General features: G+C 66.4%; 104 protein-coding genes and 1 pseudogene (1 of these 105 only partly in view). 53 read left to right on the plus strand and 52 right to left on the minus strand.

Annotated elements, in window-relative coordinates:
* Positions 1-119: 119 nt before the first annotated feature.
* On the minus strand, positions 120-1,241 hold the full coding sequence (locus ACFTWF_RS11385; RefSeq protein ID WP_378461303.1) for an NDMA-dependent alcohol dehydrogenase: 1,122 nt from the start codon (positions 1,239-1,241) through the stop codon (positions 120-122).
* 54 nt (positions 1,242-1,295) lie between these two features.
* Entirely contained in the window at positions 1,296-1,496 is a 201-nt protein-coding gene (locus ACFTWF_RS11390) for a hypothetical protein (protein ID WP_378461304.1), read from the minus strand.
* Positions 1,497-1,642: 146 nt separating this feature from the next.
* Here ACFTWF_RS11390 and ACFTWF_RS11395 point away from each other — a divergent pair, with 146 nt between their 5' ends.
* From ACFTWF_RS11395 to ACFTWF_RS11420, 6 genes are all read left to right on the plus strand, one after another.
* Positions 1,643-2,797, plus strand: a complete 1,155-nt coding sequence (locus ACFTWF_RS11395) for a CaiB/BaiF CoA transferase family protein (RefSeq protein ID WP_378461305.1) — start codon at positions 1,643-1,645, stop codon at positions 2,795-2,797.
* Between the two features lie 150 nt (positions 2,798-2,947).
* On the plus strand, positions 2,948-4,102 hold the full coding sequence (locus ACFTWF_RS11400) for an acyl-CoA dehydrogenase family protein (protein WP_378461306.1): 1,155 nt from the start codon (positions 2,948-2,950) through the stop codon (positions 4,100-4,102).
* 40 nt (positions 4,103-4,142) lie between these two features.
* The gene (locus tag ACFTWF_RS11405; protein WP_378461307.1) at positions 4,143-4,661 is read left to right on the plus strand and encodes a MaoC/PaaZ C-terminal domain-containing protein; all 519 of its coding nucleotides are present in this window, start codon (positions 4,143-4,145) and stop codon (positions 4,659-4,661) included.
* Between the two features lie 183 nt (positions 4,662-4,844).
* The gene (locus tag ACFTWF_RS11410) at positions 4,845-5,024 is read left to right on the plus strand and encodes an OB-fold domain-containing protein (RefSeq protein ID WP_378461308.1); all 180 of its coding nucleotides are present in this window, start codon (positions 4,845-4,847) and stop codon (positions 5,022-5,024) included.
* A 24-nt stretch (positions 5,025-5,048) separates the two neighbouring features.
* Positions 5,049-6,272 (plus strand): CaiB/BaiF CoA transferase family protein, encoded by a 1,224-nt coding sequence (locus tag ACFTWF_RS11415; RefSeq protein WP_378461309.1) that lies wholly within the window; start codon positions 5,049-5,051, stop codon positions 6,270-6,272.
* 18 nt (positions 6,273-6,290) lie between these two features.
* A complete protein-coding gene (locus tag ACFTWF_RS11420; RefSeq protein ID WP_378461310.1) occupies positions 6,291-7,439 on the plus strand; it encodes a CaiB/BaiF CoA transferase family protein in 1,149 nt (382 codons plus the stop codon).
* Position 7,440: 1 nt separating this feature from the next.
* Here ACFTWF_RS11420 and ACFTWF_RS11425 read toward each other — a convergent pair whose 3' ends face one another.
* Positions 7,441-7,857, minus strand: coding sequence for a VOC family protein (locus ACFTWF_RS11425; RefSeq protein ID WP_378461311.1), 417 nt, complete (start codon positions 7,855-7,857; stop codon positions 7,441-7,443).
* Positions 7,858-8,058: 201 nt separating this feature from the next.
* On the opposite strand from ACFTWF_RS11425, the gene ACFTWF_RS11430 reads away from it, so the two are divergent.
* The 3 genes from ACFTWF_RS11430 (at position 8,059) to ACFTWF_RS11440 (ending at position 12,169) form a co-directional block, all read left to right on the plus strand.
* Complete coding sequence (locus ACFTWF_RS11430; protein WP_378461312.1) at positions 8,059-8,355, plus strand: WhiB family transcriptional regulator; 297 nt, start codon at positions 8,059-8,061, stop codon at positions 8,353-8,355.
* Between the two features lie 330 nt (positions 8,356-8,685).
* Complete coding sequence (locus ACFTWF_RS11435; protein ID WP_378461313.1) at positions 8,686-10,113, plus strand: aldehyde dehydrogenase; 1,428 nt, start codon at positions 8,686-8,688, stop codon at positions 10,111-10,113.
* A 40-nt stretch (positions 10,114-10,153) separates the two neighbouring features.
* Positions 10,154-12,169, plus strand: a complete 2,016-nt coding sequence (locus tag ACFTWF_RS11440) for an FUSC family protein (protein WP_378461314.1) — start codon at positions 10,154-10,156, stop codon at positions 12,167-12,169.
* 169 nt (positions 12,170-12,338) lie between these two features.
* On the opposite strand, the gene ACFTWF_RS11445 is transcribed toward ACFTWF_RS11440, so the two are convergent.
* From ACFTWF_RS11445 to ACFTWF_RS11455, 3 genes are all read right to left on the minus strand, one after another.
* Positions 12,339-12,554 carry a hypothetical protein gene (locus tag ACFTWF_RS11445; protein WP_378461315.1) on the minus strand — a complete coding sequence of 72 codons (216 nt, stop codon included), beginning with the start codon at positions 12,552-12,554 and terminating at the stop codon, positions 12,339-12,341.
* Between the two features lie 373 nt (positions 12,555-12,927).
* Positions 12,928-13,860, minus strand: a complete 933-nt coding sequence (locus ACFTWF_RS11450) for an alpha/beta hydrolase (protein WP_378461316.1) — start codon at positions 13,858-13,860, stop codon at positions 12,928-12,930.
* 80 nt (positions 13,861-13,940) lie between these two features.
* Positions 13,941-14,570 (minus strand): SDR family oxidoreductase, encoded by a 630-nt coding sequence (locus ACFTWF_RS11455; RefSeq protein ID WP_378461317.1) that lies wholly within the window; start codon positions 14,568-14,570, stop codon positions 13,941-13,943.
* A gap of 224 nt (positions 14,571-14,794) precedes the next feature.
* On the opposite strand from ACFTWF_RS11455, the gene ACFTWF_RS11460 reads away from it, so the two are divergent.
* Entirely contained in the window at positions 14,795-15,640 is an 846-nt protein-coding gene (locus tag ACFTWF_RS11460) for a helix-turn-helix domain-containing protein (RefSeq protein ID WP_378461318.1), read from the plus strand.
* 114 nt (positions 15,641-15,754) lie between these two features.
* Positions 15,755-15,952 (plus strand): hypothetical protein, encoded by a 198-nt coding sequence (locus tag ACFTWF_RS11465; protein ID WP_378461319.1) that lies wholly within the window; start codon positions 15,755-15,757, stop codon positions 15,950-15,952.
* 46 nt (positions 15,953-15,998) lie between these two features.
* Here ACFTWF_RS11465 and ACFTWF_RS11470 read toward each other — a convergent pair whose 3' ends face one another.
* The 6 genes and pseudogenes from ACFTWF_RS11470 to ACFTWF_RS11495 form a co-directional block, all read right to left on the minus strand.
* Positions 15,999-16,796, minus strand: coding sequence for an SDR family NAD(P)-dependent oxidoreductase (locus ACFTWF_RS11470; protein ID WP_378461320.1), 798 nt, complete (start codon positions 16,794-16,796; stop codon positions 15,999-16,001).
* 11 nt (positions 16,797-16,807) lie between these two features.
* On the minus strand, positions 16,808-18,040 hold the full coding sequence (locus tag ACFTWF_RS11475; protein ID WP_378461321.1) for a CaiB/BaiF CoA transferase family protein: 1,233 nt from the start codon (positions 18,038-18,040) through the stop codon (positions 16,808-16,810).
* Entirely contained in the window at positions 18,037-19,221 is a 1,185-nt protein-coding gene (locus ACFTWF_RS11480) for a lipid-transfer protein (RefSeq protein WP_378461322.1), read from the minus strand. The genes ACFTWF_RS11475 and ACFTWF_RS11480 overlap by 4 nt, the downstream gene beginning before the upstream one ends.
* Positions 19,222-19,270: 49 nt before the next feature.
* The gene (locus ACFTWF_RS11485; RefSeq protein ID WP_378461323.1) at positions 19,271-19,597 is read right to left on the minus strand and encodes a hypothetical protein; all 327 of its coding nucleotides are present in this window, start codon (positions 19,595-19,597) and stop codon (positions 19,271-19,273) included.
* Between the two features lie 19 nt (positions 19,598-19,616).
* On the minus strand, positions 19,617-20,522 hold the full coding sequence (locus ACFTWF_RS11490) for an acyclic terpene utilization AtuA family protein (RefSeq protein WP_378461324.1): 906 nt from the start codon (positions 20,520-20,522) through the stop codon (positions 19,617-19,619).
* Positions 20,476-21,153 (minus strand): annotated as a pseudogene (locus ACFTWF_RS11495) (acyclic terpene utilization AtuA family protein); the annotation flags it as partial. The pseudogene ACFTWF_RS11495 and the gene ACFTWF_RS11490, both read right to left, overlap by 47 nt.
* Positions 21,154-21,432: 279 nt before the next feature.
* Here ACFTWF_RS11495 and ACFTWF_RS11500 point away from each other — a divergent pair.
* Both ACFTWF_RS11500 and ACFTWF_RS11505 read left to right on the plus strand, forming a co-directional pair.
* On the plus strand, positions 21,433-22,785 hold the full coding sequence (locus tag ACFTWF_RS11500; protein ID WP_378461325.1) for an MFS transporter: 1,353 nt from the start codon (positions 21,433-21,435) through the stop codon (positions 22,783-22,785).
* Between the two features lie 230 nt (positions 22,786-23,015).
* On the plus strand, positions 23,016-23,909 hold the full coding sequence (locus ACFTWF_RS11505; protein WP_378461326.1) for an alpha/beta hydrolase: 894 nt from the start codon (positions 23,016-23,018) through the stop codon (positions 23,907-23,909).
* 370 nt (positions 23,910-24,279) lie between these two features.
* On the opposite strand, the gene ACFTWF_RS11510 is transcribed toward ACFTWF_RS11505, so the two are convergent.
* A complete protein-coding gene (locus tag ACFTWF_RS11510) occupies positions 24,280-24,543 on the minus strand; it encodes a hypothetical protein (RefSeq protein ID WP_378461327.1) in 264 nt (87 codons plus the stop codon).
* Complete coding sequence (locus ACFTWF_RS11515; RefSeq protein WP_378461328.1) at positions 24,510-25,073, minus strand: MBL fold metallo-hydrolase; 564 nt, start codon at positions 25,071-25,073, stop codon at positions 24,510-24,512. Before ACFTWF_RS11515 ends, ACFTWF_RS11510 begins: the two co-directional genes overlap by 34 nt.
* Before the next feature lie 145 nt (positions 25,074-25,218).
* Here ACFTWF_RS11515 and ACFTWF_RS11520 point away from each other — a divergent pair, with 145 nt between their 5' ends.
* Complete coding sequence (locus ACFTWF_RS11520) at positions 25,219-26,703, plus strand: aldehyde dehydrogenase family protein (RefSeq protein WP_378461329.1); 1,485 nt, start codon at positions 25,219-25,221, stop codon at positions 26,701-26,703.
* A 35-nt stretch (positions 26,704-26,738) separates the two neighbouring features.
* Positions 26,739-27,857, plus strand: a complete 1,119-nt coding sequence (locus ACFTWF_RS11525) for an NDMA-dependent alcohol dehydrogenase (protein ID WP_378461330.1) — start codon at positions 26,739-26,741, stop codon at positions 27,855-27,857.
* 60 nt (positions 27,858-27,917) lie between these two features.
* Here ACFTWF_RS11525 and ACFTWF_RS11530 read toward each other — a convergent pair whose 3' ends face one another.
* The gene (locus tag ACFTWF_RS11530; protein WP_378461331.1) at positions 27,918-29,204 is read right to left on the minus strand and encodes an MFS transporter; all 1,287 of its coding nucleotides are present in this window, start codon (positions 29,202-29,204) and stop codon (positions 27,918-27,920) included.
* Between the two features lie 253 nt (positions 29,205-29,457).
* Between ACFTWF_RS11530 and ACFTWF_RS11535 the strand changes: the two genes are divergently transcribed.
* The gene (locus ACFTWF_RS11535; protein ID WP_378461332.1) at positions 29,458-30,150 is read left to right on the plus strand and encodes a GntR family transcriptional regulator; all 693 of its coding nucleotides are present in this window, start codon (positions 29,458-29,460) and stop codon (positions 30,148-30,150) included.
* A 21-nt stretch (positions 30,151-30,171) separates the two neighbouring features.
* Here the strand turns inward: ACFTWF_RS11535 and ACFTWF_RS11540 are convergent, their stop codons facing one another.
* Together ACFTWF_RS11540 and ACFTWF_RS11545 are read right to left on the minus strand one after the other, a co-directional pair.
* On the minus strand, positions 30,172-31,041 hold the full coding sequence (locus tag ACFTWF_RS11540) for an alpha/beta fold hydrolase (RefSeq protein ID WP_378461333.1): 870 nt from the start codon (positions 31,039-31,041) through the stop codon (positions 30,172-30,174).
* Positions 31,042-31,126: 85 nt separating this feature from the next.
* The gene (locus ACFTWF_RS11545; protein ID WP_378461334.1) at positions 31,127-32,092 is read right to left on the minus strand and encodes an AraC family transcriptional regulator; all 966 of its coding nucleotides are present in this window, start codon (positions 32,090-32,092) and stop codon (positions 31,127-31,129) included.
* Between the two features lie 245 nt (positions 32,093-32,337).
* On the opposite strand from ACFTWF_RS11545, the gene ACFTWF_RS11550 reads away from it, so the two are divergent.
* The 8 genes from ACFTWF_RS11550 (at position 32,338) to ACFTWF_RS11585 (ending at position 42,520) form a co-directional block, all read left to right on the plus strand.
* Positions 32,338-32,556: a hypothetical protein gene (locus ACFTWF_RS11550; protein WP_378461335.1), complete on the plus strand. Its 219-nt coding sequence runs from the start codon at positions 32,338-32,340 to the stop codon at positions 32,554-32,556.
* 14 nt (positions 32,557-32,570) lie between these two features.
* Positions 32,571-34,610, plus strand: a complete 2,040-nt coding sequence (locus tag ACFTWF_RS11555) for a hydantoinase/oxoprolinase family protein (RefSeq protein ID WP_378461336.1) — start codon at positions 32,571-32,573, stop codon at positions 34,608-34,610.
* 6 nt (positions 34,611-34,616) lie between these two features.
* The gene (locus ACFTWF_RS11560; protein ID WP_378461337.1) at positions 34,617-36,578 is read left to right on the plus strand and encodes a hydantoinase B/oxoprolinase family protein; all 1,962 of its coding nucleotides are present in this window, start codon (positions 34,617-34,619) and stop codon (positions 36,576-36,578) included.
* A 48-nt stretch (positions 36,579-36,626) separates the two neighbouring features.
* The gene (locus tag ACFTWF_RS11565) at positions 36,627-37,646 is read left to right on the plus strand and encodes a zinc-binding dehydrogenase (protein ID WP_378461338.1); all 1,020 of its coding nucleotides are present in this window, start codon (positions 36,627-36,629) and stop codon (positions 37,644-37,646) included.
* Between the two features lie 69 nt (positions 37,647-37,715).
* Positions 37,716-39,206 (plus strand): aldehyde dehydrogenase family protein, encoded by a 1,491-nt coding sequence (locus ACFTWF_RS11570; protein WP_378461339.1) that lies wholly within the window; start codon positions 37,716-37,718, stop codon positions 39,204-39,206.
* A 44-nt stretch (positions 39,207-39,250) separates the two neighbouring features.
* Positions 39,251-40,060: an IclR family transcriptional regulator gene (locus tag ACFTWF_RS11575; RefSeq protein WP_378461340.1), complete on the plus strand. Its 810-nt coding sequence runs from the start codon at positions 39,251-39,253 to the stop codon at positions 40,058-40,060.
* Positions 40,061-40,189: 129 nt separating this feature from the next.
* Positions 40,190-41,596 (plus strand): MmgE/PrpD family protein, encoded by a 1,407-nt coding sequence (locus ACFTWF_RS11580; RefSeq protein WP_378461341.1) that lies wholly within the window; start codon positions 40,190-40,192, stop codon positions 41,594-41,596.
* Between the two features lie 39 nt (positions 41,597-41,635).
* Entirely contained in the window at positions 41,636-42,520 is an 885-nt protein-coding gene (locus tag ACFTWF_RS11585; RefSeq protein WP_378461342.1) for a helix-turn-helix transcriptional regulator, read from the plus strand.
* Between the two features lie 14 nt (positions 42,521-42,534).
* Here the strand turns inward: ACFTWF_RS11585 and ACFTWF_RS11590 are convergent, their stop codons facing one another.
* Both ACFTWF_RS11590 and ACFTWF_RS11595 read right to left on the minus strand, forming a co-directional pair.
* Positions 42,535-43,254 (minus strand): nitroreductase, encoded by a 720-nt coding sequence (locus ACFTWF_RS11590; RefSeq protein ID WP_378461343.1) that lies wholly within the window; start codon positions 43,252-43,254, stop codon positions 42,535-42,537.
* 71 nt (positions 43,255-43,325) lie between these two features.
* Positions 43,326-44,504, minus strand: coding sequence for a CaiB/BaiF CoA transferase family protein (locus ACFTWF_RS11595; protein ID WP_378461344.1), 1,179 nt, complete (start codon positions 44,502-44,504; stop codon positions 43,326-43,328).
* A gap of 231 nt (positions 44,505-44,735) precedes the next feature.
* Here ACFTWF_RS11595 and ACFTWF_RS11600 point away from each other — a divergent pair, with 231 nt between their 5' ends.
* On the plus strand, positions 44,736-45,110 hold the full coding sequence (locus ACFTWF_RS11600; RefSeq protein ID WP_378461345.1) for a DUF2255 family protein: 375 nt from the start codon (positions 44,736-44,738) through the stop codon (positions 45,108-45,110).
* 25 nt (positions 45,111-45,135) lie between these two features.
* The gene (locus ACFTWF_RS11605; RefSeq protein WP_378461346.1) at positions 45,136-46,275 is read left to right on the plus strand and encodes a low temperature requirement protein A; all 1,140 of its coding nucleotides are present in this window, start codon (positions 45,136-45,138) and stop codon (positions 46,273-46,275) included.
* A 33-nt stretch (positions 46,276-46,308) separates the two neighbouring features.
* On the opposite strand, the gene ACFTWF_RS11610 is transcribed toward ACFTWF_RS11605, so the two are convergent.
* On the minus strand, positions 46,309-47,175 hold the full coding sequence (locus ACFTWF_RS11610) for a helix-turn-helix domain-containing protein (RefSeq protein WP_378461347.1): 867 nt from the start codon (positions 47,173-47,175) through the stop codon (positions 46,309-46,311).
* A 197-nt stretch (positions 47,176-47,372) separates the two neighbouring features.
* Between ACFTWF_RS11610 and ACFTWF_RS11615 the strand changes: the two genes are divergently transcribed.
* The 3 genes from ACFTWF_RS11615 to ACFTWF_RS11625 all read left to right on the plus strand — a co-directional run bounded on the left by ACFTWF_RS11615 (position 47,373) and on the right by ACFTWF_RS11625 (position 49,660).
* Positions 47,373-48,299 carry an alpha/beta hydrolase gene (locus ACFTWF_RS11615; protein WP_378461348.1) on the plus strand — a complete coding sequence of 309 codons (927 nt, stop codon included), beginning with the start codon at positions 47,373-47,375 and terminating at the stop codon, positions 48,297-48,299.
* A gap of 38 nt (positions 48,300-48,337) precedes the next feature.
* Entirely contained in the window at positions 48,338-49,264 is a 927-nt protein-coding gene (locus tag ACFTWF_RS11620; RefSeq protein WP_378461349.1) for an alpha/beta hydrolase, read from the plus strand.
* 273 nt (positions 49,265-49,537) lie between these two features.
* Positions 49,538-49,660, plus strand: coding sequence for an SDR family oxidoreductase (locus tag ACFTWF_RS11625; protein WP_378461350.1), 123 nt, complete (start codon positions 49,538-49,540; stop codon positions 49,658-49,660).
* 86 nt (positions 49,661-49,746) lie between these two features.
* Here ACFTWF_RS11625 and ACFTWF_RS11630 read toward each other — a convergent pair whose 3' ends face one another.
* The gene (locus tag ACFTWF_RS11630) at positions 49,747-50,640 is read right to left on the minus strand and encodes an HpcH/HpaI aldolase/citrate lyase family protein (protein WP_378461351.1); all 894 of its coding nucleotides are present in this window, start codon (positions 50,638-50,640) and stop codon (positions 49,747-49,749) included.
* Positions 50,641-50,708: 68 nt separating this feature from the next.
* Entirely contained in the window at positions 50,709-51,884 is a 1,176-nt protein-coding gene (locus ACFTWF_RS11635; protein WP_378461352.1) for a CaiB/BaiF CoA transferase family protein, read from the minus strand.
* 261 nt (positions 51,885-52,145) lie between these two features.
* Here ACFTWF_RS11635 and ACFTWF_RS11640 point away from each other — a divergent pair, with 261 nt between their 5' ends.
* The 4 genes from ACFTWF_RS11640 to ACFTWF_RS11655 are packed head-to-tail and all read left to right on the plus strand — an operon-like array spanning position 52,146 to position 56,734.
* Complete coding sequence (locus ACFTWF_RS11640; RefSeq protein ID WP_378461353.1) at positions 52,146-53,627, plus strand: aldehyde dehydrogenase; 1,482 nt, start codon at positions 52,146-52,148, stop codon at positions 53,625-53,627.
* Between the two features lie 26 nt (positions 53,628-53,653).
* On the plus strand, positions 53,654-55,048 hold the full coding sequence (locus ACFTWF_RS11645) for an MmgE/PrpD family protein (RefSeq protein WP_378461354.1): 1,395 nt from the start codon (positions 53,654-53,656) through the stop codon (positions 55,046-55,048).
* Positions 55,049-55,092: 44 nt separating this feature from the next.
* Positions 55,093-55,626 (plus strand): cupin domain-containing protein, encoded by a 534-nt coding sequence (locus tag ACFTWF_RS11650; protein ID WP_378461355.1) that lies wholly within the window; start codon positions 55,093-55,095, stop codon positions 55,624-55,626.
* A 37-nt stretch (positions 55,627-55,663) separates the two neighbouring features.
* Positions 55,664-56,734, plus strand: coding sequence for a zinc-binding dehydrogenase (locus tag ACFTWF_RS11655; protein WP_378461356.1), 1,071 nt, complete (start codon positions 55,664-55,666; stop codon positions 56,732-56,734).
* A 133-nt stretch (positions 56,735-56,867) separates the two neighbouring features.
* Here ACFTWF_RS11655 and ACFTWF_RS11660 read toward each other — a convergent pair whose 3' ends face one another.
* Positions 56,868-58,334, minus strand: a complete 1,467-nt coding sequence (locus tag ACFTWF_RS11660; RefSeq protein ID WP_378461357.1) for a DUF222 domain-containing protein — start codon at positions 58,332-58,334, stop codon at positions 56,868-56,870.
* A gap of 538 nt (positions 58,335-58,872) precedes the next feature.
* Between ACFTWF_RS11660 and ACFTWF_RS11665 the strand changes: the two genes are divergently transcribed.
* Positions 58,873-59,169 (plus strand): hypothetical protein, encoded by a 297-nt coding sequence (locus ACFTWF_RS11665; RefSeq protein ID WP_378461358.1) that lies wholly within the window; start codon positions 58,873-58,875, stop codon positions 59,167-59,169.
* On the opposite strand, the gene ACFTWF_RS11670 is transcribed toward ACFTWF_RS11665, so the two are convergent.
* From ACFTWF_RS11670 to ACFTWF_RS11700, 7 genes are read right to left on the minus strand one after another with little or no spacing between them, the layout of a single operon-like run.
* A complete protein-coding gene (locus ACFTWF_RS11670; protein ID WP_378461359.1) occupies positions 59,138-60,484 on the minus strand; it encodes a phenylacetate--CoA ligase family protein in 1,347 nt (448 codons plus the stop codon). The two genes, ACFTWF_RS11665 and ACFTWF_RS11670, sit on opposite strands and share 32 nt — an antisense overlap.
* A 17-nt stretch (positions 60,485-60,501) precedes the next feature.
* The gene (locus ACFTWF_RS11675; protein WP_378461360.1) at positions 60,502-61,656 is read right to left on the minus strand and encodes a CaiB/BaiF CoA transferase family protein; all 1,155 of its coding nucleotides are present in this window, start codon (positions 61,654-61,656) and stop codon (positions 60,502-60,504) included.
* The gene (locus ACFTWF_RS11680) at positions 61,653-62,444 is read right to left on the minus strand and encodes an enoyl-CoA hydratase/isomerase family protein (protein WP_378461361.1); all 792 of its coding nucleotides are present in this window, start codon (positions 62,442-62,444) and stop codon (positions 61,653-61,655) included. The genes ACFTWF_RS11675 and ACFTWF_RS11680 overlap by 4 nt, the downstream gene beginning before the upstream one ends.
* A 43-nt stretch (positions 62,445-62,487) precedes the next feature.
* A complete protein-coding gene (locus tag ACFTWF_RS11685; protein ID WP_378461362.1) occupies positions 62,488-63,609 on the minus strand; it encodes a CaiB/BaiF CoA transferase family protein in 1,122 nt (373 codons plus the stop codon).
* Positions 63,610-63,633: 24 nt separating this feature from the next.
* On the minus strand, positions 63,634-64,800 hold the full coding sequence (locus ACFTWF_RS11690; protein WP_378461363.1) for an acyl-CoA dehydrogenase family protein: 1,167 nt from the start codon (positions 64,798-64,800) through the stop codon (positions 63,634-63,636).
* Positions 64,801-64,810: 10 nt separating this feature from the next.
* Positions 64,811-66,760: an AMP-binding protein gene (locus ACFTWF_RS11695; RefSeq protein ID WP_378461364.1), complete on the minus strand. Its 1,950-nt coding sequence runs from the start codon at positions 66,758-66,760 to the stop codon at positions 64,811-64,813.
* Positions 66,761-66,811: 51 nt separating this feature from the next.
* Positions 66,812-67,276 carry a MaoC family dehydratase gene (locus ACFTWF_RS11700; RefSeq protein ID WP_378461365.1) on the minus strand — a complete coding sequence of 155 codons (465 nt, stop codon included), beginning with the start codon at positions 67,274-67,276 and terminating at the stop codon, positions 66,812-66,814.
* Between the two features lie 232 nt (positions 67,277-67,508).
* Between ACFTWF_RS11700 and ACFTWF_RS11705 the strand changes: the two genes are divergently transcribed.
* Positions 67,509-68,816 (plus strand): MFS transporter, encoded by a 1,308-nt coding sequence (locus ACFTWF_RS11705; protein WP_378461490.1) that lies wholly within the window; start codon positions 67,509-67,511, stop codon positions 68,814-68,816.
* Between the two features lie 185 nt (positions 68,817-69,001).
* Positions 69,002-69,295, plus strand: coding sequence for a WhiB family transcriptional regulator (locus ACFTWF_RS11710; protein WP_378461366.1), 294 nt, complete (start codon positions 69,002-69,004; stop codon positions 69,293-69,295).
* Between the two features lie 87 nt (positions 69,296-69,382).
* On the opposite strand, the gene ACFTWF_RS11715 is transcribed toward ACFTWF_RS11710, so the two are convergent.
* The 7 genes from ACFTWF_RS11715 to ACFTWF_RS11745 all read right to left on the minus strand — a co-directional run bounded on the left by ACFTWF_RS11715 (position 69,383) and on the right by ACFTWF_RS11745 (position 78,680).
* Positions 69,383-70,810 (minus strand): MmgE/PrpD family protein, encoded by a 1,428-nt coding sequence (locus tag ACFTWF_RS11715; RefSeq protein WP_378461367.1) that lies wholly within the window; start codon positions 70,808-70,810, stop codon positions 69,383-69,385.
* Between the two features lie 49 nt (positions 70,811-70,859).
* The gene (locus ACFTWF_RS11720) at positions 70,860-72,323 is read right to left on the minus strand and encodes an aldehyde dehydrogenase family protein (RefSeq protein ID WP_378461368.1); all 1,464 of its coding nucleotides are present in this window, start codon (positions 72,321-72,323) and stop codon (positions 70,860-70,862) included.
* A 42-nt stretch (positions 72,324-72,365) separates the two neighbouring features.
* Entirely contained in the window at positions 72,366-73,130 is a 765-nt protein-coding gene (locus ACFTWF_RS11725) for an SDR family NAD(P)-dependent oxidoreductase (protein ID WP_378461369.1), read from the minus strand.
* 33 nt (positions 73,131-73,163) lie between these two features.
* Positions 73,164-73,424, minus strand: a complete 261-nt coding sequence (locus ACFTWF_RS11730) for a hypothetical protein (RefSeq protein ID WP_185726531.1) — start codon at positions 73,422-73,424, stop codon at positions 73,164-73,166.
* Positions 73,425-73,437: 13 nt separating this feature from the next.
* On the minus strand, positions 73,438-75,357 hold the full coding sequence (locus ACFTWF_RS11735; RefSeq protein ID WP_378461370.1) for a hydantoinase B/oxoprolinase family protein: 1,920 nt from the start codon (positions 75,355-75,357) through the stop codon (positions 73,438-73,440).
* Positions 75,358-75,367: 10 nt separating this feature from the next.
* Positions 75,368-77,434 carry a hydantoinase/oxoprolinase family protein gene (locus tag ACFTWF_RS11740; protein WP_378461371.1) on the minus strand — a complete coding sequence of 689 codons (2,067 nt, stop codon included), beginning with the start codon at positions 77,432-77,434 and terminating at the stop codon, positions 75,368-75,370.
* Positions 77,435-77,576: 142 nt separating this feature from the next.
* Complete coding sequence (locus ACFTWF_RS11745; RefSeq protein ID WP_378461372.1) at positions 77,577-78,680, minus strand: LuxR C-terminal-related transcriptional regulator; 1,104 nt, start codon at positions 78,678-78,680, stop codon at positions 77,577-77,579.
* Positions 78,681-78,826: 146 nt separating this feature from the next.
* Here ACFTWF_RS11745 and ACFTWF_RS11750 point away from each other — a divergent pair, with 146 nt between their 5' ends.
* Positions 78,827-79,330: a carboxymuconolactone decarboxylase family protein gene (locus ACFTWF_RS11750; RefSeq protein WP_378461373.1), complete on the plus strand. Its 504-nt coding sequence runs from the start codon at positions 78,827-78,829 to the stop codon at positions 79,328-79,330.
* Between the two features lie 103 nt (positions 79,331-79,433).
* Positions 79,434-80,351 carry an alpha/beta hydrolase family protein gene (locus tag ACFTWF_RS11755; protein WP_378461374.1) on the plus strand — a complete coding sequence of 306 codons (918 nt, stop codon included), beginning with the start codon at positions 79,434-79,436 and terminating at the stop codon, positions 80,349-80,351.
* Between the two features lie 309 nt (positions 80,352-80,660).
* Here the strand turns inward: ACFTWF_RS11755 and ACFTWF_RS11760 are convergent, their stop codons facing one another.
* The gene (locus ACFTWF_RS11760) at positions 80,661-83,924 is read right to left on the minus strand and encodes a protein kinase (protein ID WP_378461375.1); all 3,264 of its coding nucleotides are present in this window, start codon (positions 83,922-83,924) and stop codon (positions 80,661-80,663) included.
* A gap of 208 nt (positions 83,925-84,132) precedes the next feature.
* Here ACFTWF_RS11760 and ACFTWF_RS11765 point away from each other — a divergent pair, with 208 nt between their 5' ends.
* The 4 genes from ACFTWF_RS11765 to ACFTWF_RS11780 all read left to right on the plus strand — a co-directional run bounded on the left by ACFTWF_RS11765 (position 84,133) and on the right by ACFTWF_RS11780 (position 87,570).
* Positions 84,133-84,561, plus strand: coding sequence for a MarR family winged helix-turn-helix transcriptional regulator (locus ACFTWF_RS11765; RefSeq protein ID WP_378461376.1), 429 nt, complete (start codon positions 84,133-84,135; stop codon positions 84,559-84,561).
* Positions 84,545-85,975 (plus strand): MFS transporter, encoded by a 1,431-nt coding sequence (locus ACFTWF_RS11770; protein ID WP_378461377.1) that lies wholly within the window; start codon positions 84,545-84,547, stop codon positions 85,973-85,975. The genes ACFTWF_RS11765 and ACFTWF_RS11770 overlap by 17 nt, the downstream gene beginning before the upstream one ends.
* A gap of 193 nt (positions 85,976-86,168) precedes the next feature.
* Positions 86,169-86,816: a type IV toxin-antitoxin system AbiEi family antitoxin gene (locus ACFTWF_RS11775; protein ID WP_378461378.1), complete on the plus strand. Its 648-nt coding sequence runs from the start codon at positions 86,169-86,171 to the stop codon at positions 86,814-86,816.
* A gap of 154 nt (positions 86,817-86,970) precedes the next feature.
* Positions 86,971-87,570: a nucleotidyl transferase AbiEii/AbiGii toxin family protein gene (locus ACFTWF_RS11780; protein ID WP_378461491.1), complete on the plus strand. Its 600-nt coding sequence runs from the start codon at positions 86,971-86,973 to the stop codon at positions 87,568-87,570.
* Between the two features lie 259 nt (positions 87,571-87,829).
* On the opposite strand, the gene ACFTWF_RS11785 is transcribed toward ACFTWF_RS11780, so the two are convergent.
* From ACFTWF_RS11785 to ACFTWF_RS11800, 4 genes are read right to left on the minus strand one after another with little or no spacing between them, the layout of a single operon-like run.
* Positions 87,830-89,026: an acetyl-CoA C-acetyltransferase gene (locus ACFTWF_RS11785; RefSeq protein WP_378461379.1), complete on the minus strand. Its 1,197-nt coding sequence runs from the start codon at positions 89,024-89,026 to the stop codon at positions 87,830-87,832.
* Between the two features lie 14 nt (positions 89,027-89,040).
* On the minus strand, positions 89,041-89,493 hold the full coding sequence (locus ACFTWF_RS11790) for a MaoC family dehydratase (RefSeq protein ID WP_378461380.1): 453 nt from the start codon (positions 89,491-89,493) through the stop codon (positions 89,041-89,043).
* 45 nt (positions 89,494-89,538) lie between these two features.
* Entirely contained in the window at positions 89,539-90,762 is a 1,224-nt protein-coding gene (locus ACFTWF_RS11795; protein WP_378461381.1) for an acetyl-CoA C-acetyltransferase, read from the minus strand.
* Positions 90,763-90,764: 2 nt separating this feature from the next.
* On the minus strand, positions 90,765-91,934 hold the full coding sequence (locus ACFTWF_RS11800; protein ID WP_378461382.1) for an acyl-CoA dehydrogenase family protein: 1,170 nt from the start codon (positions 91,932-91,934) through the stop codon (positions 90,765-90,767).
* A 231-nt stretch (positions 91,935-92,165) separates the two neighbouring features.
* Here ACFTWF_RS11800 and ACFTWF_RS11805 point away from each other — a divergent pair, with 231 nt between their 5' ends.
* The 4 genes from ACFTWF_RS11805 to ACFTWF_RS11820 are packed head-to-tail and all read left to right on the plus strand — an operon-like array spanning position 92,166 to position 95,383.
* A complete protein-coding gene (locus tag ACFTWF_RS11805) occupies positions 92,166-92,507 on the plus strand; it encodes a 4-coumarate--CoA ligase (protein ID WP_378461383.1) in 342 nt (113 codons plus the stop codon).
* Between the two features lie 22 nt (positions 92,508-92,529).
* The gene (locus ACFTWF_RS11810; protein WP_378461384.1) at positions 92,530-93,720 is read left to right on the plus strand and encodes an acyl-CoA dehydrogenase family protein; all 1,191 of its coding nucleotides are present in this window, start codon (positions 92,530-92,532) and stop codon (positions 93,718-93,720) included.
* A gap of 32 nt (positions 93,721-93,752) precedes the next feature.
* On the plus strand, positions 93,753-94,496 hold the full coding sequence (gene fabG / locus ACFTWF_RS11815; RefSeq protein ID WP_378461385.1) for a 3-oxoacyl-ACP reductase FabG: 744 nt from the start codon (positions 93,753-93,755) through the stop codon (positions 94,494-94,496).
* Between the two features lie 17 nt (positions 94,497-94,513).
* On the plus strand, positions 94,514-95,383 hold the full coding sequence (locus ACFTWF_RS11820; protein WP_378461386.1) for a LysR family transcriptional regulator: 870 nt from the start codon (positions 94,514-94,516) through the stop codon (positions 95,381-95,383).
* Here the strand turns inward: ACFTWF_RS11820 and ACFTWF_RS11825 are convergent.
* Positions 95,323-96,216, minus strand: coding sequence for a LysR family transcriptional regulator (locus ACFTWF_RS11825; RefSeq protein ID WP_378461387.1), 894 nt, complete (start codon positions 96,214-96,216; stop codon positions 95,323-95,325). The genes ACFTWF_RS11820 and ACFTWF_RS11825 overlap by 61 nt on opposite strands.
* A gap of 146 nt (positions 96,217-96,362) precedes the next feature.
* On the opposite strand from ACFTWF_RS11825, the gene ACFTWF_RS11830 reads away from it, so the two are divergent.
* A complete protein-coding gene (locus ACFTWF_RS11830) occupies positions 96,363-97,130 on the plus strand; it encodes a hypothetical protein (protein ID WP_378461388.1) in 768 nt (255 codons plus the stop codon).
* A 99-nt stretch (positions 97,131-97,229) separates the two neighbouring features.
* On the opposite strand, the gene ACFTWF_RS11835 is transcribed toward ACFTWF_RS11830, so the two are convergent.
* Complete coding sequence (locus ACFTWF_RS11835) at positions 97,230-99,605, minus strand: FdhF/YdeP family oxidoreductase (RefSeq protein ID WP_378461389.1); 2,376 nt, start codon at positions 99,603-99,605, stop codon at positions 97,230-97,232.
* Positions 99,606-99,619: 14 nt separating this feature from the next.
* Positions 99,620-101,170: an FAD-dependent oxidoreductase gene (locus tag ACFTWF_RS11840; RefSeq protein ID WP_378461390.1), complete on the minus strand. Its 1,551-nt coding sequence runs from the start codon at positions 101,168-101,170 to the stop codon at positions 99,620-99,622.
* 103 nt (positions 101,171-101,273) lie between these two features.
* On the opposite strand from ACFTWF_RS11840, the gene ACFTWF_RS11845 reads away from it, so the two are divergent.
* Complete coding sequence (locus ACFTWF_RS11845) at positions 101,274-101,972, plus strand: Clp protease N-terminal domain-containing protein (protein WP_378461391.1); 699 nt, start codon at positions 101,274-101,276, stop codon at positions 101,970-101,972.
* Between the two features lie 9 nt (positions 101,973-101,981).
* Here the strand turns inward: ACFTWF_RS11845 and hppD are convergent, their stop codons facing one another.
* Positions 101,982-103,187 carry a 4-hydroxyphenylpyruvate dioxygenase gene (hppD, locus tag ACFTWF_RS11850; RefSeq protein ID WP_378461392.1) on the minus strand — a complete coding sequence of 402 codons (1,206 nt, stop codon included), beginning with the start codon at positions 103,185-103,187 and terminating at the stop codon, positions 101,982-101,984.
* A 182-nt stretch (positions 103,188-103,369) separates the two neighbouring features.
* Here hppD and ACFTWF_RS11855 point away from each other — a divergent pair, with 182 nt between their 5' ends.
* The 4 genes from ACFTWF_RS11855 (at position 103,370) to ACFTWF_RS11870 (ending at position 108,073) form a co-directional block, all read left to right on the plus strand.
* Positions 103,370-103,897, plus strand: a complete 528-nt coding sequence (locus tag ACFTWF_RS11855; protein WP_378461393.1) for an Lrp/AsnC family transcriptional regulator — start codon at positions 103,370-103,372, stop codon at positions 103,895-103,897.
* Positions 103,898-104,103: 206 nt separating this feature from the next.
* Entirely contained in the window at positions 104,104-105,330 is a 1,227-nt protein-coding gene (locus tag ACFTWF_RS11860) for a Glu/Leu/Phe/Val dehydrogenase dimerization domain-containing protein (RefSeq protein WP_378461394.1), read from the plus strand.
* A 16-nt stretch (positions 105,331-105,346) separates the two neighbouring features.
* Entirely contained in the window at positions 105,347-106,768 is a 1,422-nt protein-coding gene (locus ACFTWF_RS11865) for an amino acid permease (RefSeq protein ID WP_378461395.1), read from the plus strand.
* Between the two features lie 135 nt (positions 106,769-106,903).
* On the plus strand, positions 106,904-108,073 hold the full coding sequence (locus tag ACFTWF_RS11870) for an NADH:flavin oxidoreductase (RefSeq protein ID WP_378461396.1): 1,170 nt from the start codon (positions 106,904-106,906) through the stop codon (positions 108,071-108,073).
* A 137-nt stretch (positions 108,074-108,210) separates the two neighbouring features.
* Here ACFTWF_RS11870 and ACFTWF_RS11875 read toward each other — a convergent pair whose 3' ends face one another.
* The 4 genes from ACFTWF_RS11875 to ACFTWF_RS11890 form a co-directional block, all read right to left on the minus strand.
* The gene (locus ACFTWF_RS11875; protein WP_378461397.1) at positions 108,211-108,774 is read right to left on the minus strand and encodes a PIN domain-containing protein; all 564 of its coding nucleotides are present in this window, start codon (positions 108,772-108,774) and stop codon (positions 108,211-108,213) included.
* Position 108,775: 1 nt separating this feature from the next.
* Positions 108,776-109,213, minus strand: a complete 438-nt coding sequence (locus ACFTWF_RS11880; RefSeq protein WP_378461398.1) for a helix-turn-helix domain-containing protein — start codon at positions 109,211-109,213, stop codon at positions 108,776-108,778.
* A gap of 72 nt (positions 109,214-109,285) precedes the next feature.
* Complete coding sequence (locus ACFTWF_RS11885; RefSeq protein WP_378461399.1) at positions 109,286-109,774, minus strand: SRPBCC family protein; 489 nt, start codon at positions 109,772-109,774, stop codon at positions 109,286-109,288.
* Positions 109,771-110,103 carry an ArsR/SmtB family transcription factor gene (locus ACFTWF_RS11890; protein ID WP_378461400.1) on the minus strand — a complete coding sequence of 111 codons (333 nt, stop codon included), beginning with the start codon at positions 110,101-110,103 and terminating at the stop codon, positions 109,771-109,773. Before ACFTWF_RS11890 ends, ACFTWF_RS11885 begins: the two co-directional genes overlap by 4 nt.
* 8 nt (positions 110,104-110,111) lie before the next feature.
* Between ACFTWF_RS11890 and ACFTWF_RS11895 the strand changes: the two genes are divergently transcribed.
* Complete coding sequence (locus ACFTWF_RS11895; protein WP_378461401.1) at positions 110,112-110,723, plus strand: glycosyltransferase 87 family protein; 612 nt, start codon at positions 110,112-110,114, stop codon at positions 110,721-110,723.
* Between the two features lie 9 nt (positions 110,724-110,732).
* Here ACFTWF_RS11895 and ACFTWF_RS11900 read toward each other — a convergent pair whose 3' ends face one another.
* Together ACFTWF_RS11900 and ACFTWF_RS11905 are read right to left on the minus strand one after the other, a co-directional pair.
* Complete coding sequence (locus tag ACFTWF_RS11900; protein ID WP_378461492.1) at positions 110,733-111,650, minus strand: NAD(P)H-binding protein; 918 nt, start codon at positions 111,648-111,650, stop codon at positions 110,733-110,735.
* Between the two features lie 110 nt (positions 111,651-111,760).
* Positions 111,761-113,783, minus strand: the 3' portion of a protein-coding gene (locus ACFTWF_RS11905; protein ID WP_378461402.1) for a multifunctional oxoglutarate decarboxylase/oxoglutarate dehydrogenase thiamine pyrophosphate-binding subunit/dihydrolipoyllysine-residue succinyltransferase subunit. It continues 1,505 nt past the right edge of the window; the window shows 2,023 of its 3,528 coding nt (coding positions 1,506-3,528); its start codon lies beyond the right edge, outside the window; its stop codon occupies positions 111,761-111,763.

Here is a 113,783-nt window from a genome sequence, read left to right on the forward strand (position 1 = left end):
AGGCCGCCCCGCGGGGCCCGGGGCGGGGGGCCGCGGGGGGGGGTTTCACAATACAGTCACCCACCCCCCGGGGTTGGGGGGGGCCCGGGGGGCGGGGGCCCCCCCCCTACCCGCCGGTTTCAGGAATCGAAGACCACGACTCCACGCAGATTGCGCCCGGCCTTCATGTCGTCGAAGCCGACGTTGATGTCGTCGAAGGAGTAGCGGGTGGTCACGAGCTCGTCGAGCCGAAGCTGCCCGCGCTGATACATCTGCAACTGTGCCGGGATGTCCGCGGTGGGGCAGCTGGCCCCGAACAGGGAGCCCTGCAGCCGCTTCTGGTACAGGACGAGCTCGTGCAGGTTGATGTCACCGTCTTTCACCGCGACGTCACCGAGCCCGACCGCCACACACGTACCAGCCTTGCGGACGGACTGCAGACCCTGTCCCACATGATGTCCGCTGGTGACGCCGACGGTGACAATGGTGGCGTCGGCGCCCTGACCGTTGGTCATCGACCGGGCGACCTCCGTGGCCTCCTCGATGTCGGCGACGGCATGGGTGGCCCCGAGTTTCAACGCCGATTCGCGTTTGAACTCGACCGGGTCGACGGCGATGACGGCGCCCGCGCCGGCGTGTGCGGCACCCTGGACGGCATTGATCCCGATCCCGCCGATGCCCATCACGATGACGACGTGTCCCGGCCTGATCTGTGCGGAGTTGACCGCCGCACCCCAGCCGGTCCCCACGCTGCACCCGGTCAGGCACGCGACGTCCAGCGGGATCGAGGGGTCGATCTTGATCGCCGATGCCGTCGAGACGGTCACGTATTCGCAGAATGTTCCCAGACCGGCGAGCTGTCCGACCGGTGCACCGTCGAGGGAGAGTCTGAACGAGCCCGGATCGTCGAAGCGGGCACCGGTGGCGAGGAAGCGGCCGAGATCGCACAGGTTCTGATGACCGGTGGCGCACCATCGGCAGCGACCGCACACCGGGAGGAAGGAGAAGACCACATGGTCGCCCTCGACGAAGCCTGTGGTGCCCGGTCCCACTGCCTCGACGATCCCCGAGCCTTCGTGGCCACCCGCTATCGGGAGGATCCCCGGTTGCTGGTCACCGGTCGCGAAGTGGTCGTCGGAGTGGCAGAGGCCGGTGGCGGCCATTTTGACCCGGATCTCCCCAGGCCGGGGATCATCTACCGCGAGCTCTACCACCTCGTAGGTGCCCGGCGACTGCCGCAGGACAGCGCCCCTGGTCAGCATGAGCGCACCGCCCGCGCGCTGGAATCGGACACCGCCCTGCCCGCACTGACGCGATCATTCGGTGTTCTCATAGTGCATCCACTCCTCTTGGTGACGATCCTGCTGGTGAGCGCCGGTGATCACCGGCGTACGTTCGATGACCTCAACCGGCAGAATGCGCACGGTGTCGACGATTGCCGACACGGCGCCGTTGTCTTCGTGCGCGGACAGCCGCCGCAGCACGGGTAGAAATACTGTCTCCGTGAATGCTGTCACTGTTCAGTCGAATTCGTCAATGGCGGCATAGAATTGGTGAAATGGATCGACGGAATTCGATCCGTTCGAATCGACACTTCACGTTTCTTCAATTGGAACCGACACAGGTGAGCAATAGACTCGAGGTGGTCGATTGGAGCCGAAATATGAAGAAATCCCGTGGCCCGCTCGAGGGCGTCAAGATCGTGGAACTGGGCGGCGTCGGGCCCGTTCCGTTCTCGTGCATGCTCCTGTCCGACCTGGGGGCGGACATCATCCGGATCGACCGGCCGCCGGGCTACGACGGCGGCGCGCCGGTGGATCCGCGATTCAATCTTCTCAATCGCGGACGCCGCAGTGCGGCAATGGATCTGAAGCACGAGGCGGCCGCTGCTGCGATCCTCGACCTCGTACGTCGGGCCGATGTGCTGGTGGAGGGTTTCCGTCCCGGCGTGGCGGAGAAGCTGGGAATCGGCCCGGGCGACTGTCTCGCCGCGAATCCGGCACTGGTGTACGGGCGGATGACGGGTTGGGGGCAATACGGCCCGCTGGCACAGGCAGCAGGTCACGACGCCAATTACATCTCCGTGACCGGCGTGCTTCACGCGATCGGGGCCAAGGATGGACCACCGACGCTACCGCTCAACCTTGCAGGCGACTTCGGCGGCGGTTCACTGTATCTGGCGCTGGGAGTAGTTGCGGCCCTTCTCGAGAGCCGACTGTCCGGCCGTGGCCAGGTGGTCGATGCAGCGATGGTGGACGGGTCGGCGTCGTTGATGACCCTGTTCTACGGCCTTCACGCCGCCGGATACTGGCGCGACGAACGCGGAGCCAATCGGCTTGATTCGGGCGCGCCCTGGTACCACGTGTACGAAACCTCGGACGGACGCTGGCTCAGTGTCGCCTGTAACGAAACCCGATTCTGGCGCAACACCCTTCGCCTTCTGGGACTGAATGAATCCGACATGCCCGATCAGCACGACCGGGCCCGCTGGCCGGAGATACAGGAACGGTTCGCCGCAGTGTTCCGGACCCGCACCCGCGACGAATGGTGCGCCCTTGCCGAAGGGGAGGACGCGTGCTGGGCGCCAGTGTTGTCGTTGATCGAGGCACCGCAGTACAAGCATCTCGTTGCGCGCGGCACGTTCACAGAGGTCGACAGCGTAGTGCAACCGGCGCCTGCGCCGCGGTTCAGCCGCACTCCGGGCGCGATCCAGTGCCCGCCCGCCGCGCCCGGACAGCACACCGACGACGTTCTAGGCGACTGGGGTTTCACCACCGAACAACTCGCCGCGCTCCGCGCAGCGGGCGCAATCACCTGACCCACGGCTGCGCCTCACAACAGGATTCACATTCGTCGAATCATTGATTCGAAAAGAATCACTAGGTTCGACAGCCGTGCAGTTCTAGCATTTATTCAAGCGGTGCAACCGAAATACGGGCACCATTCCTTCCGATCTGGAGAGAAGAATATGAACTCGAACTTCCTCAACGAATCCCAGACCGCTTGGCTCGACGTCGTGAACGATTTCATGGACAACGAAATCACCGTCGAGTACGTCCGGCATTGCGACGAAAATCGCCTGTACCCGTACGAGGCGTACGAGAAGATCGCCAAGCAGGGCTGGCTCGGCATCCTGTTCCCCGAGGAGGAGGGCGGCGCCGGCGGCGACATCTTCGACTACTCGCTGATGGCTGAGGGCCTCGGCAAGTTCGGTTTCGACTTCGCGTGTTCGGTCCTCGTCCCGACGTTCACGGCGATGAACATCATCAAGTACGGAACCGAGGAGCAGAAGAAGCAGTACGTCAAGCCGTTCATCGACGGGCAGATCCGTTTCTCGGTGTCGATCTCCGAGCCCGACGCCGGTTCGGACGCCGCCAACACCAAGACCCGCGCCCGCCGCGACGAGAACGGTGACTGGATCGTCAGCGGACAGAAGCTGTGGTGCAGTGGCGCCGCCGCCAAGGACACCGTCATCGCAATGCTGGTGCGCACCGACACCAGCAACAAGCACGCCGGCCTGTCGGTGCTGCTGATCCCGAACGACACCCCGGGCCTGGACATCCGCAAGCTGCCGACCCTGTCGCGGCACGCGACCGGCACCACCGAGATCTTCCTGGACGAGGTCCGGGTTCCCGGCGACGCGTTGCTCGGTGCCGAGGGCGAAGGCTGGAAGGTCATCACCGAACACCTCGAACTGGAGCGGTGCGCGGTCGCCGCGGCCTACATGGGCAACGCGCAGGAAGCCGTCAACAATGCCAACCGCTATGCACACCAGCGCATCCAGTTCGGCAAGCCGATCTACGAGTTCCAGGTGCTCAAGCACATGCTGGCGGAGAACCAGACCCGCGTCGACGCCGCGCGTCTGCTCTGCTATCGCGCCGCGCAGCTGAAGGCCGAGGATCGTCCCGCCGCCCGTGAGACCTCGATGGCCAAGCTGTACGCGTCGGAGACTCTCAAGCAGTGCGCGCTCGACGGCATGCAGATTCTCGGCGGCTACGCCAACCTCCCCGAGGCCGACATGGAGCGCTACCTGCGCGAGAGCATCCAGTGCACGATCGGCGGCGGCACGTCGCAGATCCAGCGCACGATCATCGCCAAGTCGATGCGCCTGACCAACGCCTGAGTCTCTCCCCGATCACCTTTCACGTCCCAAGGAAGCAGCGATGACAACGACGAATCCCGTAACCATCAACAACCGCATCGACATGCCGCTCGACGAGATCGAGGTCGGCACGGTGTTTCGCAGCGGTGGTCGCACCATCACCGAGACCGACGTGGTCAACTACTGCGCGCTGACGGGCAACTGGATCGAGATCCACTCGAACGTCCACTACGCGGCCCAGACCCGTTTCGGTGAGCGCCTGGTACAGGGGTCGCTGACCTACTCCATCATGACCGGCCTGATCGCCTTCGGTCCGCCCATCCAGGCGAACTACGGGATCAACAACCTTCGGTATCTCACGCCGGTGCACATCAACGACACCATCTACGTCACCGCCGAGGTCCTCGCCAAGAAGGACAAGGACGACAAATACGGCGTCATCACCCTGCTGATGAAGGCGCTCAACCAGAACGGCGACGTGTGCCAGAAGAGCGAATGGAGCCTGTTGATGCTGCGCAAGCGCGAGGATCTCGAGGCCCTGGTCGGCGCGTCGCTGCCTACCGAGCGCGCTAAGAGCTAAGTATGTCGTCTCGCGGACGTCGCCGTCGCGAACCAGCGCTGGGGCGCATCATCCCCCGCGCGGCGAAGGCGATGTTCGGCGAGATCGACCGCCAGAAGGTGCTGTCGTCGCCGTAGGTCGCGGCATAGTCGTGGACACAATCGACCGGGAGCGGGACGATCTACTCGTACAGCACGGTCATGCGTGGACCGACGCCCCGTCTGGACCACGATCGTGCCGTACACGGTCGGCTTCGTGCAGTTGGTCGACGGCTACACCTTGTTCGCACAGATCGACGGCGAACCCGACGCCGTCGCGATCGGAAGACCGATCACGACGCGTTTCGTACAACGTGGGGAGCAGAACTCCCCGAATTCACCATGACGGACCACCAGTAGGAGCAGTGACATGACCGGACCATTGGACGGTGTGCGCATCCTGGACCTGACATCGAACTTCATGGGCCCGTACGCGTCGCTCCTGCTCGCCGACATGGGCGCAGACGTCTGGAAGATCGAGTCACGGGCCGGCGATACGACTCGCGGTGTCGGCCCGTCCCGCAACCGCGGGATGAGCGCGATCTTCCTGCACCTCAACCGCAACAAGCGCAGCCTCGTCCTCGATCTCAAGTCCGCCGGCGGCGGCGCCGCACTCGAGCGGATGATCGGTTCCGCCGACGTGCTGCTGTACAGCTTGCGGCCACAAGCGATGGCCAGGCTTGGGTTGAGCTACGAGGACGCCCGCGCGATCAATCCGCGGATCATCTACTGCGGCTGTTTCGGATTCGGACAGAACGGCCCCTACGCCGACCGGCCGGCATACGACGACCTGATCCAGGCAGCGGTCGGTATGCCAGTACTCCAGGCCCGTAAGGCAGGTCCGCCGACCTATGTGGCCACCGCCATCGCAGACCGCGTCGTCGGCATGGCTGCGAGCACGGCCGTGTCGATGGCACTGTTCCGGCGCGAGAAGACAGGTGTCGGTCAAGAAGTCCAGGTACCGATGTTCGAGACGTTCGCACATTTCGTCATGGGCGACCACCTGTACGGGCACACGTTCGATCCGCCGATCGGCGATTGGGGGTACGGCCGGATGATGAACCCGGACCGCCGACCGTATCGGACGCTCGACGGCGGCTACCTCGGGGTGAACGTCTACGTCGACAAGCATTGGCAGCGCTTCTTCGAAATCTCCGGTCACCCGGAGATGGTCGAGGACCCGCGTTTCGCCGACATCAACGGACGGACCCAGAACATCGGCATCCTGTACGAGTTCCTGGGGCAGGTGTTCGAAACTAAGACGACCGCGGAATGGATGAAGCTCCTGACCGAAGCGGATATTCCGGTCATCGAGATGAACACCCCGGAATCGTTGCTGCACGATCCACACATGAGGGAGGTCGGCTTCTTCGTCGACCAGGACCACCCCTCGGAAGGCCCGCTGAAGACGATGGCGATTCCGCAACAGTGGAGCGAGAGTCAGCCGGACCTGCGGTACCCGGCGCCGCGCCTCGGCGAACACTCAGTGCAGTTACTCACCGAAGCTGGTTTCGATCGCGGTGAAATAGACGAGTTGCTGAATTCCGGCGCCACGTACACACCCGAAGTGCGCGCCGCACATTCGGCCGGCTGACCACCAAGGAGGAAGACGATGCAGCGTGATCTGCCGTTATCGGGAGTTGTCGTGGTCGAGCTGGGCGACAGCGCCTCGGCACCGTTCAGTGGGAAAATCCTCGCGGAACTCGGCGCCGAGGTGTGGAAGGTGGAGCGTCCGACGGGCGACTCCGCCCGCGGCTGGGGGCCGAGCACATGGAAGGGCAGCGGCGCCGCGTTCCATGCGCTCAATCGCGGTAAGCGTTGCATCAGCATCGACATCAAGGATCGAGATCAGCTGAAGACGCTGCACACACTGATCGCCGAACGTGCGGACGTCTTCATCCACAACCTCCGGCCGGGTTCCAGCGCGAAGTACGGGCTGGACGCCGACAGCCTCCGGGTGACCAAGCCGGAGTTGATCTATTGCGAGATCGGCGCGTTCGGACATGCGGGTCCGCTGAACACCCTCCCCGGATACGACCCGCTGATGCAGGCATTCTCCGGAATCATGAGCATCACGGGCGAAGAGGGACAGCCCCCCGTTCGGGCAGGGGTGTCCATCATCGACTTCGGGTCCGCGATGTGGGCGGTGATCGGCATCCTGTCGGCGCTGCACCGCCGTCAGGTGAAACACGCCGGTGCGACGGTCAACGCGTCGCTCCTCGAGACCGCCATGGCATGGATGTCGATCGGCGTGGCGAACTACAACGCCGACGGCGAACCCGGCGGTCGCCACGGGTCGGGTGTCGCTTTCATCGTCCCGCACCGCGCCTACTCGACCAGCGACGGCGATCTCATCGTGAGTTGCGCCAACGACCCGCTGTTTGCTCGCCTCTGCGCCGCACTCGGACATCCGGAATGGTCGACCGACGACCGCTTCGCCACCAACGCTGGACGGTTGCAGAACCGGGCCGAGATCGACCGGCTGATCGGTGAGCAACTGGCAAAGGAAACACGTGCCCACTGGCAGGAACTGCTGCAGGATGCCGGCATCCCGGCGGCACCCATCCAGACCACCGCCGAAGTGGTCGCCCACGAGCACACCCATGCGCTCGGGATCATCGGCGCGCCGTCGGACGACGAGATCGGACTGGTCGGCCTGCCCCTGTCGTTCGACGGTCGGCGCCCGCCGCCCCTGCACGCAGCCCGCGACATCGGCGCGGACAACGACCACCTCCCCGAGGTGCTGAAGACCCGGTCTTGACCTATCTTCCGCCGACCTGACCCTCATCAGGTCTCGTCGTTTCGTAGTTCGACAGTTCGATCAGGTTTCCGTCCGGATCACGGATGTACACACTGGTCATCAGGCCCAGCGCGCCGTGTCGCAGGACGGGGCCAACTTCGACCCGTACATCCCTGTCGGCGAGCTGACCGAGCACCTCGTCGATGGGCTCGTCGACGATCAGGCAGACGTCCGCACTTCCGGGTTGCGGGTGCCGCGCATTCGGCTGCACCTCGCATTTCTGCTGATGCAGATTGATCTTGCTGCGACCGAAGAGCAGCGCCCGGCGATCCTCGCCGTGGCGATGTTCGGACATACCGAGCACTGTCGAGTAGAACTCGACGGTCGTAGGAATATCGGCAACTGTCAGGACGAAATGGTCGATGTGCGCAACACGCATCAGCCTCTCTCCGCTCTCGCTCGTAGGTCAGAGCTCCGTTCACCACGAGATCGTGGTGATTGTCGCCGCCATCAAGAACATTTCTGAATTACGAAAATATTCAGACGAAAGTCATGATTCGTGAAAATGAAATCGTGGAAAAGGGCATGGATCCGGGCGAGATTCGGCCTCGCCCACCAAGCCGAGAAAGCACTCTAACCCATGACTGTCACAACACAGATCGACCGGGAGGACTGGCGACTCTACGCGCGTTGCCGTGGGATGGACATCGCGGTCTTCTATTCGAACAGCGATGACGCTCGCCCCTCGCGACGCGGGCAAGAAGAGGTCGCCAAGACGATCTGCCGGCAATGCCCTGTAATCGCTGAATGCCGTGAGAGCGCAATCCGCTTCGGGGAACAGCACGGCATTTGGGGCGGCCTCAATCCGAAAGAGCTGCGGGCCGCCCGTAAGTGGAGTCGATGGGATCGGCACTCTACCCGCTGTGGGCGCGAATGACTGCGGCAATCGGTGCCGTCGTCAGTTCCCCACACATGCATGGTGGTGCTGACAGCACCTCCCACAGGAACTTCGAGGTATTTAAAATCAGGAGGGAAGCTACGGGAGCGATTACGAAATGTGGCGACCTGACCGAGTGGCCGGACGACGCAGCGAAGACTTGCTGCTTCACCGCTTCAACGGACGCGCACCCATTTCGGACTCACTCGGCCCCGCAGGCTCGGCGAACGCCGCGCCCCGAACCCGGAACCCGGAACCCGGAACCCGTACCGATCCTTACGCCGGGACATCTATCGCTTCTCACCGCCATGAGACCAGGAGGGACAAATCATGATCAGCAACGAATCCCACTACATCGGCGGACGATACCGAACCGCGCACTCCACTTCGATGATCTCGGTCGTCAATCCCGCGACGGAGGAGACCTTCGCGTCCATCGTCGACGGTGACGCCACCGACATCGCCACGGCCGTGCAGGTCGCCGAGGAGGCAGGGGCCACGTGGGCTGCGACAGCACCGTCCGAGCGAGCCGCTTCCCTGCGCCGCCTGGCCGACACCTACGAAGAGCGTATCGACGAGATCGCCGCGCTGGTGACACAGCAGAACGGCACCCCGATCAGCGTGTCCCGGGCGATGCAGCAGCAAGTTCCGCTGTACTACCGGTATTTCGCATCGCTCGCCGACACTCTCGTCGAAGAGGAGCCACTGGAAACGTCCATCGGTGACGCGCTGTTGCAGCGGCGGCCGGTCGGCGTGGTGGGGGCGATCACCCCCTGGAACGGCCCCCAACCCCTGCTTGCGTGGAAGATCGGACCGGCACTCGCGGCAGGATGCACCGCCGTGATCAAGCCGGCACCAGAAACTTCGCTCGATGCTTTTCTCTTCGCGGAAATCGCCACCGAAGCGGGAATCCCCGCCGGCGTCGTCAACGTCGTCACTGGAGGCCGCGAGACCGGCACCGCGCTCGTCGAGCATCCACTCGTCCGCAAGATTGCGTTCACCGGGTCCACGGTCGCCGGCAAGGCCATCGCCGAGACCTGCGGCAGGGACCTCAAACGGGTGACACTCGAACTGGGCGGCAAGTCCGCCGCCATCCTGCTCGACGACGTCGACCTCGACGCCTTCAAGCCATTCGTGGCAACCGCGTGCTCACCGAACACCGGCCAGATTTGCCGGTCCCTGACCCGGGTGCTCGCACCCCGGTCCCGGTACGAAGAAGTAGTCGACGCTGTCAGCGCCGCGATGAGCGAGATCCCGATCGGCGATCCCACCGATCCCGCGAACCTGTTCGGCCCCCTGGTGTCCGAACGGCAGCGGGATCGCGTCGAGTCGTACCTGGAGCTGGGACAACGCGAGGGGGCGAAGGTCGTCGTCGGCGGGGGCCGCTCCACGGCGAACGACCGGGGTTTCTACATCGAACCGACCGTCTTCCGTGACGTCACCAACGACATGCGCATCGCCCGCGAAGAGATCTTCGGCCCGGTCCTCGTCGTCATCGCCTACGAGAACGAGGACGAGGCCATCGCCATCGCCAACGACTCCGAGTACGGCCTCGGCGGCGGGGTCTTCTCCCCGGACCGCGAGCACGCCACCGCCGTCGCCCGACGCATCGTGACCGGCACGATCGGAGTGAACAGCGCGTCGTTCCCCACGGAAGCACCATTCGGCGGCGTCAAGAACAGCGGCATGGGCAGAGAACTCGGGCCCAGCAGCCTGGAGCCGTATCTGGAGCTCAAGACGATCTTCCGGAGCGTCTGACCGTCCAGACACCGAAGGGAGCACAGTGCGGAAACGTCCCGTGACAGGCGCGGCCCGGGCGGAACGCTCGGCGGAACCGCGGCGGGTAATGCACCGCGCGGCACTCGGCCGCGCTGCGCTGCGGGGGCTGAAGCCCGGACCGCCCCTCGCGGATCCCGCCCGTCTGCTTCGCGTGGCAGTCGGCATGATCGTCGCGGCGATCGGCGGCTACTTCCTGCACGACTTCGAAGAGCAGGTCCTGATCTGCGTCGGTGCGTTCGTCGCGGGCATCGGATCGTTGATGCCGCACAACCGCTCACGTCTGGGAGCAGCCGTCCTCACTGGAGCAGCCGAGATCTTCGCCGCGGCCGCCGGGATTCTCTTACACGGGCTGTGGTGGCTCATCCTCCCCCTGCTCTTCGTCGGCTTGTTCACGGCCGGAATCCTGCGCGCAGTGGCGATGAGCATCAGCATGCGGTTTCTCGTCGTCACGATCATCTTCGTCGCTTTCGCCGAGATCACCCCGTCCCTGCCGGTCGGTGTCCGTGAGATCGCACTGTTCGCCGCCGGCGTCACGATCATGCTCATGGCGCAACTGCTCCCACCGTACGAACCCCGCCATGCAGAACAACGCCGCGCCGTCGCATCGCTCTACGGCGCGTTGGCCTCCGGGGGGCCCTATGGTCCGGCGCTACTGGCTGCCGACCGAAGCCTTGCCCTGCTTCGCGGGCGCCGCCACCGCGAGATCGACCACCTCACCGAACTCGTCGAGCGTGGGGAGGAAATAGCCCAGTTGCTCGAGGCTGAGAACAATCGGGGCGACGATGTGGCCGCCCCCTGGCGAGCAGCTGTGTCCGAGCATCTGCACACGATCGGAGACGCCATCCGGCGCCGCCGACCCGAACCTCTCCCCTCGGATCTGGCGGTGACGGCCGGGCAGGACCGATTGCAGCGCAGGCTGATCGACGCGATCAGGTCGGCGGTACGGACCACCGCCTACGCCCCTGCCCCCGTTCCGTCGGACGAGCGTCGACCACCGAACTCACTGGAACTCGTCCGTGACGAATTGCATCCGGCATCACCGATCGTCCATCACGCGTTGCGGCTCGCGGTCACCGGTGTCATCGGCCAAGTGATCGGCGTCGCGATCGGTGCCTGGGTCGGTACGCAGGTGCTTCTCCACGGACACGGCTTCTGGGTTGTCGTTGCGGTGGTCCTGATCCTGTTCCCCGACTACGGAGAGACCTTTGCGCGCGGCATCGGCCGTACCGTCGGTACGCTCGCCGGCGCCGCCGTCGGCCTTGCGTTGTCGTTCCTCCCCCCGGATCCGATACTGCACACCGTCACGCTCATCACGCTGTTCCTCGGCTATCTCGCATTCCGCAGCTGCGGCCAGCCCTGGACCATGCTGTGGGTCGTGGCCTGGATTTCGGCATTGACGGTCGGTCCACTCGGGGCGGTGACCCGCAGCGTCGAAACAGTCATCGGCTGCGCTCTGGCATTCGCCGCGTACATGCTCGCGCCCACCTACCAGCGCAAGCGGCTCAGCGAGTTGCTCGCGGTATGGGCGCGAGCCGAAGCGGATCGCCTCGACGCGCTCGATCGGCTATTGGCCCAGCCGCAGGAGAACCACCGGCTCGAGGTCGCCAGGGCGACCGTGCGCAGTAGGTTGGCTCGACTCGAGATCGTCGAGGCCGCGGACCAGGCCCAATTCGAGCCCGACGACAAGGCCGGACGCTGGACGAACGAAGACATTGCGCGGGCCGCCCAGGCTGTCGTCGAGATCGGGCGGCAGGTTTCGGTCCTGGTCGCTCTCGCGCCCGGCTCGGACCGGGGCAGCGGCCCTCAGCTGCGGCAAGAGACGGCATTGCTCGCGTACAAGCTCCGAGACCTGGCGGCCCCCATCGAGCTACACGAAACCGTGGCGCCCTCAGATCCGGCTCGCCCGGTTCCGAACCGGCGGCAGGACCACCCCGCGCTCGACCCGGATCTGCAGATCGCCATCGACAAGGCCACCGACTCGATGTCTGTGCTGGGCGCGACCCTGGCGAAACAGCTCAGCTGCCTCGGCGTGTGAGGCAGTCCGGTTATCGTCCGATTCGACGGTGCGGCGTGTCGAGTGACGCACCACGCCGAGCCTGGTGTGACTCGCGGCGACCCTGCAGCGTCTAAGCTGAGACCTTTGTCCTCGGCGGGCAGTGTCTTCGCCCAGCTGGCGAGAACGAGCAGGCCCTCGTAGTGGAGGTTCAGGTCGCCGACGATCCGGCTGCGGAGTCGTGGCGGACTTGTGCCACGAGCGTCGGCACGGTGACGTCCTTGGCGTAGCCGAGCGGAGACAACTCGTCGAGATCGAAGCTGGTCAGCTTCTTGATCTCCTGTGCGACCATCTCGACCCCACCGGGGATGCCGCTGGTCGCCACTTCGATCATGGGCCGCAACGACACCGGCTGGACCGCCACCATAGCCGTAATCCCTCGAACTCCTCGGGGTGCTTCGATATGGCCACGATCGTGGAGTCCGCGCCCAGGCAGCGGCTGAGCAGCCCGAGGTACGAATTGTCGATGCCGCAGGCGAGTGCGCCCGTAGCGCAGGGAACCGATGACGTCACGGTATTCGAGGAGGCCGATCCCGACGATTCCGCCGTCCGAAATGACCCGTGATCGGCCCGCCCCGTGAAGGGACGGAGCGTCCGACTCAGAAGGGGTCTTCGGTGTTCCCGAGGTCCTGGGGGGATCCAGTCGCGGGGAAGTGCGCGTCCAGGTCACGTGACGCTGTTCGGGAAGGAGACTGGGTGGGTTACCGTCTCGGGCATCGGTAACCCACCCCGGGTCAATTTCAGAGGTGCTTCGTGTAGAAGGGAATCAGCTTGTCGAGGGCGATCTTGACGGGTTCGGGCTTGTCGTAGAGGTCGTAGTGCGAGAATCCTTCGGCCACAACGAGTTCCTTGTCCTTCGAGGCTGCGCGTCGAATGATTTCCAGGCCGTCGCGGTACGCCCCGAACGCGCCGGGTTTGTCACCGACCACAATGCACATCGGCTGGGTCAGGAGCACTTCGGCGCGGTTGAAGGCATCCCAGCCGACTGCCGTGGCCTGGTGGGAGAACAGCGATCGATTGAGACCGTGCGGTTTCTGTCCGCGGTCGGTGCGGTAGTACTCGGTCGCCTCGTACACATCGATCTCGGTCAGACCCTTCTCCTTGGCGACCTCCGGAGAAGGCGGCAGCAAGTCGTCCACCCGCAACTCCGCGCCGCGCGCTTCGGCAGTGCGCTGCGCAGCCATTGCCTCGAGTGCCCCGATGGGGTCGTAGCCGGTGAACGACTCGTGCATCAGCCGACCGTAGTTCGCGCCCGTGACCGTACCCAGGGCCTTGATTCGGCGCTCAGTCATCGTGGCGTTGACTGCGTAGCCGCCCGCGCCACAGATTCCTAGAACGCCGATTCGATCGTCGTCCACGTAGGGCAGCGTGACCAGGTAGTCGATGACGTAGCTGAAGTCCTGGACCCGGAACGTGGGGTCCTCGATGAAGCGCGGCTCGCCGCCGCTGGCGCCCTGGAAACTCGCGTCGAACGCGAGGACCACGAACCCCTCCGCGGCAAGGGCGCTGCCGTAGACGCTGCCCGACGTCTGCTCCTTGCAGCTCCCGATGGGATGGGCGCTGATGACGACCGGGTATTTGTTGGACTTGTCGAACCCCGGAGGGAAGTAGATGTCCGCTGCGATATCCCAGTACAGCGCCTTGATGCTCACGGTCTCGATGTTATCGGTCATTGTGGGGTGCCTTTCTTGTGTGCGTGTGTTCTGTTCGGTGACGTAACTGCTCACCGGGGGAACGGGTTTGGAGCGGGCATTCACATGAATGCGGGCCGGTCCCCGTCTGTCCCCGGTTTGTCGACACCGAGGTTCGTCCGGCTCCATTTACCGGGGGAGCTGATGATGTCGGCTATCAGTGCGGCAACGCTCCTGCGGGAGACCTCTGTGCCCTTGAACGGTTCATCCCGTTGCGTGACCTCGTAGGAGATCTCGTCGTTGTCGGTGAGCCAGGCAGGCCGCAGGATCGTGTAGTCGAGTGTGGACGCCTCGATCGTGTCGGCGGCCGCGCGATAGGTGTCCAGGACGCTGCCGATCTGGCGTCGATTCCATTGCCCGAACGGGCCGGGTACTTCGTCATAGATGCCGAGAGCGGTCACGAAGATCAGGCGTTGCACCCGCTGGCTCTGCATCGCCGCGACGATGCGCTCGGCTTGGGTGTCGATCTCACCTGCGAGATTTGCGTAAACGATGTCCTGACCGCGCACGGCCCCGGCCACTGCCTTCTCGTCGCGTGCATCGCCCTCGACGATCCGTGCGGTGTCCGGCGCACCAGCGAGTCGACTCGCGTCGCGCACGAACAGGGTCAGGTGCAGTCCCTTCTCGGCGAGCATTTCGACCGCCCATCGTGCGATTCGTCCGTTGGCGCCGATCATCAGCACCTTCGTCATTACGATGTTCCTCCTGGTCGCGTGTGTTCTGCCGCCGCACCGAACGAACCCCGTCACCTGTTGCGGGCGAGCAACTCCCGAACTGTGCCGGTCGCATCGGGTGGGTTCCTGCGCCACCGATATTGCCTCACTCCATGGGACGGCACAGCGGCCAATTTTGTCCAGGGACAAATTGTCCCCCTATCCGTGGTCCAGGTTTGTTTGCCATCATTCGTTAGGTGAACGTGCACAACGAGCAGGTCGAGCGCCGCACGGAGATCGGTGACTTCCTCAAGACGAAGCGTCTGGCCCTGCAACCAGAGGACGTCGGTCTGTCCCGGGACTCCAGTCGGCGCCGTCGAGCGCCGGGCCTCCGACGGGAGGAAGTCGCGGCATTGGCGGCGATCAGCACCGACTACTACGCCCGCATCGAGCAGGGGCGCCGTGGGGCGCCGTGGCCGACCCTGGAAACCATCGCCAGCGCGTTACGTCTGGACCGGGCAGGCCGTGACTATCTCCTCGAATTGTCGATGCGCCCTGCGGCACAGCCGCGTCAGCGCAAAGCGCAGCGCGCATCCCCACATCTCCTGCGACTACTCAACGATCTCGCGACGACGCCGGCACTGCTTCTCGGCCGGAGGATGGACGTGCTCGGATGGAACGCGATGGCGGCCGCGTTGATGGTTACCGATTTCGATCAGTTGCCTGCGCGCCAACGTAATTACGTAAGAATGGTCTTCACCGATTCCGCGGTTCGGCGGCTCTATCCGGACTGGGAAGAGACTGGTCGGCTCTGCGTCGCGCTGCTCCACATGGAAGTCGCGCGTGATCCACACGACCCGCGACTCACGGAACTTGTCGGGGAGTCGTCCATTCAGGACGTCGACTTCAGGCGCTGGTGGAGCGACCATCAGGTCGCGATACGCAACCGCGGTGTCAAACGGTTCGACCACCCGGAGGTCGGTGAGATCACCCTCGACTGGGACACGCTGGCATGTGTGGGCGACCCCGACCAGCAACTCATCACCTGGAGTGCAAAGGCCGGGACGATTTCGCACGACCGACTCATGGCACTTTGCCCAAAGCATTGACGAGCACGCTCTGCCGGTTCACTTCGACATCTGGGGAGCGTTGCTGGTCGGAACAGAGTTGGCGTGTCTGCTCGCCACGGTCGGCGAGGGCGGGCGGTGGGGGTGGACGTGCCCGTGGACCGTCGGATTCTCCGTCGCGCCACTATTCTTCCGGCGGCGTGGGCACTCCTCGAACTACGGACTGACCATCCATTGATCAAACTGCGCGCACTACGCGACACGGATGCGCTGCTCGCCAACGGCACCGCTGTCGGCCTCGGCGCCGCCATCACCCTCGACCGCTGGCGTGCGCGACGGTGTCCGTCGCGCTAGTCACCACGGTTCGACCCACCAGCATCAGAAGGCCTACGGATGCCGATCAGTGAAGGGTGAGCCCTCCTGTGGGGCTGAGTACCGCGCCCGTCAAATACATCGATTCGTCGGACGCAAGAAAACTCACCACGTCACCGATATCCGGAGGTGAAGCGATACCAAACGGCGCCTTCTCGACTATCTTTTCGTACTGCCGACGGTGCGCCACGGAGACGGCGTCATCGTGATCGAACGCAGCCTGCCACGACGGCGTGTCCCGGACGACGGTCACGCACACGCAGTTGACTCGGATTCTGTCTCTGGAGAGTTCCTTCGACAACAGCTTGCTCACCTGAATCAACCCAGCCGAGAATGCTGCGATGCCCGTCTGCCCCGGCGTCGGTGCACGTCCGCCCTCAGAGGTAACGAATACCACAGACCCACCGTTCTCCCGCAGGTACGGCACCGACGCCTGCACCACCGCCAGCTTTCCGAGCAAAGCTTGACCTGCGAAATTCGTGACCCGTTCCAGATCGATGCCTGCGAACGGCCCTCGGACCTTCGGATCACGCGCCTGCTCGTCGAACCCCCCGGCATTGGGCACGACGATGTCGATACGACCAAACCGCTCGACGACGGATTGGGCCAACGTCCGCATGTCGCCAGGTGACCCGACATCCCCGGATTGGAAGTGCGCACTGCCGCCTGCCGCACGGATCTCGTCGACCACGTACGCAGCTCGCTCCTCGCTGCGCCCGTTGACAATCACAGTCGCTCCGCGGGCGCCCAATCCAGCGGCAATACCGCGCCCGATCCCTCCGGACCCGCCGGTGACGATCGCGACTTTCCCGTTGAGGTCCGACACCGCTCGCCGACTCATCGGGCACCCACCACATCGCGCTGTCCGACCTCGCCGGTCACCGCACCAGATGCGAGGAGCGTGTCGATTTCACCTTCACTCACTCCGGCCTCACGCAAGAGTTGAACCGAGTGCTCTCCGAGCCGTGGCGCCGGATGTCGGACCGTCGGAGCACAGGAGCTCCATGCCTGGGGGATGCCGAGCGAATTGATCCTGCCCTCGGACGGATGTTCTTCGACAAACGAGAAGCCCGTCTGCCGCAGGTGAGGATCATCGAGTGCTCCTGCGGGAGTGTTCGTCTCGATCGCCGGGACATCCGCAGCCGCCAGATCGGCAAGCCATTCGTCCGCCGGACGTGTTGAAAAGATATCCGACAGAAGGCGCAGCAACTCCGGCATGTTCTCGCCGCGGGCGTGCACGTCCACGAATTTCGGATGATGGGCCAAGTCCGGACGACCCGCGACCTGAAAGAAGCTCCGCCAGTGCTTGTCGATGTAAATGCTGACAGCGACGTACCGCCCGTCCTTCGTCCGGTACGGACGACGGTCCGGATTCATCGTCCGCGCGTAGCCCCAGTCGCCAATCGGTGGATCGAAAGAGTGCCCCCACAGGTGGTCCCCGAGAACCAACTGGGCGAACGTCTCGAACATCGGAACCTGGACTTCCTGCCCAACGCCCGTCACGTTGCGGTGGTAGAGCGCAGCACAGACAGCCATCGCGGTAGATATGCCGACCACCCGGTCTGCGATCGGGGTGGCGACGAACTCCGGGCTACCAACCTTCCGGTTCTGCAATGCAGCCATTCCCGACGCCGCCTGAATCAGGTCGTCATACGCAGGGCGGTCCGCATACGGTCCACTCTGTCCGAATCCGACGGCGCCGGCGTAGACGATCCGTGGATTGATCTCGCGCACGTCGTCGTAGGAGAATCCGAGCGAACGCATCGCTTTCGGACGCATGCTGTACAAGAACACGTCAGCGCCGGCGATCATCCGGCGAAGCACCGACGCGCCACCTTCCGATTTCAAATCGAGCACGATCGACCGCTTGTTGCGATTCAAATGCAGGAAGTTTGAACTCATCCCCACATTCCGCGCCGGGCCAACCCGGCGGATCGTGTCCCCACCGCCGGATTCGATCTTCCATACGTCGGCGCCCATGTCCGCCAGGTGCAGAGAAGCGAACGGCCCCATCACGTTCGACGTGAGATCGAGGACCCTGACGCCTTCGAGCGGACCGGAGGCGGTCATGACACGCTCCGATACATCGTGACGACGCACGCGCCGCCCAGCCCGATATTGTGCTGTAGGCCGATCCGTGCATTTTCGACCTGTCGCTTTCCTGCCGTTCCGCGCAGGTGCCAGACGAGCTCGGCGCACTGCGCAAGACCGGTCGCACCCAGCGGATGGCCCTTGGACATCAACCCACCGGATGGGTTCACCACATACTTTCCTCCGTAAGTGTTGTCCCCGTTCAGAATGAGCTTCTCCGCAGTACCTTCGGCGCACAGGCCCAGGCCTTCGTAGCTGATGACCTCGTTCGGCGTGAAGCAATCGTGCAACTCGACGACGTCGACGTCCTCAGGGCCGACGCCGGCCGACTCGTACACTTCTGCCGCCGCACGGCGCGTCATGTCGGCGCCGACCAGATTGATGAGGTCAACCGAACTGGCCTCGGTGTCGGTGGTCATCGACTGCCCGATTATCTCGACGGCGCCCGTAAGTCCGTGTCGTTGAGCGAAGGCCTTGCTGACCACGATCGCGGCTGCCGCTCCGCAAGTGGGTGGGCATGCCATGAAGCGGGTCAGATACGGGAACAGGGTCGGCGCTTCCCTCACCTGATCGACGGTCAGTGGCTTGGTGAACAGCGCGTATGGGTTGTTACTCGCGTGGGTACGCGACTTGACCGCAACTCGCGCAAAGATGTCCGGATTCGCACCGTACCGCTCGATGTACTCCCACCCGGCCGCGCCGAACGCCTGGATCGCACGTGGAGCATCGGTCGGCAGCTCTGGATGCAGCTCCACCCGACGCTCGTGAATCCAGCCCACCGGAGACGTCCGATCGGGAAAGGCGCTGCCGAGGGCGCCCGGTGTCATCTCCTCGAATCCGAACGCCAGCGCGCAGTCCACGATCCCGCTCTCGACTGCCTGGCGGGCGAGCATGAGCGCGGACGAACCGGACGCGCAGTAGTTGTTCAAGTTGTACACGGGGATGCCGGACATCCCGACCGAGTACACCGCGCGCTGACCACACGTGCTGTCGCCGTATACATAGCCGGCGAACGCCTGCTGTACCAGGGAGTAGTCAATTCCCGCGTCTGCGAGGGCTCCGCGGATCGCCTCCGCAGCCATCACCTCGTAGGGGTCGTTTGCGCCGGGCTTGGCGAATTTCACCATGTTGACGCCGACAACTTGCGCTTTGTCACTCATCTCGGGATCTCCGAACTCTTGTCGATTGTGCAGTACGAAATCGAACCGATCAGTTCATCAAGTGCAGATCGGACTCGGCGACCTCGAACTCGATGCGCAGCAGGGCCTGGCACATGGTCTTGCCGGTGAAGTCGGCGCGCAGGCTACGTGTGGCTCCGCCACCGAGTGCATTGCGCAGAACGAAATTCATCGCTTCCAGGGTGCGCACCTCGTAGCGATCCACCTCGCCCTTGACCATCTCGCCGAAGAAGTCCTTGACCACGTCTGCGGTCAGGTACTCCAGGATCAGCGGGTAAAAACGCTTCTCCTTGGCGATGACAGCGATATTGCAGATGTCACCCTTGTCGCCGGAGCGGGCGTAGGCGATGTCGTTCAAATGGATACGGCTCATGTGGTCACAGTTCCCTAGTTTCGACGGTCTGCGAGATCTCCTCGCGCGGAATCAAAGTCGGCCACAGTGCGAAAACCTCGCGCGGCGGCGGAGTGTTGAGCTGACCGGTCGATCCGATCGGGCCGGTGCCCATCAGCATCACGCATTCGCGAGCTACCTTCGCGGCCTCCGTACGTTCGGCGCACTTCGCCGCGACGCGAATACGGACCTCGTTGATGTCCGGGTCCGGGGCGGGCGACGCCGACCAGTGGCACGAGTTGACGCCGATCATGTCGAACCGGACTTCCTCGGCATCGAGGTTTACCATCTGCAGACGCTTCTCGATGATCTCGATCGACCGCTCGGCCTTTTCGACGGCGTCCGGCCAGGTCACCGACGACTCGGCCTCGCCGATGAAGCCGTCCATGTATGCGATGCCCGCCTTGAGGGTGTCCGGACGTGGCTTGCCCTTGGCGCCCCATACCTTGACACGGTCCTTGGCGACCTCGTCCATCTCAACGTTGGTGAAATCCGTGATCACCTCAGGCATCAGATAGTTACCCGGGTCGTGCACTTCGTACAGGAGGTGCTCGGTCAGGGTGACCTGATTGATGACGCCGCCAGTGCCGTCTACCTTGGTGATGAACAGCTCGCCGTTCTCGTTGACCTCAGCGATCGGGTAACCGATATTCCAGGGCTCGGGCACCTCGCGCCACAGACTCGAGATCCCGCCGCTGCACGCCGCGCCGCACTCGATCAGATGCCCGGCGAGGATGCCGATCGCGAGGTTGTCCCACTCGTCCCACTTCCAGCCGAATTCGTGGACGAGCGGGGCCAGAATAGCCGCGTCGTCGGTCGCTCGATCGGAGATCGATGATGTCGCATCCCGCTTCGAGCGCCTCCACGTAACCGGATGCGCCCGAGTAGACATACGATCCCACGATCCTGTCGCGCACGCGGCCGAGATCCGTGTCGCCGTTGTCGAGGTTGGTGAACTGGACGCCGTTGTCGAGCAGTTCCTCGACCTTGGCCTGAACATCGTTGGTGGTGACGATACCCACCTTGAGTTTGGTGATCCCGAGTTCCTTCGCGGTGGTGAGGATCGTGTCAGCACATGCCTGCGGATTGGCAGCACCCGCGTTGGTCAGGATCTTGATTCCTTTTTCCAGACAGATCGGCAGCACACCACGGACCACAGCCCGGATCGACGGGACATAGCCGCGCGACGCATCCTTGCGCTGCATCTTCTGCAGGGAGGGGATGGTCGGCTCGCCCAGGAAGTCATATGCGAGGTACTGCACGTCACCGTGCTTGGCGATCTCGACTGCAGGGTCCAGATTGTCGCCCCAGAATCCACTTCCAGATCCGACCCGAATCTTCTTCATACTGTGTCCTCTTTCATTGCTGAATGTGTCGTCTCGAGGGCCGCGGCCCGGCTCGCCGAGAAGCTCGTTGAGCTCGGCGTCATCCCGGCCAACGGACCCGACCGCGCACTGGACCGGCGGTCGCTCGCCGTCGTCCTTCATGTGAGGGTCGTCGAGCAGCATCTCCGGGATGTTCATCGCGATAGCCGGGATGTATGCCCGACCGAGGACCTCGACCCATTCGGCTGTCGACTTGGCGGCGAGCACCTTGTGTTCGAGTTTATGACTCCCCCAATCGCCGATCAATTGACTTCTGACGAAGTTCGAATTCAGGATTTCCGAAGGACCCTCTGATTGCCGTGGACCGAATTCGAACTTCGAGATATTTCAATCGATTCGATGCTGCCTCTGATGTTTCATGAGTGTGAGTCGAGTTACATTCCGGCTGCACTCATTCTCCCGACATGAAAGCAACACATGCCCACTTCGCTCACCCCCAGCGCGTCAGCCTCTCGCGGCCCCGGTCTGGTGTTGGCCCTGTGTTTCGCCACCATTCTTGCCGACGGATTCGACCTGATCGTCTTCGGCGCAACTCTGCCCTCGCTCATGCACCAGTGGGGGCTGGAAAAATCTGCACTGGCGGACGTTCACAGCATGACTCTGTGCGGCCTGATGGTCGGCTTCCTCGTCGCGGGCACTCTCGCCGACCGCGTCGGGCGGCGCTCCGTGATCTTGGCCGGTGTCACCTGGTTCTCATTGTTGTGCCTGGTGTGTGCGTTCGCGCCCAGCTTCACGGTCTTCGGAATCGGCCGCGTTCTCTCTGGCGTCGGTCTCGGTGCCGTCGTGCCGGCCGCGGTAGCGCTGGCCAGTGAGTTCGCAACCGCCCGGCGCAAGCAGCTGTTCAATGGAATCACCCTTACCGGATACCCGATCGGCGGAGTCCTCGCCACGGTCGTCGCGCTGATCGCGCTTCCCGGTGCAGATACGCTCACGAAATCCACGCCACCGTCCGAGCACTGGCGGATCCTGTACCTCATTGGCGGTGCGCTGATCGTCCTCGTTCCCATCCTGTATTTCGCGCTCCCCGAGTCGCCGAGCCTCCTCGCTGCGCGTGGCCGCCTTGAGGAAGCACGCGCAGTCGCCAACCGGTTCGGCATTGAGTTCGATGCGACAGACGCCCGCACAGCAGATCAGGCGAAAGGCGGCATACGACTGCTCCTCTCGCGTCGATACCTGTTTGCCACCGCAATTTTTACGGCAGTGATGTTCTGCTGCCAGATACTCGTCTACGGCCCGAACACCTGGCTGCCGAGTATGGCCAAAGAATTGGGTTTCGATGGAACACAGGGCACTCTGGCGCTGATGATGCTGCAGTTCGGTGCGGTAGTGGGCACGATCGTCGGCGCCTTGCTCGTGGACCGGGGTGGTGCCACGCGGACCATAGTCCCGTACTTTCTCCTCGGAGCCATCGCTCTACTGGCGCTCGCGTTCGGTACCGAACTCAGTGCGGCCGGCCTCTTCGTCGCCGCTTTCGCAGCGGGCGTCGGAACCGTTGGCACCAGCACGCTCATGTACGGCGTGATCGCTGCACACTATCCGACAGCAATTCGGGGATCCGCAATCGGATTCTGCCTGGGCATCGGCCGAATCGGTGCGATTCTCGGCCCTCAAATCGGCGCTCTGTTCGCGACGCCACGCGCAGGTCTCCTCGCATTCATGGTCCCTTCTCTCGTCGGTGCTGTACTGGTTCTCGTCCTCGCTGCGAGCACGCGGAATCCCCAGGTGAACGACCGTGCCCAGGGCGACGACCTGGTCGACACCCCGGCATGAGAAGTGTTCGGTTCGTTTCGCCAAATGAAGACTTGGTGGGAGCTTCAACCGTCCTCACCCTCCCGGCATTGATTGCAATTTTTCGAATCGCGGATTCGCATCTCTTCAATTGATCCCACTGCGAGACAGCCCCACTAGTGACGCGATTCACCAAAATCCAGTGAGGGCCGTGTACCACTACTGGCATCGCATTGTTCGACACACCGAGAAACGAAGGTCAGGTACCCACGATGTCGACTGAGTTCGCTGATCCCCTCCGCACGCTTTACCTGGATTGGGTCGCCCGCATGCAGGCCGACCCGGAGATGTCGGTGCAGGTCATGCGCGATATGCAGGAGGGATGGCACACCGTCGCAACCGAACCGAAGGGGGTCAGCTACGAGTCTGTCGACATCGACGGACTCTCCGCCGTATGGAGCATTCCGGCGGACGCCGACGCGACAGCGGTCGTCCTCTACTTCCACGGCGGGGGTTTCATCACCGGATCCGCCCACTCGCACCGGAAGATGGCCGGACACCTCGCAAGAAGAATCGGTTCTCGCGTCCTCCTCGTCGACTATCGACGCGCGCCGGAGCACGCCTACCCCGCTCAGGTCGACGATGCGGTCACGGCGTTTCGGTGGCTTGTCGATCAGGGCTTCGCGCCGAACCGGATTGTCAGTGCGGGTGACTCGGCAGGCGGGACACTCGCCCTCGCTCTCGTAGTGAGTCTCCGAACCCAAGGCCTACCGACTCCCGGAGCAGTGGTGACCTTCTCTCCCGGGCTCGATTGGGACGGCGAGTGGATGGTCAATGAAGAGAACGACATACTCGCGAGTAAGGCCATCATCGTGGCGATGGGCTCACTCGCCTTCGGTGATCGCAGCACCAAGGACCCGCTCTGCAACCCGACGTACGCCGATCTCGCTGGATTCCCCCCGGCGTACCTGTCGGCGGGCGGGCACGAGAATCTGCTCGGCGGCATACGGAAATTCGTCGAGGCGGCCGATGCCGCCGGCGTCGAGGTGACGCTCGACATCGCTCCGAACAGACAGCACGTTCATACGTTCGCGGTGGGCAATGACCCCGAGGCCGACCGGACGATCACCGAATCCGCCGCCTGGGCCCGCGCGCGGTTGGCCTGACAGCCTACGCCTCGTCTGCGTTCGGTCACTTCACACTCGCCCGCCCGGACCGCACGGCCCACTCCGTCAGGAGCGTCCGCCGCCACCGTTACCAGCACTACGCTCAGGAACTGCCGATGAACCGGCCGCAGATGCGCGGAAGCGGATCGGCGGCAAGAGAATTGATAACGCAACCGTCAGCGTGCCGGACCGCAGTTCGGCAACGTCGTGCACGACGGCCCGCGCCCGCTCGACATCGGCCAAGACCTTCTGCGCCGCACACGGCGACGAGATACTCGGCATCCCGGATGTCCACCGCCCGAGTCTAGCCGCCGCGCAGTTCGCCCAGGCCCCGCAACTCGTCGAGGGGCTGGTCGACGAGTGTCGCGACCTAGACCACCTGCCGCCCGTTCGCGCGGAGGCGATTCCAGTCGTCGATGTCGTGATTTATCACCAAGCTCGTGTTGGGCTGACTGCGAAGCAGTTTGAGCTTCTTCAGCGATTCGATCGCGCCGACGGTATCGGAGTCGGCAGGCATGCCGACGCAACAGCTGATGTTGTCCTGGATGTGTGCGACATCGCCGGACAGGACCACCGTGCTCTCGTCCGGCAGGCGAAGTTTCAGCCCGAGCGAACCCGGCGTGTGTCCGGGCATCGACAGCACGACGACGCTGCCGTCCCCGAACACGTCGTGGTCGTATCCGGCAGCACTTCGCACCAGTCGATCCGATCGGCCGCGTCGAGGTCTTCCTGCCGAAAGAAGCCCTTGACGTGATTGTCGGGTGTGCGCGCGTACCGCAGCTCTCCGGATCCGATGTATCCCTGCGCCCCGGCGAAATGCTCCAGGCCGCCGGTGTGATCGAAGTGCAGATGCGAGATCACCACTCGCTTCACGTCGGCCGTGGAGAATCCGAGCGACTCCAGCTGACGATCGAGGGCACGCTCGGCCGGGAATTCGATCATGAACAGTTCCGCGAGCGGGCCGTAGGTGGACGCGGGATCGCCTGCGCCGGCGAGGCCGGTGTCGAAAATGAGTAGTCCGTGCTCCGCGTACTCGATCAGGAACGAGGGCGAGGGCAGCGACACCAGTTCACCGCCCGCACCCAGGATCATGATGCTTTTGTCGACCTTCAGCATGGGTGCGTCGAGCGTCCACAAGTGTTTGATGGTGCCGGAACTGGCCACGTCGTGCCTCCTCGAGCCCGGAAGGGGAAGTCGCGGCACCGTGGGAGCCGCGTCACGCATAATATACAAAGCACCGTGCATCACAACCGGTTTCATATATTCTGTACTATGTATTCATAGTGCGGGAATCAGTCGGAGGTAGCAGATGACACCGACCACCGGTGTTCAGGCATTGAAGGAACTCGTCGAGCCGGAACGACTCCTGATCGACGGTTCGTGGGTGCCCGCGGCCGAGGGCGCATCGTTCCCCGCGATCGATCCCGGCACCGGAGAACAGGTGGCCAGGGTGGCCGAAGGCACCGAGGCCGACGTCGACGCCGCGGTGGCCGCCGCGCGCCTCTCGTTCGACGACGGGCGCTGGCTCCGATTGTCGGGCCAGCAGCGGTCGCTGATCCTGTGGCGCATCGCCGACCTGCTGGAGAGCCGGGCCGACGACCTCGCCGCGCTGGAGAGCATGGATGCCGGCATGCCGGTCTCCCAGGCGCGCCTCATGGTCGGTGAGGCCGTCAATCAGTTCCGGTACTTCGCAGGCTGGGCAGACAAGGTCGAGGGCAAGAGCGTCGAGATCGGCCCTGCCGAAATGCGATTCCAGGGATACACCCGCAAGGAAGCGGTCGGGGTGGCCGCGCTGATCGTGCCGTGGAACGCGCCCATCGTCGCGACCGCGCAGAAGCTGGCACCGGCGCTCGCTGCCGGATGCTCGTGTGTGCTCAAGCCCTCCGAGGAGGCGTCCCTCAGCGCGCTCGCCGTCGGCCGACTGCTGCTCGACGCCGGAGTGCCGCCCGGCGTCGTCAACGTCGTCACCGGATTCGGGCCGCGGGTCGGTGCTCCGCTCGCCGCGCACCCCGGCGTCGACAAGGTGAGTTTCACCGGGTCGACCCAGGTCGGCAGGCAGATCGTGCACGCCGCCGCGGGCAACCTCAAGAAGGTGTCACTCGAACTCGGCGGCAAGTCGGCGATGATCGTGCTGCCGGACGCGGACCTGGACACCGTGATCCCCGGCGTCGCCACCGGAATCTTCTGGAACTCCGGCCAGATCTGCACCTCCGGATCCCGGCTGTTCGTCCACCGGGACATCGCCGACGAGGTGGCCGACGGGGTCGCCGAGTTCGGTCGAAACCTGAAGGTCGGCTACGGGACCGACCCGGACGCCGATCTGGGACCCCTCATCTCGCAGCGGCACCTCGACCGGGTCCACGGATACGTCGAGAGCGGCGTCGCGTCCGGGGCACGGGTTATTGCCGGCGGCAACCGAATCGGCGACACCGGCTACTTCTACGAGCCGACCGTGGTGGTCGACGCCGACCCGTCGATGGCGATGATCCGCGAAGAGATCTTCGGTCCGGTGCTCGGCGTCGTGACGTTCACCGACCTCGACTCCGCGGTCGCCGCCGCCAACGACACCGAGTACGGACTCGCGGGCAGCGTCTGGACCCGCGACGTCACCCGTGCCCACTCGATCGCTCATCGGCTGCGGGCGAGCCGAATCGGCATCAACGTCCACCGCGCGGGCGGTGTGCAGATGCCGGTCGGCGGATACAAGCAGTCCGGCTGGGGCCGCGAGAACGGCGCCGAGGCGCTCGCCGAGTACCTCGAGACGAAGTCCGTGGTCACCCGGCTCGCCGACTGACCATCACATCCCGTTCACCAACCCCAAGGAGAAGCATGAGAACTCGCGGCGCAGTCATCCGGCAGGTCCCCGGCGAACTGGAGGTGATCGACCTCGAACTGGAAGATCCCCGCGACGACGAGGTCCAGGTCAAACTCGTCGCGAGCGGCATGTGCCACTCCGACGACCACCACGTCACCGGGGACATCCCCGTCGGCATGTACCCGTTCGCGCTCGGCCACGAGGGCGCGGGCATCGTGACGAAGGCGTCCCCCAACTACAAGGGAATCGAGGTCGGCGACCACGTTGTCTTCTCCGCGATCCCGTCCTGCGGCCATTGCCGCTGGTGCTCGAGCAACCTGCAGAGCCTGTGCAATCTCGCCGCGGGCATCCTCGCGGGCCCGCGCTGGACGGACGGGACGTTCCGGGTGCGGACGACCGACGGAACCCCGGTCGGGCAGATGTGCGGCATCTCCACGTTCCTCGAGACGACGACGGTCTCCATCAACTCAGTCGTCAAGATCGACATGAACATTCCGCTCGACAAGGCCTGCCTCGTCGGCTGCGGCGTGAGCACCGGCTGGGGATCGGCCGTGAACCTCGGCAACGTCGAACCCGGGCACACCGTCATCGTGATGGGCATTGGCGGACTCGGCTCCGCCGCACTGCAGGGTGCCCGACACGCAGGCGCGTCGCACGTCATCGCCGTCGACCCCGTCGCCTTCAAGCGGGACAGCGCCAAGACGTTCGGTGCCACCGACGCCGTCGCGACCATCGAGCAGGGAGCCGAACTCGCCAAGCAGTACACCGACGGTCAGGGCGCGGACGCCCTCGTCATTACCGTCGGCGTCCTCGAGCCCGAGCACGTCGCCCAAGCACTCGCCTCGGTCCGCAAGGCCGGCACCGTCGTCGTCACCGCGGTCGGCGAGCATTCCCGAGTCGGTCTTCCGATCCCGGTCGCCGACCTCACCCTCTCCCAGAAGCGCCTGCAGGGCTGCGTCTTCGGCTCGACGAACGGCACGTGGGACGTCAACAGGCTGCTGAACATGTACAAGGCCGGACAGCTCAACCTCGACGACATGATCACGCGCACCTACCGGCTCGACGAGATCAACCAGGGCTACCGGGACCTGAAGGACGGCAAGAACATCCGGGGCGTCATCCTGTTCGACTGACCACCCGTACACACGAAGGGCCGCTCGGGAACTCCCGAGCCGCCCTTCTTCGTCCTGTGCCTACTCGGCAACGACGAACGCCGGGGACGTCCGGCTCGGCTCGCCGACGACCTGGTCCCGGGTGATGCGGGTGAGAGCGATCGCCGCGACGGCCGCGAGCACGAGAGGCACGATGACCGCGAGGTACATCGCGCGCGGTGTCATGACGCTGAGCGCGTACCCCGCGACGATCGGCGACAGAATGGCACCGCCGCGGGCCACGCCCATCATCGCTCCGTAGCCCTTGGCGCGCGCGAGCACGGGGTACGCCGCCGTCGACGTGGAGGTGAACCCGGACATGGCCGCGAAGGTGCCTGCGCCGAGAAGCCCGGCCATGGTCAGTGCAAACGGTCCCTGCAGTGTGAGTGCGAACCCGGCGATCGCCGCGGCGGACACGGCCGAGGTGATCACCGCGATCCGCGCGCCGGGGAACCGCAGCCCGAACGCGCCGAACAGGCATCCTCCGACCACCGCACCGAAGCTGATCATGATGCCGGCCAGCGCACCGCTCCCCGCGTCGCCACTGGCGTCCTTGATCAGTTGCGGCGTCCAGGTGCCGACGAAGTAGTACCCGGCGGTGAGCATCGAGTATCCGAACGTCAGGAGGAGTGTGCGCGATCGCAGTTCCCGGCCGAGCAGACGGACCTCGCTCTGCGGCGCGGGGATCGCCCGGTCGGGTTCCGTCTTCGTTCCCTTGCGGGCCAGGAAGTCGTCCGATTCGCGGAGGAAGGCGGCGGTCACCACGAACGACAGGACGCCCAGCGCGGCCCCGATCCAGAACATGCCCTGCCACGCCCCGCCTGCCAGTGCCACGAGTCCTGCGCCCGCGAAGCCCGCGAGCGTCGTGCCGAGCGGATAGCCGACCATGACCAGGCCGAGCGCCACACTTCGCCGATTGGGCGGGACGACCTCCTGGCAGAGGACGATGATGACGACGCTGATCGTGCCGATCGCGATGCCGGTGACGAAGCGGGTCACCAGGAGCATCGCGAAACCGTTCGACAGCGCCGACGCGGTCAGGCCCAGGGTGTTGGCCGCGAGGCCGACCAACAGGATGCGCCGCCTGCCGATGACGTCGGCGAAGCGGGCGAGGCCGATCGCGCCGACCGCCATCCCGGCGAGGGCGGCACTGATCAGATAGCCCTTCTCGGGATTGGTCGCGAAGCCCTCCGGCAGGTGCGGCATCGCGAAACCCATCACGAGGACGTCGTATCCGTCCAGCATGTTGAGGAACATGCAGAAGACCACGGATACAATCTGATACGGGCGCATCCCCACGCGCGACGCCCAATCTTTCGATGTGCTCATCAGGTCCCTCTCGCTCGACGCACCGACAGCCGGTGCGACACAGATCACACTCAAAACAATATATGATGTGTCGTGGATTATGTCGACTCCAAATTGTGACCGACCCGACTGCGAGAAATTGCGGCGAGGGCACGAGCGCTCCCGCGCCCGGGAATCGGGCATTTCCGGACGCGGCTCCGGGCTGTGGTCGACCATGCGCGCGCGGATGGTACATTATGTCGAGTCTTTCGAATCCGGGAAGGTGCGACCGACGATGCCCCTGAATGACAGGTCAAGACGACAGCAACTGCCCGAGGAAGTCGCCACGTACGTCCGCGAGATGATCATCTCCGGCGAGGTGCGTGCCGGCGACTTCCTCCGCATCGAGCGGATCGCCGAAGCCGTCGGAGTCAGCACCACACCCGTCCGTGAAGGGCTCCTCGCCCTTCGGAGCGAAGGCTTCGTGGAGATGGTCCCCCGGCGCGGCTTCGTCGTGGCCCCGTTCACGAAGCAGGACGTGCGTGATCTGTTCTGGGCCCAGGCTCAACTGGCCGCCGAACTGGCCGCACGGGCCGCGAAGAACATCACTCCGCAGCAGATCGCCGAACTCGAGGGAATCCTGAAGCAGCACGAGGATGCCATCGCACAGGGCGACACCGAGCGCATCTCGTCCCTCGGGCACGCGTTCCACCGAAAGATCAACTTGATCGCGGACTCACCGCGTCTCGCACGCCTGCTCGGGTCCGTCGTCACGAATCTTCCGAACCGCTTCTACGCCACCATCGAGGGCCACATCACCACGACCCAGGAGGAACACCCCCTCCTGCTCGAGGCCCTGCGGAAGCACGCAGGCAAGAGGGCGAAGACGATCATGGAGTCGCACATCTTGGACGGCGCTGACCACCTGATCGACGAACTCGAGCAGCGCGGGCTGTGGGATACCGACGCCGAGGCGAACGCGGGCTGACCGGCTGCCATATCGTGCCGGTCAGACCTGCTGACGCACCCGGCCGACGAGAAAGTCCTGCAGGTGTGCGGTGAAGACGTCGTTGTCGTCGCCGGCGACCATGTGACCGGCACCGACCTCGACCACCTCCGCGGTGGGCACCAGGTCGCGGATCTCGGCGGCCGCCTCGGCGGTGACCATGTCCGACTTCTTCCCGCGGACCAGCAGGGTGGGCACGGTGACGTTACGGGCCGCCCGTGACAGCCGGTCGACGTCGAAGTTCGCACCGTCCGTCGTGAACTCGAGAAACCGCGGATCCCAGTGCCAGTACCAGCGGCCGTCCGCCCGCCGCCGGAGATTCTTCTTCAGCCCGTCCAGGTTCCGGCGTCGGCGCGGCGCGGGTCGGTAGGCGTCGACGGCAGCGGCGACGTCCTCGAGAGAGGCGAACCCGTCCGGCGCGCCGGCCATGAAGCCCTTCACCCGCTCCCGCCCGTCCGGGTCCACACGGTGCGCGATGTCAACGAGCACCAGACCCGACACCGATCCGGGCCGCTCACCCACGGCGGCGAGCGCCGTTCGTCCGCCCAGGGACGCCCCAACGACGACGGGAGCCGTTCCGATCTGCGCGATCGTCGCGTGGAGGTCGGCGACGAAGAAGTCGAGTGTGTAGCCGGCCTGTGACCATTCACTGTCGCCGTGCCCGCGGGCATCCAGGGTGATCGCCTGCCACCCCGCGCCCGCCAGCCGTCGCGCGGTGCGCTCCCAGGAGTGCCGCGTCTGACCGCCGCCGTGCAAGAGCAGCACGGTTCCTCGATCCCGGCGATGAGACGTCCATCGGTCGCCGATCAGCTTGTCGCCGTGGGCGCCCCGGAACCCCAGAGCCTCTCGTCGGATGGATTCCGCCACGGTCATGCCGCCTCCCGCCACAGTGTGAAACATTATATATACCGATCTCACCGTACACGCGCCGAACGAATCGGCAGGTGGAGCCCCCAGCTCAGCGTCGTGCGCGCAGCACGGTCTCCGAGGGAAGGAATCCGAACCGGGCCCGATACTGCTGAGCGAACCGGCCGGGATGGTAGAAGCCCCAGCGCGCGGCGATGTCCGTGACGGAACCCGAAGAGCCACAGGCGAGATCGAGGTGGACCCGATCGAGCCGGACGCCGCGGAGATAGGCGGTCGGTGACATCCCGACCACTTCACGGAAGCCTGCCTGCAGGGCTCGTTCGCTCACTCCGGCCATCGACGCGAGATCGGCGGTGGTGATGTCGTCTTCCGGATGCCGGTCGACGTAGTCCACGATCTCGCGGATCTTGGACCGCCGGGTGTGGGCGGGTTTTCCGTGCAACTCCGGGGTGAGCTGACTCGGAACCGTCATGAGCAGTTGAGTCATGAGGGCCGATTCGAGTTCGTGGCAGGCAGCGGGCATCGTGGAGATGCCGTCCGGCCGGGAGAGCTCCGCGTACAGGAATCCGGCGGTCGCGACGAGCGCCTGCGCGGCGCTGGACCCCAGGTCGAAGGTCAGGTCGAAGCGGATCGTCTCCCCGATCGGACGGCCCGTCAGTTTCGCCGCGTGCGCTTCGAGCGGGTCCTTCGGCAATTTGATGTGGTACTGCCACGAATCCGCACTCCACTGCACCAGCACGGGCGCCTGCGGGCCGAAGGCCACACCCGCCTCCCCGGCGACAAAGCTTCGGCGCACGCCGCCCTGCTCCACCGTGCTCGCACCGGTGACGGGAAGATTGATGTGGTAGCAGAGACGCATCGGCGGCCCGTGCAGGGTCACCGCGGCTCCGTACGACATCCGGCCGATCGTCACGCGGGGGGCCGGGGCGAGATCGAGCCGGAAATCCACTTCCCGATCGTCCGGAACGTGCACGTCGTGACCCGCGAAAGCCTTTGTGACCTGGGCATGCGCGGCATCGAGATCCGCCGTGCGGAAGTTCAGCTGTCGGTCGCTCACGCGCCGCCACCTCCTGAGACCCGGCGTGGCCGGATTTCACCCACGCCGTCGTAGTACCGGTGGAAATAATACATCATATTGAGACGAACCTGCAGGTAGTCGTAGACGAGCACCGCGCGTGGCGTTCGGAAATTGGATGCCCGCCTTCGCTAGAAGGATTGTGACGTAGATCCCACCCCCATAGCGTCGTGACGACCAGCGCACCTGCGCTCCCGTCTCCGAGAGCACCTGGAGTTGTGCCCACCATGACCGAAGAACACGACACCCCACCCACGCCGGTTCTCGAACGAATCCCCGTCGACGGCGACTGCCCGCGATGCGGCGCCGAGGAACTCCGCCGCTATCCGGTGGTCTCCGAAGGCGGCTGGTTCGAGGTCGTCAAATGCCAGCAGTGCCTGCTGTCGCTGGACCGCTCCCCCTGGTCCCGGCTCGGGCCGATCCAACTTCTCACCGACCTGCTCTGACGAAGGAATTTACGATGATTGCAGTCGATGTCGGCGGCACGTTCACGGACGTGGTCGCGTTGCGCGACGGACAGATCAAGACCGCGAAGGTGACCACCGACTACACCGAGGTGTTCGGACCGGTGCTCGAGGGCGCCGCGATGCTCGGGGTGGCGGACGCGGCGGTGTTCAACCACGCCAGCACCCACGGCCTCAACGCGGTGATCACCCGCCGGTTGCCCAAGATCGCGTTCCTCACCACGGAGGGGCATCGCGACATCCTCGACATGGGGCGGGTGTGGCGCCCGGCGCACGCAATCCTGGACTCACGCTGGCGACGCAGCTTCGGTGACGCGTCCCGGCCGCTCGTCCAGCGGTACCTCCGCCGCGGCATCCACGAGCGGATCACCGCCGACGGCGGCGTCCTGTTCGAACTCGACGAGGCGCAGGCCCGCGCCGAACTGGACGTGCTGCGGCGCTGCGGCGTCACCGGTGTCGCGATCTGCCTGATCAACGCGTACGTGAACCCGGCGCACGAGATCCGGTTGCGCGAACTGGTTCACGAGGTCCTCGGCGACGTGCCCTGCTCGATCTCGAGCGAGGTCTCCCCGCTGGCCAAGGAGTACGCGCGCGCCTCGACGACGGTGATCGACACCCTGATGAAGATCATCTACAGCGACTACACGGCGAAGCTGGAGAAGGGCCTGGCCGACCTCGGCTTCAGTGGAGAGCTCAACTTCGCCGACTGCGCGGCCACGCTGGTGCCGTCGAGTCGCGCAATGGAACTGCCGTTCCGCATCGTCTTCTCCGGTCCGGCCGCGGGCACCGTCGGTTGCGCCCACTTCGGCAGCCTGATCGGGGAAAGGGATCTGCTCTGCGCGGACGTCGGCGGCACGTCGATCGACATCAGTGTCGTTACCGCGGGAGAACCGTTCGTCAACACCAGCTTCGAGCTCGAGCACGACCTCGTCGTGAACGCGTTGGCCAACGACATCTCCAGCATCGGCGCGGGCGGCGGCAGCATCGTCGCGATCGGGCCGACGGGTGAGATCCAGGTGGGCCCGGACAGCGCCGGATCCGCCCCGGGCCCAGCCTGTTACGGACGCGGCGGCACCCAGCCGACCACCACCGACACCTGCCTGATGATCGGGATCATCGATCCCGCCCGGTTCGCGGGCGGCGCGGTGGACCTCGACCCGGCGCTGTCCCGGCAGGCCTTCGAGGATCTCGATTCGGAGTTCACCCTCGCTCAGCGCGTCCGCTACGCCTACGAGATGGCGGTGAACAACATGGCGGAGGGGGTCTTCAACGTCGCGATCAAGAACGGCGTGGACCCCCGCGATTACAGCCTCGTCGCGTTCGGCGCGGCAGGCCCGATGCTGCTGCCCGCGGTGCTGGACACGGTGCACTGCAAGCAGGTAATCGTGCCGCCGAACCCGGGACTGTTCTCGGCACTGGGCCTGCTGTCCGCGGACCAGGTGTTCACCGCCAACCGCAGCGCGTACATGATCCTCACCCCCGACGCGGCACCGACCATCGACGCCCTGTTCGACGAGATGGAAACCCAACTGCGCGAGGGGCTGGACGAGGGAACCGGCGTGACGTTCCACCGCAGCATGGACGCCCACCTCGCCGGGCAGAGCTGGGAGACACCGTTCGTCCCGGTGCCCGACGGCACGATCGACGCCGACGCGATCACCACCATGGTCCAGTCCTTCCACGACACCTACGAGAACCGTTCGAGCAACCGATTCGAGTCGATGCCCGTCGAGGGTGTGACGTTCCGGGTGCGGGCGGTCCTCGACACCCCGAAGGTCGACTATCCCGAGGCCCCGCAGCGCGGTGACACTCCGCTCGAACCCGTCCGGACGACGGTGCTGCGCTACCTCGGCGACATCGACGCCGACGGCGAGGGCGCACAAACCGCCGACGTGTACGACCGCGAGACACTCTGTGCCGGCGACGTACTGGACGGCCCCGCCATCGTCGACGAGGGCCTGTCCACGACGCACATCGGCGCCGGCCAGCGGGCCACCGTCGGCCGCTACGGCGAACTGCTCATCCGGAGGAAGTGAAATCCCATGACCACTCTCGAAACGTCCCCGGCCACTACGGGGACCGAACAGGCTCGCCTGCGCGACATCTCGGACGCCGAGTTCACCGGCGCCTACGGCTGCGACCGGTTCACGGCGGCGGTGATCCTCAACCGGCTGCGGTACGCGGTGGAACACATGTCGACCGGTTTCATGCGGGAGGCGTTCTCGCCGATCATCCGCGACTGGTACGACTTCGCGTGCACCATCAGCGGTCCGCCCCAGCACAACTATCCGATGGCCGTGGTCAGCAACAGCCTCGTGGTATTCCTCGGCACGCTCGGCGACGCCGTCCGCAACACCGTCGAGGAGTTCGGTCCCGAAAACCTCTCCCCCGGTGACGTTCTCATCTGTAACGACCCCTACCGCGGTGGCACTCACGTCAACGACGTGTGCTTCATCCGCCCCGTCTTCGTCGACGGCGAGATCGTCTCGTTCGTCAACATGCGCGCCCACCAACTCGACATGGGCGGCACCGTGCCGGGCGGATTCTCGGCGACGAAATCGAACGTGTACGAGAACGGTCTCGTCATACCGCCGATGCTGTTGTGGTCCAGAGACGAACCGGTGCGCTCGACGTTCAGCCTGATCTTCGACAACACCCGGTGGGGCGGCATGCTGCTGCCCGATTTCAAGAGCATCTACCAGCAACTCGCACTCGGCGAGCGGCTCGTGCTCGAGAACATCGAACGCTACGGCCTCGACGCCTACCTGGGCACGCTGACCTATGCGTGCGACACCTCGGCCGAGCGCATGCGCGACGCCATCGCCCTCGTTCCGGACGGCGAATACACCGGCTCGGCGCTGATCGACGCCGACGGCCTGGACGACAGCATCGATTACACGGTGCAGGTGACGCTGCGCAAGCAGGGCCAGGACATCGAGGTCGACCTGTCCGGCACGTCGGCGCAGGCCCGCACATGCATCAACTGCGGTGTGCTCGACGCCAAGACCGCGGTCGGCGTCGCCCTCACGATGCTGCTCGACCCGGAGGTGCCGTTCACGTCGGGCACCTGGCGCAACATCGACCTCGCCACCCCGCCGGGCACGCTGGTGTCGTCCCTGCCGCCCGACGGCGGGATCATGATGTTCTGGGAAGCCTCTGGCGCCGTCGTCTCCGCCGTGTTCGACGCCCTCAACCCGGCCCTCGGCGAGAAGGGCGTCGCCGGCGACTACGGTTCGACCAACACCCACAACGCCTCCGGTGTGACGGCCGACGGAACGCCGTGGACGAGCGCCACCCAGTGCGGCGGCGAACACGGGCCGTGGGGGGCCACCAAGGAAGGCGACGGCGACAGCTACACCGTCCTGTTCTTCCTCAACAACCTCGATCCCGCCACCGAGACGATCGAGCACGATTCGCCGGTCGTGATGCTCCGCAAGGAACACGCGATCGACACCGGCGGTCCCGGCACGTTCCGCGGCGGCGCCGCGAATCTCAAGGACACGCTGTGGTTGAGCGAGGGCAACCACTACCTGTCGCCGTTCCGCACCAAGGTTCCGAGCGGTGTCGGCGCGAACGGCGGCGAACCGGGCCCGAACGGCGCCATCTGGATCTTCCCGCCGCGTGAGGGCGCGGACGGCCCCGGCATGCTGGGCACCACACCCGAAGTCTATGCAGACAGCGAACCCGTTGCCGGGGTGCTCGACCCCGCGACCAAGGCGCTGGACCCGGTCGACGGCGAATACCACTACTTCGCCAGCCGGCAGGTGTGGCAGACGAAGTCCGGGTCGATCCTGCGGTGCCTGACCAACGGCGGTGGCGGCTGGGGCGATCCGTTCGCCCGCGACCCCGAACGGGTGCTCGCCGACGTGCGCAACGAATACGTCAGCGTCGCCGGTGCCGCCCGCGACTACGGCGTCGTCGTCATCGGCGACCCGAAGTCCGACCCCGAGGGACTGCGCATCGACGTGCAGGCCACCGCAGCGCTCCGCAACCAACCGAACTGAATACGTCCGGACCGAGCAATCGCTCCGAACCGAGGAGGAAAGTCGACAATGCAGGGAATCACGTTTCCGGGGGATGGCCGGGTCGTACTCAAGGAATTCCCCGCGCCTCAACCGGGGCCGGGAGAAGTGGTCGTCCGGATGCGGGCGTCCGGAATGTGCGGCAGCGATCTCCACTTCTACCGAGGTTCGGTGTCTTTCGGGGGGAGCGCCGACACCATCCAGGGTCACGAGCCGTGCGGCGACGTACACGCCGTCGGAGAGGGGGTGTCGCCCGCCACCGCTTCCGTCGGCGACCGCGTCATGATCCACCACTACTGGGGTTGCGACGTGTGCGAGCAGTGCCGCTCCGGATGGCCGCAGATGTGCGATCGCGGAAACGCCCACACGATGAGCATCACCACCCACGGCGGTCACGCACCGTACGCCGTCGTGCCTGCACGGACTCTCCTGCCGCTTCCGGACGGCCTCAGCTACAAGGCGGGCGCCGCGATCGGCTGCGGCACCGGAACGGCGTGGGGAGGCCTCATGCGGCTCGGCGACATCGGCGGAAAAACGCTGGTCGTCTTCGGGCAGGGGCCGGTCGGACTGTCCGGAACGATGCTTGCGTCGGCACTCGGGGCCCGGGTCATCGCGGTGGACGTCAACGATTCGAGGCTGGAACGCGCACGCACATTCGGCGCGAGCGAGGTCGTGAACTCGGCCGAGGTGGACCTGTCCACGACCATCGCCGCTCTCGCCGGCCGCCGGGGAGTGGAGTTGATCCTGGAGACCTCCGGGGTGGCCGGTGCCGACGCGCTGAGCATCCTCGGCAAGTGGGGACGGGCGTGCTTCATCGGGCTTCCCGGTGAGGTCCAGTTCCGGACGGAGGAACAGTACAAGAAGCAGTGGACGATCATGACGTCCTGGACGATGTCGACGATCCAGCAGCGGCGCTGCGCCGAGTTCGTCGTCGAGCACGGACTCCCCATCGACGACCTCTACACCCACAGTTGGTCGCTGGACCAGGCTGTCGAGGCGTACCAGTGGTTCGACAAGCAATCGGACGGCAAGGGCGTCTTCGAATTCTGATTACCGCCCCGGTCACCGAATAGACGACAACGACCGCCTCGGCCCGCAGCCGGACGGGAGGAGATCAATATGCTCACCCAGAACGAAACATCGCGTACGCTACCCGCTTTCATCCAGGGGTCGAAGAAGAACCTGATCGGCGGCAAGTGGCTCGACGCCGCCTCCGGCAGGCAGATCGACACCGTCAACCCGGCGACGGGGCAGGTGCTCTGCCGCATCGCCGGGGGCGACGCCACGGACGTCGACCGTGCCGTCGCGGCGGCTCGCCAGGCCTTCGAGGGCGAATGGAGTCGCTGGACGCCGCATCAGCGCCGCAAGCTGATATTGAAGATCCACGACGTCATCCTCGACCACTTCGACGAATTGGCGATGATCGAGACGCTGGACATGGGAGCGCCGCTGAAGCGGACGGCGGGACTCGCGGAGTGGACCTCACAGGTTCTGCAGTTCTTCGCATCCCAGTGCGATGCCGCGACCGTGTCGACACCCCCGAACTCGCTTCCCGGGGATTTCCTCACCCTCAAGTCCCTTGCCCCCGTCGGCGTGGTCGGCGGAATCATTCCGTGGAACGGCCCGCTGATCGGCCTGTGGTGGATCTTCGGCCCGGCGCTCGCCACCGGGTGCACCGCCGTCCTCAAACCTGCCGAGGACGCGTCGCTGTCGGTGCTGCGCGTGGCCGAGCTGATGATGGAAGCCGGTGTGCCCGACGGCGTGATCAACGTCGTGACGGGATACGGCGCCGATGCGGGCCAGGCTCTGGCGGAACACCCGGACGTCGACAGGATCGCCTTCACCGGATCGATCGGCACCGCGCAGACCATCGTCCGCGCGTCGGCCGGCAACCTCAAGCGTCTGCAGTTGGAGTTGGGCGGCAAGTCGCCTGACATCGTCTTCGCCGACGCCGATCTCGACAAGGCCGTGCCCGGCGCCGCCATGGGTGTGTTCACCAACAGCGGGCAGGTCTGCGTCGCCGGCACCCGGATCTTCGTGCAGCGTTCGATCCACGACGAGTTCGTCGAGCGCATCACGGAGTTCACGAAGTCGATCCGCGTGGGCGACGGGCTCGACCCGAATACTCAGCTGGGCCCACTGATTTCGGAGCGGCAGCTCGATCGGGTCATGCACTACATCGACGTCGGCGGTGGCGAGGGTGCGCGGCTGGCCAGTGGCGGCAAACGTCTCGGCGGCGAACTGGCGTCGGGCTTCTTCGTCGAGCCGACCGTGTTCGCCGGCGCGTCGAACGACATGACCATCGCCCGAGAGGAGATCTTCGGGCCGGTCGCGTCGGTGATTCCGTTCGACGACGTCGACGACGCACTGCAACTGGCGAACGACACCCCGTTCGGGCTGGCGGGCGGCGTGTGGACGCGCAGCCTGTCGACGGCACACAAGGTGTCGCAGAACATCAAGGCCGGGACGATCTGGGTCAATTGCTACGGCGTCCTCGACCCGGCCATCGGTTTCGGAGGCACCAAGATGAGCGGTTACGGCTGGAAGGGCGCCCGGGAGCACGTGGAGGGCTATCTGTACCCGAAGGCTGTCTACATCAACCTCGACTAGCTAGGGCGAGGGCTCCACGACACGCTCGACACCGAGGAGGACCGATGCCCGCGCGCGGTGAATCGATGATCGAGCGAGTCGTCGAGGTGCTCGAGTCGTTCAAGGGGGCGGGCGGCCCCCTGACGGCGTCGGAGATCGCGCGCAAGACGGCGATCCCGATGCCATCGGCGCATCGGATCGTGGCCGAACTCGTCGACGTGGGTTTCCTCGAACGCGACCCCGACCGCAGGCTGCGCATCGGCACCCGCCTGTGGGAGGTGGTGGCCCGGTCGTCGAGCGCCCTCACGCTCCGAGAGGTCGCCCTGCCGTATATGGAGGACCTGCGGGCGGCGGTGCAGACCCCCACCTTGCTGTCGGTACTCGACCGCAACGACGTCCTCAACCTGGAAACCCTGTCGACGCGGCAACCGGGTGTCACCAACGTGACCCAGCCGGGTGTGCGGCTTCCCGCGCTGGCGTCGTCCCCGGGCATCGTGCTGGTCGCGTTCTCCCCGCCGGAGGTGCGGGAGCACATCCTGGCGACCGGCAAGATCACCCGATTCACCGAGCACACCGTCGTCGACCGGGCCGACCTGCAGCGGATCGTGAACGAGACCCGGCGCACCGGTTACGTCGTCGCCCGCCGCTGGATCGCCCCCGACTCGACGGCGGTCGCCGTGCCGATCCTCGCCGACGACGGCACCGCGATCGGCGCGCTGTCGGTCACCACCGCGTTCGGCGCCGACGCGCCGTCGACCTTGCTGCCCGCACTGCACGCCACCGCCCTCGGCATCTCCCGCGCGACGCGCAGCGCCGACGGGCCACGGTTGGCGCTGCTGAAGCAGCAGATCCGGCACGCGACCGAGGTGCCCTGACCGGACTCGCCTTCTCGGTAGGCGAGAATCCCTCTATCCTCGAGCCGGGGCATGCGCGACCTTCTGACATGAACCGGGACGCCGACTTGCGTTGCCGACAGCCACATCTCGACGCGGAAGAGGGACGACATGACGAAGTTCACGGTCAAGGGCTCGGAAGATCCGATGAGCACCCTGTGCCGGATGGCGGTGCAGACCGACTACGACGATCTCCCGGCCGAGGTCGTACGGCATGCCAAGCACACCTTGCTGGACTGCATGGCCGTGATGATCGGCGGCTCGGGGATGGACAGGATTCCGGCGATCGTTGATCTGGTCAAGGACAAGGGCGGCGCACCGCAGTCGGTCCTGCCGTTCTACGGTGGCCACGTTCCCGCAGCCGAGGCGGCACTGGCAATCGGCCCGATGCCGCGCGCGATGGACTGCGGCGATCTTCACGAAGAAGCAGGGCACATCAGCGAATACATCGTTGCCAGCCTGCTGGCGGCCACCGGGCTGCGGCCGGACGTCACGGGGAAGGAATTCCTGACGGCGTTGGTCGTCGGGCAGGAGACGCTGATCCGCGTGGGCTCTGCCTACAAGGTCATCAGCACCGCCGTGAAGTCCCACGATTGCGGCGGCCACTACATCTTCGGGGCTGTCGCCGCCGTCGGTAAACTCCTCGGCTTCTCCCAGGAGCTGCTCGAGAATGCCCAGGGCATCGCCCGCACGATGACCCAGCCGCACACGATGGCGATCTACGCACCGGCCACCTTGATGGTCCGGGTGCACCACGGCCTCGTCTGTCAATCGGCGATCACCGCTTGCCTCCTCGCGGAGAAGGGCATCACCGGGCCCCGCCGGGAGGTGCTGACCGGCCCCAACGGATACCTGCGCACGGCCCGCTGGGAGACGGACCCCGAGCTACTCACCCGGGATCTGGGCGAGCGCTGGGAGACGACGAACATCACCACCAAGGGGTACAGCGCCTGCTATTTCTCGCACTCCTCCATCGACGGCATCCTGGATCAGATGCGCACGCACGGCTTCGGCCCCGACGACATCGCCGCCGTCCACGTCGACGTCTCCACCTCCGGTTGGCGCGCCGTGTGCGAACCGACCGACGTGAAGTGGCACCCGCGCACGGTCCCCGAATGCCAGTTCAGCCTCCCCTACGCCGTCGCGACCGCCGCGGTCGACAAGAGTGTCTTCGTGCAGTCCTACACGGACGAGGCACGGCACCGTGAGGACGTCCGAGAGCTGATGTCGAGGATCTCCGCTACCGAGGACCCGTCCGTGTCGGACTGGGGCGCACGGCTCACGACCTCGCTGCGCGACGGCCGCACGATCACCACCGAACACGTCTTCGTCAAGGGGCACCCGAACAACCCGTTCAGTGAGCAGGACTTCGTCGACAAGTTCCGCAAGTGCGTGCCGTACTCGGTGCTTCCGCTGCCAGAGCAGTTGGTCGACACGATGATTCACGACGTGCTGTACCTCGACAAGGTGGACGACGTCGTCGCCTCCCTGCTCCTGCCGCTGATGCCGGGAAACTGACCCTTCCCGGCGCCCGGGTCTTGTTCCTACTGTGGATCCATGGACATCGCCAAGGACGTCAAAGAGTTCTTGATGACCCGGCGAGCGAAAATCACCCCCGAGCAGGTGGGCCTGCCGCCCGGCCGCCGGCGTCGGGTGCCGGGCCTGCGACGCGAAGAGGTTGCGCAGTTGGCCGGGGTCAGCATCGAGTACTACACCCAGATCGAACGCGGGAACGTCGCCGGAGTCTCCGACGACGTTCTGCACGCCGTCGCCCGGGCCCTGCGACTCACCGAGGAGGAAACGGCGCACCTGTTCGACCTGGTGCGGGCCGCCGGCACCACGACGGGCGCCGCGCGGTCGCCGAGGCGGGCCGACCGGAAGATCCCCGACGGCGTGCAGGCGCTGATCGACGGCATGGTCGACTCGCCGGCGGTCGTGCTGAATGGGCACCTCGACATCGTCGCCGCCAACCCACTCGGCCGCACGCTGTACGCGCCGGTCTTCGCGCGGGCGACGGGAGTGCCGAACCTCGTCCGATTCATCTTCTTCGACCCGCACGCCGACGAGGTGTTCCCCGAATGGAACACGTCGGCCGATGACGCCGTGGCGCTGCTGCGGGTGGAGGCCGCACACTCACCCCACTCCACCGTCGTCACCGGGCTCGTCGGCGAACTCGCTACGCGGAGCGAGGAATTCCGCACCCGATGGGCAACCCACGACGTGAAGGCTCATCGGCACGGCGTCAAACAGTTCCGGCATCCGGACGTCGGTGACCTGTCGCTGACCTACAACGTCTTCGACATCACCGGCGCGGGCGGACTGTCCCTCGTCGGGTACACCGCAGAACCGCAGTCACCGTCCGAGCAGGCTCTGCGACTGCTCGCGATCGTGGCCGAAACCGATAGCGCCCCAGCCGATACACCGTCCAAAGCAACCGAATAGGCGGGACTCGGCGGCTACCGGTCCTGCCAGGTGACGACCTCGTCGAGCGTCGCGCGTGCCGTCCGGTAGCTGTTTGCCGGATGGTCGAGGTCGGCGTAGCCGAATGAGATCCCCACCAGAATTTTGCGGTCGTCCGCGATGCCGAAATGCTCACGGATGAACGGAGACTGACTTGCCAGGGCGGCCTGCGGGATCGTGGCGATACCGAGGCTCCGTGCAGCGAGCAGGAGGGTGCCGAGGTAGAGCCCGGAATCCACCGCGCCGTACACGCCCTGCTCGGCGTCGGTCGTGATGATCGCGACGTGCGGAGCGCCGAACAGGCGGAAGTTCTCGAACGACTGACGTGCGGATGCGGCGCGGTCACCGCGTTCGACCCCTACCGCCTGATACAACTGCCACCCGCTCGCCCGGCGGCGGTCGCGGTAGACGCCGCGGTACTCCGCGGGCGGATCGAATTCGAACGCGGCACCGTGCTGCTGCGCGTACTGCACGAGACCGTCGCGGAATCGCTCGGTTCCCGCACCGCTGGTCACGACGACCTGCCAGGGCTGCGTGTTGCACCACGACGCGGACCGCTGCGCCAGCGTGAACATGCGCTCGATGAGCGGTCGCGGAACCTCGCGCGGCTCGAACGCGCGGCAACTCCACCGTGTCGCCAGCAGGTTCTCCAGCACGGCGGACTCGTCGTCGACGGGATCCACCACGATCCCTTCGGTCGATACATCGGCAGACATCGATTGCTCACCCATCGTCGTTCGAATACGGAATTATGCGCCTACTGAATGTGTGTGTGCCCCGGGCACGATCAGGCTGAGGGTTCGACGAACAGAACGTTCGCCTGCACCAGGTCGTCGATCTGCTCGGCGGAGTACACCTCCGAGGCGACGTCACGGCTGTCGGCGCCGACCCGCGGCGCGGTGCCCGTCCGATCGGGGCGTTCACCCGCGAACCGCCACGGCGGCCGGATCAGCGCCAGCCCGTCCTGCTGCCGTTCGACCAGTTCGAGCCATTCCACCTGCTCGTGCTCGACGAATCCGGTCATCGACAGCACCGGGGCGAACGGCACGTCCGCAGCGGACAGGGCGTCCTCCCAGTGCTGCAGCGACTGCTGCTCGAACTCGGCTTCGACGATCTTGGCCAGTTCGTGGTAGTTCGACTCCCGCGGGCGGTACTCGGCGAAGCGAGGGTCCTCGGTGAGATCCACCCTGTTCATCGCCGTGCACAGCGACCGCCAGAATTTCTGCGAGGACGACAGGTGGACCGCCAGGTACTCCCCGGTGGCGGTCTTGACGCAGAAGTTCTGCGCCTGCGGATGCCTGCTCTGCCTGCTCGGGTCGTATCCCAGTTCGAAGGACTGCGTGATCCCGTCGGTCGCCAGAACGCTGACGGCCTCCATGATCGACGTCTCCACGTGTTGCGGCGAACCGGTGCGCAGCCGTCCGACCAGCGCCGCGAGGACGCCCGTGGCCGTGCTCAGTCCGGTGATCAGGTCCGCGCTCAGCCCGCCGGCCAGTTGTGGCCGGGCGTCGTCGCCGAACAGGGAGTAGAGACCTCCGAACGCATGCCCGATCGTGTCGTAGGCGGGGCGGCTCGCCAGCGGGCCTCCGGAGCCGAATCCGGTCACCGACCCGTAGACGAGGTCGGACCGCAGCGCGCGGCAGTCGTCGGGTCCGAGGCCCAGTGCCGCCAACTTGCCGGGCCGCAGGTTCTCGAGGACCACGTCGAAGTGCGGCACGAGGGCCTTGACCAGCGCGACGCCTTCAGGACGCTTCAGGTCGATCGACAGGCTCCGCTTTCCGGTGTTGTACTGGCGGAAGTAGGGGCTGCCGTCGTTCTGGTGGCGGCGGAAGTCCTCCCCGACCACCGGCTTCTCCACCTTCACCACCTCTGCGCCGAGCGCGCACAGGATCGACGTGGCGAACGGAAGAGCGATGTAACCCCCGATCTCCAGGATACGGATCCCGTCGAGCGGCTTGTGCTGCATGGGCATGCCTCCATGTGTCGCGAGTAACAATATAATACATTATCCACCATTCGGCGGATGTCAAGGTGCGATCACCGGCGTCGATACCCACACTGGTCTCCCTCACGCGCGCGAGGGAGACCCTGCCTACAGGGGGGCCAGCAGCCTCTCCTTCCCGCACCGGAACCGCTCTACCCTCTGACCAGGGAGATCGCCGCCGACCTCCGTATACCGACATCAGGAGATGACGACATGGCATGGCACAGCGACCAACTCGACACAATCGGCCACACCGAGGAACTGCACATCAGCAGCTACCGAAGCGACGGCTCCCTGCGGCGCTGGATACCGATCTGGGTCGTGCGCGTCGCCGACGACCTCTACGTCCGGTCCGCATTCGGCCCCGACGGCGGCTGGTACCGCAACGCGATGCGGAACAACACCGCGCGGATCAGTGCCGACGGCGTCGAGACCGACGTGACCCTGCACCTGGCCAACGACCCCGCGACGAACGCCGCGGTCGAGGCGGCGTACAAGGCCAAGTACCACAGCCAGCCCGCCGCGCTGGAACCTATGATCGCCGGCACCGCCGCCGAAACGACCGTCCGCCTCGACGCCGCCGGATAGGATTCTGGGCGCCGAGGAGGAATCCATGATGGTCACGCAGGCACGCGGCACCCACCGTGAAGTCTCGCCGCTCGAGCTGTTCTTCGACCTCGTGTTCGTGCTGGCGATCGGTCAGCTCACGCACCATCTCGTCGACCACCTGACCTGGCACGGCGCCGCCGAAACCCTCGTGGCACTCGTTGCGGTGTGCGGGGTCTGGGCGTTCACCACGTTCGAGGTCACCCTCCTCGACATCGAACGCACGGCCACCCGCGCCGTGACGATCACGGTGATGGGCCTCGGCCTGTTCATGAACGCGGGCATCGGGCACGCCTTCGACGAAAGCCCGTGGCTCTTCGTCGTTCCCATGCTGCTGGCGTTGATCGGCCCCGCCGTCTATGCGGCGGCCACCGCCCCGACACCCAGCCTCCGCAGGCACTTCCTGCACGTGCTGATCTGGTTCGCGGTCTCGGCGCCGTTCTGGGTGGCCGGCGCCGCAGTCGACCCGGAATGGCGTCTTTGGCTGTGGGCAGTGGCCGCGCTCGTCGACCTCGTCGGCACCTGGAGCGCGCACCCGCTGCCGGGTGGGGGCACGCAGACACAGCAACTTCCGTTCGACGCCGAGCACATGCTCGAGCGGATGCGTCTGTTCCTCATCATCCTGCTGGGCGAGACGGTCCTGACCCTCGGACGCGTAATTGCCGCCCATCATTCCGACGCACTGACGCTGGCGCTGGCGGCGGGGTGCTTCGTCGCGCTCGTCTGTCTGTGGGCGGTCTACTTCGGGCGCGCCGAACAGATCGTGGAAAGTCATATCGCCGCCACCGAGAACCCGATCCGATCCGTGCACATCGGGATCAATGTGATCTACGGCGTCGTCACCGGACTCGTCATGTTCGCCGCGGGCAGCGAGTTGGTGCTCGCCCACGCCGGAGACGACCGGGCGGGGGTGGGCGGCGTACTGATGCTCGCGGGTCCGGCGATCTACCTGCTCTCGCACGCGGTCTACTTCCGGCTCACCACCCACACCGGCTGGGTGCCGCGCGCCGTCGGCGCCGTCGTGCTCGCGTCGGCCTCCGTCGCGGCGTACTGGCTACCGTCCTACGCCGTCGTCCTCGCACTGGTCCTCATCCTCCTCGCGGTGACCGTGACCCTCACCAGGGACGCGTCGCCGAGCGAATCCTGAACTCGCCGTGGCCCGCTTCAAGAATTGCCCGCTTCAGGAATGCTGATGTGCGGCGCTGTCGGTGGCGATCCAGCTGGACAGCAGGCGGAGGGCCTCCTCCGAGGAGGAACCCGTCGCCGCGGTGAAACCGTACAGGGTGAGGCCGGCCGCGCTGGCCACCTCGAGCGCCTCGAAACGCAGCGTCAGGTCTCCGACGACCGGATGATGGAACCGCTTGGTTCCGCGCCGGTGCGCCTTGATGTCGTGGGCTGCCCAGCGAGTGCGGAAGTCGTCGCTGCGGGTGGCGAGCTCGCCGACGAGGCCGGTGACCGCCGCCGAGTACGGCGACCGCGCCGCCTCCATCCGCAACATCGCGACGGCGTCGTCGGCCGCGTTGTTCCAGTCGGGGAACGTCTCGTCGGCGCGGCGGTCGAGGAAGATGAACCGGGCCAGGTTGGGCGCGCCGTCCACGCGGTCGTACACGTCGGCGTACAGCGCGCGACCGAGCGCATTGGCACCGACGATGTCGAGGTGACCGTTTTGCACCACGGCGGGGGCGGTGATCATCGCATCGACGAGCGCCTGGACCGGCTCCGGCATCTCGACGCGCGCCCGGGCGGGCTTACGCCTGCGGGGCCTCGTGACCGCGGCACGGGCGAGGATGAACAGATGCTTGGTTTCCTCGTCGTCGAGTCGCAGCGCGGTCGCGATGGCGTCCAGCACCTCATCGGACACGCCCGACACGCCGCCGCGTTCGATCTGTACGTAGTACTCCGCGCTCACTCCGGCGAGCAGTGCGACCTCCTCGCGACGTAGCCCGGCGACCCGACGTCGGCCGCCGGCGGGCAGGCCCACCTGGTCGGGCGTGATGCGTGCGCGACGGGTCGTCAGGAAGTCCTTGATCTCCTTGGCGATCTCCATACCTGCAGCCTAGGGACCTCCGGCGGCCCGAGGGAGAGGCTGCCGGTACCCCCGATAACCGGCCTCTGGTACGGCCCCGCGGATCGCAGCAGAGTGATGAGTGCGGGTCGAGGACATCGTCCACGACGCAGTGACATTCGGGACGCAGTGAGATTCAGACCGTCGGGCTCCGGCGGACGACGAAGGGAAATCAGTTCATGGCCACGGAGAGGATCGAGACCGTCAGCGTCAAGACCCCGTACTGGGACATCGCGGCGGACATCTACTTCCCGCGCGGATTCGACGACACGAACAAATACCCGGCCATCATCAGTGCACACCCGATCGGCAGCTGCAAGGAACAGACGTCCGGCAACGTGTACGGCACCGCCCTCGCCGACGCCGGGTACGTCGTCATCGCATTCGACGCCAGCTACCAGGGCGCCAGCGGCGGCGAACCCCGCTTTATCGAAGACCCGGCGCAACGGGTCGAGGACTTCAGCTACGTCGTCGACCACCTCGTCACACTCCCGTACGTCGACGCCGACCGGATCGGCGTGCTCGGCATCTGCGGCGGCGGGGGATACTCCATCAGCGCCGCCAAGACGGAACGGCGGATCAAGGCCGTCGGCAGCGTCGTCGGCGTCAACTTCGGTCACCTGCTGCACGAAGCCTTCAGTGCCTACGACCCGATCGCCACGTTGGACGCGATCGCCGCACAGCGCACCGCCGAGGCCCGCGGCGCCGAACCGAACGTCGAGAACCTGCTGCCGCCCACCGTGGACGCGGCGGCCGGGATGGGCCTCGACGTCGTCGAGGCCACCGAGTACTACAAGACGTCCCGCGGCGAGAAGCCCAACGGCGCCACCCGAAGCCTGATCTCACGACGGGCAGCGGGATACGGATGGGACGCCTTCACCCACGCCGAAGTGCTTCTCACTCAGCCGCTGTGCGTCGTCGTCGGCGACAAGCCCGGCGCGTTCGGCTCCTACCGCGACGGCCTCGAGATCTACCGCCGCGCCCGCTCGGAAAAGAAGCAACTCGTCGTGGCCCAAGGCTTCTCGCACTACGACCTGTACGACCAGCCCGAGCCCGTCAAGATCGCCCTCGACGCCCTGATCCCGTTCTACGACACCAACCTCTGACCAAGCATTTACACCCGCCATCAGAAAGAGACACAGCAATGGACAGCATCACTTTCCCCAACGGCCCGATCGCCATGGCCGGCAACCTGTTTCTGCCCGACAACTTCGATCCGCAGAGCAGCTACGCGGCGGTCGTCACCGTGCACCCGGGCGGCGGTGTGAAAGAGCAGACCGCAGGTCTGTACGCCGCGAAGCTGGCCGAGGAAGGCTTCGTGGCACTGGCCTACGACGCCTCCTTCCAGGGTGAGAGCGGCGGCGAACCCCACCACCTCGAGGACCCGGCAGCGCGAGTCGAGGACGTTCGTGCGGCCGTCGACTTCCTGCAGAGCCTGGACTACGTGGACGCCGAGCGGATCGGTGTCCTCGGTGTCTGCGCCGGCGGCGGATACGCCGTGAACGCGGCCCTGACCGACTACCGGATCAAGGCTGTCACCACCGTCAGTGCCTTGAACATCGGCACCTCGTTCCGACGTGGTTGGTACGGAACCGATTCCGACGCAGCCGCGGTGCCCACATTGCAGGCAGTCGCGCAGCAGCGGACTGCCGAGGCCCAGGGCGCCGACCCGGCGTACATCCCGTACGTTCCGGAACAGCCGGACGACAGCACTCCGCGCGACCTGGTCGAGGCGCACGACTACTACCTCACCCCGCGTGCCCAGCACCCGAATGCGAAAAACAAGCAGCTTTTCACCAAGAGCATCTCGCGGATCTTCACATTCGACGCGTTCCACCTGGTCGAGGACCTGTTCACGGCACCGCTGCTGATCGTCGCGGGCAGTGAAGCCGGTTCGCTGTGGATGTCCACCGAACTGCACAGTCGGGTCCGCAGCCCCAAGAAGCTGGTGGTCGTCGAGGGCGGCGCCCACATGGACTTCTACGACGTGCCGAAGTACGTCGACCACGCCGTGGCGGAGGCGACCCCGTTCTTCCGGGAGAACCTCGCGGCTCGCGCAGTCGAGAACTGACACAAGAGAACTGACACACCGGTCAATCAGATCCGCCCGGGCCCCCCGGATTTCCGGGGGCTCGGGCGGTCTCGGCTCGGGCGGTCTCGGCTCGACCCGCGCTGACGGCGCCGATCAACTGGAACGCCAGCCGGTGGCCAACGGCCCGACGACGCCGCCGATCGACTGCATCGCGAGGAACGCCCCCAAGGTACGCGTTGTTCGCGCCCGACATCCCCGAGGCGGAGCGCACCCCCGACAGCGTGGCCGACCGGTTCGCCACCATCCCCGGTCATGGACGTGCCGTGGGTGGAGCCCGAGGACATCGCGAACGCGGTCGCGTCCCTCGCGTCGAACGAGGCGCGCTACGTGCCCGGCCTCGAACTCGAGGTCGACGCCGGACAGACGCTCGAGTAGGTGGGGAATTCTCGGAGCACCCATGACGACGGCGAAGCCTCGCATCATTCCGTTGCGAGGCTTCGCCGCGATCGGTGCGGGACGGGTCAGGCGTGGGCCATGACAGCTTCGGCCTGCGCGATGATGCCCTCGGCGGTCTTCACGTGGGCGATGTCGATGTGCTGGCCCTCGAAGTCGACGGCCGCGCTGCCTGCGGCCTCGGCTACCTTGAACGCCTCGATCATGCGGCGGTAGAAGTCGACCTGCTCGGGGGACGGCGTGAACACGTCGTTGGCGATGGCGATGTGCGACGGGTGGATGCACACCATGCCGCGGTAGCCGAGCTGCTTGTTGTCCAGGCAGAACTGACGGGCACCGTCGAGGTCCTTGATGTCTTGCCACACGCCGGCGACGGGGTGGTGCAGGCCTGCCGCGCGGGCGGCCAGGACGAGTCGACTCCGCAGGTACAGGGTCTCCAGGCCCGCCGGGGTGAATTCGAAGCCGAGTTCGCGTCCCACGTCCGCGCTCGGGCCGGTGGCGCCCAGCAGGCTGGAGATGCGCGGGGTGGCGGCGGCAATCTCCTCGCAATGCGCCATCGAGACCGCGGTCTCGTAGCTCACGATGAGTCCCACGCTGCCCGCCTCGAGCCCCTCCCGGGCCTCGATGTGCGACACCACGGCGTCGATCCGCACAAGTTCCTCGGCGTCGAAGACCTTGGGCAGGAACAGACCGGTCAGCCCCGGCCGGATCACCGCCTCGAGGTCACCGCCCTGGATCCCGGTCACGAACGCATTGGGCCGCACCCACACGTCGGCGCGAACACCCTCGGCGTGCAGACGGTCGATGGTGGCGGCGGTGACGCCACGCGCCTCGTCCTTGTCGGCGACGGGAACCGAGTCCTCCAGGTCGAGGATCAGGGCGTCGGCACCGGAGGCCAGCCCCTTGTCGGCCCAGGAAGGCTTGTGACCGGGCACGAACAGCATGGAACGGTACGGATTCATGAACTCTCCTCAGTAGTGAGTACGGGAAGTAGTGGGTGTGCGAAGTAGTGGGTGTGCGAAGTAGCGGGTCAGGATTCGTCGGCGTAGAGGACGCCGGACGCCAGCAGCTCGTCGACCTTCTCGGCGGAAAGCACCTCGCCCGCCACCGAACGGGTATCGGCGCCGACCTTGGGCGCACGGTCACCGCGGTCCGGGCGCTCGCCGTCGAACGTCCACGGCGGCCGGATCAGGGCCAGGCCGTCTGGTTGCCACTCGACCAGGTCCAGGTGCTCGACCTGCTCGTGCTCGAGGTAGCCGGTCATCGACAGCACTGGCGCGAACGGCACGTCGGCCTCGGTGAGGACCTTCTCCCAGTGGTCCTTCGACTTCGTGGCGAACTCCGCCTCGACGATCGGCACCAGCTCGAAGTAGTTCGACTCCCGCGGGCGGTATTCGGCGAACCGGGGATCCTCGGCCAGGTCCATGCGGTCCATCGCTCGGCACAGCGACTGCCAGAACTTCTGCGAGGACGACAGGTGGACGGCCAGGTACTCGCCGGTCGACGTGGGGACGCAGAAGTTCTGCGCCTGCGGATGCCGGCTCGTGCGGGCCGGGTTCCTGCCGAGTTCGAAAGACTGCGTGATGCCGTCGATGGTCAGTGCGCTGACGGCCTCCATGATCGACGTTTCCATCCGCTGCGGCTGCCCGGTCTTCAGCCGCCCGACGAGGGCGGCAAGGACGCCGGTTGCGGTGCTCAGTCCGGTGACGAGGTCCGCGCTCAGGCCACCGGCCAGCTGCGGGTGGTCGCCGTCGCTGAACAGCGAGTACAGGCCGCCGAAGGCGTGGCCGATCGTGTCGTAGGCGGGACGGTTGGCCAGCGGACCGCCGGCGCCGAATCCGGTGACGGACCCGTACACGATGTCGGGGCGCAGCGCGCGGCAGTCCTCGGGGCCGAGCCCCATGGCCGCCACCTTGCCCGGGCGCAGGTTCTCGAGCACCACATCGAAGTGCGGCACCAGCGCCTTGACCAGCGCGACGCCCTCCTCCGACTTCAGGTCGACCGACAGACTGCGCTTGCCGGTGTTGTACTGCCGGAAGTAGGGGCTGGCGTCGTTCTGGTGGCGCCGGAAGTCTTCTCCGACCACCGGGCGCTCGACTTTGACCACTTCGGCGCCGAGGGCGCACAGCATCGACGTCCCGAACGGGAGCGCGATGTATCCCCCGATCTCGAGGATCCGAATACCGTCGAGCGGCTTGTGCTGCATGTTGCCTCGCCTTCGTCAGCAAAATATTATATATCGTTTACAGTGGGGTCAAGCCCCGCCGAATCGGGGTACCCCATCGAGGCGACTCCCAGTCGGGTGGATCACGGCAAGGCACTTCCATGGAGCTATGCAACATTATATACTTTGCATGGTGCAGCTCACATATCGAGCAGAAGGCTCCGCCCACCAAGCCGGACACTTCGGTCCCGCCTGCGATCCGGACCATTTCCACCCCTTATCGACCAAAGAAGGAGCAGCACCGTGAGTGTGCAGACAGAAATTTGGCAGGGACAGTACGACAAGCTGTTCATCGGCGGACGGTGGGTGCAGCCGGCATCGGAGCGCACCTTCGACGTGATCTCGCCGGCCACCGAAGAGCTCGTCGCGCGCGTCCCGGAAGGCGTCGAAGAAGACATCGACGCGGCGGTGAACGCGGCACGCGAGGCGTTCGACAAGGGGCCCTGGCCGCGGATGGCACTCGAAGAGCGGATCGCGGTCCTCCGGAAGCTCAGCGCGGAACTCGCCGCGCGCGAGGCCGACGCCGCCAGGCTCGTCAGCGCCGAGATGGGATGCCCGATCACCCTGTCCACGAAGATGCAGTCCATCGGACCGCGCCTGCTCCTGGACTCCTTCCTGGACCTCGCCCCCGCCTACCCGTGGGCCGACACGCGGTCGTCCGCCACCGGCAGCGCGCTGGTGACCCGGGAGCCGGTCGGGGTCGTCGCCGGCATCGTGCCGTGGAACGCCCCGCTGCTCATCACCATGATCAAGCTCGCCCCGGCACTGCTGGCGGGTTGCACCATGGTCATCAAGCCCTCCCCCGAGACCCCGCTCGACGCGTACCTGCTCGCCGACATGCTCGACGAGATCGGCCTCCCCGCCGGCGTCGTGAACATCGTCCCCGCGCAGCGCGAGGCCAGCGAATACCTCGTGCGGCACCGCGGCATCGACAAGGTCTCCTTCACCGGATCGACGGCCGCGGGCCGGCGGATCGCCTCACTCTGCGGCCATGACCTGCGCCGCGTGACCCTGGAACTCGGCGGCAAGTCCGCCGCGGTCCTACTCGACGATGCGGACCTCGACGCCGCGGTCGCCGCCATCCGCGCGGTCTCGCTCCGCAACAGCGGCCAGGTGTGCAGCAACAAGACCCGGATCGTGGTGGCGCGCTCGCGGCGCGACGAACTCCACGACCGGCTGGGGGACCTGATCCAGTCGATGCCCGTCGGTGACCCGTTCGACCCCGCCACGGAGATCGGCCCGATGGTCAGCGCCAATCAGCGGTCCCGGGTCGAGGGCTACATCGACGACGCGAAGGGATCCGGGGCCTCTCTGCTGGTGGGCGGCGGACGCCCCGACGGTCTCGACCGCGGCTGGTACGTCGAGCCCACGATCTTCACGGACGTCGACCCTGCCGCGAAGATCGCGCAGGAAGAGATCTTCGGCCCCGTTCTCACGGTGCACACGTTCGACACCGAGGCCGAGGCGATCGACATCGCCAACAACTCGGAGTACGGCCTCAACGGATCGGTGTTCGCCGCCGACCCCGAGCACGCGCTGGCAGTGGCACGCCACATCCGCACCGGCACAATCGAAGTCAACGGTTGCCCGGCGGGCTTCAGCGCCCCGATGGGCGGTTTCAAGAACAGCGGCATCGGCCGCGAGGCGGGCCTCGAGGGCTTCGACGCCTACGTCGAGCTCAAGTCCTACGGAATCCCGGGCGGCCTGCTCGGTTCGCTCTCCTGACCCAGATCTACCGAAAGGCAACACAAATGGGCAACATTCCCCCCGTCGAAGAAGCTGCCGCCCGGCTCGTCACGGATCTGACCTTCGACTCCATCCCCGCCGACGCGCTCGCCGGTGCGCGCCGCCTGATGCAGGATCAGCTCGCCCTTCAGGTCGGAAGCGCCTCGCTGCCCTGGAGCAGGGCACTACTCGAGCTGACGCGCGCGGCGCACGTTCCGGGCAAGGCGCACGTCGCCGCAACGGGCGACGAGATGAGCGCCGCGGACGCGGCATTCGTCAACGCCTCATTCGGCCACGGCTTCGAATACGACGACGCCCATCGGGCCAGCTCGTCGCACCCGGGCAGCTGCGTCGTGTCGGCCGCGCTCGCCGTCGGTGAGGAACTCGGCGCCACGATGCGCGAGGTGATCACCGGCATCGTCGCCGGCTACGAGGTCTACACCCGCATCGGCAACCTGGCCGCGCCCCAACTGCTCGAGCGCGGCTTCCACCCGCACGGGTTGCTGTCGAACTTCGGTTCGGCCGCCGTCGTCGCGAAGATGCGCGGCTTCGACGTCGAGACGACCGTGCATGCGCTCGCCATCGCCCTCAGCCACGCGTCGGGCACCACCGAGTACACGTCGTCCGGTGGCTCGATCAAACGCATCCACTCCGGCATCGGCACCCGCAACGGGATCCGCGCCGCCGAGATGGCCGCCGCGGGCATCACCGGTCCGACGACGTTCCTCACCGGCGGGAAGGGCTTCTACCGCACATTCGTCGGGCGCGCCGTCGCCGACGACGCCGCGGCCACGTTCGGCCTCGACAAGACGTTCGAGATCACCCGCGTGTGGGTCAAGCCCTACTGCTGCTGCGGCATCAACCACGCCTACATCGACGGTGCCCGCCAACTCGGTGCCCGCGCCGCGGACGTCGACTCGGTGCTGCTGGGCATCCAGACCGGCGGCGACGTGGTGATCGGCAACAAGAATGCGAACGCCTACGCCCCGAAGATCATCGAGCACCTGCAGTACAGCCTGCCGTTCCAGTTCTCGCTGTCGCTGCTCGGCAAGGGCAACGGCTTCCGCACCCACCACGAGTACATGGCCGGCCGGCTCGACCTCGGCGCCGGCAGCGACGTCGCCGCCCTCGCCCAGAAGGTGAAGATCGAGGTCAAGCCCGAACTGGACACCGCCTACCCCGGCCGATGGGTCGGCGACATCACCGTCAACTACACGGACGGCACCAGCGAGAGCCTGTTCGTCGACAACCCCACTGGCACCGCCGAGAACCCGATGTCGCAGGAAGACCTGGACGCGAAGTTCCGCGACCTGACGGCGACCGCGATGGGCACCGAGTCCAGCGAAGCCCTGCTGCACGCCATCCAGGGCGGCGATCTCGACCAGCCCGCGTCCGACTTCGCAGCCCTGCTGCACGTCTGACCCTCGAACGACACCCACACCAGCCCCACCACAAGGAGTGAACGATGAGCGGAGAACACCTCAACGCCCAGGCCCGTGTCGTGCTGACCGGCCTCGACGCCGACGGTAAGTCGGCCTTCATCTCGGACGGCAACACCACCACCCGCACCGCCCAGCCGGGCTTCACCGTCATGGACGTCTGGCAGTTCGACAGTCTGCCCGTCGACGTGCTTGCCCCGTCGACCCTGGGCGCCGACCCCGTCATCGACCCGCCGAAGAACGGCCTCGTGGTCCGCCTCGCCAGCTTCCCGCCGGACTCGGAGTTCGACGCCAAGGGCTACAAGGAGTCGCTGGACGCGTTCCACGGCGCCGACTCGCACGACGGCGACGCCAGTACCGAAGGCGGAGTGTGGCATCTGACCGACACGATCGACGTCGTCACCGTCCTCACCGGTGAACTGTGGGCCGTCACCGAGACCGGTGAAACCCTGCTGAAGCCGGGCGACACGGTCGTCAATCGCGGCATCAAGCACATCTGGAGCAACCGGACCAGCAAACCGGTCCTGATCATCGCCACCATGATGGCGGGCACCCGATGAGCGTCGTACCCCCCACGTACCGGATGGAGACCTCCTGATGCGCGGTGTAGTTTTTCGCGGTAATCGCGAACTCGAAATCCTCGACTTCCCCGATCCCACACCGGGACCGGGCGAGGTGGTCGTCGAAATCAAGGCGTCAGGCCTGTGTGGCAGCGACCTGAAGTTCTACCGTGACCCACCGGAGGCGGCGCTCAAAGCACTCGGTTTCAAGGACTTCGCCTCACGGGGCCTCGGCGAGAATCCGGCGATCATCGCCGGTCACGAACCGTGCGGCGTCGTCGCCGAGATCGGACCGAACGTGGACCCGCGCGCGTTCACCGTCGGTGACCGCGTCATGGTGTTCCACTACAAGGGCTGCGGATTCTGCGACCTCTGCCGCACCGGCTGGACCCAGATGTGCACCCACGGCGCCACGATCTACGGCGCCACCGCGCACGGCGGTCACGCCACCTACATGGTGGTCCCGGCGGAGACCCTGGTGCCCATGCCCGAAGAGATCAGCTTCTCCGCGGGCGCCGCAATCGCTTGCGGCACAGGCACTGCCTTCGGCGCACTCCGGCGGGCGGACGTCACCGGGCGAGACACGGTCGCCGTGTTCGGACTCGGCCCCATCGGCCAATCCGCCATCCAGTTCGCCTCCGCTCTCGGCGCCGAGGTGATCGCCGTCGACATCGCCGCGGACCGCCTCGCGCGGGCCGCGGAACTCGGTGCGCACCACGTCGTGGACTCCAGCAGCACCGATGCGGTGGAAGCGATCCGGGAGATCACCGGTGGTCGCGGTGCGACCGTGTCGATCGAAAGTTCCGGCGCCCCTTCCGCACGCGTCGCCGGCACCCGGTGCCTCGGCCCGTGGGGCCGCATCGCGCTGGTCGGCCTCGGCGGAAACATCGAACTCGACGTGTCACCCGACATCGTGATCAAGCAGATCTCGATCATCGGCTCCTACACGTTCTCCAACGTCGGGATGGGCGAGTGCGCCCGCTTCGTCGCCAAGCACGGCATCGACGTCGACGCGCTGTTCACCGACCGCTGGAAAATCGAGGACGCGGAAACCGCGTACAAGGAGTTCGACCAGCAGGTGCGCGGTAAAGCCGTGATCGAGTTCTGACGCGGCAGTGTTCTCACGCTGCCGTGTCTTGTCACGGCGGTGGTTTGACACGGCGGGTGCCCCGCATCCGAGTGGGGGAGCTCGGATGCGGGGCGTCTGTGGGTGATGGAGTTGTGTTGCGGCGCTGTGCCGGTCAGGCCGTGGCCGGGCCGACCCACCGGTTGTGGGAGGGCAGCGGTTGCCGGAAGGGGTCGACACTGGGTGGTGGAATGAACCACGGGTGCCGGTCTGCGCCCATTTGCACCTCCCACCCGTCGTGGTGGATGAGCCGGTGGTGGAAACCGCACAGCAGGACGAGGTTGTCCATGTCGGTGAGGCCACCGTCGACCCAGTGGACCGCGTGGTGCGCCTCGCACCACGACGCCGGCGCTCCGCACCCGGGGAAAGCGCACCCACCGTCGCGCACGGCCAATGCCCGACGCTGCTTTCTGGTGGCCGTCCTGCTGGTCAACCCGACATCCAGGGGTGCGCCGTGATCGTCCAGAATCACCGTGCTCACCTGCGCATCACACGCCAGATGCCGGGCCGCGGTGATCGTCAGCGGTCCCATCCAGGCCGCCCAGGCCACCCCCGTTTCCGCCAGCACCGCCGCCCAGTCCTCCCCAGAGGTGGGCCGGTCGCCAAAGGTTGGGTCGGCGGGTCCGGATGGACCGGTTGGTCTTGCGCCTGAAGCGTGCGCGCCGGTGCCACCGGTGCAGTCCGTACCGCCCATCCCGCCGGTGCCGTCCGAGCCACGGGCGCCGCCCATGCCGCCCGTTCGTCCCATGCCACCGCGGCGGTCGGTGCCGCGGGTATCGGCGAGGTCTCGCGCCCGCACTTGTACGCTGATGTGGGGGCGTTCGCCGGCTTCGGTGCCGTTCAATCCTGCTGCGAGATAGCGGCGCAGCAGTTCGGTGAGCGCGTCGGCACGCCGCCGTCCCGGGGTGCGCTCGTCTCTAGCCCCGTCTGCGGCCGGCCGGGGTGCGGCCAGCTTCGACAATGCGGTCAGCAGCATCTCGCCGGTCACCGCATCCAGATCACCTTTGACCGACACCCGTCCGTTCAGGGTCTTCGACGCGTGCAGTTCGTTGCGGTCGAGGTCCTCGCTCGCGGGGTGCTCGTCGCTTTCGAAGATTCGCTCCACCTTCGCGATGCCCTCCCGGATCAGGTCCGTGCGGGCCTGTGATCCGTCCGCTGCGGCCAGCAACGCGTCCAGTACCGGACCCAGCGCGCTCAGCGGCATTCCTTTCGGCAGTCGTTCACAGAACCGTAGAATCAGCCCCGCGTGATCCGCGGAGATCTTGCAGCCGTACAACTTTTCGGCGACCTCAGGTTGTGCCCGCAGCCCTCGCGCCAGGTTCACGATCCGTCCTGCCGCCCCCGGTTCGAGCATCGTGTGCGCCGCCAGCCACGCCTTCGCATTGGGATGGCCCAGCACGTCGACCCGGCAGCGCGAATCCACCGCGTCCATCAGTCTCACCCGAATCGCCTCGAGGCGGGTGATCTCCGCGGACACCGCCAGCACCGTCTCGAGCAACTGCGCCTCGGTCAACCGCAGCGTGTCGACGTCCGCCGGATCACCGTCCGGCAACGCCCCCTGAGTTCTCTCCCCGGCCCCCATGCATCAAGACTAGATCGAACACCAGTTCGAGTCAAGAGAATTTTCGCACTTCTCCTGTGCCGAAACATATTCGGCACGGCGCAACCGAACCCCGATATGGATGCACAGCAGAGTGTCCAGATAGTTGGACACTTCCGCCCCCGCTTGCCGGTCTACGTTCAGCATGGCGAAGCGACAGTCCCCGCGCGATCAGGTGCCACTCACCGACACGAGGAACCACGGAGGTTGCATTGACGACTCGGAACCCACAGGCGACCAGACGAATACCGTCGACCCGGGAGCTGCTGCGAGTACGAATACGTACGACTGCAATGGCGACCGGACTTGCTGCGGCCATGACCGTCGGCGCTGTTTTCATGCCCACAGCTGTTGCCGCTCCCACAGCCGGCGCGGCTCCGGCGGACGATGCGACGGGATCGAGCTATCGTCTGGTCGGCGGCACGGGTTCGTCGAACATCGGAGTGTTGAGCGAATCGAACGGCCGGTTGACGTCGTCGGCCTGTACGGGTGGGTCGGTGCGGGGCGCGGCGAGGTCGCGATGATCATCAGCGGCATCACGAAGCGTCGTCGTCTCCGCGGTGGCACGGTGCAGCTCAACGGAAAACCGGTCCGCTTCCGGACACCGCGTCACGCCCGCCGGGCCGGCATCGTCTACATCACGGAGGACCGCAAGGCCTCCGGCTTCTTCAGTCATCTGACCATCGCGGACAACATCTACCTCGGCCACCTGTGCAGTGCCCTCCGGCTGCCGTTCCTGTTCCGTCCCCGTGTCCGGAAGACGGTGGCGCAGCGGCCACGCCCCGTCAGGGCACCCGTTCGATCAGGTTCACCTTGATGTGGTCCGGTCGCGCGAGCGTGAGTTCGGGCACGAGCTCGACCACCGCCTTGACGCCCAGCGCCGACCGGACCCTCTGTTCGATCGTCGACCGCAGTTCGTCCTGCTGCTCGGCACCGAGTCCGTCGGCATGCTCCACGATCAGCACGAGAGGTTGCTGGGTCGAATGCCCCTCGAAGTCGACGCGAATGCGCATCTCGCCGGTGGTGGCCGGCGCCAGCTCCGACACCAGTTGCTTGACCGCGGAGGGAAAGAGGTTGATACCGCGCACGATCAGCATGTCGTCGGTCCGGCCGACGCACCGCACCTTGTACCCGGTGCGGCCACACGCGCAGTCGGTGCCGGTGACCACGACGTGGTCGCGGGTGCGGAACCGCAGCAACGGCGACGCCTGCCGTCGCAGCGCCGTGTACACCAGCTCGCCCCGGGCGCCGGCGACGGGCGCGACGATCTCGCCGGTCTCCGGGTCGATCAGTTCGGCCACCATCAGGTCCGGGGAAAGGAAGTGCATCCCGTCGCCGGCCTCGCATTCACCCCAGTAGATACATGCGATGTCGGTGCCGCCGAGCATCTCCCGCGACGTCGCGCCCCACAGCGACTCCAGCTTGCCGCGGACCGCGGGCAGGCCGCCGCCCGGCTCCCCGCCCACACTGATGGCGCGCACGCCCAGATCGCGGGCGGGCCGCCCGAGGATCGCAGGTGCCTGTTCGGCCAGATAGGCCAGGAAGTTCGGCGTGCCGATCAACGCGTCAGGCCGCTGATCGGCCTGCACCCGCAGCAGTCGCTCGGCGCCGGCCTCGGCACCGATCGGAATATCGACGATGCCCATGTACTGCGCCATCTGTACCACCGGGATCCCGCCGACGAACCCCTTGCTCATTCCGAATCCGTGCAGCAGCCGGTCGCCGGGGCGAAAACCATTGGCGTACAGTGCTCGCGCTCCGAGTTCGCACCAGACGTCGATGTCGCGCCGCGTCAACCCGACGTAGGACGGGCTGCCGGTGGTGCCGGACGACGCCTGGATCTGCACGATGTCGGCGCGAGCGGCCGCGACGTGGCTGCCGAGCGGAGGCGTCGCCGCCAGGCTGTCGCGCAGCTCCTGTTTCTCGGTGAACGGCAACTCGGCGAGGTCCGCCACCGTCCGCACCCTGGTGATGTCGACCGAATGCGCCGCGAACTTCGCCGCGTAGAACTTGCTGCGGGCGGCGAGATAGTCGAGTTGCTCGCGCAGGCGCCGGTTCTGCAGCGCCGCAGCGTCGCCCGGCGCGAGCGACTCGACCGCGCTCCAGAGCCGTGCCGAATGGGGAACAGCCATGCTGCGATCCTTTTCCTCTACTCGAATTCAGCCCGGATGGCGTCGGTGTGCGCACCGAGTTCCGGCACCGATCCGCTGCGCACCGGCCACCCGACCGCGACAGCAGGTGGGAGCAGCGCCGGCACCGGGCCGGATGGGGTACCCACCTCGCGCCACCGTCCACGCTCGACCAGCTGCGGGTGCTCGGCCAGGTCGCGCACGCTGTTGAGCCGGGCGTTGCCGATCCCCGCGGCGTCCGCCGTCTTCTGAATCTCCGCCAGCGTGTGCTCCGCGCACCACGCGCCCACGACCGCGTCCACTTCGTTACGCGCCTCGACACGATCGTCGTTGTGCGCGAATCGCGGTTCGTCGGCGAGCTCCGGTCGGCCGATCATCTCGGCGAGGCGTCGCCACTCGCGGTCGTTGGTGGTCCCGAGCACCGCGGTCTGGTCGTCGGAGGTGGGGTACGCGCCGTAGGGCGCGATCATCGGCGACCCCATGCCGACGGGCACCGGCTCGGTACCGGCGTGGATCACCTGGTTGAGAGCGAACCCCATCATCTCGGCGACGGTGTCGAGCATGGCGATCGGGATGACCGCTCCCCGCCCGGTGCGTTCCCGGTCGTACAGCGCGGCCAGCACCGCGGAGTACGCGTACAACGCCGTCCCGACGTCGGCCACCGGAATGCCCGGCTTGGCCGGATGCCCCGGTGCGCCGGTGATGCTGCACGACCCGCCCTCGGCCTGGATGAGCAGGTCGTACGCCCGCTTGTGGTCGAGGGGACCTCCCTTCCCGTAACCGGAAATGTCCACCACGATCAGACGCGGATAGCAACGCGAAAGTTCAGCGGTTCCGATTCCCAGCCGATCGAGCGCGCCCGGGGCGAGATTGCTGACCACGACGTCGGCCGTGTAGAGGATGTTCCGGAAGATCCCCACGTCGGCGGCCGACTTGAGGTCCAGCGTCGCCGACTCCTTGCCGTGGTTGAGCCAGGTGAAGTGCGCAGACATCCCACCGACGACGGAGTCGTACGCCCGCGTCGAATCGCCGAAGCCCGGCGCCTCCACCTTGATCACCCGGGCACCGAGGTCCGCGAGATGGCGCGTGCACAGCGGCGCCGAGATCGCCTGCTCCAATCCGACGACGGTGATGCCGGCGAGCGGGCCCTGCCTTTCCTGTTCGGTTCCGCTCACGAGAACTTCGGCTCCCGCTTCTCCCGGTGCGAGGACACGCCCTCGACCACGTCGGGACCACCGAAGCCGTAGAACTCGAGCCCCAGCGACGCATCGAAGATCGGCATCGCCTGCCGGTACCAGCCGTTGAGCGCCATCTTGGTGCCCTGGATACCGGCCCGCGAGCCGGCGGCCAGCTTCCGCGCGATCTCCATCGCCCGGTCCTGTACCTGATCGTCGTCGACGCACAGCGACACCATGCCGATCCGCTCCGCCTCCTCGCCGGTGAGCACCTCGTTGGTGAGCAGGTGGTACTTGGCCTTCGCCATGCTCATCAGCAGCGGCCAGCAGATGGCGGCGTGGTCACCCGCGGCGACACCGAGCCGGACATGACCGTCGACGATCTTGGCGCGACGGCCCGCGACCGAGATGTCTGCCAGCAGAGCGGCGACCAGACCGGCGCCGGCAGCTGGTCCGTTGATCGCGGAGATGATCGGCTGCGGTACCTCGATGATGTTGCGCACCAAATCGCGAGCCTCACGCATCACCCGGGTCCGCGACGCGAAGTCGCCGATCATGGCCTCGACGAGGTCGAAGCTGCCGCCCGCAGAGAAGGCCCGCTCACCGGCACCGCGAATCACGACGGCGCGCACCGACTCGTCGAGCCCGATCACCGGCCAGATGTCGGCCAGCTCGCGGTGCGCGTCCGGGCCCACCGCGTTGAGGTTCGGCCCGTCCAGCACGATGCGGAGAATGCCGTCTTCCGGGCGGTCCACCTTCACGGACGTGAAGTCCTCGTAGCTGGTCACGACTACTTCCTTTCCACATTTCTTCTCGAGTAGAGCGGTTCGGTCAGGCACCGAAGCCCCACCGCGACGCGACGTCCGTGGTCGCGACGGTGCCGACCCGCGGAGTCTGGGGTTCCCGCGCAGGTGTGCCGCTGAAACGCGGCGCGGGCATCGGATGGAGAACACCGCCGACGGTCCGGTACACGCCACGCTGGGTGTTGTGCGGATCCGCCGCGGCCTCGTCGAATGTGAGCACCGGGGTGACGCAGGCATCGGTACCCGCGAACACCTGCTCCCATTCGTCACGCGTGCGGCACTCGACCGCGTCGCCGATCAGCTTGCGCAGGTGCGGCCACGACGCACGATCGTTCTGGTCGGGCCAGTCGCCGGTATCAGGGCCGAGGCGCGAGACGAATTCCCGATAGAAGTCGGGTTCGAGCGCTCCGACGGCGATGTACCCGCCGTCGGCGCAGCGGTAGGTGTCGTAGAACGGTGCCCCGGAGTCGAGGAAGTTCGTCCCCGGATCGTCCGAGTAGAGGCCGGCCGCGCGCAGTCCCTGCAGCTTCGCGGTCAGTGCCGCGACGCCGTCGACCATGGCGGCGTCGATCACCTGGCCTCGCCCCGTGCGGGCGGCGGAAACGAGTGCGCACGCGATGCCGTACGCCCCCATGGCGCCGCCCGCCGCGTAATCGCCGAGCAGGTTGATCGGCGGGCGGGGCGCACTGTCCGACCGTGCCATGGCATGCAACGCGCCGGACTGCGCCACGTAGTTGATGTCGTGTCCGGCGTCCCGTGACCGGGGACCGGTCTGTCCGTAGCCGGTCAGCCGCACGTACACGAGTCGCTCGTTGCGCGCCATCACCTCGTCCGGTCCGAGCCCGAGCCGTTCGGTGACGCCGGGCCGGTATCCCTCGATGAAGACGTCCGCGGCCTCGGCCAGGCGCAGCACACTCTCACGCCCGGCCGGATCCTTGAGGTCGACGGCCACCGCGTCGACGCCGCGGTTGACGACGTCGACTTCCTCGGTCAGACCGTCCGTCTGGCTGAGCGCGCGCGCCGACCGGTTGGGCGGCCGCACCACCCGGACCACGTCGGCTCCCATGTCGGCGAGCAGCATCGAGACGTACGGCACCGGGCCCATTCCCGCAAGCACCAGCGCCCGGACTCCAGCCAGCGGACCGGTCATCGTCACACTCCTTCGTCGGTGGGCTCAGTACGACCGCGGCAGGCCGAGCACCTGCTGCGAGACGTAGTTGCGCACCATCTCCTGCGAGAACGGCGCGTTGCGCAGCAGTCGCACCTCCCGCCACAGCCGCTCGATGTGGTACTCCTTCGCGTACGCGTACCCACCCAGCGTCGAGAACACGCGGTCGCATGCTTCGAAGCCGGCCTCGGCGCCGAGGTATTTCGCAGCGGCTGCCTCGTGCCCGCATTCCTGCTTGTCGTCGAACAGTTTCGCGGCGTGCATGGCCATGCGCTCGGCTGCCTCGAGGCGAATCCACGAGTCCGCGAGCGGGTGGGCGACGGCCTGGTTCTGGCCGATCGGGCGATCGAACACCACCCGGTTCTTCGCGTACTCGGTACCGATATCGAGGGCAGCACGACCGAGGCCGATGCCCTCCATCGCGACGACGATGCGTTCGGGGTTGAGCCCGTCGATGATGTAGTAGAAGCCCTTGTCGACCTCTCCGACGACGTCTTCGTCGGCCACGAACAGGTTGTCGATGAACAGTTCGTTGGTGTCGATGGCCGCGCGGCCGAGCTTGTCGATCTCGCGAATCGTGACGTGCTTGGGGTCGAGTTCGGCGAAGAAGATCGTCATCCCGTGCAACGGCTTGTCGTCACGACGCGGCGACGTGCGGGCCAGCAGCAGGATGCGGTGCGCGTTCTGGGCGTTGGTGATGAACACCTTCTGCCCGTTGATGACCCAGCCACCGTCGACCTTGGTCGCCTTCGTCTTGATACGCGACGTGTCCACGCCGGCGGTCGGTTCGGTGATGCCGAACGCGGTGAGCATCTCCCCCGACGCCAGCTTCGGGAGATACTTCTTCTTCATCTCCTCCGAGCCGTACCGGACGATCGGCGCCGGCGGGAAGACGTAGAAGTGGATCGCCGAGCCACCGCTCATACCGCCGCCGGAGGACGCGATCTCGCCCATCATCACCGCGGCCTCCTGGAGGCCCAGGCCGATTCCGCCGTACTCCTCCGGAATCATCGCGCCGAGCCAGCCGCCGTCCGCGAACGCCTTGATGAAATCCCACGGGTATTCGTGCTTGCGGTCCTTGTCCAGCCAGTAGTCGTTGTCGAACTTCCGCGCCAGCTCGCGAGTCGCCTTGCGGACGATCTCGATGTTGCTCTCGGTATCGAAGTCTGCCATCTCAACTCTCCTAGTCTTCGCCCGCGTACACGGGGATGTCCTCGAGCGGCGTCGCCGGGTCGAGCGACGACATGTCGCCGATCGGGGCACCGATGAACCGCGACCGGATGGCGCGGCGCATGATCTTTCCGTTCTTCGTCTTCGGCAATGTCGGCACCGCATAGACTTCGGGCGCAAAGGATTTGCCCGCATTGGCCAACGCCGTCGCCTGCAGGTCGTCGCTGTCGACACCGTCGGCGCGCAGAACCGCGAACGCCACCGCCCGCTGACCGCGCATCTCGTCCGGCACGCCGATCACCGCGACCTCCGTGATCCTGTTGTCGCGCAACAGAGCGGCCTCGATCTCGGCAGGCCCCACCCGGCGTCCGGACAACTTGATCGTGTCGTCCGAGCGGCCGTGGATCCGCCACATGCCGGCGGTGTCGATGCTCGCCAGGTCGCCGTGTACCCAGATGCCGTCCCAGCGGCTCCAGTAGGTGTCGAGGTAGCGGTCCCGGTCCTGCCAGAACGCGTGCGTCATCCCGGGGAACGTATTGAGCACCGCCAGTTCGCCGATCTGGCCGACCACCGGTTTGCCGTCGTCGTCGAGCACCGCGGCGTCGACACCGGGCAGCGGTCCGGTGAAGGCCGCGGGCGCGGCGGGCAGGAACGGATAGCCGACGAGGATTCCACCGCCGACCTCGGTGCCGCCGCTGTAGTTGACGATCGCGCGCTCTCGCCGGCCGACCTCCTCGAACAGCCAGAACCACGTCGGCTCGTCCCAGGCTTCACCGGTCGATACGAACGTCTTCAGGGTCGGCATCTCCGGGGCGGTGCCGTCGCCCGCCGCCTTCAGTGCGCGTGCCGCCGTCGGCGCGATGCCCTGCACGGTGACGCCGTTGCGGTTCACGATCTCCCACATACGATTCGGCGTGGGATGGGTGGGAAGACCCTCGATCATCACGATGGTCGCGCCGAGCTGCAGCGGGCCGGTCATGAGCATCGGGCCGACGAGCCACCCGAGGTCCGTGATCCAGGAGACCACGTCGTCGGCGTGTACGTCGAAGCCGTAGGCGAAGTCGACCGCGGTCTTGGCCGCGAAACCGCCGTGCGAGTGCACGATTCCCTTCGGCCTGCCCGTGGTGCCAGACGTGTAGACGATCGTCAGCGGGTCGTTCGACTCGGTGGCCGCCACATCGACGGGGTCCGGATCGGCGGGCAGTTCGTCGTAGTAGACGTCGCGGCCGGCCTGCATCGGCACGTCGGTGCCCAGGTGCCGGATCACCACGACGGAGCGGACCGACGGCGCCTGGGCCAGGGCGGCGTCCGCGGTCGCCTTCATCTCGACGACCTTGTCGCGGCGGGTCGTGCCGTCTGCGGTCACCAGGAGCACGGCGTCCGAATCCTGCAGCCGCGTGGCCAGGGCGTCGGGCGCGTATCCGCTGAACGTGGGTACCGCGACCGCGCCGATCATTGCAATAGCGAGAAAGGCCACGGCTGCCTCGGGCACGACCGGCATGAACAGCACCACGCGATCGCCGCGGCGCACGCCCAGCCCCGCGAGGTGCGCCGCGAACCGGCTCACCTCCGCCGCGAGTTCCGCGAATGTCAGCGTGCGCCGCTGTCCCCCGTCGCCTTCGTAGACCACCGCAGTCTTGCCTGCGAGGTCACCGCGGGCATGCCGGAGGGCCGCCAGTTCGGCGACGTTGATCCCGCCGCCCGGGAACCATTTCGGGAACTCCGTGCCCTCGGACTCGTCGAGCACCCGGTCGAACGGCGTCGTGAACGCGACGTCCAGGTCGGCCAGCGCCTCGCGCCAGAACCACTCGGGGTCGGCGACGGCGCGACGGCCCAGTTCGGCGACAGCGGTGGCATCGTCGCCGAAGCCCCAGCTCTTCATCGCCGCGAGCAGCCTCGCGCGTTCGCGCACCGCGGGGCCCGGAACCCAGGCCATCTCCTCGGGCTGGCTACTGATGCCCATTTCCGTGTTCTCCTCGTCTGGGACTGTCGGTCGTCCGGTCGGGGTGTGCGATCAGGACTGCTCGTCGACCGACTTCTTGAGCATCAGGCCGACGCGGGTGGCGTCGCACACGATCTCGTCACGCTGGTTGAGGCCGTAGTGACGGAAGGTGATAATTCCGGAGTCGTTGCGGCTCTTCGACTCCCGGGCCGAGACGATCTCGGTGCGCACGTGGATGGTGTCACCGTGGAACACCGGCTTGGGGAACTTGATCGAGTCGAAGCCGAGGTTGCCGAGGGTGGTCCCGTAGGTGGTGTCGTGCATCGAGATACCGGCAACGAGACCGAGAAGGAACAGGCTGTTCACCAGACGCTGCCCGTGAATGGAGTCCTTGCTGTACTCCGCATCCAGGTGGAGCGGTGCCATGTTCAGGGTCATCGTGCTGAACAGGACGTTGTCAGTCTCGGTCACGGTGCGGCGCACCTCGTGATCGATGACCATTCCCGGCGCGAATTCCTCGAAGTACAAACCCGGCATGTGACGTCCTTTCTCTCGAGCGACGACGAGTACGACCGTCGGTCGCTGCATTACGTAGCCTCACTGTAGAAGAAATATATTATGCATGCAATACCTGGATGTTTCGTGCCCGATGTATTGCGCATTCTTCTCCACTTGTGAATAGTATATGATGCACAACACACAGTGTTGATGGTGTGATCTCGATAACCAGACCGAAGGGCACCCCCACGTGAACAACAAAGAACACCTGATGACGGACCTCGCGTCCACGCACGTGCCCCGGCCCGGGCCGACGACGGAGCCTCGCCGGCTGACCGCGTGGGGCATCACCGGAATGCTCGTGGTGCTCTACCTCATGAACGCATCCGACAAGGCGGTGTTCGGCCTCATCGCACAACCGCTCAGCGAGGATCTCGGGCTCAGTGCGTCGCAGATCGGCTTCACCGGCAGCATGTTCTTCCTCGCCTTCAGCTTCGGAGGCTTCTTCGCGGGGCCCATCAACAAAGTTCTCGCGCTCCGCTGGTCCATCGCGATCATCGCCGTGCTGTGGGGCGTCGTGATGCTGCCGCTCGTCATCTGGGCGACGTTTGCGGTGCTGCTCGCGAGCCGGATGCTTCTCGGCCTCACGGAGGGGCCGACGTCCGCACTGCTGCACACCGCTGCCTACTCGTGGCATGCGCCCGCGAAACGAGGGCTGCCGAGCGCACTCATCATCAGCGGAAGCATGCTGGCCAAGATGGCCGTCGTGCCGATCCTCGCGCTCGTGGTGGCCGAATATGGTTGGCGAGCAGCGATCCTCGTTCTTTCGTGTGCGACCGCACTGTGGTGCGTCCCGTGGCTTCTGACCTGGCGACCCGGCCCCTACACCGTCGGTGGCAAGCACACCGAGGCCGACGACACCGACAGCGAGCCGGCAGTCAGCTGGCGCCGCCTGCTCACATCGAGAACCTTCGTGTCCGCCGTCCTCGTCGCGATGAGTGCCTACGCGCTGATGACCGTCGTGCTCACCTGGCTGCCGTCGTACTTCGAGCAGGGGCTGGGCTACTCCAGGCTCGAGTCCGGCACCCTGTTCGCCGCGCCCAGCGTTGTCGGACTCGCAACGCTCGTCGGCGGCTCCTGGCTGAGCGACCGCGGGATCAGCCGCGGCCTGTCCATCCGCCTGGTCCGCGTCGTCGTGCCGTGTGTCGGCGTCATCGTCGCCGGGGTGTTGCTGCTGAGCCTGCCGACCCTGGGGTCTCCACTTCTTGCAGTCTGCGCGGTCTCCGTGGCATACGGGCTGGTGGTCGCGATATTCCCGCTGCTCAACGCCGCGGTCATCGCAACCTGCCCGCCGCGCCAGACAGCCGGTGTCATCGGCGCCTTCTTCGCGCTGCAGGCGATCGGCGGGATCATCGGCCCATGGTCGATGGGGATCGTCGTCGACGCCTCGGCGACGAAGATCGACGGATACCAGGCGGCGTTCCAGTACCTGGGCATCGTGGGTGCCGTCGTCGCGATCGCCGCGCTGATTCTCGCCGACCCTGCGCGTGATCGCGAACTCCTCCGCGTCACCCGCTGACCCCAGACCATCCGCTGCGAATTCCGGATTGTGCCCAGCACCCTGGCAACCGTCAGTAGTGCTGGGCACAAACCGTCTGCCGGCCGATCGGGGATGCTCCGGTCGGTTACACCTCCCCTTCATTTAATATATGATGTTTTAGTGGACGGCACGACAAACCTCGTCGAACGATCGGAGTGTGTCCTGTGAGAACATCGCACGCCGCACCGGATGACGATGTCACCCCGGAGGAATGGCGGCTGCGCGCGCGTTGCCGCGGAATGGATATCACCGTCTTCTACCTCGACGAGAACGGCAAGAGTTCCCAGCTTCAGCGTGAGCGCATCGCAAAGAATATTTGCCGACGGTGCCCGGTGATCACTGAATGCCGCGAGTATGCCCTCAATTTCGGTGAACAGCACGGCGTGTGGGGTGGATTGACTCCGCGGGAACTCGGCGCTGCGAGAAAGTGGAGCCGCTGGCAGAGGAAGCCGGGGTAGCGATCGATCGCATACCACTGCGCCGCCCTTACCGACGAAGTCTTCGGCAAGGGCGGCGCAGTGGTTCGGATCGATCGAGCCGTTCGATCAGGCTGAGGGCGTGGGCCGCAACCGGTTCAGGATGGTCGAGATGTTCTCGACGTTCTCGAGGTCGTACACGGCCTCGATGACGGCGTCCGCGTCGGCGTCGCTCACCACCCCGTCGATGTTGTGGCGGAATTTGGCGATCAGTTCGTCGTCGGTCATGTAGGTGACCGGATCCGGCGACGGACTGCCCTTGGGGTAGCCGCGTTCGCCGGAGAACTGGGTTCCGCGCGCGTGGACCTCGATGCGCGAGCGGCGTGCGGCCGGGTTACTCGCCAGCGCCGCGGTGTAGTCGGGGTGCTCCTGGAACGTCGTCTTCGTGGTCAGCTCGAGGACGGACGGATCGAGCACCGCTTCCGGCGTCTGCCAGTCCTTGCCCGGGGGAATCCGGTGGGCGGCGAGCGCGAGGCCGTGAGTCATGCTGAACTGCGCATCGCGTGGATTGCGGATGGTCTCGTTGACCCACACCGGCTGCATCACGAAGCTCTCGCCCCAGGCGTTGATGGCCTCGATTTCGTCGGGCTTGATGTCGTTGACCTCGATGATCTCGGTGAGGGCGTCGAACAGCGCGTGCATCACCCGGCAGTGGGGATACGGCTTGAACGACTGGAACGGGGTGAAGGTCCACTCCGCCCCCAAACCCGCGGTGATCGGCGCCGGCTCCCAGCGTGAGGTCCCGATGAATCGGGGGAATCCGTATTCGCGGTCATCGAGCATCTGGCGGTCACCGGTGTGCCCGAGTTCGGCCAGGTGTGCGGCCGTCACCGCCGACAAGGCCATCCCGCCCGCGAGTTGGTACTTGATCGTCGTCGACGGCGCGTGCATCATCCATGCCCGTTGGGTGTTGGTCGGCGTCGTCGAGCCCATGATCCCGAGCGCATCGGCCAGCGTGTCGGCGCTGAATCCCTTGACCACGCCGATCGCCGCCGCCGCACCGAACAGCGTGCTGCTGTAGCCGATGACCTTCGGGATCGTGACCACGCCGTCTTTGATGTCACGCAGATAGTCGGTCGCCTTGCCGATGCGGTACGACATCTCGTGTGCCACGGCGATCGCCGTGAGGAGCCGTTCGCCCGAGGAGTGCAGAGCTTCGGCCGTCGCCAGCGCACCGGGCACGACGTAGGGCGTCACGTGACCGGGCGGCAGGACTGCGTCCTGATCGAGGGCGTTGATCAATTCGGCGTTGGCGAACGCCGCACCGGGCACCGACGTCGTCGTGCCCGTCCCGATGATCGACGCCGAGCCACCCGACCCTCCGAGGAACTGGCCGTGCTCGATGCCCCGGCGCGCGCCCGCGTCGCCGAGCGACGCCACCGCGCAGCCGAGGGTATCCAGCAGAATCCGCTTGGACTCGGCAACCACGTCACCCGGGAGTGATCGTCCCTCCGCGCGGGCGGCGAAATCCGCGAGTTCTTCGACAATTGTTGGCATCAGATCATTCCTCTTGTTCGCTGCGATGGTGGTCGTGACGTCGATGCGGCTACACAGGCCACTGAATGTGCTTGACTTCGAAGAACTCTCGGAATCCCTCTTCACCGCCCTCGCGGCCGATTCCGCTGTGTCCGGGACCGCCCCACGGAGCGTCCCCGCGCATGCCGCCCCCACCGTTGATCGTGACCGTGCCCGAGCGCACGCGGCGGGCGAACGCGAGAGCGTCGGGGGTGGGGCCCCACACGTTGGCGTTGAGGGCGTACTTGACACCGTTGGCCATGCGGACGGCCTCGTCCAGGTCGGTGTACGGCATCACCACTCCGACGGGAGCGAAGAGTTCCTCCTGCGCGATCTCCGCGTCGTTCGAGATGCCGGTCACCAAAGTCGGTTCGAGGAAGAAGCCGTCATCGAGGCCCGGCGGCCTGCCCCCGCCGACAGGTACCTCGGCGCCGGCCTCCCGGGCACGCGCCAGGAACCCCTCCACATTCGCACGGTGTTCGCGGGTGATCAGCGGTCCCAGGACGGTGTCGGGGTGATGGGGGTCGCCGACCGTGAGGCCACCGAGGAACTTGCCCGACCTTTCGACGTACTCGTCGAAATCGGCCTGGGGAACCAGGGTTCGTGTCGTCGCCCCACAGGCTTGGCCGCTGTTGCGGGTGAAGCGCAGCGCGGACGCGGGCACCGCCTTCTCGATGTCGGTGCCGGGCAGCACGATGTTGGGTGATTTGCCGCCGAGCTCGAGGACGACCTTCTTCAGGGTCCGGGCCGCCAAGGTGAGGATCTTGCTGCCGACCGCGGCGGAACCGGTGAACGTCACCAGGTCGACCTCCGGGGCACCGACGACCTGTTCCGTCACGCTCGGCGGACCGAACACCAGGTTGACCGCGCCCGGCGGGAATCCGGCCTCCTCGATCAAACGCATGATCGCGGCCGTCAACAGGACGGCCCGGGGCGAGGTCACCAGGACCGTGGAGCAGCCCGATGCCAGGGCAGGGCCGAGCTTGTACGCGCACATCATGACCGGGACGTTGTAGGCGACCACAGCGGCCACTACACCGGCCGGGTCCCGCACCAGCATGCTGCTGGAGACAATCGGGTCGTGGTGCAGCGGAAGGGGTTGCTCGTACCCGTCCCGCGGACCGCGTGCCGCCGCGTCGGCGAACCACCGGAAGAATCGGACGGGCAGATCGACGTGCAACGTCGCGCCGCTGCTGATCGGGGTGCCGATCTCGGTGGCGGCGAGGTCGATGATCTTCTCGCGGTCCCGCTCGAGCAGGTCCGCCAGCCGGTGCAGCAGGGCACCGCGCTCACCCGGCCCGAGGCGACTCCACTCGCCGTCGTCGAACGCTCGCCGGGCCGCGGACACCGCTGCGGCGGCCTGCCCCCGGCTTGCCGCCGGCGTGACGGCCAGTTCCCGGCCGGTCGTCGGGTTGATCGACCGGATCGCCTCCCCTTCGCCCACGAGCCAGCGCCCGTCGATGTGACACTCGGCGTCGGCAATCAGTGCAGTCATGAATTGGTCCTTTCCCGTCAGATTTTCTGGCAGCAACGTCCGTCAGCCCGCCATGTATCCGCCGTCGACGACGAACGAGCCGCCGGTTGCATAGCCGGCGCGATCGGAGAGGAGCCAGCACGCCATTTCGGCGATGTCGTTGGGTTGTGCGAGTGTGCCGAAGGGAATTCGCGCCACGATGGTGGATCCGCTGCGGCGCTTGGCATCCTTCATCAAATCGGTGTCGGTATAACCCGGGCACACCGCGTTGATCCGGATGGCCGGCGCGTATTCGATTGCCGCAGTTTTCGTCAGACCGACCACGCCGTGCTTGGCCGCCGCATACCCGGCCGTGGTCTTGAATCCGGTGAGACCCGCGAGCGAGGCCGTATTCACGATGGCGCCCCCACCCTGTGTCGCCATCTGCTTCAACTCGGCGCGCATACACAGCCACACGCCCTTGAGGTTCACGGCGACGGCGCGGTCGAACGCGTCCTCGTCCCACTCCGCAACGGATCGGCCTCCCTGGCCGATCTGCCCGCCGCTGACGCCGGCGTTGTTGAACGCGCCGTCCAGGCGGCCGTAGTGGTCCACTACCGCGGCGACCATCGCATCCACCGACGCCCCGGCCGTGAGGTCGGCGGGAAGCGCGATCGCCTCACCGCCGGCCGCGCGCACGAGGTCTGCCGTCGCCGCGACCCCGTCCTCGGACACATCTGCCGCCGCGATCCGGGCGCCTTCCTTCGCGGCCAACAGGGATGTCGCCCGCCCGATGCCTCCCGCCGCGCCGGTGACGAGTACTACTTTCCCGTCGAGTAATCCTGACATTTTCTGTCCTTCTTCCGAGTAGATGCGTGGTACCTATCCGACCCGTGAGGCCGGCCAGTCGCGGGCTGGGGAACGCCATGCGGGCCAGTTGTCCTCCGGCTCCGGGCGGGTCACCGACACATGGTGAAAGCACTCCTGGCACTTGACGACCATGCGGGGGCCGAGGTGGTTGGCCACGGGATAGCGGGCGAGACTCGTCGCGCCGCAGGACGGACATTCACCGTCGACGGTGGTGCGTTCGACGTAGACCCGGTCGGTCTCGGGGCGGGGGAACAGGAGCCGGTCGACTGCCATGGGGATGCCTTTCTCAGAGGTTCCAGTTGCGGGGGGTGGCCACGGGCACGCTCCAGCGGCCCTGGTCGCGGTCGGCTGCGAGCTGCGCACGCCGTGCTGTGGTGGCGGCTTCGTCGACGTCCCCGTTCGTGATCACGATCCCGTGGGCGTCGGCCGCGAACTCAGGGCTCACGAGCCCGCTGCGAACGTCTTGCAGCACCTTCCCGGGGATACGGGCCAGGGGGTCACCCCAGCCGCCGCCACCGCCGATCACGAAGCGGAGCGCGTCGCCGGCTTTGAGGATCAGTCCGGAGAACTTGCCGGTCTGGTAGCGCGCGCCGCGGCCGAACTCGCCGTCGTTCGGGTCCGGTCGGCCCTGTTCGTCGAACATGCCGAACAACGGTTCGGCCCCACGCAGGTCGAGCGGGTCACCGTGTTCGGCGAGGTCGAAGTTCTCGATGTACCAACCGTAGGCCGGCGAGCCGGCGCCCCCTCCGTTCGACCCGGGAGCGCCGAGGCGGACCCGGTCGGCGGTGATGGTGACCATCGTGTCGGACTCGGCGAAGATCGAATAGACCGAGCCGAGACCGCCGCGGAACTCTCCGGCCCCGGCGGTGTCGATCACCATCTCATGTTGGACAATGACCAGCGGGCTCTCGATCTCGACGTGTTCCTGCACCGATGTCCGGCAGTTGCCGATCGGAATCACGCAGAACGAGACGCCGTCGTCCTTCCATGTGCCGCCCCAACCGCCACCGGCGAGCGCGAATGCGCCCCACGGCGTGCCTTCGTGGCCCGGACGAGTATCGATGCCGCCGAGGCTGACGACGACGGCAGTGCCGGTGTCGCAGGCGAATGCCTCGTCCATCGCCTGGCTCAGGGCCTGGGTGACGACGTTGATTCCCCGGGCACCGATGTCGGCGTGGTTGGAGCAACTCGACGGCGGCAGCACCTGCACCACGCTGCCGGACGGCAGCAGGGTCTCGATCGGCCGCAGCGTGCCGCTGTTGACCGGTGTCGAAGGGTCGACCATCAGCTTGACCGCCTCGATGCAGCGTGAGGCCTCGCACCACGCGGTACCGCAGTTGCCGAGGGGCTGGCGTCCGGACCCGGAGAAGTCGATCTCCATGGAGTCGCCGCGCACCTTCACGGTCACGTGGACCGGAATCGGTTCGTCGCTGACGCCGTCCTCGTCGAGGAAGTCCTCGGCGGTGTAGTCACCGTCCGGGATGCTCGCGATGCCGCGCCGCATGCTCGCCTCGGTGGCCTCGATGGCGTAGCGGCCGGCCGCGCGCACCTTCTCCAGGCCACCGCGAGCGATCAGATCCTGCAGCTGGCGCTCTCCGACCACCAGGCATCCGTGCAGGGCACGCAGATCGCCGAGCACGAGCTGCGGGACGCGGTTGTTCTCCAGGATGAAGTTGAACGTCGGGCGAACCGGCACGTCGTTCGCATACAGCAATGTCGGCGGCAGTTTGAGCTGTTCCTCGAAGTGCGTCTGGGTGCCGTTGGAGAAGCCGCCCGGGATCGCGCCGCCGAGGTCGACGAGGTGGGACGTCGAGTGCAGCAGGAATTCCACCCGGCCGTCGACGAAGACGGGCCGGAGCAGGTTGACGTCGGACTGGTGGATGGTGCCGCGCCACGGGTCGTTGACGAAGATGACGTCGCCGGGTTGCATGTTGTCGATGTCCCAGTCGTCCATCACGAAGTTCGCGATGTGCGGGGCGGTGAAGGCGTGCTGCATGCAGCCTTCCCACAGTGCGACGGTTTCCCAGCCGTCGTCGGTGCGCATGTGAATGGCGCTGGTGCAGTCGAGGATGTCGCGGCAGACCGGGGAGAAGGCGCTGCGCATCAGCGAGTCGAGCATCTCGCGGGCGACCTCGGTGAGGCCGTAGCGGAGGATGTCGAGTTCGACGTCGACGGCGGGGCCGGCGTCAGGGGTGGTGATCGTCATGGTCTGTTCCTCAGCTCTGGGGCTCGATGATGAGATTCAGGTCGCCGTCCACGTAGGCCGTCCGGCCGGGAAGGACGAGGGTGGTCGCGAACTTTTCCGCGACGAGGGCGGGGCCCTGCACCCGTTCGAAGGGTTCGAGTCGTTCCCGGACGTAGATGGACACCTCGACCTGCTCGGTCGTGCCCGGCAAGGTGAGCTCCGCCGTGCGCAGGAACGCCTCTCCGTCGTCGGGGGTGAGGTCGGTCTTGTGCTGCTTGCGCGGGATGATCGCCGTCACCTCCACCGTCGAGATCACGACGGGAATCTCCGTCGCCGCGAAACCGTAGGATTCCCGGTAAAAGTCGTGGAATTGCGGTACCAGCTCGGTCACACTGTCGGTGGTGAGAGCGCCGGAATGGATCGGCATGCGGTTGTCCCACGTCTGGCCGCGGTACATCGCGAAGACGGCCCGCTCGAAGCGGATTCGATCGACGTCGGCGCCCTGGCTGTCGAGTTCACCGCGGATGCGGTTCTCCAGCGCGACGAAGGCGGCCTCGATCGCCTCGGCGCTCGCGGGTGCGAGCGGTGTCATGATCGACTGCGCACGGGTGACCATCAGGTCGCTGCGCAGCAGTCCCATGGCCGAGAACTGGCCCGGGTTGCGCGGCACGATCACCTTGTCCAGGCCCAGGATCTGCCCGACGCGGTCGGCGAGCATCGGGCCTGCCGAGCCTGAGGGCTGCAGGGCGAACTCGCGGACGTCGAGCCCCCGGTACACCGAAATGGTGCGGACCTTCGCCGCGATGTCTTCACAGGCGACCTCGTAGGCCGCCGACGCGAGTTCGAGGGCCGACATGCCGAACTGCTCCCCGGCCTTCCCGAGCGCATCGAGCGAGGCGTCGACGTCGAGTTGAATGGCGCCGTTGGCGAACAGGTCCGGTTGAAGGACACCGAGAGCTGCGCACGCATCGGTGAGGGTGGGCTCGACACCACCGCGCTGGTAACACACCGGCCCGGGGTTCGAGCCGGCAGACGCCGGACCGACCGCCACATTGCCGAGCGTGCTGGGCCGGATCAGACTACCGGCGCCCGAACCGACGCTCTCCACGTCCACCAGCGGCATGGTCAGGGTGAGACCGGTTTCCAACGTCCACAGATCGGTGAGCGGTGTCTTGCCGGCCACGATCGCCGCCACGTCCGTGCTCGTGCCGCCGACGTCGATGGTGAGCAGGTTCGGCGAGCTGCTCTCGTTGGCGAGTTTGACGCTGCCGCTCACGCCGCCGACCGGACCGGAGACCAGCTGGAACACCGGAGCGCGGCCGGCGTCGGCGAACGTCGCGACACCTCCGTTCATCATCATGATCCACAGCGTCCCAGCGTAATTGCGCTCGGAGAGCCGACTCATCAGTCGGTCGAGGTAGCCGACGACGGCCGGACCGACGTACGCGTCGAGGGCGACGGTCGTGGTGCGCTCGTGCTCCTTGGTCACCGGGTAAAGTGCGGAAGTCTGAATGTAGGCTTCCGGCAACTCTTCTGCGACGATCTCAGCCGCCCGCTGCTCGTGGTCGGGGTTGATGTAGGAGTTCATCAAACACACGGCCACCGACTTCGCACCCTGGCTCGCCAGCGAACGCGCAGCGTCGCGAACGGCATTCTCGTCCAACGGCAACAATTCGGAACCGTCGTACCGCAGCCGCTCGGGAACACCGAAACGCGACTCGCGCTGCACGATGGGGCGCTCCTGGTGCGGCCGCAGCCAGGTGGGGTCGTAAAACCGGTCACCGAACTCGCGGTGCATGCGTCCGATGTCGAGCAGGTCCCGGTGTCCGCGTGTCGCGATCAGGCCGGTGCGCTCGCCGGTTCGACTGAGCAGGGCGTTGATGCCCACCGTGTGCCCGTGCACGATCTCGGCAACGTCCGGGACCTCGACACCGATCGCCTCGATGCTCAGAAGTACACCCTCCTCCTGCTGGAGGGTCGACAGCACCTTGCCGTCTCGGGTCTCACCCGTCTTGCGGTTGAGCGCAATGATGTCGGTGAATGTGCCACCGACATCGATGCCGACTATCCAGTCGGCTGCCCGCTCACTCTGCGTCATATCTCGGCCTCCGTGCTGTGTTTCCAGTGACATGCGCAGTGCATCTGCGCCACGTTTGTGTTGCACATCACTCTTCCGCACGGAGGGTGCGGGAACATCTGACGGAGGTCGTAGTTTCGTACGACCTTCGGTTTGATCAGCCTTACGTCGCTGTACGCGTGATATCGGAATTGCGCAGCCAGATCGACACGGCCTCGGCCCGGTTGGCTGCGCCGAGTTTGCGCAGTATGCGGGTGATGTGGGTCTTGACGGTCCCCTCCGAGATGACCAGCCTGCGGGCGATCTTGCCGTTGGAATCGCCGTCCGCCATGAGTTTCACGATCTGCACCTCGCGGCGGGTGAGCACGGAATCGTCGTCGCGACCGAGCGCGACGGACTTTTCTACCCCCTGCCCGGATGCCTTGGTCCAGCGTCCGAGCCCGTCCAGTTGGGCGCGTACCGTCGAAAGGCCTTCGAGCACACTTACTCTCGCCAGGTTCTGACTCATACCCTCGGCGAACGTCGCCAACAGGGCTTGATCGACACTGGTGAGATTACGTTGCTGGTGAAAACAATCGCCGTGCACCAGCCCGACGACGTCACCGTCGACAATCAGCGGCGCAATGCCGTACGACGAGGATCTGGTGATCTCTGCCAGCGGACGGTTGACGCGAGGGTTGTCCTGCACCTCGTGGACGATGGTCGCGCGAGCACCGACGACAGTGTCGTTCTCGACGAGCATGCGGTCGAGAACCGGCGGATTCTCCCTGCCGACCGCCACGATCTCCTCTGCCCAGCGCGGATCGCGGACGACGTGCATCGAATGCAACCGCCACGACCCGTCCACCGTCGACAACAGCGCACGATCGAAGCCGAGGCTGCACACCGCCTCGGGAGCCCGGGCCAACAGCGCGTCGACGGTCTGCACGTCGCCGACCCGCGCCAACGCCGACTGAACCTTCGTGAGAATCTCCGCGTGGTCGGCGAGGCCCAGCTGTGCCACCGCAGCCTCCGCCTCGCGTATGCGGCCGAGAAGCAGCATCAGGGAGGTCAGAGCGTCGGGCGACGTGTCTTGACGGCCGATTGCACACGTCATCTCCGCAGTCACCAGGTCCCACAGCCGACCCAGCGCCTGACTGTGCGACAGCGCGCCGACCGGCTGCGGACCGCTCAGATCGCGGTCGAGCAGCACGCTTACGTCGTGGATGAGGTCGGCGACCACACCGCCCAGCGCCACGGCGTCCTGTCCGATCGACGTGTTGCGCATGCTGCACTCCCAAGGCCCTCTCACGACCGATTTGTATAAATCTATTATGTATGATTTTTGGAATCAAGTGCTTTAGGTCACGAACTGGAGGGATGAGACGCGCCACCTCGCGAATCCGGACCTGCCCCTCAATGGAAGGACCATGAATGACGAATTCGAACCAGCCCACGCCGGTGCAACAGCTGATCGGCAACTTCGCCCCCAAACTGGTGTCGCTGACCGACGACGTCCTCTTCGGCGACATCTGGACCAGAGCCGATCTCACCCCTCGCGATCGCAGCCTGATCACCTGTGCCGCCCTGATTACCAACGGCAGTACCGAGCAACTACGCAGTCATCTCACGCGGGCCGTCGCCAACGGCGTCACGCAGTCGGAGTTGAAGGAGACAATTGTCCACCTCGCCTTCTACCGGGGTGGCCTCGCGCAATCTCGGCGATCACCCTCGCCCGGGAACTATTCGATACAGCCGAAACTCAGCTCTGATCGACTGTCGGACTTGTCGGCCCTCACTAACCAACCGTCCGTTACGTCTCGGGGTTCGCAGCGTAGTGATGGGTGCGCGGGGAAAGGAACATCTATGAAAGCAACGCGAGGGGAGGGCTGTCAGTACCTGGATATATCAGCGAACGGGGAGAACGCTCGACCGTAGTTGAGCTTCGTCGCAACCATCCCAGATGGAGGCAGTACGACCGTGTCGTTACGACGAAGTACCCCGGTATGGCGTCCAGGCGCCGGAAAGGAAGGCAAACCCGATGGCTGAAGAAGACGAGGCCCAGGCCGCGTTCGACAGCTTTGTTGCGTTGTGGACCACCGGAACGACCGCTGGACGGCGGGCACCGGTGTTGCGGCGACCCGGCGAGGTCGGACTGGACTACGACGACGTGACATTCCCGTCGACGGACGGCGTGCCGCTCGAAGGTTGGTTCATTCCCGCGGACTCCGACAAGTTGATCATCCACAATCATTTCCTGCCGGGCAACCGGTACGGATACCCGGGTCATCTCCCGGAATTCGGTGGATTCGGGGGTTTCGAGATCAACTTCTTGCCCGAGTACAAAGCATTGCACGACGCCGGCTACAACATCCTGGCCTACGATATCCGCAACCACGGCCTCAGCGGACAAGGTAACGGCGGCATCGTCGGCATCGGCTTGCTCGAGTATCGCGACGTCATCGGATCCCTGCACTACGCCGCCTCTCGGCCGGACACCGAGAAGATGAAAAAGGTTCTGCTGTCGGTCTGCCTCGGCGCCGACTCCACCGCAGTGGCCTGGTCCAAGCACCCGAACGAGTTCTCCGATATCCAGGCGATGGTCATGCTGCAGCCAGTTTCCGCCAAGTACGTCGTCGAGGAGTTCGTCAAAGGCGTCGGCATGGCCGATGGCTACGAGAAGTTCGACAAGGCTGTGCACGAGCGGACCGGGTTCCACCTTGCCGAGCAATCACCGCTCGAGCACGTCAAGGCCGTCACCGTCCCCACACTCGTTGCGCAGGTCCACAACGACACCATGACACGCCCAGAAGACGTCCAATCGATCTACGATGCGCTACCCGTGGACGATAAAGAGTTGCACTGGATCGAAGGCACCGACCGCCGCTTCGATGGCTACAACTACTTCGGCATCCACCCCGAAGTAGCGATCGATTGGTTCGACAAGCACCTCGAGTGACCCGGCACGCGTCCGCTCTGGGATCGCCCTGCACACGCGCAAACTCTGCGGGCTAGGGCCTTCCCCGTCGGGCGCGGCGGCCGCCGTTTGCCTACCGGAGCATGGCCGATCAGGCGGGCGCGGAACAGCATTGCGACCGACTGCGCCGACAACGGTGCCGGTGCGAAGGGGGTGTGGCCCCAGCGGTCGATCGGTGTGAACAGCGACCGTTTCGTCCCGGCGCGGGGCTTCGGCGAGCACGGCGGGCGTCACAGGTGGTGGCGCGTCAGGAACGCCTCGATTACGGCGGCGAACACCTTGGATCACTGCCTAATCGTGTGCCCGCTCCACGACCCAGGCGGCGACTTGTGTCCGCGAGGTGAAGCCCAGTTTGGCCAGGATGTGCTCGACGTGGCCCTGTGCGGTGCGGGGTGAGATCACGAGGCGGTCGGCGATGGCCTGATTGGTCAGTCCTTCGGCGATGAGGTCGGCGACTTGGTGTTCGCGCTTGGTCAGTCGTGTCGACGTGCCGGTGTCTCGGGCGGGGGTTCCGGACTGCTGCTCGTGGAGGGCGTAGGCGATAGCTGCGTCGAAACCGAGTTGCTCGCCTTTACGTCGGGCGGCCCCGAACGCTTTGTCGCCGAGTTCCGTCCGGGCCTTCTCGAAGTATTCTTTCTGGTAGACAATCAGATTGGAGTGAATCACCGCGGAACTGCCGATCGCTCGCGCCAGCCCGTCGGCAGCTCCCATCAGAACAGCAGCCCGGAGTGCATCGTGTCGTTCGAAACTGATCCAGGCGAGCGCTTCGAGACAGGACGAAACGACCCGGGGGCTGCGCACCTGCCGGGTCAGCTCCAGCGACTCCTCGAGTAGGTGCACCGCACGGTCTGCATTACCTTGCTGCCACACGGCAATTCCCAGAGACCACAGCGAATGCGAGCGATACATCTTCTCGCCGTGCTTCTCCGTGATTGCGAGGACCCGCTCGTGGCATTCGATCGCCTGCGCTGCCGCGCCGCTGAGTCCGTATGCCGTCCCGAGCGGGTACAGGGCGGCAACTTCGAGCGTGCGGTCTCCCTGTCGGCTGAACTCTGCGAGCGCGGTCTCCAGGTGAGAGCGGGCACGGACGAGGTCACCGCCCAGGAGGGCGAGCATTCCGTCGGTGAAGGAGACGAACGCACGTATCAAGGGGTCGCTGGTCTGCGCTGCCAGCGCGCGCCCTTGCTCGACGCGTGCCGCCCCGGTGTTCACGTCACCCTGGACGTTCGCCATCACGCTGGCTCCGTAGAGGCCCTTGGCCCATTCGAGGGTGGGTGCGCCGCTCTGCCGGGCCACCAGTTGGTCGTACCAGCGCCGACCCTCGTTGTACTGGCCCTGCGAACTCCAGAACAGAAACAGGGCGGCGGCGGTGCGCAGTCCGGCGGCGGGATCGTCCTCGACACCGAATTCGAGCGCCTCCCGCAGATTCGGTTGCTCCCGCTTCAGCCGCTCAATCCACTCCACCTGGCGGGCGCTGATCCACTCCGCCTCCGATTCGAGCGCCAACGCCTCGTACCAATCCCGATGCCGGCGACGCAATGACAGAGCCTCGCCGGTCTGTTCGAGTTTCTCGTACCCGTACTCGCGGAGGGTCTCGAGCATCCGGAACCGCACCACCGACTCCTGCTCCTCCCGGATCAGGATCGACTTCTCCACCAACGACGTCAGCGTATCCAGCAACTCGTCCGGGTCCAGGCCCTCACCGCACACCCGCTCCGCGGCATCGAGTTCGACACTCCCGGCGAACACCGCCACCCGACCCCACACCAGTTGCTCACCGGCACTGCACAACTCGAAACTCCAGTCCACCGACAACCGCAACGTCTGCTGCCGCGACGGCGCCCCCCGGTTCCCCCGGGTCAACAGGGCATAGCGGTCGGTGAGTCGCCCGAGGATCTGCTCCGGCGACATCGCCCGCAACCGGGCCGCCGCCAACTCGATCGGCAACGGCAACCCGTCGAGACGGTGACAAATACCCACCACCGCTGCCGCGTTCTCCTCGGTCAACGCGAACCCCGGAACCGCCGCCGCCGCGCGCTCGGCGAACAGGGTCACCGCATCGTAGGTCGGCAACCCCCGCAGAGTCTGCTGCCGATCAGGGTCCGGCACGGTCAGCGGCGGAACCCGCAGCACCGCCTCCCCGCCGATGCCGAGGGGCTCGCGGCTGGTCGCCAGAACCCGCACCCCGGGGCACACCCGCAACAGGGCTTCGGTCAGCCCCGCCACGGCGTCCACGATGTGTTCGCAGTTGTCGAGGACCAGCAACACCTCCCGCGGCGCGAGGAACTCGATCAGCACCTCCGACAGCGGCCGCGCCGACTGATTCCGCACCCCCACCGCCGCGGCCACCGCATCACTCAGCGACGACGCGTCCCGCAGTTCCCCCAACTCGATCAGGCGCACCCCGTCCGCGTAGTCGCGCTGCACCGCTGCCGCCACCCGCATCGCCAGCCGTGTCTTGCCCACACCGCCGATCCCGGTCAACGTCACCAGCCGCGACCCGGTCAGCAGATTCCGTGCCTCCGTGAGCTCGTGCCGGCGACCGACGAAACTCGTCAACTCCAAAGGGAGGCTGCCCGTCGCGCCCAGCACGCCGGACGGCGGCGACAATCGTCCGCGCACCGACCGCTGCTGCCCGTCCCCCTGCGCGTCGGGTTCCGCGCGCAGGGCCATCTCGTCGACCGGCATCCCGTGGTCGCGTTGCAGTCTGCGCAGCTGTTCCCCGAGGTCGGCCGCCGTTGCCGGACGCTCACCGGGCTCGCGGGACATCGCGCGGGCGATCACCGCGGCCACGTCGTCGTCGATACCGTGCTCCCGCAGATCCGGCACCTCCTGCGTGGTGATCCGCAGGAACTGCGCCACCACCTGCTCCCCGCTACGCCGCTCGAACGCCGCATGACCGGTCAACGCACTGAACAGGGTGGCGCCGAGACCGTAGACATCGGCGGCCGGGCTCGGCGGATCGCCACCGAGCACCTCCGGCGCCGTATACGCCGGCGACCCGGTGACCGCACCCGTCGCGGTCTCGAACCCCCCGCTGATGTGCGCGATACCGAAATCCGCCAACTCCGGCTCGCCGTAATCGGTGAGCAGGATGTTCGCCGGCTTGATGTCCCGGTGCAGAATCCCGAGCCGGTGCGCCGACTCCACCGCACCCGCCATCTTCACCCCCAGCCGCAGCACCTCGTCCAGTGCCAGCGGGCCGTTCTCCCGGACCCGGGCCTCCAGGGAATCCTGCGAGTGGAACGGCATCACGATGTAGGGCCGTGCGCTGTCGGTGGCACCGACCTGCAACACACCCACGATGTTCGGATGCCCCGTCAGCCGGCCCATCGCCCGCTGCTCCCGGAAGAACCTCGCCCGGTTCTCCTCGTCCAGGTCGACGGTGAGCACCTTCACCGCGACCGTGCGGTCCAGGTCGGCCTGGATGCAGCGGTAGACGACACCGAACCCGCCGCGACCGATCTCCACGGCATCGTCGAACCCGGCGCCCGCCAACTCCGCGGCCGGGGCCGGCGGATACCGCTGCGTGTCGAGCGGATCACCTTCACCCATCGGACGGACCACTCACCCCGTCGGCTCATCGGCCATCGCCCGCTGGTCCCGACGGCACGACCAGCGCACATTCCCGTGGACTCACCTCGCGATGGCGTCCTCTCGAGGATATCGCCGACGGAGTCCGGTGCGGACGATCCTGGAGCGACCGGTGTGAGACTCCCCATTTAGTCAACTAGGTTGATCAATCTGGTTGTACGCTTTGCGAATGATCACCGAACAGGCCACCGCTCAGGTCCTGCGGGAAGCGCTGCGCCCGATCTGGCGACAGCTCACCACGGGCAGGACGATCTCCGTCGGCAAGATAGGCGTGCTCGCGTACCTGTCGAAGCACGGACAAACGTCCGCGTCGACACTCGCGACGGCCGAGCGAATCAGCCCCCAGGCGATCGCGACGGCAGTGCGCGAACTGGAAGGTCTCGGGTTGGTCGTGCGGACGCCCGACGAGCAGGATCGCCGCCGGATCTGGATCGAGCTCACCGACGCCGGGTGGGAGAGGCTGGCGCAGGAACGGTCGAAAGGCCTCGATTGGCTGGAGCAGGCCATCGCGGAGCGGCTGACCGCCGAGGAGAAGAAGACTCTCGACTCCGTCGTCCCGATTCTGCGCAAGTTGGTGGACGATGCGCCCGGCGACTGAGTCCCTCACGCACCCCCGGCTACTGCCGGGCCTGGCCTACGCCGCCCTGACGACCGCGATCGTCAGCTCACTCGGCATGCTGCTGGTCCCCACCATCTCCCACGACATGCACGTGGAGGTGAGCACCGGCCAATGGATGCTCACCGTCAATCTGCTGGTCGGTGCGGTCGCGACACCGATCATGGGCCGGCTGAGCGACGGCCCGCACAAGAAGCGCCTGCTGCTGTGCTCCCTGACCACGATCCTGGTCGGTTCGATCGTCGCGGCCACCGCGCCCACCTTCCCCGTCTTCCTCATCGGACGCGCACTGCAGGGACTCACCTACGGAATCGTTCCGGTGACGATCGCGTTGGCCCGCCGCTATCTCCCCGAGAACCAGGCCCGGCTCGGCATCTCCAGCCTGTCGGTGACGGTGACGACGGGCCTCGGGCTCGGGTATCCGCTGACCGGCATCCTCGCGGACCTTCTCGGGTTCCGTTTCGCGTTCTGGTTCGCGGCGCTGTTCCTGATCACCACCATTGTCGTCGTCTGGCGTGTCGTTCCCGCAGGCCCCGACGAGCAGGCGCCACGCAACACGCTCGACGTGCCCGGTGCACTGCTGGTCGGCACCGGACTCGCGTCACTTCTCGTCGCCGTCAGCGAGGGCTCACGGTGGGGCTGGGGCTCTCCGTGGACCGTCGGATTCTTCGCCGGGGCCGCGATCCTGCTGACGGCGTGGTCGCTCGTCGAACTGCGCACCCCGCATCCGCTGATCAACCTGCGGGTACTGCGCAACGCTGACGTGCTGGTCGCGAACAGCACCGCGATCGGCCTCGGTGCCGCAATGTACATCGGACTTTCGATCGGCAGCCTCATCGCCCAGTCGCCCGCCTCCACCGGCTACGGCATCGCGTTGCCCCTGTTCTGGGCCGGATTCGTGATGCTTCCCCTGTCGGTGGCCAGTTTCGGCGCGAACCGACTCGTCCGCGCGGTCTCACACCGGATCCGCATGAGAACGCTGCTGCTCCTCGGCGCGGGCCTGGTGACGGCCTCGAGCATGTTCCTCTGGTTCGCCCACGACGCACTGTGGGAAATCCTGATCGGCATGCTGGGATTCGGCGCCGGAATGGGCATGACATACGCGGCGATGCCTTCCCTGATCGCGCGCAGCGTCGCCGATACCGAACTCGGCAGTGCCGTCAGCTTCAACCAGGTGCTGCGTACCGTCGGCGGCTCGTTCGGCAGCGCCGTCGCGGGCGCGGTACTCGCCGCGAACCTGGCACCGGACCTACTACCCACCGAAACCGGGATCGCGCACACACTCGCCATCGGATCGATCGGATGCGCGATCGTCTTCGCCGCATTGCTCGTCAACTACGTGAAGTCGCGTCTGCCGTCGCCCGAGCGCACAGGCGCGAGTGTCAGTCGGATCTAGCGTCGGGATTTCGTCTTTCCCAGGTGAGGTCCCGGGTCGCGGGATTGGACCGAGCCTTGTTCACAGCGCTGGACCCGCGGCGGCCGCCGCGATCGATCCTCGACTCGCGGTCCCCATTCCATTACTGCAAGCAGTGCGCTTGTTTCGTAGGCTTATACCCTACGAAACGTACCTGAGATACGAGGTGGAATCGGTGGCGACAGCACACAGCACCGCGGTACCCGCGCCCTTGGCCCGCCGGCCCTTGCGCACCTTCCGCCCCCAGGACGCCGTCGACGTCTACGCCCACCCACGCCCCGAACTCGCCCGCCTAGTCAGACGCGGGGTCCTGCACCGCGCCGCCCCCGGTTACTACATCGTCGCGCCCCCAGAACAAGCCGGCCGCATCTGGATCCCGAACCTCGAAGCCGCCGCCGCCGGGATCGCCGCATCGATCTACGGGCCCGACGACGCGATCGTGATGGGCATCAGCGCCGCCCGCCTCCACCACGCGATTCCCCGGGCGTTGGCCACCGCGGTCGTCGCCGTCCCCCGGCGGCACCGGACGATCACCCTCACCGACCGGACCGCCACAATCCGCTTCCTCCGGCGCGACACTCGTGAACTCGATGCGGAACGAGTAGACACCCCGCTCGGGCCCGCTCTCGCCACCACCCCGGAACAGACCATCCTCGACCTGGCGCGGTGGCCGCGACTCGGGGACGCCGAGAATGAAATACCGGAGGCCGCCTCGTCGCTCTACCGGCGCAGTGACCGCGAACGTCTCGCCGCGCTGGCTTCCGAGCAGGGACTGGTTGCGGCTCTCGCCCGCGCCGAGACCTGGGCGCAGGCAACGTCGTGAACCTCGACGAACGTGACAGTGTCGCCGACCGGTTCGGGGTTGCACCCGAGCAGGTCGAACGCGACCACCTCATCTCCCTGCTCATCGCCTACTCGAGTGAGCATTTCGCTGACCGCTGCACTTCATCGGCGGCACCGCCCTCGCCCGGACACACCTGCCCGACGGGCGACTCAGCGAGGACATCGATCTCATTACCCTCGATAAACGACGTAGCGTGCTGGCCACCGATCTCGACAAAGCGCTCCCGAGAGCGCTTCAGCGGTCACACGGTCGACTCGAATGGGCACCCCCGCTCAGTGCGGGATCGAGCGTCGACGCGGCCATCCTCCATACCACCAGCGGGCTGTCCGTAAAGATCCAACTCCTCTCATCCACCGACCGCCCCCTGTGGCCCACCGAACCCCGCGACCTCATCCAGCGCTACAGCGACGCCCCACCAGCCCGGCTGCTCGTACCCACCCTGCCGGCGTTCGCCGCCTCCAAGACCGCCACCTGGTGCGACCGCACCGCCGCCCGCGACCTGTGGGACCTCTGGGCCCTGAACAACATCGGCGCGATCAACCCCGACACCGCCGCGCTGTTCCGGACACACGGGCCGACCGGGAAGAACCCCGGCGACTACGTCTTCAGGAAGCCGCCCAGCGACAACGAATGGCAAACGCAACTTGCCGGCCAAACCCGACTCACCGTTACCGCCACCGCCGCCCTCCACACCGTCCGCACCGCGTGGGCCCACGTCGCACCCAACCCCTGAACCCCACCTGACCACGCGCGTCTCCGCCACGAATCCCGACACACTCTGGCAGCACACCCCGTCGTGGTGGCTACTCGACATCTAATGCTCGTGCTGATCGCCCTCAGGATTCAAGCCAACATGCGTCCCGCCGACATCGGCGGAGACGCGCGGCCTCCGAGTTGCAATGCGATGAGGCGTGCCGACAGTCAGATCGAACCGTGAAGTCGCGTCTGCCGGCTCCGACGCCGGAGCCGGCAGACGCGAGTGTCAGTCGAGGTTAGACACCTTCGACGATGGCGGCCATTCCCTGCCCGCCGCCGATGCACATCGTGACGAGCGCCTTGCCGCCGCCGCGCCGCCGCAGTTCGTGCAGTGCGGTGGTGGTCATCCGCGCGCCCGTGGCACCGATCGGGTGTCCGAGTGAGATGCCGGACCCGTTGACGTTCAGGCGGTCCCGGTCGTCGAAACCCCATTCCTTCAGGACGCCGAGCACCTGGCACGCGAAGGCCTCGTTCAGCTCGATCAGCGCGAAGTCGTCGAAACTCGCACCGGTGCGGCGGAACAGCTTCGCCGCGGCCGCGACCGGTCCGAGACCCATCAGTCCCGGCTCACAGCCGGCGGCCGCCCACCCGGTGAGGAAGCCCATCGGCTCGAGACCGAGTTCGTCCAGCTTGTCCTCGGCGACGACGAGCATCGACGACGCCGCATCGTTCTGCTGAGACGCGTTACCGGCCGTGACGACACCGTCCTTGACGACGCTGCGCAGCCGCGCCAGCGACTCCGCGGTGGTATCGGGACGGATGCCCTCGTCACGCGACACGACGGAGACGTTGCCCTTGCGATCGGTGATCTTGACCTCGATCACCTCGTCGTCGAACTTGCCTGCCTCCCAGGCCGCATGGGCCCTGGCGTGGCTGTCGGCGGCGAACGCGTCGGATTCTTCGCGGCTGATTCCGCACCGCGACGCGACATTTTCCGCGGTCTCGATCATGCCGCTGATCTTCCCGAACCGCCATTCCGGCTGGGAGCGCTCACGGCCGCGGTCGAGACGGTCGTAGAGGTTGAGCGATCCGGCGCGGGTGCCCCACCGGGCTCCGGTGGTGTAGTGCTCGATGTTGCTCATCGACTCGACGCCACCGGCGAGCACGACGTCGGCTGCTCCGGTCTGCACCATCATCGACGCCGTCGCGAGGGCCTGCAGTCCGGTGCCGCAGCGGCGGTCGGTCTGCAGTCCGGCGACCGAGATCGGCAGTCCCGCCTCGAGCGCCGCCCACCGTCCGATACACGGGGCCTCGGAGTTGGCGTACGACTGCCCCATCGCGACGTCCTCGATGAGTTCCGGGTCGATGCCCGACCGCGCGACGGTCTCCTTGATGACCGTCGCCGCCAGGATCTCGGCGGGCACGTCGCGCAGTCCGCCGCCGAAGCGGCCGACGGCCGTGCGGACGGGGGCGACCAGTGCTGCTCTACGCATGTTGTTCCTCGTTTTCAGGAGACCAGGACGCGGACGGTCTCGGCGACGCACGCCGGCTTGTCCTCGCCCTGGATCTCGATGGTGTATTTGACGATCAGTTGCGCGCCCTGCTTCGTGCGCTCGAACGACACGATCTCGCCGCCGGCCCGGACCTTCGCCCCGACCTTCACCGGCTGGGGGAAGCGAACCTTGTTGAGGCCGTAATTGATCACCAGCTTCACGCCGTCGATGCGCATGAGTTCGGCGCCGAGTTTCGGCAGCAACGACAGCGTGAGGTAGCCGTGGGCGATGGGAGCGCCGAACGGGCCCGCGGCGGCCCGCTCGGGATCGACGTGGATCCACTGGTGGTCTTCGGTGGCGTCGGCGAACCCGTTCACCCGGTCCTGGGTGATCTCGAGCCAGTCGCTGTGCCCGAGCTGTTCGCCGACTGCGGATTCGACGTCGTCGATTCCCTGAAATACGCGCATGACACTCTCTTCGGGTCGGCCCGGTACCGGGCAAAGGGGGAAGGGCTAGATGTTGACGTTTTCGAACACAGCCGCGATGCCCTGTCCTCCGCCGATGCACATCGTCTCGATGCCGTAGCGGGCCGCGCGGCGGTCCAGTTCGCGAAGCAGATTGGCCAGGATACGGCCACCGGTGGCGCCGACCGGATGTCCGAGGGAGATGCCGGAGCCGTTGACGTTGAACCGGTCTCGCATGTCGGTGTCGTCGAACTTCCACTCCCGCGCGCACGCGAGGACCTGCGCGGCGAACGCCTCGTTGATCTCGAGAAGATCGATGTCGTTCAGCGTGAGCTTGGCCCGGGTGAGCGCCTTGTCGACGGCCGGGACGGGGCCGATGCCCATCCGGTTCGGCTCCACCCCTGCCACACCCCAGCTGACGAGCCGGGCGAACGGGCGCAGGCCGAGTCGCTCGGCGTTGTCGGGGGTGGTGACGATCGCGGCGGCGGCCGCGTCGTTCTGTCCGCACGCGTTGCCCGCGGTCACGGTGGCGTCCGGGTCGACGCGGGAGCGGATGGCCCGCAGAGCCGCCAGCGATTCGACCGTGACATCACGGCGCGGGTGCTCGTCGGTGGTGTGGACGACGGGATCCTTGCCGCGCTTGCCGGACACGGCCACCGGGATCGTCTCGGCGTCGAACAGTCCGGCGTCCTGTGCCCGGACTGCGCGCGCATGCGATTCGGCGGCGTACGCGTCCTGTTCCTCACGGCTGATGGAGTATTCGCGGCGCAGGTTCTCCGCGGTCTCGATCATGCCGCCCTCGACGGGGAAGTTCACGCCGCCGGAGTTGGTGCGCGGCTTGGCCAGCCGGTCGTGGAACTCCACCGACGCACCCTTGACGCCCCAGCGCATTCCGGTGCTGTAGAACTCGGTCTGGCTCATCGACTCGGCGCCGCCGGCGATCACCAGATCGCTCATCCCGGTCTGCACCTGCATGGCCGCGTAGATCACGGCCTGGAGCCCGGAGCCGCAGCGGCGGTCGAGTTGGATGCCGGGCACGGTGACGTCGAGGCCGGCGTCGAGCGCGGCGATCCGGCCGATGGCCGCCGCCTCGCCGTTGGCGTAGCCCTGACCGAAGATGACGTCGTCGATGTCTTCGGAGGTGAGCGACGTCCGTTCGATCAGGCCCTTCAGCACGGTCGATGCGAGGGCTGTGACAGGGACGTCGCGGTACATGCCGCCGAATCCCCCGACCGGGGTGCGGACGGGTTCACAGATCACTGCGTCGAACATGGTCAGAGGGCCTTCTTGGCTTCGCGGACGAGACCGCCACCGATGATCAGCCGCTGGATTTCGCTGGTGCCCTCGTACAGGCGCAGCAGCCGGACTTCACGGTAGATCCGTTCCACCGGAACATCTCTCATGTACCCGGTGCCGCCGTGGACCTGCACCGCGAGGTCGGCGACCTTGCCGGCCATCTCCGTGCAGTACAGCTTGGCCACGGACGGCGAGATCCGACGGTCCTCACCGCTGACGTACTTGCGTGCCGCGTCCCGCACCAGCGCGCGGCCCGCGGACACGCCCACCTGCTGGTCGGCGATCATGGCCTGCACCAGTTGGAAGTCACCGATCGGGGTGCCGCCCTGCTTCGTGACCGCCGCGAACGCGACGGACTCGTCGAGCGCACGCTGAGCGCTACCGACGGCGAGGGCCGCGATGTGGACCCGGCCCCGGGCGAGCGACGTCATGGCGGCGCGGTAGCCGGCCTCCTCGCTGCCGCCGACCAGGGCGGATTCCGGGACGGTGACGTCGTCGAACGCGACCTCCGAGGTCCAGGCGCCCTCCTGGCCCATCTTCTTGTCCTTCGGTCCGACCACGACACCGGGAGTGTCGGCGGGAACGAGGAACACCGCGATACCGGTTCCGGTCTCGTCGGCGGGACGGGTGCGCGCGAACACGACGAACAGGTCGGCCAGCGGCGCGTTGGTGATGAACCGCTTGGTGCCGTTGATCGTCCACGAACCGTCCTTCAGGACGGCGCGGGTGGTCAGACCCGCCGGGTTCGACCCGGCCTCCGGCTCGGTCAGCGCGAACGACGCGACCACGTCACCCGACGCGATGCGCTCCAGCCACTCCGACTTCTGTTCGTCCGTACCGAAATTCACCAACACCTGGCCGGCGATCCCGTTGTTGGTACCGAACATCGACCGCAACGCCAGGCTCGTGTACCCGAACTCCATGGCCAGTTCGACGTCCTGGGTGAGGTCGAGTCCGAGCCCTCCCCACTGCTGCGGGATGGCGTATCCGAACAGACCCATGTCTGCCGCCTTGCGGCGAATGTCGTCCGGAATCAGATCCTTTTCCGCGATTTCATTTTCCCTGGGAATTACTTCCTTCTGAATAAAGGCTCTCGTCTGCGCGAGAATGTCCTTGAAGTCTTCGTCACTCACTTCGCGTTCAGCCATGAAGGTGAATATCCAGCAACCCGGCCTCGCTGTCAAGGCGGCACCGCCACCACGAACACGCAGCACAGAGCACATTTACGACCCATAGGAACAGGGCAACCCTCGGTTTCCCTCAGCGTCTTTGACCACGGCCGGCCTAGGCACTTGAATAGGTGTCAGTGCCAGGGGAAATTGCCCGGGCATATTCGCGAACAATAATATTTCCCGGCGAGATGGAACTCGATATTCGACATGGTAGGCAGACCCGAGGACGCACTCCTCTACAAGGGCTACACCGTCGATCCGCAGGAACTCGAACAGTTGCTGCTGTCCCGGCGCGGTGTGCTCGACGTCGTGGTGGTCGGCCGCTCCGTGCCCGGGGTCGGAGAGATGCCGGTCGCGTTCGTGGTGGCAGACACCGCGGCGCACCTCACCGCCGACAACCTGATCGAGTTCGTCGCCGCGAAGGTGCCGCCGTACAAGAAGGTGCGCGAGGTGGTCTTCGTCGACGAGTTGCCCCCGCACCCCCGGGGCGCGGTCCTGCGGTCCGCGCTACGCGACCGCCTGCACGACGAGCAGAGTACGGAGAACTGATGGATACGGGACAGGTGGAACGATGACACGACTGGCGCAGACTGCCGGACTGACGGACACGCAGGACGAGATCGTCTCGGCGGTACGGGCGTTCGTCGACAAGGCGATCATCCCGCAGGCGCAGGAACTCGAGCACTCCGACACGTACCCGACGGCGATCGTCGAACAGATGAAGGAGATGGGCCTGTTCGGACTCACCATCCCCGAGGAGTACGGCGGAATCGGCGAATCCCTCCTCACCTACGCACTGTGCGTCGAGGAGATCGCGCGCGGATGGATGAGCGTGTCCGGCGTGATCAACACCCATTTCATCGTGGCGCACATGATCACCCAGCACGGCACACCCGAACAGAAGGCGCAGTACCTCCCCCGCATGGCGACCGGTGAACTGCGCGGCGCGTTCTCGATGTCCGAGCCCGAACTGGGATCCGACGTCGCCGCCATCCGGACCAAGGCGGCCAAGGCTGCAGACGGCAACTACGTGATCGACGGCCAGAAGATGTGGCTCACCAACGGCGGGTCGTCGACGTTGGTGGCGGTACTCGTTCGCACGGAGGAGGGGGCACCGAAAGCCCACGACAACCTCACCGCGTTCCTCATCGAGAAGCCTGCCGGGTTCGGCGAGGTGCTGCCCGGGCTCACGATTCCCGGGAAGATCGACAAGATGGGCTACAAGGGCATCGACACCACCGAGATGGTGTTCAGCGGCTACCAGGCGGCCGCGGACACGATCCTGGGCGGCGACCCGGGCCGCGGCTTCCGGCAGATGATGGACGGCGTCGAGGTCGGCCGCGTCAATGTCGCCGCCCGGGCGTGCGGTATCGCGCAGCGCGCGTTCGAACTCGGCGTGAAGTATGCGAAGGCGCGGGAGACGTTCGGGTCACCGATCGCCGAACACCAGGCGATCGCGTTCCGGATCGCAGAGATGGCCACCAAGGTCGAGGCGGCGCACCTGATGATGGTGAATGCGGCGCGGCTCAAGGACTCCGGCGAACGCAACGACGTCGCCGCCGGGATGGCGAAGTACCTCGCGAGCGAGTTCTGCTCCGAGGTCACGCAGGACAGCTTCCGGATCCACGGCGGTTACGGCTACTCCAAGGAATACGAGATCGAACGCCTCATGCGGGAGGCACCGTTCCTCCTCATCGGCGAGGGCACCAGCGACATTCAAAAGCAGATCATCAGCCGCGGCGTGCTGCGGTCGTACAACTGAGGCGTTTCGGACAACTGAGGAAGGAAGAATTCATGACACTTCTCGAGGGACGGGTCGCCGTCGTCACGGGCGCAGCCCAGGGCATCGGTTTCGAGATGGCCCGGAAGTTCGCGAGTGAGGGCGCGTCGGTCGTCCTCGGCGACATGCACGCCGAGAACGTCGAGGCCGCCGCCGGAAAGCTGGAGGCCGACGGATTCCAGGCAGTTGCCGTCGCCTGCGACGTGACCGACCCGGACCAGATGCAGAATCTGGGAAAGACGGCGATCGACGCGTTCGGCGCCATGGACGTGTGGGTCAACAACGCCGGCATCACCCGCGACGCGACACTGCGCAAGATGTCTCTCGCCGATTTCCGCTCTGTCATCGACGTGCACCTGCAGGGCGCATGGCTGGGCACCCAGATCGCCTCCATCGCGATGCGCGAGGCGGGCAAGGGCTCGATCGTGAACATCTCGTCGATCTCGGGCAAGGTCGGCATGGTCGGGCAGACCAACTACAGTGCCGCGAAGGCCGGCATGGTCGGCCTCACCAAGGCAGCCGCGAAGGAGGTCGCCCACCTCGGCGTCCGGGTCAACGCGATCCAGCCCGGCGTGGTGAACACCGACATGATCCGTGCCCTGCGCGCCGACATCATCGAGGCGAAGCTCAAGGAGGTCCCGATGGGCCGCGGCGCCGAACCCGAGGAGATCGCGAACGTCGCGCTGTTCCTCGCGTCGGATCTGTCCAGCTACATGACGGGGACCGTCCTCGAAGTCACCGGTGGACGACACATCTGAGGCAGTAGTCTGCACTGGTGGAGTCGCGACACGTCGAGTACTTTCTCGCCACCGTCGACAACGACGGCCTCGCGCTCGCGGCGGAGGCCCTGGGCGTCACCAAGCCGTCGTTGTCGAAGGGGCTGCGCAACCTCGAGCGTGATCTCGGTGTCGAACTGTTCCACCGCGTGGGCCGCGGCCTGGTCCTCAGCGCGGCAGGACGGGCATTCGTCGGTCCCGCGCGCAAGATCGTGCGAGATCTGGTGGCCGCCGAGAGCTCGCTCGTCGACGTCTCGGGGCTGCCGCGCGGCCGACTCGACATCTGCGCGTCGGCACACGTCGCGGAAGGCCCGGTCACGGAACTGATCGGGTCCTTCCGCAAGCAATACCCCGGCGTGGTCGTCCGGCTCGCCGACCTGCGCCCGGTCGACGTCATCGGGTCGATGATCCGCGACGGGCACTGCGAGATCGCGTTCAGTCATTTCCCGTTCGCCGCAGCGGGATTGACCACGCGTGTCCTCGGGATCCACGAATACTGGCTGGTGGTTCCGCACGACGCCGAAATCACCTGGCGGGACCCCTTCCCTCTCGACGACCTTCCGGATCTTCCCGTGGTGGGGCTGCCCAAGGAGTCGTCGTCGCGCACCGTCATCGAGAAGGCGCTGCAGAACGCGGGCCGCCGGACGACCCTGTCGGCCGTCGTGGAACAGCGGGAAGCCGTCGGCGCGTTCGTCGTCGAGGGTGTCGGAATGTCGTTCATGGAACGCACCCTCGCGGAACGGGCCGCTGTCGGCGGCGCACGAATCTGCACCCTCGACCCGCCGATCACCACCCCCTACGGGGTGATCTACGACGAAGCGCGGCTATCTCCTGCCGGGCGCGCATTCCTCGGCACGCTCGCGCCGTGAGCCTCGTCGAGCGAGGCGATGAACGCCGCCGCCGCGGGCGGGGGCGGATCCGGGCGATGGACGATTCCGATGGTGCGCACTTCCGGCGGTGCCAGCGACCGGACCACGACCCCCGGCAGTTCCTGCTCGGCGACGCGCCTCGGGAGCAGGGTCGCTCCCGCACCCTGGACCACCAGCTCCCACATCGACTGACGATGCGCACACTCGACGGCGATGTTGTCTACCGGCAGTCGTGGTCGCGACCCGATCTCGACGATCATCGGAATGTCGGCAAGCAGGTCGACGGGCACCGGATCCGGTAGCTCGATCGCCAGATCGGGATGGAGTGCGAGCACGATCTCCTGCGTTCCCACCACCCGGGACTCGAGCCCCTGCTGGTCGCCGAGCAGCTCGGTGAACCCGAGATCGCACTCGCCGGACCGGACCGCGCGGCCCACGCCGTCGGGAGCGTCCGCCGCCACCGTGACCAGCACGACGCTCGGGAACTTCCGGTGAAACCGGCCGACGATCCGCGGAAGCGGATCGGCGGCAAGAGAATTGAGAACCGCGATCGTGAGCGTGCCGGACCGCAGTTCGGCGACGTCGTGCACGACGGCCCGCGCCCGCTCGACATCGGCGAGAACCTGCCGCGCCGCGCTCGCGAACGACGCGCCCGCCGGGGTGATCCTCAGCTTCCGCCCGCCACGGTCGAACAGTTCCACACCCAGATCGCGTTCAAGGGTGCGGATCGCCTGCGACAGCGACGGCTGGGCGATGAACAGGGCACGCGCAGCCTCGGTGATGCTGCCGTGATCGACCACGGCGACGAGATACTCGGCGTCCCGGATGTCCACCGCCCGAGTCTAGCGACTGCGCAGTCCCTGGCTGCCTCGCCGTCGCACAGCTGGTCGGTCCGCACTGGAAAGGACCCGCGGCCCCGCTCGTCCGGGATCCTGCCGACCCGCTCCCACGGCCCGCCCGACGCTTTACGCTGAATGTCATGGCCGCTCTTCGTGCGGAGTGGATCAGGATCTGGCGCAACCCGGCGGACACTCTCGCGACCGTTGCGTTCAACGCAGTGCTGATGACCGGTGCCTGGTTCCTACTGCCCCGGAATTGGCTGTTCGAGTGGACCGGACCGTCGGGTTTCGCCCTTGCCCTCGCGGGCTGGATGTACGCCGACGTGACCGCCACCAATGTGCTGGCACCGGACCGTGAGCGCATTCTCGCCGCACTCGACGACCGGGACGCGCTGGGGGCGATGCTCGGCGCCAAGGCGGTGGTGTTGTGGATGCTGATCGCCCCGCTGTGCGCGACGATTGCGATCGCCGTCGGGTTCGCCGAGCAGGACTGGTTGTTCACGGCCGTGGTCGTGGTCGCGGTGGCACTGTGTCCGTTCGGCCCGCTCGCCGGGTCGAGTCTGGTGGGGGTGTTCTTCCCGTACCACCAACGTCCCCTGCGGTGGCGGTGGGAGCAACGCGTGCGGTGGCGGACCGTCGTGGTGCGGTGGCTGATCCTGCTGGTGGTCCCCTACGGCGTGTTTCCGGCGTTCTCTACGGCGATCGCGGTGATCCCGGTCGTGTTGTGGCGCATCGTGAGACCGGACGACGTGCACACCGGGATCGGCACCGCCGACTTCGCACTGTGCGTCCTCGTCGCCGTAGCGATCTCCGCGCTCATGTGGGTGGCGGCGCGCCGAATCGCCCTGTCGCGCATACAACAGCACGCGCCGCTGGCGGATTACCTGCGCGACCGCGACAGGGGTTGAGCAGGCCCACGTGAGTGCCGATGTGCACCCCGACACACATTGCCACTCACGTGCGCAGGTGAGTGGGAAAGCGTGCCGGGGCACACTTTGCCACTCACGTCAGGAGAGGTGCGTGGGCTGGGGCTTTGACTTGTGGTCCCAGTCCGCGCCGACCTCGTCCTGGCCGGCCCCCGGCGGGCATTCGGCGTTGTACCGGCCTGCGCGTTCCAGGGAGACGACGACGGACTTCGACGTGGGACAGTTGCTGCCTGCCGCGGTGGAGTCGAGGGGAACGAGCGGGTTGGTCTCCGGGTAGTAGGCGGCGGCGGACCCGCGGGGCGTGTCGTATTCGACGATCCGGAAGTCGTGGGCGCAGCGGATCCGGTCGTCCTCGGCCCAGTGGGTGAACAGGTCGACCATGTCGCCGTCGTCGAATCCGAGGGCCGCGATGTCGTCGTGGTGCAGGAAGATCACGCGGCGTCCGCCCTCGATTCCGCGGTAGCGGTCGCTGAGCCCGTAGATCGTGGTGTTGAACTGGTCGTGGCTGCGGATCGTCTGCAGGATCACGTGGCCCGGGGGCACCTGCAGCACCTCGATCGGGGAGACGGCGAATTCGGCGCGCCCGGAGTGGGTGGGGAACGTCCGGGAGTCGCGCGGCGGGTGCGGCAGCACGAACCCACCGGGCCGCCGGACGTTCACCTCGTACCCCTCGCAGCCGGGGACGACCCGCGAGATGTGCAGGCGGATGTTCGCGTAGTCGTCCCGCATCTTCTTCCACTCGAGACCGTACCGGTCACCGATCGTGGCCTCGGCGATTCGGGTGACGATGCCGACCTCCGAATCGAGGTGCGGACTGGCCGGTTTCAGCGGGCCCCGGGACGCGTGGACCGAACACGTCGAGTCCTCGACCGAGATGAACTGGGCCCCGCCGGCCTGGACATCCTGCTCGGTCCGCCCGCGGGTCGGCAGGATGAGGGCCGTGTCGCCGCACACGAGATGCGAGCGGTTGATCTTGGTGGAGATGTGGACTGTCATCCGGGTCTTGCGCAGCGCGGCGGCGGTGACGTAGGTGTCCGGGGCCGCCTGGACGAAGTTGCCTCCGAGCCCGAGGAAGAAATGCGCCTTGCCGTCGCGCATCGCCCGGATGGAATCGACGGTGTCGTAGCCGTTCTCCCGGGGCGGATCGAAGTCGAATTCCTTCGCGAGTGCGTCCAGGAAATGCCGCGGCGGACGCTCCCAGATCCCCATCGTGCGGTCGCCCTGCACGTTCGAGTGCCCGCGCACCGGCAGCAGACCGGCGCCTGGTTTGCCGATGTTTCCCTGGGCGAGTGCGATATTGGTGACTTCTTTGATGATCGCGACCGAATTATGGTGCTGGGTCAGGCCCATCGCCCAGCAGAACACGGTGGCGTCGGAATCGCGCAGGAGCCGGGCCGCGTCGGTGATCTGCTCCCGCGAGAGGCCGGTCGTGCGGGTGACGACGTCCCAGTCGATACCGGTGACGTGCTGCTTCCACAGCTCGAACCCGATCGTGTGCTGGTCGATGAACTCGTGGTCGAGGGCATCCCATTCGACGAGCAGTGAACCGAAGGCCTGCAGCAGGGCGAGGTCGCCGTTGAGCGCGATGGGCAGGTACATGTCGGAGAGGTCGGTGCCCGGGCCCACCATGCCGCGGGGTGTCTGCGGATTCTTGAAATTGACCAGACCCGCCTCGCGCAGCGGATTGATTGCGAGGATCTTCGCGCCGTTCTGCTTGGCCTTCTCCAGCGCCGACAACATCCGCGGATGGTTGGTGCCGGGGTTCTGTCCCTGCAACACAATGAGTTTCGCCTGATAGACGTCGTCCATCGTGACGCTGGCCTTGCCGATGCCGATCGACTCCTGCAGCGCGATGCTCGTCGATTCGTGACACATGTTGGAACAGTCGGGCAGGTTGTTCGTCCCGAACGCCCGGACGAACAGCTGGTAGACGAACGCGGCCTCGTTGGACGCCCTGCCGGACGTGTAGAAGATCGCCTCGTCGGGACTGTCCAGGGTGTTCAGCTGGTTGCCGATCAGGGCGTAGGCCTCGTCCCATTCGATGGGTTCGTAGTGAGTTCCGCCCGGCCGTTTCACCATCGGGTGCGTGATCCGGCCCTGCTGCCCGAGCCAGTGCTCGCTGTGGCAGTCGAGGTCGGCGATGCTGTGCCGGGCGAAGAATTCGGGGGTCGCGCGGTCCCGCGTCGCCTCCTCCGCGACGGCCTTGGCGCCGTTCTCGCAGAACTCCGCGGCGTGACGGTGCCCCGGGTCGGGATCGGGCCACGCGCAGCTCATGCAGTCGAATCCCTCGGCCTGGTTCAGCCGCAGCAACGTCTCGGCCGTCCGGACCACACCCATGTGCTCGAGCGACCGTTTCATCGACACCGCGACAGCGGTCGGCCCGGCCGCATGGTCCTTCGGGGACTCCACCCGGAGGTCGGCCTCGTCGTAGTCGCGTTGCTCGTCCTTGTGTCGCATCGTTCAGCCTTTCGTCAGGACGACCTCCCCACGAGGCGGCCGAGATAGTCGAGGACGTCATCGGTGTCGGTGGCCGCGGCGGTGAGCGCCACATAACCGTCGGGGCGCACCACCACCAGCGTGCCACCGTGTGCCCCGTACGCGCTGCGGGCAAAACCGCGGTCGTCGACCACGTCGATACCGGGTCCGCGGGAATCGCCCACCACCACGTATTTCACGTCGTCGGGCGCCTCCTCGGCGAGGGTCTGCAGCAGGTGCCGGGACCCGCCGCCGAAACCGAGGATGGTGAAATGCGTGCCGCGGAAGACGTCGAACAGTCGCAGCGGGGTGCCGTCCGGGCTCAGGCACGGCGCGTCGGGTGCTCGGTCGCCGGCGCGTAGACCCGTAGTCACGTCCCCGTCCTGCGACAGCGAACTCCACGGGTAGCCGAATCCGAGTTGCTGACCGTCCTCGGTGACAGCGCCCGCGAGGCCTGTGGATTCCTCGCTGCCGAGGCTCGCGGCGACCTTCTGCAACCCCTCGCTGCTCACCCCGAGCGTCCAGCGCGCGAGCGGCATGCGCTCGTCCTGGTACGTGTCGAGGAGCGACGGGTCCGCGGAACCGGCCAGCACCAGCGCGAGCTTCCACCCCAGGTTGTAGGCGTCCTGAATGCCGGTGTTCATTCCGAGCCCACCGGCCGGCGGGTGGATGTGGGCCGCGTCCCCGGCCAGAAACACGCGACCGTCGCGGAAGCGGTCCACCATGCGCACGTTGACCCGCCACGTCGACAGCCAGGTCGGATCGGACAGTCGGACGCCCGGATCGCAGGCGACGTCGTCGAGCACCCGCTGGAAGTAGTCGAGCGACGGTTCCGGCAGGTTGCCGTCCTCGTCGAAATCGGCGAACGGCACACCCTGGAACTGCCAGGAGTTCACTCCCCGGAACGGGCACAACGCGACGAACCCCTTCTCCGGGTGCGTCCACTGGTACCAGCGGTCGGGGGTCACACCGTCGACGGCGACGTCCCCGAGGAGCATGCCCTCGATTCCGCCGGACCCCTCGAACGACACCCCGAGCGCCTTGCGCACCGCACTGCGTCCGCCGTCGCAGCCGACGAGGTAGCGCGCCATGAGGGTCTCGCCCCCGGCGAGCATGACCGTCACCTTGTCGGTGTTCTGGTCGAATCCGACCACCTCGACGCCGCGCTCCACGTCGATTCCGAACTCCGAGAGCCGATCTCGCAGGATCTGCTCGGTCCGCCACTGCGGAATAATGAGCCCGCTGTCGTAGGGCCGGTCGGGGCTGGGGCTCAGGTCCGCGTGCGGGTCGCCGTCGCTGACCACCTGACCGCGCACCGCGATCCGGTTGGGGAGGTGCCGGAACCCCGCGTCGACGACCTCGTCGACGATGCCGAGGTCGTCGAATATCTCCTGGCTGCGTGCAGTCAATCCCTTGCCCCGCGAGCCGGCGAACGGCTGCGACGACTTGTCGAGGATCCGCACTTCGACACCGCGTCGCGCCAGTTCCAATGCGAGCGTGAGACCGGTCGGCCCGGCCCCGGCCACCACTGCCTCGGTAGGGCTCATGGCGTCATCGTATTCGCGAGCGGACCGATCCGGAGGGAAAGCCGCCGCACAACATCGTCAAGTAAGCCTTGACGATACAGGATCGTCAATCTAGCGTTGACGCATGACGAAAATTCGGCTCGACGACCTGATCGACGGGATCCGCGCCGGCTATCCCGATCAACCGCTCGAACAACTCACCGCGGCCGTGCTCACCGCCGACCACGTCAACGAGGTCGCCGACCACCTGATCGGGCACTTCGTGGATCAGGCGCGACGCAGCGGCGCATCGTGGACGGAGATCGGTGGCTGCATCGGAGTCACCAAACAAGCTGCGCAACAACGTTTCACCCCCAAGGAAAGTGCGAACATGTTTGCGCGCTTCACCGAGAAAGCCCGGCAAGCGGTGGTCCAGTCACAGGAAGAGGCCCGGGCCGCCCACCAGCCCGAGATCCGATCTGAGCACCTGCTCCTCGGCCTGCTCTGCGCACCGGACAGTCTCGCGATGCGCGCGCTGGCAGACCAGGACATCACCCCGATCGCGATCCGCGAGACCGCCGAGGCCACGGTGCCCGAAGCCGTGGCCGACGCCGAGTTGCCCGCTCTGATTCCGTACTCGGCGGCGGCGAAGAAGGTCATCGAACTCACCGTTCGTGAGGCGGTGCGCCTCGGCCACAACTACGTCGGTACCGAACACATGCTGCTCGCACTGCTCGGCAGCGAGTCCGACGCTCCCGGCCCGCTCACCACGCTCGGTGTGGACGCCGCCGCCGCCGAGGCATTTCTGCTGACGGCGATCGGCGTCCCCCCGACCGTGGAGTGACCTTCTCGCTCAGAAGTTTCCGCGGGCGGCCTGTTCACGTTCGATGGCCTCGAACAGAGCTTTGAAGTTGCCGATGCCGAAGCCGAGGGAGCCGTGGCGTTCGATGAGTTCGAAGAACACGGTGGGACGGTCGACGAGGGGTTTGGTGAAGATCTGCAGCAGGTAACCGTCTTCGTCTCGGTCGACGAGGATGCCGCGCTTCTGCAATTCCTCGATGGGGGCGCGGACGTTGCCGATCCGGGCGCGCAGTTCCGGGTCCTCGTAGTAGGAGTCGGGGGTGGCGAGGAATTCGACGCCCTCGGCGGTGAGCTGGTCGACGGCGGTGAGGATGTCGTTCGTCGCCAACGCCAGGTGCTGGGCGCCGGGACCGCCGTAGAAGTCGAGGTACTCGTCGATCTGCGAACGCTTCTTGGCGATCGCGGGTTCGTTGAGCGGGAACTTCACCCGGTGGTTGCCGTTGGAGACGACCTTCGACATCAGCGCGGAGTAGTCGGTGGCGATGTCCTCGCCGACGAACTCGGCCATGTTCGTGAATCCCATGACCCGGTTGTAGAAGTCGACCCAGTGGTCCATCTTGCCGAGTTCGACGTTGCCGACGACGTGGTCGAGGGCCTGGAAGATGCGCTTGGGGGCGCCGTCCCGCTTGGTGTGCGACGACGTCCGCTCGACGAAACCGGGGAGGTACGGGCCGGTGTAATTGGTGCGGTCGACGAGGGTGTGCCGGGTGTCGCCGTAGGTGGCGATCGCGGCGAGCCGGACGGTGCCGTGCTCGTCGGACACGTCGTGCGGTTCGTCGAGGACGGTGGCGCCCTGGGCGCGGGCGTGGGCGATGCACTTGTCGACGTCGGGGACGGCGAGCGCGATGTCGACGACGCCGTCACCGTGGGTGCGGTGGTGCTCGATCAGCGGGCTCTGCGGGTCGACGGCGCCCTTGATCACGAAGCGGACGGCCCCGGATTCGAGGACGAAGGCGTGGTGGTCGCGGTTGCCGGTGGTGGGCCCGGAGTAGGCGACGAGGGTCATCCCGAAGGCGGACTGGAAGTAGTGGGCCGTCTGGGTGGCGTTGCCGACCACCCAGACGACGGCGTCCCAGCCGCTGACCGGGAACGGGTCGCGGGTGCCGTCGTATTCCACCAGCCCGACCAGTTGCTCGAGCTGGCCGAGGTCGAGACCTGCCAGGCGTTCCTTGTCGGTGAGAGTCTGCTCGATCGTCATCGCTGTCTTCCTGGTTCGAGGGACGGGGGGCGTGGCCTGTTGCCTGGGTCACTACGAAAACCCACGCCGCTCACATAGGCAACCGAGCCAGCAGTAGCTAGCCGTAGTGCCACCTTTGACGGCCCCTGGACCACTTTTCTTATACAGTCGGACTAGTTGGATCACTTCGGAGAGGCCCGGCCATGAAGGACGCTGTGCAGTTGGACGAACTCGACTTCGCCCTCCTCGACGCCATGCACGACGACCCGAAGGCGGGCGTACTCGAACTGTCCCGGCGGCTCAAGGTCGCGCGGGCCACCGTCCAGGCGCGGGTGCGCAAACTCGAGGAGTCGGGCGTGATCGCCGGATACGAGCCGCGCCTCGACCTCGCCGCCGCCGGGTTCGACGTGCAGGCGTTCGTCACGCTGGAGACGGCGCAGGGCGCACTCGACTCCGTGACCAACGAACTGGAGTCGATTCCCGGTGTGCTCGAGGCGTTCGCGACCACCGGTTCCGGCGACATCCTGTGCCGCATCGCCGCCGGCTCGCACCTCGGGCTGCAACAGACCCTGATCGATCTGAACAAGTCCAGCGTGGTCGCCCGATCCACCAGCGTGATGGTGCTGTCGGTGATCGTCCCCTATCGCTCGATGCCCCTTCTCCGCACCCTCGACCGACCGCGCTCGGCGAAGGCGCCGGCCTACCGCACAGCGCCCGCGGAACCGGATTAGCACCACGATCACCGGTTCTGCTGCACAAACTGAATAGAAGATTCTGGAACTTCTTTCTCGGTGGTGTTCACCGCGACTACCTGCCGGCCGCCCGGTTGCGGCGCACGAGTGGCGCCCACCACAGTGATCGCCGTAACAGCGCGGGCAGCGGTCGGGCACACCGATCGCGACGCCCCATCCCGGCAGTCGAGAAACCGAGAGAAGCGATGAAGAATCTGCTCACCCGATTCGAAGAGAAGGCCCCCGAGATCGTCTTCGAGTGGCACGACACGGAGACCTCCGCACGCGGATGGACGGTGATCAATTCGCTGCGGGGCGGCGCCGCCGGCGGCGGAACCCGGATGCGCCGCGGTCTCGATCGCCGCGAGGTGGAGTCGCTCGCGAAGACGATGGAAGTGAAGTTCACCGTCTCGGGACCGGCGATCGGCGGCGCGAAGTCGGGCATCGACTTCGACCCGACCGACCCGCGCAAGGACGAGGTGCTGCGACGCTGGTTCAAAGCCGTGACCCCGCTGCTCAAGTCGTACTACGGCACCGGCGGCGACCTGAACGTCGACGAGATGGCCGAGGTCGTGCCGATCACCGAGAGCTACGGGCTGTGGCATCCGCAGGAAGGCGTCGTCAACGGACACTTCGCGGCCAGCGACCGTGAACGAGTGCAGCGGGTCGGCCAGTTGCGGCTCGGCGTCGCGAAAGTCGTCGAGGATGCGCGGTTCACTCCCGATCCGCAGGCGAAGTACACGGTGTCCGATCTGATCACCGGGTGGGGTGTCGCCGAATCGGTGCGGCACTACTACCGGGTCTACGGCGGCGAACTGGCCGGCAAGCGGGTCATCATGCAGGGCTGGGGCAACGTCGGTGCCGCCGCCGCGTACTACCTGGCGCAGTCGGGTGCCCGGATCGTCGGCATCCTCGACCGCAACGGCGGACTGTCGAACACCGACGGCTACGACTTCGAGCAGATCCGCGCCCTGTTCCTCGCGAAGGAAGGCAACGAACTGCGTGCCGCAGGCACCGTGCCGTTCGAGGAGATCGACGCGACGATCTGGAGTTCCGGCGCCGAGGTGTTCCTGCCCTGCGCCGCATCGCGTCTGGTGACCCGCGAACAGGTGGACCGGTTGATCGCGGGCGGCCTCGAGGTGGTGGCGAGCGGCGCCAACGTGCCGTTCGCGGACGACGAGATCTTCTACGGACCCACCTACGAATACGCGGACAAGAGCGTCGCCGTGGTTCCCGACTTCATCGCCAACTGCGGTATGGCCCGGGCATTCGCGTTGCTGATGGAGGGTGACGTCGAGGTGTCGGACGAGGCGATCTTCGGTGACGTCTCCGCCACGATCGCGACGGCGCTCGAGCGCTGCTTCGCACGGAATGCACAGCCGACCGGAATCGCCGGTACCGCGTTCGAGATCGCACTCGATCAGCTCGTCTGACGGACCGGGAGAACCCATGAACACAGTGCACGATCCACCGGCTTCCACGTCGGGCCTCCAGCAGGCGATGAAACCGCGTCAGCTGGTGATGATGAGTCTGGGCGGCGCGATCGGCGCCGGACTGTTCGTCGGCTCCGGTGCGGGCATCGCCGTCGCCGGGCCCGCCGTGCTCGTCTCCTTCCTCATCGCCGGATTCCTTGTCGTCCTCGTGATGCGGATGATGGGCGAGATGGTGGCCGCCGATCCCGACAGCGGTGCGTTCTCCGTCCACGCCGAGAACGCGATGGGCCCGATCGCCGGCCGGACCATCGGCTGGCTCTACTGGGTGCAGGTCGTCATCGTGGTGGCCGCGGAAGCGACGGCGGCGGCCGCGATCACGGCCGCGTCGATACCCGCGGTGCCGCAATGGGTGGCGGCCCTGGCGTACATGAGCGTGCTGACCGCCGTGAACCTGGCGGGTGTCTCCCGCTTCGGTGAGTTCGAATTCTGGTTCGCCGCACTGAAGATCGTCGCCATCGTCGCGTTTCTGGCGGTCGGCTGCGCGATGATCCTCGGCTGGATTCCGAGCTTCGACGCGCCGGGACTGTCGAATCTCACCGGCCACGGCGGGTTCGCCCCCAACGGCGTCACCGGCATCGCGGCCGGGCTGCTGATCGTCGTGTTCGCGTTCGGCGGCACCGAGGTGATGGCCATCGCGGCCGCGGAGACGTCGGAGCCCAAGCGCAACGTGAGCCGCGCGGTGCGGTCCATCGTGTGGCGGATCCTGGTGTTCTACGTCGGTTCGGTGCTGATCATGGTGACGGTGCTGCCGTGGACCGCGGACGAACTCGCGACGGGTCCGTTCGTCGCCGTCCTGAACGCCGCACACGTGCCCGGCGCCGGCGCCGTGATGACCGTCGTCGTGGTGATCGCACTGCTGTCGTCGCTGAACGCCATGCTGTTCAGCGGTTCCCGGATGATCTACTCGCTGTCCGAACGCGGCGCGGCGGCGAAGGTGTTCGGCCGGGTGTCGGGCAACGGCGTTCCCAGGGTGGCGGTGCTGGCCTCGGTGGCGTTCGGTTTCGTCACCGTCGTCCTCAACTACCTGGCACCGGATCGTGTTCTCCCGCTGCTGCTCAACGCGGTCGGTTCGACGATCCTGGTGTTGTGGACGTTCGTCACCGTGTCGCAGATCGTGTTGCGGCGGCGCGCCGAGAAGTCGGGCCGGACGGATCTGCCACTGAAGATGTGGGGCTTCCCGTATCTGTCGTACGTCGCTCTCGCGCTGCTCGCCGCGGTCGCGGTGCTGGCATTGTTCGACGACGCGGCACGCAACCAATTGTTCGCGACGCTCACGTTCACGTGCGCGATCACCCTGGCCTGCTGGGTGCTCGGCCGCAGGCAGCGCTCTGCGGCCGACGACGGCGCGCCGGAGAAGACACCCGAGGCCGTCGGCTGACCGGACGCCGCCGCTGTCTCACGGACGTCGAGGGGTCGTCCGTGGGGCCGCGGCGGTCTCCCGCTCAGCGGACACTTCCGGGTCGCCCCACCGCGTCGTGACCTACCGTCGGGTGTCCGCGACGAAGGGCCTGAAATGACGACACCACCCCACGTTTTCGCTCCGGCCACCCTGGGCCCCCTCACGTTGCGCAACCGGGTCATCAAGTCGGCCACGTTCGAGGGCCGCACGCCCGACGCACTGGTCACCGACGAACTGATCGAGTTCCATCGCCGCCCCGCGGCGGGTGGGGTCGGAATGTCGACGGTGGCCTACTGCGCCGTGGCACCGGAGGGTCGCACCGAACGCGGGCAATTGTGGATGCGCCCCGACGCGGTGCCCGGTCTGCGCAAGCTCACCGACGCCATCCACGCCGAGGGGGCGGCCGCGAGCGCCCAACTCGGTCACGCCGGACCCGTCGCGAACGAGAAGTCCACCGGACTGCCCGCGCTCGCGCCGTCGCGGTCGTTCAACCCGCTCAGCATGCGCATGATCCGCAGCGCGAGTACCGCCGACATCGCCAGAATCACCGCCGCGCACGGCACCGCGGCACGGCTCGCGGTCGAGTCCGGGTTCGACGCCGTCGAGATCCACTTCGGCCACAACTATTTCGCCAGTTCTTTCCTCAGCCCGAAGCTGAACCGTCGCACGGATTCGTACGGCGGATCGCTCGAGAATCGCGCCCGGGTGGTGCGGGACGTCGCCCGGACCGTGCGCGAGGCCGTCGGCGGCAGGGTCGCGATCCTCGCCAAACTCAACATGGACGACGGCGTGCCCGGCGGATTCTGGCTCGACGAGGCCATCCAGGTGGCCCGACAGCTGGAACGCGACGGCAGCGTCGACGCCCTCGAACTCACCATGGGCAGTTCACTTCTCAACCCCATGTACCTGTTCAAGGGCGACGCACCGGTCCGCGAGTTCGCCGCCGCCATGCCGCAACCGGTCCGACTCGGCGTGCACCTGGTGGGCAAGTCGATGATCCACGCCTACCCCTACCGCGACCTGTTCATGCTCGAGCACGCACGCCAGATCCGCGCGGCGGTGACCTTGCCGCTCGTCCTGCTCGGCGGCGTCACCGACCGGGCCGGCATGGACACCGCCATGGCCGAGGGCTTCGAATTCGTCGCCATGGCCCGGGCTCTGCTACGCGAACCCGATCTGGTGAACCGCATCCGATCCGAGCCTCGCACCCCGTCACTGTGCATCCATTGCAACAAATGCATGCCCACCATCTTCAGCGGCGCCCGCTGCGTGCTCGTCGAGTGATCGGCGAACTCTGCGGCCTGCACACGCCGCTTGCCAGCTGTGCAGTTGCGCCGATCCGGCCCCGATCACGGCCTTGCTCAGCACGGCGCCGAGCTCGTCGGCCCAGAGGTCGCCCGCCGCAGCATAATCGACGTTGATCAAATTTCATTGTCAGCGTCGGAGAGCGGCAGCGGAGATGGGAAGCCCGCCGCCACGAGGCGGTCACACACATCAGCGGGAGTTCCCGGTGGATTGCGCCACGCCGCCGCCGTCGCGCTGACCGCCTGATGGACGCGCACTCCGTCGAGGTGAAACAGATCCATCACAAACTCGTCCGGATGCTTGGCCTCGATACCGAACTGCGCCAACTCGGAGTTGGGGAAGTCGCGCAGGTTCGCTGTGACTATGACCTGGGCGCCCGATCTGATCGCCGCAGCCAACACATGCCGGTCATCCGCGTCGGGCAGAGTGAGGGCAGGAATGAGCTTCTCGTACCCGGTGATCAGGCAGTCCGGTACCGCTCTGTTCATCAACTCCCGCAACTTCGCCAACGTCCCTGCCGGGATATCCGGGCGATCCTCTTCTAAGTTCTCGAACATCTCGTCGAGGATCCGGTCTGTCCACCGGGCATGCACCAAGCCGGTCTGCGCAAGCCGGATAAGAACATCGCGCAACACATTCGGGTACAACACATTCGCGTCGTACAACACGGTGAACGTCACGTCAGTACAGCCCCAGGTCTTCCGACAGAGTCGCCAACTCGTCCGCCGCAGTGCGGGAACTTCCCAACTGCGACCGCTGATAGGCGAGCAGAGACGATGCACGGATCCGCCGATGCCGTCCGACCATCCGATACTCGATGTGCCCCTCGTCGAGCAGCTTGATCACATGCGGGCGCGAGACGTTGAGCATCTGCGCGGCCTGTTGTGTGGTCAGCTCCGCGTGTGCCGGGACAACGGTGACGCCCTGGCCTGCGGCCATGTTCGCCAGCACGTCGCGAATCAGGTCGAGGGCGGCGCGAGGAAGGTGCACCGACTCCGAGGTACCGGCGACGGTGATATCGACGGTCTCCCCCGTGGGATCGATGTCACGAAGCAACTGGAGCGCCTGTCGGGCCTGCTCCTGCTCGACAACGCTGGGCTGCTCATGCGCTCCGGACACCGGCCCCACCTCCTAAACGCAATATACGGAACAAACGAAATAAACGCAACGATGTTGCCCGGGGGGCTCCGGCTACCAGCTCGTCTGCGCCAGAACGGCATCGAGGGCGGCGTAGCTTTCGTTCATGCCGCCTTCCATGCCGGTCTGCAGCATGCCGTCGCGCTCCTCGGGGGTGTGGAACTGACTGATGACGGACAGTTTGGTGCGTCCGTCCTCGAGGTCGGTGTAGGTGTTGTTCTCGATGATGACGTGGCCGGGCATGCCGTCCCACTCGAACGTGTACACCAGGCGCTCTTGCGGGGTGATCTCCCGGAACCTGCCCTCGAATCCGTGGGAGTCGTCGTCGGCGTGTTCGACGAAGCGCCAGTGCCCGCCGCGCTCGAATTCCCAGCGCTCGATGTCGAGGCGGTTTCCGCGGCCCCACCACTGCGTCAGCAGGTCCGGTGTCGTGAACGCCGCCCACACCCGGGCGCGCGGGGCATTGAAAATGCGTTCGACGTGGATCTCGCGGTCCGTCGGTGTCGAGAGGGTCGCGGCGGTGGAGGACTGTGAGGTGCTCATGACGTGCCTTCCGTTCGATTGAGGAATTCGTCCAGACGGTTCAGCCGGCCTTCGAGCGACCTCTGGTAGCCGCGGATCCAGGCCACCTCACGCTCGAGGGAATTGGTCCCCAGCATGCAGTACCGCACCCGGCCCCGTTTCTCGGTCACGACCATCCCCGCATCTTCGAGCAGTCGCACGTGCTTCTTGATGCCGGTGAGGGTCATCTCGAAGACTTCGGCCAGGTCGCTGATCGTGCAGGCGCCGTCGCCGAGTCGGTCGAGAATCCCACGCCGGGTGGGGTCCGCCAGGGCGGCGAACGTGGCGTCGAGAACCGAATGCTGAACCATCTAGTTCAGTGTTGCATGCGCCCGGTTGTCCGTCAACGGTTTTCGGCACCGTCGACCCGCGGACGCCGGAGATCGGGTTGTTCGCGGGCGGCGCCGATCTGCACGTCTACCGGGACGGCGGGTGGCGCGTGCTGCACGACCTGCCGCTCTACAGCGGTCCCGTCGTGCTGGGTTGCCTGCACACGTACTCCCCGTTCTCGGCGATCGCGTTCGTGCCGCTCGAACGGATACCCGGCGCATACGTCGACAACATCTGGATGGTCGTCAACCTGGGTGTGCTCGCGGGATGCATCCTCCTGTGCTGGCGCATCCTCGGTTACCGGATCACGCCGCACCTGGTGCCGGTCACGTTCCTGATGACGCTGACGTGCACGTTCCTCGAACCGCTGCGGACAACGCTGTTCTACGGTCAGATCAATCTGGTGCTTCGCCGTCGTCGGACTGTTCCTGTTTCCACCGCCGTGGCCGATCGCGTTCGTGCTGCAGAACATCTACGTGCTCGTGTACGGCCCGGTCCTCGCCGCGGCGATGCGGATGGCCACCCGGCGCGCGCAGACTTCTGTGAAGCGTCTCGATCTCATCGTCGGGCCCAACGACACCGGCAAGACGACCTTCGCTGAACGACTTCTTCAGTCGGTGCTACCGGGGGCGTCAGTCGTCGAGAACAACTCGCGGTGTGCGGCGACGTATTGCTCGACCGTCTGCGCGGGCTGTCCGGTCACGTCCTCGACGTCGGTGGTCAGCCGGTTGTAACGATCGTCGCGGTGCAGTTTCGCGACCGTGAGGAGGTGTTGCACGGTATGCGACGAGATACCCGGCACCGCGCCCAACAGCTCCACGAAGTCGTCGTAGGGCAGATCGGATCCGGTTACCGGCCGACCCAGGCCACGGGTGTACTGCTCGGCGAGTCCCTCGATGTCAAGAACGGCGGGGCCGGTCAGCTCATAGACGTGCCCTACGCGCTCTGCTGGATCCTGGAGTAGAACGGCGATGACGCGGGCCACGTCGGTAGCGGCGATGGGCGAGGTCCTACCGGAACCGAACGGCAAAGCCAGAACGCCACGTTCGGCGACCGAATGGCTCGCCATGAGGGTGAACAGCGGATTATCCAGAAAGACCGTCGGTCTGACATGGACGACGGGCAGACCGGACCAGTTCAGGATGCGCTCGGCGAGCCAGTGCAGTCGTTGATGCCGGGACTCCTCGGTGCTGGTCGACGTCATCTGCGACACCGTCATCTGCGACATGTTCACCAACGCCTCGAGATCGCCCCGCTCGTCGGCAATCGCGCAGACAACCGCGGCGGCTTCCAGATAATCCGCGGAGACACTCATGTTGAAGAACATCCGCGTGACGCCCGCCAGCGCCGCAGCAACGTCGCCGGGGCACGTCAGATCGCCGGCGACGATCTCTGCTCCCAACTCTCGTAGGGCGTCGGCACGACCGTCATCGCGATGAACCATTGCCCGCACCGGCGCGCCACTATGCAGGAGCAACTCGGCGACCAGTCGGCTGATGCTGCCGTGCCCACTGCCCACACCGGTCATCAGGAACAGCGGTCGGTCATTCGTCGAGCTCACTCCTACGACGTTACGACAAGACGGCGCATCGTGGCAGCCCCGCGAGTCTGCGTGAGCGGCAGAGCGCCGGCTCAGGCCTACTTCTCCAGCGCCTCGTCGATGAGCTTCCGCTGTTCCTGGGTGTGCCGTTTGCTCGAACCCGTTGCCGGAGCGGCAGAGGCCGGGCGAGACACGAGGCGAATGCGACGAGAGCCGATGGTCCCGAGCTCGCTGAGAAGGAACGTCCAGGCGCCTTGGTTTCTCGGCTCCTCCTGCACCCATACCAGTTCGGCGTCGGGGTAGGTGCCGACGACATCGGCCAGCTGCGATTCGGGCAGCGGGTAGAACTGTTCGATTCGTACCAGCGCGATCTGCGGATCCGGAGACTTGGCGAGTCTGTCGAGCAAGTCGTAGTACAGCTTGCCCGACACCAACAGCACGCGGCGGACATCGGCCTTGTCGAGCGCCCGCGGATCGTCAATGACGGGTTCGAATGCACCGGTAGTGAATTCGGATAGGGCGCTGGTCGCTGCCCGCATGCGCAACATCGACTTCGGGGTGAACACGACGAGCGGTTTGCGTGGGCGAGCATAGGCCTGCCGCCGGAGGAGGTGGAAATACGATGCGGGGGTCGACGGTTGCGCCACCGTCATGTTGTTCTCCGCGCAGAGCTGGAGGAAGCGTTCGATGCGCGCCGACGAATGATCCGGTCCGCTGCCCTCGTAGCCGTGCGGCAGGAGCAGAACCAGTGAGGACTGCTGTCCCCATTTCTGGTCGGCCGAGCTGATGAACTCGTCGACGATGATCTGGGCACCGTTCGCGAAGTCGCCGAACTGTGCCTCCCACAGCACCAGCGCGTCGGATCGTTCCACCGAATAGCCGTACTCGAATCCCATTACGGCGTACTCACTGAGCAGCGAATCGTAGATCCAGAACCGGCCCTGGTCCTCGGCAATATCGGTGAGCGGGAGCCATTCCCGACCGTTGTCTCGGTCGTGAAGCACCGCGTGGCGTTGGACGAACGTGCCCCGGCGACTGTCCTGACCGGTGAGCCGGACGGGTGTCCCCTCCACCAGTAGCGAACCGAATGCCAGGAGTTCGGCGAAGGCCCAATCGATGTCCCCTCCGCGGCTCATCTGCACTCGCTTGTCGAGCAGCTGTTGCAACTTCGGGTGGACGGTGAAGCCGGGCGGCCGATGGTCGAAGGCATCTCCCACGAGAGCGATCACGTCGGAACTCACCCCGGTGGTATCGGGACTCCGCCGCGCTTCGGGCTCATCGGCAAGCATCCTCTCCAGCGCGTCGACCGGATGTGTCGCGGAGTCGTGCACCATGCCGCTCTGTTCGGCACGGGTCTCGGCGAACGCGCTCTCGAGCCGGCCGCGGAAGTCCGCATTGGCCTGCTCGTACTCGTCGAGGGTGATGTCACCACGACCGACCAGCGCCTCCGTGTAGAGGGTCCGGACACTGCGCTTGCCCTCGATGCGGTCGTACATCTGCGGCTGCGTCATCGACGGATCGTCGGCCTCGTTGTGGCCGCGTCGGCGGTAGCAGATGAGGTCGATGACCACGTCGCGGTGGAACCGCTGGCGGTAGGCGAAAGCGAGCTCCGCAACTCGGACGACGGCCTCAGGATCGTCGCCGTTGACGTGGAAGATCGGCGCCTGGATCGTCTTGGCGACGTCCGTCGAGTAGACGGAGCTCCGGGCCTCACCCGGCAGCGTCGTGAAGCCCACCTGGTTGTTGATGTTGATGCGGATCGTGCCGCCCGTGCGGTAGCCGCGCAGCTGCGACATCTGCATGGTCTCTCCGACGACACCCTGGCCGGCCATCGCCGCGTCACCGTGGATGATGATCGGCAAGGTGCGGAACGTACCGGCCGGCCTCAGGTCCTGCCGGGCACGCACGATGCCCTCCAGCACGCCGTCGACCGCGTCGAGGTGGGACGGATTCGCCCCCACGTAGACCGGGATCTTCTCGCCGTCCGCGCCGGCAAAGATTCCTTCGGTTCCCAGGTGGTACTTCACGTCCCCCGAACCGTCGGAATTGTCCGAGACATCGGTGCCCTCGAATTCGTGGAACACCTGGCCGTACGTCTTTCCTGCGATGTTCGTGAGCACG

Origin of the sequence: Rhodococcus sp. NPDC056960 (genome assembly GCF_042674125.1) — a bacterium.
GTDB lineage: Bacteria > Actinomycetota > Actinomycetes > Mycobacteriales > Mycobacteriaceae > Rhodococcus_F.

Bases quoted from the DNA above. Each gene is read 5' to 3' on its own strand.
- ACFTWF_RS11730 (WP_185726531.1), bottom strand. From the start codon at position 73,424: ATGGCAGTCGACCGGCTCCTGTTCCCCCGCCCCGAGACCGACCGGGTC.
- ACFTWF_RS11645 (WP_378461354.1), top strand. From the start codon at position 53,654: ATGGGCAACATTCCCCCCGTCGAAGAAGCTGCCGCCCGGCTCGTCACG.
- ACFTWF_RS11705 (WP_378461490.1), top strand. From the start codon at position 67,509: ATGACGGACCTCGCGTCCACGCACGTGCCCCGGCCCGGGCCGACGACG.
- ACFTWF_RS11425 (WP_378461311.1), bottom strand. From the start codon at position 7,857: ATGCGTGTTGCGCACATCGACCATTTCGTCCTGACAGTTGCCGATATT.
- ACFTWF_RS11740 (WP_378461371.1), bottom strand. From the start codon at position 77,434: ATGACGCAGAGTGAGCGGGCAGCCGACTGGATAGTCGGCATCGATGTC.
- ACFTWF_RS11600 (WP_378461345.1), top strand. From the start codon at position 44,736: ATGGCATGGCACAGCGACCAACTCGACACAATCGGCCACACCGAGGAA.
- hppD (WP_378461392.1), bottom strand. From the start codon at position 103,187: ATGACGATCGAGCAGACTCTCACCGACAAGGAACGCCTGGCAGGTCTC.
- ACFTWF_RS11800 (WP_378461382.1), bottom strand. From the start codon at position 91,934: ATGGCTGAACGCGAAGTGAGTGACGAAGACTTCAAGGACATTCTCGCG.
- ACFTWF_RS11635 (WP_378461352.1), bottom strand. From the start codon at position 51,884: ATGCAGCACAAGCCGCTCGACGGTATTCGGATCCTCGAGATCGGGGGA.
- ACFTWF_RS11400 (WP_378461306.1), top strand. From the start codon at position 2,948: ATGAACTCGAACTTCCTCAACGAATCCCAGACCGCTTGGCTCGACGTC.
- ACFTWF_RS11540 (WP_378461333.1), bottom strand. From the start codon at position 31,041: ATGACCGTGGCGGAATCCATCCGACGAGAGGCTCTGGGGTTCCGGGGC.
- ACFTWF_RS11745 (WP_378461372.1), bottom strand. From the start codon at position 78,680: ATGCGCAACACGTCGATCGGACAGGACGCCGTGGCGCTGGGCGGTGTG.
- ACFTWF_RS11685 (WP_378461362.1), bottom strand. From the start codon at position 63,609: ATGACCGGTCCGCTGGCTGGAGTCCGGGCGCTGGTGCTTGCGGGAATG.
- ACFTWF_RS11385 (WP_378461303.1), bottom strand. From the start codon at position 1,241: ATGCTGACCAGGGGCGCTGTCCTGCGGCAGTCGCCGGGCACCTACGAG.
- ACFTWF_RS11450 (WP_378461316.1), bottom strand. From the start codon at position 13,860: ATGACCGATAACATCGAGACCGTGAGCATCAAGGCGCTGTACTGGGAT.
- ACFTWF_RS11560 (WP_378461337.1), top strand. From the start codon at position 34,617: ATGACCACTCTCGAAACGTCCCCGGCCACTACGGGGACCGAACAGGCT.
- fabG (WP_378461385.1), top strand. From the start codon at position 93,753: ATGACACTTCTCGAGGGACGGGTCGCCGTCGTCACGGGCGCAGCCCAG.
- ACFTWF_RS11510 (WP_378461327.1), bottom strand. From the start codon at position 24,543: ATGCCCGGACACACGCCGGGTTCGCTCGGGCTGAAACTTCGCCTGCCG.
- ACFTWF_RS11665 (WP_378461358.1), top strand. From the start codon at position 58,873: ATGATCATCAGCGGCATCACGAAGCGTCGTCGTCTCCGCGGTGGCACG.
- ACFTWF_RS11605 (WP_378461346.1), top strand. From the start codon at position 45,136: ATGATGGTCACGCAGGCACGCGGCACCCACCGTGAAGTCTCGCCGCTC.
- ACFTWF_RS11575 (WP_378461340.1), top strand. From the start codon at position 39,251: ATGCCCGCGCGCGGTGAATCGATGATCGAGCGAGTCGTCGAGGTGCTC.
- ACFTWF_RS11490 (WP_378461324.1), bottom strand. From the start codon at position 20,522: ATGTCTACTCGGGCGCATCCGGTTACGTGGAGGCGCTCGAAGCGGGAT.
- ACFTWF_RS11420 (WP_378461310.1), top strand. From the start codon at position 6,291: ATGCAGCGTGATCTGCCGTTATCGGGAGTTGTCGTGGTCGAGCTGGGC.
- ACFTWF_RS11890 (WP_378461400.1), bottom strand. From the start codon at position 110,103: ATGGTTCAGCATTCGGTTCTCGACGCCACGTTCGCCGCCCTGGCGGAC.
- ACFTWF_RS11855 (WP_378461393.1), top strand. From the start codon at position 103,370: ATGAAGGACGCTGTGCAGTTGGACGAACTCGACTTCGCCCTCCTCGAC.
- ACFTWF_RS11700 (WP_378461365.1), bottom strand. From the start codon at position 67,276: ATGCCGGGTTTGTACTTCGAGGAATTCGCGCCGGGAATGGTCATCGAT.
- ACFTWF_RS11475 (WP_378461321.1), bottom strand. From the start codon at position 18,040: ATGACCGCCTCCGGTCCGCTCGAAGGCGTCAGGGTCCTCGATCTCACG.
- ACFTWF_RS11535 (WP_378461332.1), top strand. From the start codon at position 29,458: ATGCCCCTGAATGACAGGTCAAGACGACAGCAACTGCCCGAGGAAGTC.
- ACFTWF_RS11625 (WP_378461350.1), top strand. From the start codon at position 49,538: ATGGACGTGCCGTGGGTGGAGCCCGAGGACATCGCGAACGCGGTCGCG.
- ACFTWF_RS11785 (WP_378461379.1), bottom strand. From the start codon at position 89,026: ATGCGTAGAGCAGCACTGGTCGCCCCCGTCCGCACGGCCGTCGGCCGC.
- ACFTWF_RS11610 (WP_378461347.1), bottom strand. From the start codon at position 47,175: ATGGAGATCGCCAAGGAGATCAAGGACTTCCTGACGACCCGTCGCGCA.
- ACFTWF_RS11590 (WP_378461343.1), bottom strand. From the start codon at position 43,254: ATGTCTGCCGATGTATCGACCGAAGGGATCGTGGTGGATCCCGTCGAC.
- ACFTWF_RS11480 (WP_378461322.1), bottom strand. From the start codon at position 19,221: ATGAGTGACAAAGCGCAAGTTGTCGGCGTCAACATGGTGAAATTCGCC.
- ACFTWF_RS11520 (WP_378461329.1), top strand. From the start codon at position 25,219: ATGACACCGACCACCGGTGTTCAGGCATTGAAGGAACTCGTCGAGCCG.
- ACFTWF_RS11585 (WP_378461342.1), top strand. From the start codon at position 41,636: ATGGACATCGCCAAGGACGTCAAAGAGTTCTTGATGACCCGGCGAGCG.
- ACFTWF_RS11455 (WP_378461317.1), bottom strand. From the start codon at position 14,570: ATGACGAAGGTGCTGATGATCGGCGCCAACGGACGAATCGCACGATGG.
- ACFTWF_RS11595 (WP_378461344.1), bottom strand. From the start codon at position 44,504: ATGCAGCACAAGCCGCTCGACGGGATCCGTATCCTGGAGATCGGGGGT.
- ACFTWF_RS11830 (WP_378461388.1), top strand. From the start codon at position 96,363: ATGGCCGCTCTTCGTGCGGAGTGGATCAGGATCTGGCGCAACCCGGCG.
- ACFTWF_RS11715 (WP_378461367.1), bottom strand. From the start codon at position 70,810: ATGCCAACAATTGTCGAAGAACTCGCGGATTTCGCCGCCCGCGCGGAG.
- ACFTWF_RS11720 (WP_378461368.1), bottom strand. From the start codon at position 72,323: ATGACTGCACTGATTGCCGACGCCGAGTGTCACATCGACGGGCGCTGG.
- ACFTWF_RS11805 (WP_378461383.1), top strand. From the start codon at position 92,166: ATGGTAGGCAGACCCGAGGACGCACTCCTCTACAAGGGCTACACCGTC.
- ACFTWF_RS11395 (WP_378461305.1), top strand. From the start codon at position 1,643: ATGAAGAAATCCCGTGGCCCGCTCGAGGGCGTCAAGATCGTGGAACTG.
- ACFTWF_RS11790 (WP_378461380.1), bottom strand. From the start codon at position 89,493: ATGCGCGTATTTCAGGGAATCGACGACGTCGAATCCGCAGTCGGCGAA.
- ACFTWF_RS11525 (WP_378461330.1), top strand. From the start codon at position 26,739: ATGAGAACTCGCGGCGCAGTCATCCGGCAGGTCCCCGGCGAACTGGAG.
- ACFTWF_RS11570 (WP_378461339.1), top strand. From the start codon at position 37,716: ATGCTCACCCAGAACGAAACATCGCGTACGCTACCCGCTTTCATCCAG.
- ACFTWF_RS11415 (WP_378461309.1), top strand. From the start codon at position 5,049: ATGACCGGACCATTGGACGGTGTGCGCATCCTGGACCTGACATCGAAC.
- ACFTWF_RS11445 (WP_378461315.1), bottom strand. From the start codon at position 12,554: ATGGTGGCGGTCCAGCCGGTGTCGTTGCGGCCCATGATCGAAGTGGCG.
- ACFTWF_RS11630 (WP_378461351.1), bottom strand. From the start codon at position 50,640: ATGAATCCGTACCGTTCCATGCTGTTCGTGCCCGGTCACAAGCCTTCC.
- ACFTWF_RS11655 (WP_378461356.1), top strand. From the start codon at position 55,664: ATGCGCGGTGTAGTTTTTCGCGGTAATCGCGAACTCGAAATCCTCGAC.
- ACFTWF_RS11550 (WP_378461335.1), top strand. From the start codon at position 32,338: ATGACCGAAGAACACGACACCCCACCCACGCCGGTTCTCGAACGAATC.
- ACFTWF_RS11835 (WP_378461389.1), bottom strand. From the start codon at position 99,605: ATGCGACACAAGGACGAGCAACGCGACTACGACGAGGCCGACCTCCGG.
- ACFTWF_RS11530 (WP_378461331.1), bottom strand. From the start codon at position 29,204: ATGAGCACATCGAAAGATTGGGCGTCGCGCGTGGGGATGCGCCCGTAT.
- ACFTWF_RS11505 (WP_378461326.1), top strand. From the start codon at position 23,016: ATGTCGACTGAGTTCGCTGATCCCCTCCGCACGCTTTACCTGGATTGG.
- ACFTWF_RS11430 (WP_378461312.1), top strand. From the start codon at position 8,059: ATGACTGTCACAACACAGATCGACCGGGAGGACTGGCGACTCTACGCG.
- ACFTWF_RS11555 (WP_378461336.1), top strand. From the start codon at position 32,571: ATGATTGCAGTCGATGTCGGCGGCACGTTCACGGACGTGGTCGCGTTG.
- ACFTWF_RS11865 (WP_378461395.1), top strand. From the start codon at position 105,347: ATGAACACAGTGCACGATCCACCGGCTTCCACGTCGGGCCTCCAGCAG.
- ACFTWF_RS11725 (WP_378461369.1), bottom strand. From the start codon at position 73,130: ATGTCAGGATTACTCGACGGGAAAGTAGTACTCGTCACCGGCGCGGCG.
- ACFTWF_RS11760 (WP_378461375.1), bottom strand. From the start codon at position 83,924: ATGGGTGAAGGTGATCCGCTCGACACGCAGCGGTATCCGCCGGCCCCG.
- ACFTWF_RS11755 (WP_378461374.1), top strand. From the start codon at position 79,434: ATGGCTGAAGAAGACGAGGCCCAGGCCGCGTTCGACAGCTTTGTTGCG.
- ACFTWF_RS11765 (WP_378461376.1), top strand. From the start codon at position 84,133: ATGATCACCGAACAGGCCACCGCTCAGGTCCTGCGGGAAGCGCTGCGC.
- ACFTWF_RS11885 (WP_378461399.1), bottom strand. From the start codon at position 109,774: ATGAGCACCTCACAGTCCTCCACCGCCGCGACCCTCTCGACACCGACG.
- ACFTWF_RS11795 (WP_378461381.1), bottom strand. From the start codon at position 90,762: ATGTTCGACGCAGTGATCTGTGAACCCGTCCGCACCCCGGTCGGGGGA.
- ACFTWF_RS11845 (WP_378461391.1), top strand. From the start codon at position 101,274: ATGACGAAAATTCGGCTCGACGACCTGATCGACGGGATCCGCGCCGGC.
- ACFTWF_RS11900 (WP_378461492.1), bottom strand. From the start codon at position 111,650: ATGACCGGTGTGGGCAGTGGGCACGGCAGCATCAGCCGACTGGTCGCC.
- ACFTWF_RS11660 (WP_378461357.1), bottom strand. From the start codon at position 58,334: ATGGGGGCCGGGGAGAGAACTCAGGGGGCGTTGCCGGACGGTGATCCG.
- ACFTWF_RS11580 (WP_378461341.1), top strand. From the start codon at position 40,190: ATGACGAAGTTCACGGTCAAGGGCTCGGAAGATCCGATGAGCACCCTG.
- ACFTWF_RS11695 (WP_378461364.1), bottom strand. From the start codon at position 66,760: ATGGGCATCAGTAGCCAGCCCGAGGAGATGGCCTGGGTTCCGGGCCCC.
- ACFTWF_RS11650 (WP_378461355.1), top strand. From the start codon at position 55,093: ATGAGCGGAGAACACCTCAACGCCCAGGCCCGTGTCGTGCTGACCGGC.
- ACFTWF_RS11565 (WP_378461338.1), top strand. From the start codon at position 36,627: ATGCAGGGAATCACGTTTCCGGGGGATGGCCGGGTCGTACTCAAGGAA.
- ACFTWF_RS11670 (WP_378461359.1), bottom strand. From the start codon at position 60,484: ATGGCTGTTCCCCATTCGGCACGGCTCTGGAGCGCGGTCGAGTCGCTC.
- ACFTWF_RS11500 (WP_378461325.1), top strand. From the start codon at position 21,433: ATGCCCACTTCGCTCACCCCCAGCGCGTCAGCCTCTCGCGGCCCCGGT.
- ACFTWF_RS11435 (WP_378461313.1), top strand. From the start codon at position 8,686: ATGATCAGCAACGAATCCCACTACATCGGCGGACGATACCGAACCGCG.
- ACFTWF_RS11615 (WP_378461348.1), top strand. From the start codon at position 47,373: ATGGCCACGGAGAGGATCGAGACCGTCAGCGTCAAGACCCCGTACTGG.
- ACFTWF_RS11860 (WP_378461394.1), top strand. From the start codon at position 104,104: ATGAAGAATCTGCTCACCCGATTCGAAGAGAAGGCCCCCGAGATCGTC.
- ACFTWF_RS11750 (WP_378461373.1), top strand. From the start codon at position 78,827: ATGACGAATTCGAACCAGCCCACGCCGGTGCAACAGCTGATCGGCAAC.
- ACFTWF_RS11770 (WP_378461377.1), top strand. From the start codon at position 84,545: ATGCGCCCGGCGACTGAGTCCCTCACGCACCCCCGGCTACTGCCGGGC.
- ACFTWF_RS11405 (WP_378461307.1), top strand. From the start codon at position 4,143: ATGACAACGACGAATCCCGTAACCATCAACAACCGCATCGACATGCCG.
- ACFTWF_RS11840 (WP_378461390.1), bottom strand. From the start codon at position 101,170: ATGAGCCCTACCGAGGCAGTGGTGGCCGGGGCCGGGCCGACCGGTCTC.
- ACFTWF_RS11735 (WP_378461370.1), bottom strand. From the start codon at position 75,357: ATGACGATCACCACCCCTGACGCCGGCCCCGCCGTCGACGTCGAACTC.
- ACFTWF_RS11690 (WP_378461363.1), bottom strand. From the start codon at position 64,800: ATGGCAGACTTCGATACCGAGAGCAACATCGAGATCGTCCGCAAGGCG.
- ACFTWF_RS11810 (WP_378461384.1), top strand. From the start codon at position 92,530: ATGACACGACTGGCGCAGACTGCCGGACTGACGGACACGCAGGACGAG.
- ACFTWF_RS11620 (WP_378461349.1), top strand. From the start codon at position 48,338: ATGGACAGCATCACTTTCCCCAACGGCCCGATCGCCATGGCCGGCAAC.
- ACFTWF_RS11870 (WP_378461396.1), top strand. From the start codon at position 106,904: ATGACGACACCACCCCACGTTTTCGCTCCGGCCACCCTGGGCCCCCTC.